The organism is Alteromonas sp. 5E99-2 (genome assembly GCF_017368475.1).
Taxonomy (GTDB): Bacteria; Pseudomonadota; Gammaproteobacteria; order Enterobacterales; family Alteromonadaceae; genus Alteromonas_F.
Genome location: NZ_JAFNJE010000002.1, coordinates 288,358 through 400,510, shown reverse-complemented (window position 1 = coordinate 400,510; position 112,153 = coordinate 288,358). Strand labels below are relative to the sequence as shown.

Annotated in this window: 92 protein-coding genes and 1 pseudogene (1 of these 93 cut by a window edge); 50 read left to right on the top strand and 43 right to left on the bottom strand. The window is 40.8% G+C overall.

Features of this window, described 5'->3' with window-relative positions; translation table 11 throughout:
• Positions 1-136: 136 nt before the first annotated feature.
• The 4 genes from J3L16_RS03865 to J3L16_RS03850 all read right to left on the bottom strand — a co-directional run bounded on the left by J3L16_RS03865 (position 137) and on the right by J3L16_RS03850 (position 6,591).
• Positions 137-1,543, bottom strand: coding sequence for an efflux transporter outer membrane subunit (locus J3L16_RS03865; protein ID WP_207611567.1), 1,407 nt, complete (start codon positions 1,541-1,543; stop codon positions 137-139).
• Entirely contained in the window at positions 1,540-4,686 is a 3,147-nt protein-coding gene (locus J3L16_RS03860; RefSeq protein WP_207611566.1) for an efflux RND transporter permease subunit, read from the bottom strand. The genes J3L16_RS03865 and J3L16_RS03860 overlap by 4 nt, the downstream gene beginning before the upstream one ends.
• A 14-nt stretch (positions 4,687-4,700) precedes the next feature.
• Positions 4,701-5,900 carry an efflux RND transporter periplasmic adaptor subunit gene (locus J3L16_RS03855; RefSeq protein ID WP_207611565.1) on the bottom strand — a complete coding sequence of 400 codons (1,200 nt, stop codon included), beginning with the start codon at positions 5,898-5,900 and terminating at the stop codon, positions 4,701-4,703.
• 547 nt (positions 5,901-6,447) lie between these two features.
• The gene (locus tag J3L16_RS03850) at positions 6,448-6,591 is read right to left on the bottom strand and encodes a hypothetical protein (protein ID WP_207611564.1); all 144 of its coding nucleotides are present in this window, start codon (positions 6,589-6,591) and stop codon (positions 6,448-6,450) included.
• A gap of 40 nt (positions 6,592-6,631) precedes the next feature.
• Here J3L16_RS03850 and J3L16_RS03845 point away from each other — a divergent pair, with 40 nt between their 5' ends.
• Both J3L16_RS03845 and J3L16_RS03840 read left to right on the top strand, forming a co-directional pair.
• On the top strand, positions 6,632-7,711 hold the full coding sequence (locus J3L16_RS03845; protein ID WP_347564636.1) for a helix-turn-helix domain-containing protein: 1,080 nt from the start codon (positions 6,632-6,634) through the stop codon (positions 7,709-7,711).
• 245 nt (positions 7,712-7,956) lie between these two features.
• Positions 7,957-9,384 (top strand): S41 family peptidase, encoded by a 1,428-nt coding sequence (locus J3L16_RS03840; RefSeq protein WP_207611562.1) that lies wholly within the window; start codon positions 7,957-7,959, stop codon positions 9,382-9,384.
• Positions 9,385-9,496: 112 nt separating this feature from the next.
• On the opposite strand, the gene groL is transcribed toward J3L16_RS03840, so the two are convergent.
• From groL to J3L16_RS03825, 3 genes are all read right to left on the bottom strand, one after another.
• The gene (gene groL / locus J3L16_RS03835) at positions 9,497-11,143 is read right to left on the bottom strand and encodes a chaperonin GroEL (protein ID WP_207611561.1); all 1,647 of its coding nucleotides are present in this window, start codon (positions 11,141-11,143) and stop codon (positions 9,497-9,499) included.
• A 33-nt stretch (positions 11,144-11,176) separates the two neighbouring features.
• Positions 11,177-11,467: a co-chaperone GroES gene (locus J3L16_RS03830; protein WP_207611560.1), complete on the bottom strand. Its 291-nt coding sequence runs from the start codon at positions 11,465-11,467 to the stop codon at positions 11,177-11,179.
• Positions 11,468-11,630: 163 nt separating this feature from the next.
• Positions 11,631-12,152, bottom strand: coding sequence for an FxsA family protein (locus J3L16_RS03825; protein ID WP_207611559.1), 522 nt, complete (start codon positions 12,150-12,152; stop codon positions 11,631-11,633).
• A 144-nt stretch (positions 12,153-12,296) separates the two neighbouring features.
• Between J3L16_RS03825 and J3L16_RS03820 the strand changes: the two genes are divergently transcribed.
• From J3L16_RS03820 to accC, 4 genes are all read left to right on the top strand, one after another.
• Positions 12,297-14,099 (top strand): protein-disulfide reductase DsbD, encoded by a 1,803-nt coding sequence (locus J3L16_RS03820; RefSeq protein WP_207611558.1) that lies wholly within the window; start codon positions 12,297-12,299, stop codon positions 14,097-14,099.
• A 225-nt stretch (positions 14,100-14,324) separates the two neighbouring features.
• Positions 14,325-14,771 carry a type II 3-dehydroquinate dehydratase gene (aroQ, locus tag J3L16_RS03815; protein ID WP_207611557.1) on the top strand — a complete coding sequence of 149 codons (447 nt, stop codon included), beginning with the start codon at positions 14,325-14,327 and terminating at the stop codon, positions 14,769-14,771.
• A gap of 8 nt (positions 14,772-14,779) precedes the next feature.
• Positions 14,780-15,238, top strand: coding sequence for an acetyl-CoA carboxylase biotin carboxyl carrier protein (gene accB, locus J3L16_RS03810; RefSeq protein WP_207611556.1), 459 nt, complete (start codon positions 14,780-14,782; stop codon positions 15,236-15,238).
• An 11-nt stretch (positions 15,239-15,249) separates the two neighbouring features.
• Positions 15,250-16,593 carry an acetyl-CoA carboxylase biotin carboxylase subunit gene (accC, locus tag J3L16_RS03805; RefSeq protein ID WP_207611555.1) on the top strand — a complete coding sequence of 448 codons (1,344 nt, stop codon included), beginning with the start codon at positions 15,250-15,252 and terminating at the stop codon, positions 16,591-16,593.
• Positions 16,594-16,622: 29 nt separating this feature from the next.
• Here accC and J3L16_RS03800 read toward each other — a convergent pair whose 3' ends face one another.
• The gene (locus J3L16_RS03800; RefSeq protein ID WP_207611554.1) at positions 16,623-20,321 is read right to left on the bottom strand and encodes a translocation/assembly module TamB domain-containing protein; all 3,699 of its coding nucleotides are present in this window, start codon (positions 20,319-20,321) and stop codon (positions 16,623-16,625) included.
• Positions 20,318-22,102 carry an outer membrane protein assembly factor gene (locus tag J3L16_RS03795; RefSeq protein ID WP_207611553.1) on the bottom strand — a complete coding sequence of 595 codons (1,785 nt, stop codon included), beginning with the start codon at positions 22,100-22,102 and terminating at the stop codon, positions 20,318-20,320. Before J3L16_RS03795 ends, J3L16_RS03800 begins: the two co-directional genes overlap by 4 nt.
• 84 nt (positions 22,103-22,186) lie before the next feature.
• Between J3L16_RS03795 and J3L16_RS03790 the strand changes: the two genes are divergently transcribed.
• Positions 22,187-23,407, top strand: a complete 1,221-nt coding sequence (locus J3L16_RS03790; protein ID WP_207611552.1) for a multidrug effflux MFS transporter — start codon at positions 22,187-22,189, stop codon at positions 23,405-23,407.
• 2 nt (positions 23,408-23,409) lie between these two features.
• Here J3L16_RS03790 and J3L16_RS03785 read toward each other — a convergent pair whose 3' ends face one another.
• Both J3L16_RS03785 and J3L16_RS03780 read right to left on the bottom strand, forming a co-directional pair.
• Positions 23,410-24,027 (bottom strand): DNA-3-methyladenine glycosylase I, encoded by a 618-nt coding sequence (locus J3L16_RS03785; protein ID WP_207611551.1) that lies wholly within the window; start codon positions 24,025-24,027, stop codon positions 23,410-23,412.
• 137 nt (positions 24,028-24,164) lie between these two features.
• Positions 24,165-24,938 carry an SDR family oxidoreductase gene (locus J3L16_RS03780; RefSeq protein ID WP_207611550.1) on the bottom strand — a complete coding sequence of 258 codons (774 nt, stop codon included), beginning with the start codon at positions 24,936-24,938 and terminating at the stop codon, positions 24,165-24,167.
• Positions 24,939-25,113: 175 nt separating this feature from the next.
• Here J3L16_RS03780 and J3L16_RS03775 point away from each other — a divergent pair, with 175 nt between their 5' ends.
• On the top strand, positions 25,114-26,028 hold the full coding sequence (locus J3L16_RS03775) for a LysR substrate-binding domain-containing protein (RefSeq protein WP_207611549.1): 915 nt from the start codon (positions 25,114-25,116) through the stop codon (positions 26,026-26,028).
• Between the two features lie 157 nt (positions 26,029-26,185).
• Here the strand turns inward: J3L16_RS03775 and ilvC are convergent, their stop codons facing one another.
• Positions 26,186-27,667 (bottom strand): ketol-acid reductoisomerase, encoded by a 1,482-nt coding sequence (ilvC, locus tag J3L16_RS03770; RefSeq protein ID WP_207611548.1) that lies wholly within the window; start codon positions 27,665-27,667, stop codon positions 26,186-26,188.
• 126 nt (positions 27,668-27,793) lie between these two features.
• On the opposite strand from ilvC, the gene ilvY reads away from it, so the two are divergent.
• Positions 27,794-28,669, top strand: coding sequence for an HTH-type transcriptional activator IlvY (gene ilvY, locus J3L16_RS03765; RefSeq protein ID WP_207611547.1), 876 nt, complete (start codon positions 27,794-27,796; stop codon positions 28,667-28,669).
• 36 nt (positions 28,670-28,705) lie between these two features.
• Here ilvY and J3L16_RS03760 read toward each other — a convergent pair whose 3' ends face one another.
• Complete coding sequence (locus tag J3L16_RS03760; RefSeq protein ID WP_207611546.1) at positions 28,706-30,079, bottom strand: PLP-dependent aminotransferase family protein; 1,374 nt, start codon at positions 30,077-30,079, stop codon at positions 28,706-28,708.
• 157 nt (positions 30,080-30,236) lie between these two features.
• On the opposite strand from J3L16_RS03760, the gene J3L16_RS03755 reads away from it, so the two are divergent.
• Positions 30,237-31,100, top strand: a complete 864-nt coding sequence (locus J3L16_RS03755; RefSeq protein ID WP_207611545.1) for an NAD(P)-dependent oxidoreductase — start codon at positions 30,237-30,239, stop codon at positions 31,098-31,100.
• A 13-nt stretch (positions 31,101-31,113) separates the two neighbouring features.
• On the opposite strand, the gene J3L16_RS03750 is transcribed toward J3L16_RS03755, so the two are convergent.
• Positions 31,114-32,631: a YifB family Mg chelatase-like AAA ATPase gene (locus J3L16_RS03750; RefSeq protein ID WP_207611544.1), complete on the bottom strand. Its 1,518-nt coding sequence runs from the start codon at positions 32,629-32,631 to the stop codon at positions 31,114-31,116.
• A gap of 323 nt (positions 32,632-32,954) precedes the next feature.
• On the opposite strand from J3L16_RS03750, the gene J3L16_RS03745 reads away from it, so the two are divergent.
• Genes J3L16_RS03745 through ilvA form a run of 3 tightly spaced genes read left to right on the top strand, consistent with a single transcriptional unit; the run spans position 32,955 to position 37,268 of the window.
• The gene (locus J3L16_RS03745; protein ID WP_207611543.1) at positions 32,955-33,887 is read left to right on the top strand and encodes a branched-chain amino acid transaminase; all 933 of its coding nucleotides are present in this window, start codon (positions 32,955-32,957) and stop codon (positions 33,885-33,887) included.
• A gap of 10 nt (positions 33,888-33,897) precedes the next feature.
• The gene (ilvD, locus tag J3L16_RS03740) at positions 33,898-35,748 is read left to right on the top strand and encodes a dihydroxy-acid dehydratase (protein ID WP_207611542.1); all 1,851 of its coding nucleotides are present in this window, start codon (positions 33,898-33,900) and stop codon (positions 35,746-35,748) included.
• Positions 35,745-37,268: a threonine ammonia-lyase, biosynthetic gene (ilvA, locus tag J3L16_RS03735; protein ID WP_207611541.1), complete on the top strand. Its 1,524-nt coding sequence runs from the start codon at positions 35,745-35,747 to the stop codon at positions 37,266-37,268. Before ilvD ends, ilvA begins: the two co-directional genes overlap by 4 nt.
• Here ilvA and J3L16_RS03730 read toward each other — a convergent pair.
• Together J3L16_RS03730 and plsB are read right to left on the bottom strand one after the other, a co-directional pair.
• On the bottom strand, positions 37,265-39,502 hold the full coding sequence (locus tag J3L16_RS03730) for a S9 family peptidase (RefSeq protein WP_207611540.1): 2,238 nt from the start codon (positions 39,500-39,502) through the stop codon (positions 37,265-37,267). The genes ilvA and J3L16_RS03730 overlap by 4 nt on opposite strands.
• 24 nt (positions 39,503-39,526) lie before the next feature.
• Entirely contained in the window at positions 39,527-41,965 is a 2,439-nt protein-coding gene (gene plsB / locus J3L16_RS03725) for a glycerol-3-phosphate 1-O-acyltransferase PlsB (RefSeq protein WP_207611539.1), read from the bottom strand.
• A 122-nt stretch (positions 41,966-42,087) separates the two neighbouring features.
• On the opposite strand from plsB, the gene lexA reads away from it, so the two are divergent.
• The 3 genes from lexA to J3L16_RS03710 are packed head-to-tail and all read left to right on the top strand — an operon-like array spanning position 42,088 to position 44,011.
• Positions 42,088-42,711 (top strand): transcriptional repressor LexA, encoded by a 624-nt coding sequence (gene lexA / locus J3L16_RS03720; RefSeq protein ID WP_207611538.1) that lies wholly within the window; start codon positions 42,088-42,090, stop codon positions 42,709-42,711.
• A 33-nt stretch (positions 42,712-42,744) separates the two neighbouring features.
• A complete protein-coding gene (locus J3L16_RS03715) occupies positions 42,745-43,401 on the top strand; it encodes an SCO family protein (protein WP_207611537.1) in 657 nt (218 codons plus the stop codon).
• Complete coding sequence (locus tag J3L16_RS03710; protein ID WP_207611536.1) at positions 43,388-44,011, top strand: GNAT family N-acetyltransferase; 624 nt, start codon at positions 43,388-43,390, stop codon at positions 44,009-44,011. The genes J3L16_RS03715 and J3L16_RS03710 overlap by 14 nt, the downstream gene beginning before the upstream one ends.
• Here J3L16_RS03710 and J3L16_RS03705 read toward each other — a convergent pair.
• Entirely contained in the window at positions 44,008-45,063 is a 1,056-nt protein-coding gene (locus tag J3L16_RS03705) for a polysaccharide deacetylase family protein (protein WP_207611535.1), read from the bottom strand. The two genes, J3L16_RS03710 and J3L16_RS03705, sit on opposite strands and share 4 nt — an antisense overlap.
• Positions 45,064-45,099: 36 nt before the next feature.
• Here J3L16_RS03705 and J3L16_RS03700 point away from each other — a divergent pair, with 36 nt between their 5' ends.
• Positions 45,100-46,431 (top strand): MATE family efflux transporter, encoded by a 1,332-nt coding sequence (locus tag J3L16_RS03700; RefSeq protein WP_242698634.1) that lies wholly within the window; start codon positions 45,100-45,102, stop codon positions 46,429-46,431.
• On the opposite strand, the gene J3L16_RS03695 is transcribed toward J3L16_RS03700, so the two are convergent.
• Positions 46,409-46,657: a hypothetical protein gene (locus J3L16_RS03695; protein WP_207611534.1), complete on the bottom strand. Its 249-nt coding sequence runs from the start codon at positions 46,655-46,657 to the stop codon at positions 46,409-46,411. The two genes, J3L16_RS03700 and J3L16_RS03695, sit on opposite strands and share 23 nt — an antisense overlap.
• Positions 46,638-47,216, bottom strand: a complete 579-nt coding sequence (nfuA, locus tag J3L16_RS03690) for a Fe-S biogenesis protein NfuA (protein ID WP_207611533.1) — start codon at positions 47,214-47,216, stop codon at positions 46,638-46,640. The genes J3L16_RS03695 and nfuA overlap by 20 nt, the downstream gene beginning before the upstream one ends.
• A gap of 140 nt (positions 47,217-47,356) precedes the next feature.
• Between nfuA and J3L16_RS03685 the strand changes: the two genes are divergently transcribed.
• Positions 47,357-49,963 carry a M14 family zinc carboxypeptidase gene (locus tag J3L16_RS03685; RefSeq protein WP_207611532.1) on the top strand — a complete coding sequence of 869 codons (2,607 nt, stop codon included), beginning with the start codon at positions 47,357-47,359 and terminating at the stop codon, positions 49,961-49,963.
• On the opposite strand, the gene J3L16_RS03680 is transcribed toward J3L16_RS03685, so the two are convergent.
• The gene (locus J3L16_RS03680; protein WP_207611531.1) at positions 49,941-50,480 is read right to left on the bottom strand and encodes a phosphoribosyltransferase family protein; all 540 of its coding nucleotides are present in this window, start codon (positions 50,478-50,480) and stop codon (positions 49,941-49,943) included. The two genes, J3L16_RS03685 and J3L16_RS03680, sit on opposite strands and share 23 nt — an antisense overlap.
• Before the next feature lie 178 nt (positions 50,481-50,658).
• Here J3L16_RS03680 and bioH point away from each other — a divergent pair, with 178 nt between their 5' ends.
• Positions 50,659-51,459 (top strand): pimeloyl-ACP methyl ester esterase BioH, encoded by an 801-nt coding sequence (gene bioH / locus J3L16_RS03675; protein ID WP_242698633.1) that lies wholly within the window; start codon positions 50,659-50,661, stop codon positions 51,457-51,459.
• Positions 51,460-51,885: 426 nt separating this feature from the next.
• Positions 51,886-52,977, top strand: a complete 1,092-nt coding sequence (locus tag J3L16_RS03670) for a methyl-accepting chemotaxis protein (protein WP_207611529.1) — start codon at positions 51,886-51,888, stop codon at positions 52,975-52,977.
• A 9-nt stretch (positions 52,978-52,986) separates the two neighbouring features.
• On the opposite strand, the gene J3L16_RS03665 is transcribed toward J3L16_RS03670, so the two are convergent.
• Positions 52,987-53,274: a YebG family protein gene (locus tag J3L16_RS03665; protein ID WP_207611528.1), complete on the bottom strand. Its 288-nt coding sequence runs from the start codon at positions 53,272-53,274 to the stop codon at positions 52,987-52,989.
• A 74-nt stretch (positions 53,275-53,348) separates the two neighbouring features.
• Positions 53,349-54,059, bottom strand: a complete 711-nt coding sequence (locus tag J3L16_RS03660; RefSeq protein ID WP_207611527.1) for a hypothetical protein — start codon at positions 54,057-54,059, stop codon at positions 53,349-53,351.
• A 125-nt stretch (positions 54,060-54,184) separates the two neighbouring features.
• Between J3L16_RS03660 and J3L16_RS03655 the strand changes: the two genes are divergently transcribed.
• Entirely contained in the window at positions 54,185-54,697 is a 513-nt protein-coding gene (locus tag J3L16_RS03655) for an HAD-IA family hydrolase (RefSeq protein ID WP_207611526.1), read from the top strand.
• A 120-nt stretch (positions 54,698-54,817) separates the two neighbouring features.
• Here the strand turns inward: J3L16_RS03655 and J3L16_RS03650 are convergent, their stop codons facing one another.
• The gene (locus J3L16_RS03650; RefSeq protein WP_207611525.1) at positions 54,818-55,000 is read right to left on the bottom strand and encodes a hypothetical protein; all 183 of its coding nucleotides are present in this window, start codon (positions 54,998-55,000) and stop codon (positions 54,818-54,820) included.
• A 74-nt stretch (positions 55,001-55,074) separates the two neighbouring features.
• On the opposite strand from J3L16_RS03650, the gene J3L16_RS03645 reads away from it, so the two are divergent.
• Positions 55,075-58,962, top strand: coding sequence for an ATP-binding protein (locus J3L16_RS03645; RefSeq protein WP_207611524.1), 3,888 nt, complete (start codon positions 55,075-55,077; stop codon positions 58,960-58,962).
• A 5-nt stretch (positions 58,963-58,967) separates the two neighbouring features.
• On the opposite strand, the gene J3L16_RS03640 is transcribed toward J3L16_RS03645, so the two are convergent.
• On the bottom strand, positions 58,968-61,199 hold the full coding sequence (locus J3L16_RS03640) for an ATPase, T2SS/T4P/T4SS family (RefSeq protein WP_207611523.1): 2,232 nt from the start codon (positions 61,197-61,199) through the stop codon (positions 58,968-58,970).
• Between the two features lie 381 nt (positions 61,200-61,580).
• Between J3L16_RS03640 and J3L16_RS03635 the strand changes: the two genes are divergently transcribed.
• The 13 genes from J3L16_RS03635 to rpsQ all read left to right on the top strand — a co-directional run bounded on the left by J3L16_RS03635 (position 61,581) and on the right by rpsQ (position 69,170).
• Complete coding sequence (locus J3L16_RS03635; RefSeq protein WP_207611522.1) at positions 61,581-62,237, top strand: carbonic anhydrase; 657 nt, start codon at positions 61,581-61,583, stop codon at positions 62,235-62,237.
• 12 nt (positions 62,238-62,249) lie between these two features.
• Positions 62,250-63,860 (top strand): SulP family inorganic anion transporter, encoded by a 1,611-nt coding sequence (locus J3L16_RS03630; RefSeq protein ID WP_207611521.1) that lies wholly within the window; start codon positions 62,250-62,252, stop codon positions 63,858-63,860.
• Between the two features lie 377 nt (positions 63,861-64,237).
• Positions 64,238-64,549, top strand: coding sequence for a 30S ribosomal protein S10 (rpsJ, locus tag J3L16_RS03625; protein ID WP_207611520.1), 312 nt, complete (start codon positions 64,238-64,240; stop codon positions 64,547-64,549).
• Positions 64,550-64,567: 18 nt separating this feature from the next.
• A complete protein-coding gene (gene rplC, locus J3L16_RS03620) occupies positions 64,568-65,206 on the top strand; it encodes a 50S ribosomal protein L3 (RefSeq protein WP_207611519.1) in 639 nt (212 codons plus the stop codon).
• A 17-nt stretch (positions 65,207-65,223) separates the two neighbouring features.
• Positions 65,224-65,829 carry a 50S ribosomal protein L4 gene (gene rplD, locus J3L16_RS03615; protein ID WP_207611518.1) on the top strand — a complete coding sequence of 202 codons (606 nt, stop codon included), beginning with the start codon at positions 65,224-65,226 and terminating at the stop codon, positions 65,827-65,829.
• A complete protein-coding gene (rplW, locus tag J3L16_RS03610) occupies positions 65,826-66,125 on the top strand; it encodes a 50S ribosomal protein L23 (RefSeq protein ID WP_207611517.1) in 300 nt (99 codons plus the stop codon). The genes rplD and rplW overlap by 4 nt, the downstream gene beginning before the upstream one ends.
• 14 nt (positions 66,126-66,139) lie before the next feature.
• The gene (rplB, locus tag J3L16_RS03605; RefSeq protein WP_207611516.1) at positions 66,140-66,964 is read left to right on the top strand and encodes a 50S ribosomal protein L2; all 825 of its coding nucleotides are present in this window, start codon (positions 66,140-66,142) and stop codon (positions 66,962-66,964) included.
• A 15-nt stretch (positions 66,965-66,979) separates the two neighbouring features.
• Positions 66,980-67,255, top strand: coding sequence for a 30S ribosomal protein S19 (rpsS, locus tag J3L16_RS03600; RefSeq protein WP_207611515.1), 276 nt, complete (start codon positions 66,980-66,982; stop codon positions 67,253-67,255).
• Positions 67,256-67,265: 10 nt separating this feature from the next.
• The gene (gene rplV, locus J3L16_RS03595; RefSeq protein ID WP_207611514.1) at positions 67,266-67,601 is read left to right on the top strand and encodes a 50S ribosomal protein L22; all 336 of its coding nucleotides are present in this window, start codon (positions 67,266-67,268) and stop codon (positions 67,599-67,601) included.
• A 3-nt stretch (positions 67,602-67,604) separates the two neighbouring features.
• Positions 67,605-68,309, top strand: coding sequence for a 30S ribosomal protein S3 (gene rpsC, locus J3L16_RS03590; protein WP_207611513.1), 705 nt, complete (start codon positions 67,605-67,607; stop codon positions 68,307-68,309).
• A gap of 2 nt (positions 68,310-68,311) precedes the next feature.
• Positions 68,312-68,722: a 50S ribosomal protein L16 gene (gene rplP, locus J3L16_RS03585; RefSeq protein WP_207611512.1), complete on the top strand. Its 411-nt coding sequence runs from the start codon at positions 68,312-68,314 to the stop codon at positions 68,720-68,722.
• Complete coding sequence (gene rpmC, locus J3L16_RS03580) at positions 68,722-68,913, top strand: 50S ribosomal protein L29 (RefSeq protein ID WP_207611511.1); 192 nt, start codon at positions 68,722-68,724, stop codon at positions 68,911-68,913. Before rplP ends, rpmC begins: the two co-directional genes overlap by 1 nt.
• Entirely contained in the window at positions 68,913-69,170 is a 258-nt protein-coding gene (gene rpsQ / locus J3L16_RS03575; RefSeq protein WP_207611510.1) for a 30S ribosomal protein S17, read from the top strand. Before rpmC ends, rpsQ begins: the two co-directional genes overlap by 1 nt.
• A gap of 324 nt (positions 69,171-69,494) precedes the next feature.
• Here the strand turns inward: rpsQ and J3L16_RS03570 are convergent, their stop codons facing one another.
• Positions 69,495-70,145, bottom strand: coding sequence for a glutathione S-transferase (locus tag J3L16_RS03570; protein WP_242698632.1), 651 nt, complete (start codon positions 70,143-70,145; stop codon positions 69,495-69,497).
• 113 nt (positions 70,146-70,258) lie between these two features.
• Between J3L16_RS03570 and J3L16_RS03565 the strand changes: the two genes are divergently transcribed.
• The 3 genes from J3L16_RS03565 to J3L16_RS03555 all read left to right on the top strand — a co-directional run bounded on the left by J3L16_RS03565 (position 70,259) and on the right by J3L16_RS03555 (position 72,988).
• Entirely contained in the window at positions 70,259-71,110 is an 852-nt protein-coding gene (locus tag J3L16_RS03565; RefSeq protein ID WP_207611509.1) for a LysR family transcriptional regulator, read from the top strand.
• 273 nt (positions 71,111-71,383) lie between these two features.
• Positions 71,384-72,076, top strand: a complete 693-nt coding sequence (locus J3L16_RS03560; protein WP_207611508.1) for a cupin domain-containing protein — start codon at positions 71,384-71,386, stop codon at positions 72,074-72,076.
• Positions 72,077-72,133: 57 nt separating this feature from the next.
• A complete protein-coding gene (locus tag J3L16_RS03555) occupies positions 72,134-72,988 on the top strand; it encodes a sulfurtransferase (RefSeq protein WP_207611507.1) in 855 nt (284 codons plus the stop codon).
• Positions 72,989-73,339: 351 nt separating this feature from the next.
• On the opposite strand, the gene J3L16_RS03550 is transcribed toward J3L16_RS03555, so the two are convergent.
• From J3L16_RS03550 to J3L16_RS03530, 5 genes are all read right to left on the bottom strand, one after another.
• Entirely contained in the window at positions 73,340-74,368 is a 1,029-nt protein-coding gene (locus J3L16_RS03550) for a sulfotransferase family 2 domain-containing protein (RefSeq protein WP_207611506.1), read from the bottom strand.
• Positions 74,361-75,752, bottom strand: coding sequence for a glycosyltransferase family 2 protein (locus tag J3L16_RS03545; RefSeq protein ID WP_207611505.1), 1,392 nt, complete (start codon positions 75,750-75,752; stop codon positions 74,361-74,363). The genes J3L16_RS03550 and J3L16_RS03545 overlap by 8 nt, the downstream gene beginning before the upstream one ends.
• A gap of 211 nt (positions 75,753-75,963) precedes the next feature.
• Positions 75,964-78,453 carry a TonB-dependent receptor gene (locus tag J3L16_RS03540; protein WP_207611504.1) on the bottom strand — a complete coding sequence of 830 codons (2,490 nt, stop codon included), beginning with the start codon at positions 78,451-78,453 and terminating at the stop codon, positions 75,964-75,966.
• A gap of 292 nt (positions 78,454-78,745) precedes the next feature.
• Positions 78,746-80,671, bottom strand: a complete 1,926-nt coding sequence (locus J3L16_RS03535; RefSeq protein WP_207611503.1) for a phytase — start codon at positions 80,669-80,671, stop codon at positions 78,746-78,748.
• A gap of 17 nt (positions 80,672-80,688) precedes the next feature.
• A complete protein-coding gene (locus J3L16_RS03530) occupies positions 80,689-83,394 on the bottom strand; it encodes a TonB-dependent receptor (RefSeq protein WP_207611502.1) in 2,706 nt (901 codons plus the stop codon).
• 376 nt (positions 83,395-83,770) lie between these two features.
• On the opposite strand from J3L16_RS03530, the gene J3L16_RS03525 reads away from it, so the two are divergent.
• The 3 genes from J3L16_RS03525 to J3L16_RS03515 all read left to right on the top strand — a co-directional run bounded on the left by J3L16_RS03525 (position 83,771) and on the right by J3L16_RS03515 (position 87,594).
• The gene (locus J3L16_RS03525; RefSeq protein WP_207611501.1) at positions 83,771-84,667 is read left to right on the top strand and encodes a diguanylate cyclase; all 897 of its coding nucleotides are present in this window, start codon (positions 83,771-83,773) and stop codon (positions 84,665-84,667) included.
• Between the two features lie 9 nt (positions 84,668-84,676).
• Positions 84,677-85,675, top strand: coding sequence for an AraC family transcriptional regulator (locus tag J3L16_RS03520; protein ID WP_207611500.1), 999 nt, complete (start codon positions 84,677-84,679; stop codon positions 85,673-85,675).
• 107 nt (positions 85,676-85,782) lie between these two features.
• Positions 85,783-87,594 carry a choice-of-anchor I family protein gene (locus J3L16_RS03515; RefSeq protein ID WP_207611499.1) on the top strand — a complete coding sequence of 604 codons (1,812 nt, stop codon included), beginning with the start codon at positions 85,783-85,785 and terminating at the stop codon, positions 87,592-87,594.
• Between the two features lie 74 nt (positions 87,595-87,668).
• Here the strand turns inward: J3L16_RS03515 and J3L16_RS03510 are convergent, their stop codons facing one another.
• Entirely contained in the window at positions 87,669-88,550 is an 882-nt protein-coding gene (locus J3L16_RS03510; protein ID WP_207611498.1) for an AraC family transcriptional regulator, read from the bottom strand.
• Between the two features lie 473 nt (positions 88,551-89,023).
• Here J3L16_RS03510 and J3L16_RS03505 point away from each other — a divergent pair, with 473 nt between their 5' ends.
• Positions 89,024-91,117 (top strand): EAL domain-containing protein, encoded by a 2,094-nt coding sequence (locus tag J3L16_RS03505; RefSeq protein ID WP_207611497.1) that lies wholly within the window; start codon positions 89,024-89,026, stop codon positions 91,115-91,117.
• Positions 91,118-91,189: 72 nt separating this feature from the next.
• Here the strand turns inward: J3L16_RS03505 and J3L16_RS03500 are convergent, their stop codons facing one another.
• From J3L16_RS03500 to J3L16_RS03490, 3 genes are all read right to left on the bottom strand, one after another.
• Positions 91,190-94,849, bottom strand: coding sequence for an acyltransferase family protein (locus J3L16_RS03500; protein ID WP_207611496.1), 3,660 nt, complete (start codon positions 94,847-94,849; stop codon positions 91,190-91,192).
• 207 nt (positions 94,850-95,056) lie between these two features.
• Positions 95,057-95,524, bottom strand: coding sequence for a YHS domain-containing (seleno)protein (locus J3L16_RS03495; RefSeq protein ID WP_207611495.1), 468 nt, complete (start codon positions 95,522-95,524; stop codon positions 95,057-95,059).
• A gap of 178 nt (positions 95,525-95,702) precedes the next feature.
• Entirely contained in the window at positions 95,703-96,527 is an 825-nt protein-coding gene (locus J3L16_RS03490; RefSeq protein ID WP_242698631.1) for a methyltransferase, read from the bottom strand.
• Between the two features lie 347 nt (positions 96,528-96,874).
• Here J3L16_RS03490 and J3L16_RS03485 point away from each other — a divergent pair, with 347 nt between their 5' ends.
• Positions 96,875-98,494, top strand: a complete 1,620-nt coding sequence (locus tag J3L16_RS03485) for a methyl-accepting chemotaxis protein (RefSeq protein ID WP_207611494.1) — start codon at positions 96,875-96,877, stop codon at positions 98,492-98,494.
• 185 nt (positions 98,495-98,679) lie between these two features.
• Here J3L16_RS03485 and J3L16_RS16395 read toward each other — a convergent pair whose 3' ends face one another.
• Complete coding sequence (locus J3L16_RS16395) at positions 98,680-99,993, bottom strand: PAS domain-containing methyl-accepting chemotaxis protein (protein ID WP_207611493.1); 1,314 nt, start codon at positions 99,991-99,993, stop codon at positions 98,680-98,682.
• Between the two features lie 419 nt (positions 99,994-100,412).
• Here J3L16_RS16395 and J3L16_RS03475 point away from each other — a divergent pair, with 419 nt between their 5' ends.
• Together J3L16_RS03475 and J3L16_RS03470 are read left to right on the top strand one after the other, a co-directional pair.
• Complete coding sequence (locus J3L16_RS03475) at positions 100,413-101,660, top strand: glutamate-5-semialdehyde dehydrogenase (RefSeq protein WP_207611492.1); 1,248 nt, start codon at positions 100,413-100,415, stop codon at positions 101,658-101,660.
• Between the two features lie 81 nt (positions 101,661-101,741).
• A complete protein-coding gene (locus J3L16_RS03470; protein ID WP_242698647.1) occupies positions 101,742-102,446 on the top strand; it encodes a haloacid dehalogenase type II in 705 nt (234 codons plus the stop codon).
• Here J3L16_RS03470 and J3L16_RS16180 read toward each other — a convergent pair.
• From J3L16_RS16180 to J3L16_RS03450, 5 genes and pseudogenes are all read right to left on the bottom strand, one after another.
• Positions 102,395-102,580: pseudogene (locus J3L16_RS16180) on the bottom strand (ATP-binding protein); the annotation flags it as partial. The gene J3L16_RS03470 and the pseudogene J3L16_RS16180 overlap by 52 nt on opposite strands.
• A 34-nt stretch (positions 102,581-102,614) precedes the next feature.
• Positions 102,615-102,863 carry a superinfection immunity protein gene (locus J3L16_RS03465; RefSeq protein WP_207611490.1) on the bottom strand — a complete coding sequence of 83 codons (249 nt, stop codon included), beginning with the start codon at positions 102,861-102,863 and terminating at the stop codon, positions 102,615-102,617.
• 65 nt (positions 102,864-102,928) lie between these two features.
• Complete coding sequence (locus J3L16_RS03460) at positions 102,929-103,510, bottom strand: hypothetical protein (protein ID WP_207611489.1); 582 nt, start codon at positions 103,508-103,510, stop codon at positions 102,929-102,931.
• Positions 103,503-103,997 carry a sigma-70 family RNA polymerase sigma factor gene (locus J3L16_RS03455; RefSeq protein WP_207611488.1) on the bottom strand — a complete coding sequence of 165 codons (495 nt, stop codon included), beginning with the start codon at positions 103,995-103,997 and terminating at the stop codon, positions 103,503-103,505. The genes J3L16_RS03460 and J3L16_RS03455 overlap by 8 nt, the downstream gene beginning before the upstream one ends.
• Before the next feature lie 83 nt (positions 103,998-104,080).
• The gene (locus tag J3L16_RS03450; RefSeq protein ID WP_207611487.1) at positions 104,081-105,364 is read right to left on the bottom strand and encodes a hypothetical protein; all 1,284 of its coding nucleotides are present in this window, start codon (positions 105,362-105,364) and stop codon (positions 104,081-104,083) included.
• A 231-nt stretch (positions 105,365-105,595) separates the two neighbouring features.
• Here J3L16_RS03450 and J3L16_RS03445 point away from each other — a divergent pair, with 231 nt between their 5' ends.
• From J3L16_RS03445 to J3L16_RS03435, 3 genes are all read left to right on the top strand, one after another.
• On the top strand, positions 105,596-106,249 hold the full coding sequence (locus tag J3L16_RS03445) for a 2OG-Fe dioxygenase family protein (protein ID WP_207611486.1): 654 nt from the start codon (positions 105,596-105,598) through the stop codon (positions 106,247-106,249).
• Positions 106,250-107,485, top strand: coding sequence for a cysteine desulfurase-like protein (locus J3L16_RS03440; RefSeq protein ID WP_207611485.1), 1,236 nt, complete (start codon positions 106,250-106,252; stop codon positions 107,483-107,485).
• 78 nt (positions 107,486-107,563) lie between these two features.
• Positions 107,564-108,028: an Lrp/AsnC family transcriptional regulator gene (locus J3L16_RS03435; protein WP_207611484.1), complete on the top strand. Its 465-nt coding sequence runs from the start codon at positions 107,564-107,566 to the stop codon at positions 108,026-108,028.
• A 69-nt stretch (positions 108,029-108,097) separates the two neighbouring features.
• Here the strand turns inward: J3L16_RS03435 and msrA are convergent, their stop codons facing one another.
• On the bottom strand, positions 108,098-108,694 hold the full coding sequence (gene msrA, locus J3L16_RS03430) for a peptide-methionine (S)-S-oxide reductase MsrA (protein ID WP_207611483.1): 597 nt from the start codon (positions 108,692-108,694) through the stop codon (positions 108,098-108,100).
• Between the two features lie 88 nt (positions 108,695-108,782).
• Positions 108,783-110,237: a cryptochrome/photolyase family protein gene (locus J3L16_RS03425; protein ID WP_207611482.1), complete on the bottom strand. Its 1,455-nt coding sequence runs from the start codon at positions 110,235-110,237 to the stop codon at positions 108,783-108,785.
• 170 nt (positions 110,238-110,407) lie between these two features.
• Here J3L16_RS03425 and J3L16_RS03420 point away from each other — a divergent pair, with 170 nt between their 5' ends.
• Positions 110,408-111,157, top strand: coding sequence for a hydratase (locus J3L16_RS03420; protein ID WP_207611481.1), 750 nt, complete (start codon positions 110,408-110,410; stop codon positions 111,155-111,157).
• A 30-nt stretch (positions 111,158-111,187) separates the two neighbouring features.
• Here the strand turns inward: J3L16_RS03420 and J3L16_RS03415 are convergent, their stop codons facing one another.
• On the bottom strand, positions 111,188-111,796 hold the full coding sequence (locus J3L16_RS03415) for a YitT family protein (RefSeq protein WP_207611480.1): 609 nt from the start codon (positions 111,794-111,796) through the stop codon (positions 111,188-111,190).
• A 270-nt stretch (positions 111,797-112,066) separates the two neighbouring features.
• Between J3L16_RS03415 and J3L16_RS03410 the strand changes: the two genes are divergently transcribed.
• Positions 112,067-112,153: the beginning of an alginate lyase family protein gene (locus J3L16_RS03410; protein WP_242698646.1), read on the top strand. The gene runs 2,100 nt beyond the window's last position; the window shows 87 of its 2,187 coding nt (coding positions 1-87); it begins with the start codon at positions 112,067-112,069; its stop codon lies off the right edge, out of view.

The following is a 112,153-nucleotide window of genomic DNA, read 5'->3' as shown; positions in this document are numbered from 1 at the left end:
TATCACTCCTTTATGTAGAGTAACTACACTACAGTCGTTCTGCATTGCATAAATAGGGCACAAACCGCTGCAAAATTGTACAGCAAAGATCAACAGGCCCTAGTTAACCTAATTCAAACAGTAAACGATGGCACCTTCACAGCTGCCATCCTCCTCCTAATACTCGGTAAAGAGTGACCAAGTTATTGGCTTCTTGCAATCGGGTAGTGATCATATCCAGTTGCGCAGAGTTGTATTCTCGTTGTGCGGTTAGTACGGACAATGAACTTTCCAGACCTTTGCGAAAGCTAGCATCAGTGAGCCGGTAGACTTTCTCATTTGCCTGAACCAGCGACTGGCGAGCAGTTACCAATTCTTGAATATTTTCTTGTTCATTCAGCGCATCTGACACTTCTTGAAAAGCCGTTTGTATAGTGTATTCGTACGACGCCAATGCTTCATTGCGCTCGGCCTCAGCAAGTCGTACGTCGGCTTTTAGGGCGCCATCATTAAAAATGGGAATGGACACTGAAGGGATAAAGCTCCATATGCCTGTACCACCGCCAAACAAATCAGATAGCTGGCTACTAGAGCTACCAGCACTGGTGGTGAGTGTAATACTGGGAAAGCGTGCCGCACGAGCAGCGCCTATATTGGCATTTGCAGCTCGTAAGGTACGTTCTGCCGCGAGTACATCAGGGCGTCGCTGGAGAAGTTCAGAAGGAGCTTCATTGATAGGGCCAATCGCTGAAATTAATGGTGCAAGTGGTTCGGTTATACCTATGCCTGCGTCTGCGACTAATGCTGGGTCGATAGGTAAGCCGACAAGTAGCGTTAATGCGTTGAGATCCTGAGCGACTTGAATTTGATACGTTGCAATGTCTGCTCGGGCAGTATCTACACTGGTTGACGCCGTGGCAACATCTAAACCAGAGGTGGTACCGATTTCAAAGGTTCTTAATGTTAAATCTAACGATTTTTGCTGACTCTCAAAGGTGCTTTCAGCAAGTCTTAGACGCTGTTGATCTGCCGCAAGGGTATAGTAAGCAGAGGCAACTTCTGCGACTAATGTAATGCGTATAGATCGCAGTGATTCTTCATTGGAAAGGTAGGTTTCTAGCGCTTGTTCACGCAAGTTTCTTAAACGCCCAAAAAAATCTAGTTCAAACGCACTAATGCCTATCGATGCATTATACGAACGGCTAGTTTCACCATTGGAACGTTGCGCTGTACTACTACCTGTACCGTCGAGTGAAGGGACTCTATTTGCTCGAGTTATTTTAAATTGAGCACGGGCTGATTCCACAGCAAAAACAGTTTGTCGTAACGAACGGTTGTTATTGAGCGCCAGCTCGATAAGTTGACGTAAACGCTCATCGCCGTAAAACTCTCTCCATTCAAGCTCGTCTATTTTAGCCTCTTGGCCTTCATTAGCTTGCTCTGCAGGCCACTTATCAGCAATAGGCGCGGAGGGTTGACTGTATTCGGGGGCGAGATTGACACAGCCTGTTAAAGCAAGGCCAATAGATACACTTAATAGTGTGGTAATACGAGAGTGCTTCATAGCCCCTCCTGTTGCTGATTCGTGTTATTTGTTGTTGCACCTGTTGGTGTTCTATTGAATAGCTTATACACCAACACATAAAAGAGCGGGATCATGAAAATACCCAGTACCGTGCCTGAAACAACACCACCGATAACACCTGTGCCCACTGCGTGTTGACTACCTGAGCCTGCGCCAGAACTTATCACTAATGGTAAAACCCCCAAGCCAAAGGCCATTGAGGTCATAACGATAGGACGCAAGCGCTGACGACATGCGTGTAATGTGGCTGCGACAACCTCTTGCCCTTCGTCAACGGCTGCCTTTGCAAATTCAACAATGAGGATCGCATTTTTTGCTGTTAATCCTAAGATTGTGAGCAAGCCGACCTGAAAGTAAACATCGTTTTCTAACCCACGTAGTTGTGTGGCGATGACGGTACCTAAAACACCAATAGGCAAGACTAACAATACCGACAAGGGAATAGACCAACTCTCGTATAATGCGGCTAAGCATAGGAATACGACGAGTAAGGAAAAGATATATAAGGAAGTGGCGTTGGAGCCTGCTTCTCTTTCTTCATACGATAAGCCACTCCACGCTACGGTGAAGCCCTCAGCGGTTTCAGCGACTAGTTTTTCCATGGCTTCCATGGCAACACCTGAACTGACGCCCGTGGCGGCATTACCCTGTATTTGAATGGATGAGTCACCATCAAAGCGTGAAAGGGTGGGCGAGCCTGTTGTCCATCTGCTGGTAGTGAATGCAGAGAAGGGCACCATATCGCCATCGCTATTACGCACGCTCCATTTGTTTAAATCTTCCGGCACCATTCGAGCATCAGCGCGGGCTTGCACATACACTTTTTTCACGCTGCCTCTGTCAATAAAGTCGTTGACATAACTGCCACCCCAAGCTGTGGTTAATACGCTATTAATGTCGCTTACTGAAACGCTTAGTGCACCGGCTTTTTCGTTATCTATGTCTAAAACGTATTGTGCTGTGTCGGCAGAAATACTGATACGAACCCCTTGCAAGCTAGGATCTTGATTGGCCGCTATGACCAACGCATTGGCCGCAGCAGTGAGTTTTTCGTTGCCTTGCCCACTTGGATCCAGTAGTTCCATTGAAAAGCCACCTGTAGAGCCAAGACCGGGAATAGACGGAGGCGCTAAAGCAAAAATTTGTGCGTCTCTGACTTGCCCAAGTCCGCCCATTGCTCGACCTTGAACTGCGGCCGCACTTTGTGACATATCTTCTCGCTCAGACCAATCTTTTAAGCGTATAAATCCAAGCCCAACATTTTGGCCACTACCACTTAAGCCAAAGCCTGCCACTAAAAATGTAGAGGCCATAGCATCGGTTTCGGTGTTGATAAAGTGTTCTTCCACTTGTTTAATCACTTTATCTGTACGTTCTTGAGTCGCACCTGCTGGCAATTGCAAGCTGACCATTAATACGCCTTGGTCTTCATCAGGTACAAAAGACGTGGGAAGGCGCATAAACAGAAAGACTAATACGGCGCCCAATAAAAGGTAAAGCAATACGAATCGAGCCGAGCGTTTTAGCATCAGAGCAACACCAGATTCGTATTTTGCTGTGACCCGATCCACTAAGCGATTAAAACCATCGAATAATTTATTGGGTGAATGGCCGTGCTCAGGTACCGCTTTAAGAATTGTTGCACAAAGCGCAGGGGTGAATATTAACGCCACCAATACTGAAAGCACCATTGCAGACACAATAGTAATAGAAAACTGACGGTATATAACACCAGTCGTACCACTGAAGAACGCCATGGGAAGAAAAACAGCAGATAGCACTAGGCCAACGCCAATAAGTGCCCCAGAGATTTGTTGCATGGATTTGCGGGTGGCTTCTAGTGGCGATAGCTTTTCTTCAGCCATTACCCGTTCAACGTTTTCTACCACGACTATGGCATCGTCTACCAGCAAGCCAATTGCTAATACCATACCGAACATAGTGAGTGTATTAATACTGTAGCCAAAAGCCGAGAGCACGGCGAAAGTGCCAAGTAACACAACGGGAACAGCAAGAGTTGGGATCAACGTGGCTCGCCAGTTTTGTAAGAACAAGAACATGACTAGAAATACCAGTATTACGGCTTCGATCATGGTTTCTATCACGCTTTCAATGGATGCTTCAATAAAAGGCGTGGTGTCGTAGGTTGTTACCATTCTCATACTAGCTGGCAGTGACGCTGACAATTTTTCAATTTCGGCGTTAACGGCTTCTGCTGTTTTGGTGGCATTGGCCCCCGTGGATAGCATGATTCGGATACCCGCGGCTGGCTGGCCTAAATACGTGCTTTTTACATCGTAGCTGGCGCTGCCTAATTCTACGTCGGCTACATCAGACAAACGCACCGTACCCGAGCTTGTACTGGTTACCAGAATAATATTACGAAATTGCTCTACCGTTTGTAGACGACTTTGGGCCGTGATGGTGGCATTGAGCTGTTGTCCTGCCACATTGGGTAAGGCACCGAGCTGACCTGCTGACACTTGTGTATTTTGTGAAGATATCGCCGTGGTGACATCGGAAGGCGTAAGCTTATATTTGGTGAGCTTTAATGGGTCGAGCCATATTCGCATGGCATATTGTGAACCCAAAACCCCCACACTACCTACTCCTGCAACACGGCTGAGCGGGGTTTTTATATTTGACGCTATGTAGTCACCCAAGTCGGCTGAGGTGACACTTTCATCACTGGATACTAGGCCTATCACCATGAGTATTTCGTCACCGGACTTAGTCACGGTTACACCCTGTGTTTGCACTGACGTGGGCAAGGTCGAGGTGATTTGCTGTACTTTGTTTTGAACTTGTACTTGAGCTGTATCTGGGTCGGTACCTATTTCAAAGGTCAATTGTACGCTAGACGAACCTGACGAATTGGACGAAGAAGAGATATAGCGAAGTCCATCGAGGCCAGTGAGGTTTTCTTCAATGACTTGGGTAACTGATTCTTCAACCGCACTTGCCGAAGCACCTGTATAGGTTGCTTCCACAGAAACAGTGGGTGGTGAGATAGTTGGGTAGCGAGATACCGCCATTGAGCCCATAGCCAAAAGTCCGGCAAGCATTGAACCGATAGCAAGTACCCATGCGAAGATGGGGCGATCAATAAAAAATTGAGACATGATATTAACCTAACTCAGTTAGAAGGTGCTTGTGTGGATACCGACTTGTCGTCGTTTGCGACATTCACCACTGAGCCAGCTTGAATTTTTTGTAAGCCTTCAACAACGATACGCTCGCCTGCTTTTAAGCCACTTTCAACTATCCACTGGTCGCCTACAGTAGCGCCTGTGGTCAACATGCGCTCTTCTATAACATTGTCGTCGCCAATCACATAGGCTAAGGCGTTACCTTTTACGTCTCGGCTAATGGCAACTTGGGGCACCACCAATGCGTCTTGTAAAATAGCGCCTTCAATTCTTATTTTTCCGTACATTCCTGGAATTAATTCTCTGTTTGGGTTTGGAAACAAAGAACGTACAGTCACTGTACCTGTTGTTTCATCCACAACGGCGTCTTCCAAACCTAAAGTTCCTGCAAGTTCATATAAGCTTCCGTCATTTTTAATGAGTCGTACTACTGGGCTCGCATTATCAAGTTGCACTTCCCCAGTTCTAAACTGTTCGCGAATTTTTAAAAACTTTGACGCTGATTGTGTTGCGTCAAGGTAAACAGAGTCCAGTTGTTGTACTGTGGCAAGTGGATCTGTTTGGTTGGCAGTCACCAAGGCGCCTTTACTTACAGTAGAACGCCCAATTTGACCTTTAATCGGAGAAGTCACATTAGAATAAGACAAAGAAAGCTTGGCTGATTCTAAGTTAGCTTTGGCTGAATCAACGGTAGATATAGCTTGTTTATATGCAACATCGGCTTCTTCGGCGCTTTCTTGGCTGACGGCTTCTATATCCACTAATTCTCTGTAACGCACCGCCTTAGCTTTGGCACTGGCTAAGGCAACATTTGCACTAGCAAGTGTTGCTTCTGCATCGCTGACCGTAGTTTGTGCCGATGAAGAATCGATTTCATAAAGCAATTGACCTGCTTCAACTTCACTACCTTCAGTAAATAAGCGATTAAGCACAATACCGCTGGTCTGAGGGCGAATTTCAGCAGTAACCGCCGCGACAACACGGCCAGTTAACTCACTTGAAAGGGGGACTTTTTGCTTTTCTACTGTATAGGCAAGCACTTCAGCAGGACCTGAATTTCGAGGCGGCGGACCTCCAGGTTTACTGCAGGCCGCTAGTGCTACTACGGTTGTGACCAATAGCAAAGGCTTGAGTATTTTTGCGCTAAAGTTGGGAGTTACTGAGAACATTTCGGACATTTTTCGCATTGTGCTTTCTCTGTGCGTTTACGGTGCCATAGTAAGTGTAGCCGCTAAATGAATTACATCTAATATAATGAATAAATATCATTGTTGTATTGTAATTTGCGATTATCCGAATTGACAGAAAATTGTCACTAAACACGGAGTTGCGCTCGACTTTGGTTGGATTTTTTGACTAGGCTAGTGGAGAATTGTTCAAAATTATTTTTTGCTTTTCTTGGATTGATGGAAAGCTTACATTTTGCCGTTGACATAAATCATGTCCGACATCGCAGGCAAGTCGTCTGCTGGTAATTCAGCAACCATAGCTTTCAGTAGTAATCATTAAACTAGCGATTGATGAAGCAAACTGAAGCGCGCTACGAGTTACTTTAGTTGGGTTTAGGAGACTCACCTCAATAATCTGATAAAGGTGACACATACTAGGAAAAACTATTTTATTAACAAAAACAATACGTCGGCCTTGTTTTAGTTTACCGATAATGGCCGTAACTTAGGTCTCTCAAGTTAAATAAACGTCAGCCCAACGGGGGCTTCTTAGAACTGAAATGTTCTAGGCGATGAATGGAATATCCCTTACACCATGTCGCCCATATACGGGCGCATCCACCTGTTTTATTGGGTTAATTTTCTTAGCTATTTGCTCATAATGAGTTAAGTGAATATAGTGAGGCCCTTTAGAATTAGATTGGTACATTAAGGTGTTTTTAATATCAATACCATTTCAATACCTGCATGTGATAGGTACTTTTCAAGGGATATTATTAGCTTTTATGCTTATCTTGGATCGAAGAGTAACTAATGCGGGTCGTATTTTAGGAATATGGTGCCTTTTTATGGCATTTTATTTTTGTAGTCCATTAGTTATTGTTCATTCAGGCGACACCATTTTTGCTAGCCTTGTCGGTTGGGGGTATTTTATCCCTGCGAGTTTTGGTGCTTTTTTATATTTGTATTGTCGTTCGGCCATCATTGACAAACCTTTTCATCTTTATGATTTATTACATAGCATACCTTTTTTACTCTGCCTTATTATTAATATAGATTTTTTGCTATTGCCACCGTCAGATAAAATTGATCTGGTCAATATTGGTCATCAAAGCGGAGCGATTTTAATAACTCAGTTATTAATGGGCTTTCAAGCATTTGTTTATTTAGGTTTCAGTATTCATTTAATTATGAAATTTAAACAGCAAGCCGATGATAATCTTTCAAATTTTAACCCTGAAATATTTACTTGGTTGTGGGTATTGCTGAGTATGTATGGCGTAATTTGGTTCTTAGATTTACTGGGGAGTATGTTAGAGGGCAACTATGTGTTGGTCATAGTAAGTGATGTCTTATTTATTTCGTTGATTTATAGCATTTCATTGTATCAATGGCGTGAGCCAAAATTGTTCAAAATTAAAGAATTATCTGCAGCTTCGAATAACGAGAGACTGAAAACCAAATCGGAATTATTTGACCACGAGACCCGGATAATATTACTTAGTAATATTATTGGGTATATGAATGATAAAAAGCCCTACTTAGACAATAAACTTACACTGGATTCTTTAGCAAAACTTACTGACTTAAGTAGTCATCACTTATCTGAAGTACTCAATCAACAAGCAAAGAAAAACTTCTATCAGTTTGTAAATGAATACAGAGTCAATTTTATATGTGAACGAATTGCAGTCGAACACGATTGCAAAATTTTAGATTTAGCGATGGATGCTGGATTCTCCTCTAAAAGTACTTTTAATGCTGTTTTTAAACAATTTAAAGGCATAACCCCTACTCAGTATCGCAAGCAACTGAAAAATAAAGGCTAAAAAGTATGGGTTGACCGAGTTGGACGTCCGGTTCGGTCAATCTAGTCGTATGGCAAATCAATTTTGGTTCCAATGACAACAGGTTTAATATCATGAAATTTTCTCTGACGAAAACTAGATAGGTTTAGTTATCGTCAGAGATAGCAGATGCTATTTTACTTATAAATAACGCTTACGAAAAAGGGCGACAACTTAAGGTTTAAACTCTGATGTAGCGAATATAGTTATTAAAAAAGGAACAGAAAATGAAAAATATACTGCTTGTCTTCAGTATTATTACTTTGAGTGTCTGCTCTAACATACAAGCGTCTAAATCGACTGAGATTGTTAATAAAAAAGGTATTACACAAACGCATGATAAATATCCGCCTGAAGGTGATTTAATTGCGGTTGAAAATTTAAAAAAGGATTTGCTCGACCTCAAAATTCGACTTGATACGATCCACCCAGACCCAAGTTTCACTATGGATTTAGCCGAAGTTAAGTCGCAAATTGACAAACTCTCAATAGGAATTTTGGCTCCCATGACACAGTTAGAGTCATGGAAATACTTATCTCAGCTCAACCCCTATTTTCAAGATGGTCATATGATGATCGCTTATCCCAATGCTAAAAAGCATATGAATGCTCATATTGACAATGGTGGACGGATATTCCCTGTTAAAGTGGCGATAGATGAGTCACATCGTCTCTTAGTCATCGATACCACAAATGTTGAAAGCGGGATAACAGTAGGCGATGAAATATTTTCTATTAATGGTGTTGCCGCATCTGAAGTTGTACAAGCCATCTTGAGCAGAATGCATGGTGATACAGACACTTTTCGCAGAGCACTAGCTTCAGACAGGTTTCCCCAGATGTATTGGATGCTTTATGGAGATAAGGGGGATTATCAAATTGGTGTGACCAATAATAGTAAGAAAAGTTTTTATTCTATTGTTGGAAGCAAAAAAATCAGTGCTGACCAAACCATTGATTTAGATGATATTGTTCAACGTAAAATACTGGATGATAAAATTGGTTACTTGCGCATTGACAGATTTTATTACGCGCCGGAACACGAAACAGCCTTTTTTCAATTTATGAAAGACTCATGGCAAGCATTTCACGATGCTAATGTGCAAGATGTCATTATTGACGTGCGAAAAAACCCCGGTGGCACCGATCATTACTGGCAGCAAGGCATTGCACCTTATGTGGCTAGCGAACCCTTCTTATTTTTATCCAAATTTAAGATTCGAATGACAGAACGAAACCTTCGTTTGGGTCCATTCAAAGGTGATTTAGGCTCTATAGTTGAAGCGCCCTATGAGCAATTAGTGCCTGTTAATGGTCATGAAAACTTACGAATACCGGGTAAGGCTTATTTACTTATGGGCCCTTTAAGTTACTCATCAACAATCTTATTTTTAACTGCATTACAAGATTCAGGGCAAGCTGTGATAGCCGGTCAATCTGGTGGAGTAAGGTCTTGCACAACGGGAAGGATTGATATATCAAATTTTTCAGGCTCTAAACTAGAATTGGTCTTGCCAACCTTAATTTTTACACGGCCATCAGGAAAAGATTTATGTCATCAATCGATTAAGCCCGACCTCTTTATTGAAGATGTGCCCTCGGACCCTGCCATAGCGATAGCTAAATTAGCAAAAATAATCGTAACCAAACGGTAATTAACAATATGAAAGTCATTTCACATTGATAAGCAGGTAATAAAAAAGCCCGAATAGCAATATTCGGGCTTTCCTGAAATGGTTAGAGCTTAAATCATAGATTAAAAATCTATTACATCATGCCGCCCATACCACCCATTCCGCCCATGCCACCCATGTCTGGTGCAGCTGGTGCGTCGTCTGCTGGTAATTCAGCAACCATAGCTTCAGTAGTAATCATTAAGCTAGCGATTGATGAAGCAAACTGAAGCGCGCTACGAGTTACTTTAGTTGGGTCTAGGATACCCATCTCAAGCATATCACCGTAAGTATCGTTACCTGCGTTGTAACCGAAGTTACCTTCGCCGCCTTTCACTTCATTTGTTACTACAGATGCTTCTGCACCGGCATTTGAAGAGATTTGACGAAGTGGCGCTTCCATTGCGCGAAGCGCAAGTGCAACACCGTGAGTTTGGTCTTCGTTGTCGCCAGTAAGGCCTGCAATTTTCGCAGCAGCGCGAACAAGTGCAACACCACCACCAGGTACAACACCTTCTTCAACGGCAGCGCGTGTTGCGTGAAGTGCATCTTCAACACGGGCTTTTTTCTCTTTCATTTCAACTTCAGTTGCTGCGCCAACTTTGATTACCGCAACACCGCCTGCTAGTTTAGCAAGACGCTCTTGAAGTTTTTCTTTGTCGTAGTCTGACGTTGAATCTTCAACTTGACCGCGAATTTGTGTGCAGCGACCTTGAATTGCTTCTTCGTCACCTGCGCCATCTACAACTGTTGTGTTGTCTTTGTTGATAACAATACGCTTCGCAGTACCTAAGTCTTCAAGCTCAACCTTTTCAAGGTCTAGGCCGATTTCTTCAGAGATAACTGTACCGCCGGTTAGGATTGCGATGTCTTGAAGCATAGCTTTACGACGATCACCAAAACCAGGCGCTTTAACAGCAGCAACTTTAACGATACCGCGCATGTTGTTTACAACTAGTGTTGCAAGCGCTTCGCCTTCAACATCTTCAGCAATAATAAGAAGAGGCTTAGACGATTTTGCAACGGCTTCTAGTGTAGGAAGCAATTCGCGAATGTTAGACACTTTCTTATCTACAAGAAGAATATACGGGCTGTCTAGTTCAACAGTGCCGTTTTCTTGATTGTTGATGAAGTATGGAGAAAGGTAACCGCGGTCAAACTGCATACCTTCAACAACGTCTAATTCGTTTTGAAGGGCTTGACCTTCTTCAACAGTAATTACACCTTCTTGACCTACTTTATCCATTGCTTCCGCAATGATGTCGCCTACTTCTGTGTCAGAGTTAGCAGAAATAGTCCCTACTTGAGCGATAGATTTATTATCTTTACACTCGGTAGATAGCGCTTTTAGCTCTTCAACAGCAGCGATAACTGCTTTGTCGATACCGCGCTTAAGATCCATCGGGTTCATACCTGCCGCAACAGATTTAAGACCTTCAGTTACAATTGCTTGAGCAAGAACAGTTGCAGTAGTTGTACCGTCACCGGCTTCGTCATTTGCTTTTGACGCAACTTCTTTTACCATTTGCGCGCCCATATTTTCGAACTTGTCTTCAAGTTCGATTTCTTTCGCTACCGATACACCGTCTTTAGTGATGGTAGGAGAGCCAAATGATTTGTCTAAAACAACGTTACGACCTTTAGGACCTAAGGTTACTTTTACTGCATTTGCTAGAATGTTAACGCCGTTTAGCATTTTTGCACGAGCGTCATCACCAAAACGTACTTCTTTAGCTGCCATGTTACTTTCCTCTAAATTCGTTTTAGGAGTGTCTTATTCGACAATCGCTAAGATGTCGTTTTCGCTTAAAATAAGCACTTCTTCGCCATCTAATTTTTCTGTTTTAACGCCGTAACCGTCGCTAAAAATAACCGTGTCGCCCACTTTTACGTCAAGTGCTTTAACGTCACCGTTCTCTAAAACTCTGCCATTACCAACAGCGATAACTTCGCCGCGAGTTGACTTTTCTGCAGCTGAACCAGTTAGTACTATGCCGCCAGCTGATTTACTTTCTTGCTCATCACGTTTGATGATGACGCGGTCGTGTAAAGGACGAATTGCCATTTTCAAATCTCCTGAAAATTCCAATGTCAAATTGCGAAGTGCTTCTTTAATTTAAAAAAACACCGGTATGTTCACCGATAGAGAGTTCGCTCATTTTCGGTACTGCGAGGAAAGATGGGGAGTAACAAGATAATCTCAAGGGCTATTTGCAAAAAAATCACAATTATTTCTCGTTATTCTCGTCTTTTGAATTATCTAGCTCAATGCTTTTGCGATGTGATTTTTCTGAGTACTCACCTTCAAATACATCGCCATTGTGGTCTGACGGAGGTGTTTGTTGCTGATAAGACTGATGAAAGCCCCCTTGAGCTTGCCCATTGGCTTGTACAAAATGAGCACTCAACTTTTTGACGAGTATGGCTGCATAAAGTTTACGGGTTAGCGGAATGACTAAAGACAACCCTAGAATATCTGTAAGGAATCCTGGCGTGATTAGCATAACCCCAGCCAGTATAAGCAGTGCACCGTTAAGTAGTTCTTTGGCGGGAAGTTGATTTTGCGCCATTTTTGCTTGTGCAGATTGAAGCGCCGATACACCTTCTCGTTTTACGAAATACGATCCCAGTGCCGCAGACAAGAACACTAAAATGAGGGTGTTGAACCCGCCTATTATTCCACCTACCTGAATTAACACGCTAATTTCTAAAATGGGAACTATTATAAATAATATAAACAGGACAGGCACTGTTACTCCTTAGCGAGTCTGAGTCTTGAGGTTTTTGAATTTCAACCCATGTTGATTATATATTTAAGGTCGTTTGAAAGTAATTCAAGAGACATTTGGTCTATTTGGCTATCGAATGCCACCGTTATAGTAAGTATAGGTATCATGCAATTTAAGCGCGTTTTTTCATCATTTTGGTTTGTGTTGTTTCTTGGTTTTGTATCGGCCACTAGCCATGCGCAATTGGGAGGAGAGTTTGAAGACCCTTTTGCAGACCAGCCTAAGTTCTTACCTATAGAGGAAGCATTTCAATTCGATTTTAATCAAAAAGGCGACAGCCTAATTATCACCTTTGATATTGCTGACGGTTATTATTTATATAAAAAGCAATTTAAAACAACGTTAAAAGGTGTTGAGCTAGGTGAGCCTGAGTTCCCAGTAGCCAAGCAAATTGAAGATGAGTTCTTTGGTATTTCAGATGTATTTTACAACCAAGTTACCTTCAGCTATCCGCTGATTTCCGCTGAAAAAGATGGCCTTGTCGCACTGCGTTTTCAAGGGTGCGCTTCTGCTGGTTTATGTTATCCACCAACCATTCATAAAATTTATTTAGGTGAAGTTGGCGCTGGCGCAAATAAAGGCGCTGCTGCAAATGAAAATGTAAATACTGAAAGCACCAGTGGCGCTTCCCAGTTTGGTTTAGCAGAAAAGTTAGCCAACAACGAAGGGCTAGTTGTGACCTTGATTGGCTTTTTGGGTTTAGGTGTTTTGCTGGCGTTCACTCCTTGTGTATTTCCTATGTATCCGATCTTATCCAGCATTGTGATTGGTCAAGGGAATAGTGGAAGTACTGGACGTGCTTTTTGGTTGTCATTTATCTACGTGCAAGGCATGGCGATTACCTATTCATTGTTGGGATTGGTAGTAGCATCAGCTGGAGTACAGTTTCAAGCCGCATTGCAAAACCCAATTTTGCTCAGCGTGTTTATCGTTATATTCATTTTGCTCGCATTAGCCATGTTTGGTACCTATGAATTGCAATTGCCGAGTTCGTGGCAAGAACGTTTAAGCAACGTAAGTAACAATCAAAAACAAGGAAATGCGTTTGGTGTATTTGTTATGGGCATATTATCTGGTTTAGTGGCGTCTCCTTGCACCACTGCACCTCTTACTGCGATATTGCTTTACATCGCACAAAGTGGTGATTTGTTCCTTGGTTTCATCGCCCTGTATGTCTTGAGTATTGGTATGGGTATTCCGCTTATTCTATTTGGTGTAACAGGGGGTAAATTATTACCTAAAGCGGGTGGCTGGATGAATATCGTTAAAGTGACATTTGGCTTTATGATGATAGCGGTTGCCATACTGTTTATTGAAAGAATGTGGATCAGTGAATATTCTCAATTACTCTATAGCGCATTGGGGTTAGCAGCGTTTGGCTATTATTTTGTGAAAAACAATGAATCTGCGGCAAGTGCTGGGAAAAATATCCGTACACTGGTTGTATTGTCAGGTTTAATTGCCAGTGCGATCTTTGGGTATGAAATCCTAAGAACCCAATTGCTAGGGACTCAAGCTAGTCATTCAGAGGAATTAGAGCATGGTCATCCCAAGTTTATAAAGGTAACAAGCCTAGCTGATTTTAAAGAAAAACTAGCCGCTGCCAACGCAAATAACAAAACCGTTATGGTGGACTTATATGCAGACTGGTGTGTGGCGTGTAAAGAGTTCGAAACCCGTACTTTCCCTAACCAAGACGTTGTTGACGCACTTTCTAATAGCGTTTGGATGCAAATAGATTTAACTGACGTAACGCCTGTGAATGACGAGTTCCAAGAGCATTTTGATGTACTTGGTTTACCCACTATCTTGTTTTTCGACACACGTGGCAACGAAGTTAACCAATCAAGGATCACCGGATTTATGAAGGCTGAACCTTTTGCAGAGCATATCAACAGCATTTTTTAACGATAAAGTTGATTCATAACCTCTTCGATGAGTAAAAAATTACAACCAAGTTCTGAGATTAGACCAGTATTTTGCTGCTAACTTACGGGATTTGGTTATACTCTGTATTGAATTAGGGTGTTAACTAACAAAAGAGTGGAATTTCGGAAAATTATCTCGCTATTTTTGTTGTCATTTGTTGAAATGGCAATTAAGTGAGTTTTTCGAAGAACATGTCATCACGTTATGAATATTTTATTGCTAAATGGACCAAACTTAAATTTATTAGGGCAAAGGGAACCTGATAAATACGGTGCCGTCTCTCTGGATACTATAGTGGATAGGTTGAATACATTGGCGTCTAGTCAAGGGGTTGCTTTATCTCATTGTCAGTCAAATGCAGAGCATGTGCTTATAGAGGCTATTCATAATGCTATGGGTAAGATAGATGCAATTATTTTTAACCCTGCGGCATTCACTCACACCAGTATTGCGCTGAGAGATGCACTTCTTGCAGTTAAAATCCCGTTTTTTGAAGTGCACCTTAGTAATGTTCACCAACGGGAAGCATTTCGACATCATTCCTATTTCTCAGATATAGCGTCTGGTGTGTTGGTGGGATTAGGACCATTGGGCTATGAGCTTGCGCTTACAGCCGCTATTGTAAAACTTAACGAATTAAAAGAAGCTTGAGATAAGTCATGGATATACGAAAAATAAAAAAACTCATTGAATTGGTTGAAGAGTCGGGTATTGCCGAGCTAGAGATCACTGAAGGTGAAGAATCAGTACGTATTAACCGTAACGTGCAAAATATGTCGGCTATGCCTATGCAATACGCAGCAGCGCCAGCACCCGCTCCAGCAGCGCCAGTTGCCGCGGCTCCGGTTGCAGCAGCTCCAGCTGCTGAAGCAAGTGCGCCTGCAGGTCATGCAGTGAAGTCGCCAATGGTAGGTACGTTTTATCGAGCGTCTTCTCCAACTACACCGTCTTTCGTTGAAATCGGTCAGTCTGTTAACGTAGGTGACACCTTATGCATCGTTGAAGCGATGAAAATGATGAACCAAATTGAGTCAGACAAAGCGGGTGTTGTTAAAGCTATCCTAGTCGAAAACCAAGAAGTAGTGGAATACGACCAGCCACTCTTCATTATCGAATAAGTGATCTTGTCATGCTAGACAAAGTCTTAATCGCCAATAGAGGCGAAATTGCGCTGCGAATATTGCGAGCTTGTAAAGAGCTTGGAATTAAAACAGTGGCAGTGCATTCAACCGCAGATCGCAATTTGAAACACGTATTACTTGCCGATGAATCTATCTGTATTGGTGGTGCGTCAGCGACTGATAGTTATTTGAATATCCCGCGTATTATTGCCGCAGCAGAAGCAACCAATGCTATTGCTGTGCATCCGGGATATGGGTTTTTGGCTGAAAATGCCGAATTTGCCGATGCAGTCGAGCGCAGTGGATTTATTTTTATTGGCCCTACTGCTGATACCATTAACTTAATGGGTGACAAGGTGTCAGCTATTAATGCAATGAAATCTGCTGGTGTACCTTGTGTTCCTGGCTCTGATGGTCCTTTGACTGACGATACTGAGCGCAATAAATCTATCGCAAAGCGGATCGGCTATCCGATTATCGTTAAAGCGGCAGGTGGCGGTGGTGGCCGTGGTATGCGTGTGGTTCGTTCTGAAGAAGAGCTTGAAGAGTCGATTAACACCACTAAAGCAGAAGCCGGTGCAGCCTTCAACAATGACGTTGTTTACATGGAAAAATTCCTAGAAAACCCTCGTCACGTTGAAATTCAAGTTCTTGCTGATGGCCAAGGTAATGCTGTTCATTTAGGTGAGCGTGATTGTTCAATGCAGCGCCGTCATCAAAAAGTAGTTGAAGAAGCACCTGCACCAGGTGTATCTGAACAAATGCGTGAAAAAATAGGCGATCGTTGCCGCCGAGCTTGTGTAGAGATTGGTTATCGCGGAGCAGGTACCTTTGAGTTCTTATATGAAAACGGAGAGTTTTATTTCATAGAAATGAACACCCGTATTCAGGTTGAGCACCCAGTGTCAGAAATGATAACGGGCGTAGACCTTATTAAAGAACAACTGCGTATTGCGGCTGGACAACCTTTGTCTATTGAGCAATCTCAGGTTCAAATTCGCGGCCATTCAGTGGAATGTCGAATTAACGCAGAAGATCCTGATACCTTTATTCCTAGTCCTGGAACAATCAATGTTTTCCATGCGCCAGGTGGTTTAGGTGTGCGTTGGGAATCCCATATTTACGAGGGATATACCGTACCGCCACATTACGATTCAATGATTGGTAAATTGATTTGTTATGGCGAAACTCGAGACGAAGCCATTGCCCGTATGCGTCACGCATTGGAAGAGCTTATTATCGAAGGGATTAAAACCAACGTGTCTCTTCAGCGCCGTATTATGGCGGATGAGAACTTTTTTGCTGGTGGAACTAACATCCACTACCTAGAGAAAAAACTAGGTCTTCAATAAGTTATCTGGGCAGTACCCTAGTTCTTAGGTTACTGCTCTATTTCTACTTTCTTTTCCTTCTCTGGTTTATCATCCAGTGAAAATTCGTAAAACACATCAATTAACGATACTGCTTCGCTGAGTTGTCTAACGGCCTCTAAATAGAGTTGTGGCAGAATGCGATAGCGAATTGCGACTTCTTGCCCTTGAGATACGCCAACCCCAATTCGCACAGACAAATCACGGGTTAAGTTACCCGATAGCGACACTTGAGTATCGCTGCCTTGTCCCGATGTTGAAAAGGTTAAATCTTCAATGCCTACAGCGTTGCCAATAGAGTTGGTGAGTTTACCTGATTGGGATAAACCAAGCCCCAGTAACAGTGCGCCGTAGTTAACACTGTCCGTATCTTCGCCACTCGTTAAGCTACCACTGCCATTAATTAGATAAAGTAGGTTTTCACCTTGCTCTAAGGTGGGCTCTGAAAATAAGGTGACATTGGGAGAGGAAGCTGAGCCATCTATTCTAACTCCAGCAACCACATCGTCTTCGGTATCATTTGGGTCGCGGATGGCTTCAACAAATAAAAAGGGTTGGCTTATAGGTCCGTTAATTTGTATTTCACCTGTGCGAATGAGTAGGTTTTGTCCATAGGCTTTGTAACGGCCATTTAATAATCGTAGATCACCATATCCTACTAACGAAGGGTGGTTCTCAATATTCAGGTCGCCTTGTAAATTTGCAGTGAGACCAAAGGCGTCTATTTTAACTTCGTCTGTTTTGTTTTCGTCGATATGCAAAGTGATATTCGCAGTCATATTTTTTAACGGGTCGACAGAAGGTTCTTCTCCCCATATACGAACGTCTTTAGAGGGCGTTACCGCGCTTTTAGGCAACTGTTTTAGCTTTATTCTGGCATAGGGCACTCCGACTTTGCCTTCTACATTGATTCCGTCGGGAGTAATAGTGGTATTGAGGTGAGGGCTGACTTCGAGTTTACTTTCTTCATAGGTTATCAAAATATCGTCGGCATCCACATTGAGTTCTGCAAACGGTTGAGCTTCCCAAGATAACTTACCCTTAATGTTGCCTTGTCCCTGGCCTATACCTAAACTGCCTTGGATATCAGCAGTGTGGCCTGAAAAGTTAATTTTTTGATTCCAATTAGACAGTGCCAGCGGAGATTGTTCAACATCGATAAAGCCGTCTTTAAGCGCGAGAGTGCCGTGAAGACTTGGCTTTTGGGTTAAACCAGACACCGTGAGTTCACCGTTCAGATAACCCTCTAATCCATGCACTGAAGCTGATAAGCCGGATAAGGGCTGTAAATTGATATGATTAATGTACAGAGCGCCTACAATTTCACTGTCCATAACAGCGATATTATCGCTGTGGAATTCTGCGGTTAATCCCCCTAGGTTTTTACTGTTAACATGCCACTGGCTTGTTAACTCTTCATTGTGAAAGCTGATTTCGCCGTTAAATTCATTTAACGAGAGCGTTACTGGGTTGTTTGGGTTAAATGTCCAATCTGACTCATCTATGGATAGAGAAATAGTCGTATTGAGACCCTCTTTGAGCGAATAGCTGCCTGTAGATGCGGCATTGAAAAGGGCGGAATTAGAAGTAGCAGAAATAGAGCTCAACAATTCAGTTGACCACTTTCCGATAGGAAAAGAAACTGCATTTACAGCCCAGCTTGCTACATCCTCAGAAAATTGAGCCTGTTCTAGGCAAGTCTTTGCATTTTCGTTTTTGAGTGTCCAGCAATGAGGGGATAATTTGCTAGAAAAGGTATGCAGATTTGAACGAAATGGTACGGCAGAATCCGCAAGCCATTCAGTGGTGAACACCCGTAACCATGCCTTGTCGATAACACCTTGGTAATCATAGTTAGCAGACAAGGAACCTTCAGAAGTAAAGGTGGCAGCATAATCTTTCGTTTCACTAGATAACGTTATTGTGTGTTGCTCAAGATTACCTTGAGCGGATACTGCGCCTGAAACAAACTCTTGTGAGTGCATAAAAGGCGAAAGCGCTTCAGTAAAACTAAGCGAGTTAGTTTTTAGCTGTATATCAAAGTTTGGATTACTCCAGCTACCTTCTATCTTGAGATTGCCTTTGATATCACCTTTAACCTCATTATTAATATCTGATAATGTGGTTAAGTTAATAGCGCTGTTAACACTGAGTTTCTGCTTATTTAGCACCTGTGCCAGTAAAGTTATCTCATTAGATGAGTCAGGCTGCTTAGCGTGTAAATTGGCTACGGCTAGATCTTGAGCTTGGTAGTAGGCAATTTGACCTGTTAATTGAATAGCGTGGTGGTCTAGTGCAACGCCACCACCTATATCGGTAATGAGCATAATAAGCCCATTTTCAGTGTCTTGTAGTACGTAATCCCACGATGCACTGGGCAGAGTTGCGGACTCTACATACGGAGCAAACCGCGATGCGTCGATATTGTTTACATTGGTTGTTCCTAGTGCGCTCAGTCCATCTACAAAGTTGATTTTTCCTGATGTAATTAATTCGCCATCCAGTAAAAATGCGTCTAGTTTTTCGATGTTGAGTTGAGTTTTTGTTAAAAGGGCGTCTGTGGTGAGTGCTATATCGCCTATTACTTTGTGTACTGCGGAGGCTTCAACGATTAACTGATACCCATCTAGTGTTCCGTCAACCAATGCGTTACCTGCATTCAAGGTATCTATGTCTGCGTAATTTATTGCTTGTTGTGCCCAAGAGATACGCCCGTCAATGGGGAGATCGTCATCGATTAAATCGACTTGAAGGTGGGCTTCACCCTCAACTAAACCTGTAAGATGAGCCTTGAGTATTAAAGCGTACAAAGACCCTTCAGTAGCGATTGATAGGTGCTGCGGTTTTGGGCTATTACTTAAAGAAACAGTGGCCTTAGCATAGGCTTCAAACGGAAAATGATCAGCTAATGTGAGTTTACCTTGTGTCGATATTGACGTGCTTTCTTGTTTAATATCGAGGCCGTTCCATTGTATTTCAGAGCCCACAATACTTGCAGATTGTAGTTCTAGCGTATTGATAGCGTGCTGGGTTTGGTCTTGTGCATAGGTTATTGAAGATGTTTTAACATCACTTAAAACAAGGTGAACGGGCACCCAAATAGACGGGATTTCCGGTGGGGTATAGGTTAAACCAGCAAATGGGGTATCAGGAGCCACTGGTGTGTTGTTTTCAATATGTATATTGCTGCTTTGTAGGTGTTGCAATGAAAGTTCATCTGAAAAGTGTATGTCTGCACCACTGTCCGCAACTGTTAATGTGACTGTTTCATTGGACATAGCTAAGCGTGAAATGTGAACCTTGGGAGCGAGAATAGGAACGGGGCTTTGAATAAATTCTGTTTTGCTGCTTTGTGCTGTTTCAGCTGATGAGCCAGAGGTTTGTAGTACTAAAATTGGCTCAATAATATCAAGAGTCTCCAAACACAGACGGCCACGAAGGGTGCAAGACCAATCAATTTCTGCTGTGATGTGTTTGGCGCTTAAAGACATGGATTCGCTTTGGTACTTTACGTCTTTTATGATTAAACCTGAATATAAATTACCAGATAGGTTTAATAGTTTTATTTCGGGTACAAAGTGGCTTAATGACCATTGAAATAAAGGTGTCGCCAAAGGTGAAAGTGAAAACATAGCGGTAAAAATGACAACAACTACAGCAGATATAACACCGTAATATGAACACCGCAATAATACGTTCAATTTACTCATATTTCAGGCCCCAAAATGAAGTGCAGCCTTACGGTATTGTCATTTTCAATGGGGTTTCGCCCAAAGGCTAGATAAAAACGTATTGGACCAACAATCGTTAACCAGTGAGCGCCGATACCCGCACTTCGTGCAATACCTTCGTCGAAATCATTTACCGCAGCCCCTGCATCAGCAAATACAGCAAGGCGCCATCTTTCATTGATTGCATAGGCGTACTCTATGCTTCCAGAAGTTAAGTAACGTCCGCCTTCGGGAAGAAAAAGGGTATCGCCGTCGTCGTTAGTCACGAATTCGCCTGAGGACACGGTTTGAAATTCAAACCCTCGTACAGTTTGATCACCTCCGGTGAAAAAGCGAAATGTAGAAGGCACTTGCGAGAAATCAGGCGTCTCTATCAGCCCTAGCTGCCCGCGAAGATAAAGCCGGTGGCGGTTAAAACCTTGAATCCATTTTCCAGAAATTTCAGTTTTTAAAATATCGATATCGGAGAACACACTTTGGTTCGCAACTTGTAATGACGCTGAAGCAAATAGTCCGGTACGTTGACCAATATCGCCCTTACTGTTTGTGTAATTGACTGATAAACCGGGCAGCAATAAATCAGTGGTTGTTGGGTTGGCTGTACCTTGAGTAAAGTTTTCTGTGTGGTAGCTCAATGATGTTTCGTACCGCCAGTTTGAGGCTGGTTTATGCCAAAAACGGTGCCCGCTAAGGATCAGGGTTTCACTTTTTGTACTTTGATCACTGTCATCTAAAAATGAGTAACTTAGATTCAATGTTGCGTAGTCACTATTAATGTTATCTAAGGGAATTTGATATAGGCTGGTGATTTCTTGTTCCCGTTCAGAAATAAAGGCTTCAGTTAAAATGGAATGGCCTTTACTGTTAACCCAAGGGCGACGCCAGGTAAAAGGTACTCGTAATCCAGTATCGGTAGAAACGCCTAGTCCCACATTGAAGTTATCTCTTGGTTTGTGGCTAAGGGTTATTTCTATTGGTACTTGATAGTCTTTTGCGCTTTCTACCACAGGCCTTGCAATCACGTGCTGAAAATAACCCATGCTGTTTAGTGAACGGTTGAATTGAGTGACAAGCGCGGCGTCGTATTTATCACCCACTTTAAATGGACATATGCGAGTAATAAGCTCTTTGGCCTTATCATCTCCGTTAAAAATGAGTTCACCAAAGTAATACTGAGGACCACTTTCTGCAATAAGCAAAATACTGGCTGAATGGGAACTTCTTACTATATCGATACTGCTTATTTGCCAAGTGAAATCAAAGAAGCCATTTGTCAGGGCATAATTAAACATGCGAGTTTTAAATGCTGAATAATCGGGCTGAGAAAGCACATCGCCAATGCTTTGTGGGTAGTTATAAAAAACCTCATGGAAGCCTGGGTTGTCTCTCCCTTCACCTAGAATTTCCCGGTTCAAGCTGGTGATTGTTAATGGCTCTCCTAAAGCAATGTTTAAGTGCAGTTTAGTGTCGATTAGCTCTGCTTCGACGGTGCTCTCATAATACCCATAGGGCTCAACAGCTTGGGCAACCGCGTCGCGAATTTGCTTTTGCCAAAAAGCATCAAGGGAATGTTGCGACATGAGATCTGTGGAGTTGAGCAACAGGGTTATATTGTCTTCAATGGTTTTATTTTCTATACCGTTAACTAACAGTGATATGCCGTGAGCGGGAAGAGTTAGCGTGGCTATAAACAAACAAGAAAAAATAGCTTTCAAAAATCGATTGATGACTGTTCCCCCTGACGACTCTTGTGAATGCACTGATTATTGAAAGTAATATTATGGCAAATTTTACGCTGAACCGTGTACACTTACGCGCCGAAATTCACAAAAGACGCTATAGCAATGGAAGTTACACGACAATTTAATGCAAAACCTACTTTAGCGTTGCCTGAGTTTATAGCTTTAGCAGCGATGCTAACGTCTTTAGTTGCGCTCAGTATTGACGCAATTTTACCGGCGATGGATTTACTGGCTAGTGACTTACACTCCTCAAGTTCTCAGCAGACTCAGCTTAGTATTTCAGTGTTCTTTGTTGGTATGGCATTGGGGCAATTATTTTTTGGCCCCTTTTCTGACGCAAAAGGCAGGTTACCTGCCATATCATTAGGACTGGTAATTTTTGGGATAGGTTCAGCCATATGTATGTTCTCTACTAATATGAACATGTTTTTGATTGGCAGAGTTGTTCAAGCTTTTGGTGCAAGTGGGCCACGAATTGCGTCTACCGCAGCAATACGGGATATCTATTCTGGTAATGCCATGGCTAGGGTTATGTCGTTTATCATGATGGTGTTTATTTTGGTTCCTATGCTCGCACCCATCATAGGGCAATGGATCATTAACGCATATACATGGCATGGAATATTTGTGATGTTTATTGGCGTGGGTGGGGTGTCTGGCGTGTGGTATTTTCTTCGCCAGCCAGAAACGTATCCGAAAGCCTTGCGTAAATCATTTTCATGGGGCCAACTTGGACAGTCTTTGACGTTTATTTTTAGTCATAGAAAAGTGATGAATTACATCTTGGCAACAGGGTGTATATTTGGCTGTTTTCTTGCGTATATCAGTGCATCTCACACCATATTTGTTGGTTATTATGGCCAAGAAGCAGCCTTTCCTTACATTTTTTCTAGTTTGGCTTTTTCCATCGGGTTGGCGTCCTACTTTAACGGTAAAATGGTGATGCGCTTTGGTATGCAAAAATTAGTCAAACATGCCCTGAGAGGCGCTATTAGCTTTTCCATAGTGTTGTTAGCCGTACTATTTTTTTACAATGGCTTACCGCCATTAATGGTTACTTTAAGTGTGCTTTTTGTCGGGTTTTTCTTTGTTGGCATTTTGTTTGGCAACATGAATGCCATGGCGATGGAGCACTTAGGCCATATAGCAGGTTTGGGGGCAGCAATTGTTGGCTCGTTATCCAACGCGATTAGCGTACCTGTGGCAATAGTCATCGATAGCTACTTAGATGGAAATTTGTACTCTATAGGGATTGGCTTTTTAGTGTGTTTTAGCTTAGCCAAAATCAATATGAAAATGGCTGCGTTGCCCAGTAAATCGTAGAGTTATTGTTTTAGCTTTGGCCGTTTAAATTCAGCCCGTAAGCGTTGAGATTTTTGATAGGCTCCGCATTCAATTCCATGGTCGTTAACCATACCCATGGATTGCATAAAAGCATACATGGTTGTTGGGCCTACAAATTTCCATCCTCGTTTTTTTAATGCTTTTGACAAGGCTGTTGATTCTTCTGATTTTGCAATAAAGGTGGGTATTCTATTTTCAGGATGTTGAGGTTCGAATTGCCAAACAAATGCAGCTATGGACCCACATTCGGCAATAAGCTCTTTCGCCCTGTGTGCATTGTTTATCACGGCTTCTATTTTTCCCCGATGCCTCACTATACCTTCGTTTTTAAGTAATCTGTCTATGTCAGTTTCGTCATAATGGATAAGTTTGTTAATGTCGAAATTGTCAAAGGCAAGCCTAAACGCTTCTCGTTTTTTTAATATGGTTATCCAACTTAAACCCGCTTGAAACCCTTCAAGGCATAATTTCTCAAACAGACGAGTGTCATTTTCTACTGGGTAGCCCCATTCCTCATCATGATATTTTATATATATTTCACTGCTAGAGCACCAAGCGCAGCGTATTATTCCGTCTTCGAATTTTTCTGTTTTTATCATTTTCTGTAGTTAATGGGTAATCTGAAATTTGTTTAGTTAATACAAATTACCATACATTTCTCTTTGGTTACACGCGCAGTAAAATAGAGCAATACCAGTTGGAATTGCTCTATTACTTATTGACTATTGAACAGTATCTAATTACGCCCAGCCATTACACCACCGTCAACATCCCAAACTGCGCCTGTTACCCAATCTGCTTTATCACTAAGTAAAAAAGCAATTGTATTGGCAACATCTTCACTTGTACCTACTCTGCCAATTGGGTGGAAGCTGTTGAAACCTTGAAGAGCATCATTTACTTCTGCTTTAGGAATAAAGCCTTCGTAAATTGGCGTTTTCACAACCGCTGGCGACACCGCATTAACGCGAATGTTGTGAGCGGCTAATTCCATTGCTAAGTGCTGGGTTAACGAATGTAACCCCGCTTTAGCCATTGAATAAGCTGAGGATGGTGTAGCTGCAATTGCTTGTTTTCCCCACATTGAACCTACATTTACAATTGCGCCCGAGCGTTTTTCTGCTATCAAATTAGCGGCTATGCTTTGCGTTATAAAAAATAATGCTCGATTAATTTGCATATACTGATCATAGTCGGCTGCTTCATGCTCCAAAAAAGGTTTCGGGAAAAACACGCCTGCTGCATTAACGAGTAAATCTATGTCTGCATGGTGTTGTGAAAGAGAATTAATTAACTCTCGTACTCCGGCATCACTGGTTAAATCTGTTGTTATAACTTCAACTGAACCTAACTTCGATAGAATTTCTTTCGCGGTCTGCGCTTTTTCTGCGCGATTTCCGACAATAATTGCCTTGCCTCCTTGCTTAATAATCATACTGGCGGTTTCAAGTCCTATGCCACTAGTACCGCCAATAACGAGTAGTTTCTTACCTAAAAATTGCTGAGTCATCATCATATCTCCGAGCGTAAATTACGCTATTAAAGTTGTGTTTAAAAAATTGAGAAATAAGTGAATCGCTTAGCTAGCGAAGCGCTTATTGTTTGGCTTGAGGGTATTTTTCACTTATTTACTTTTTTTAACAAACGAGATAATCTAAAGTAACACTAAAGAAAAAGTTTATCGCATGAAGTCACCAATATATCTCAATGCGCTTAAAGCATTTGAAGCAAGCGCTCGTTACCAAAGTTTTGCGGCGGCTGCGGATGAATTAAACGTGACGCCTGCGGCAGTTGGGCAATTAGTTAAGACGTTGGAAGAATGGCTCGAAACACCTTTATTTCATAGAGTAAATTCGGGTAAAACACGTTTAGTAGTAACTGAAACAGCGCAAACAGCACTACCACTCATTCAAAATGGGTTTGATAAGCTAGCCCAAGGTTTAGATATTTTGAAGGATAATTCAATTAATGGTGCGCTAACAGTTGCTGTGAGCCCAGCATTTGCCGCTAAATGGTTGCTACCTAGGTTGCACAACTTTCAAGACATTTGTGCACAGACTAATGTGAATTTGAATACCAATTTAAAACCTGTCGAGTTCTCATTCCACCAGATAGATGTTGGTATCCGTTTTGGCGTTGGCAACTGGAAAGGCTTAAGTTCAGAAAAACTAATGGATGAAGAAGTTTACCCTGTGTGCTCACCGACATTTTTAGCAAATCATACTCGTTTGAATGAAGTTGATAAATTACTAAATGAAGTTCTGATACACGATTTGTCGATGGATACTCAAACTGCTTTTCCTTCCTGGACATCGTGGTTGAAAAAAGCGGGTATAACAAGCCCTTTAATTACTAAGAGTATTCGAATAAATAATTCGGCTGCGGTGTTACAATCCGCAATTGATGGGCAGGGCGTTGCACTAGCTCGAAGTGTAATGGCTAAAGATGACCTAGCGGCTGGCAGGCTAGTAAGGTTGTTTCCCAATATTCATTTTGAGTCTCCTTTAGCGTATTACGTTGTTTATCGTCCAGAATGCGCTATGTTGCCAAGAATAAACGCATTTAGAGATTGGCTTTTCAAAGAAGTAGAAAAAGCGTAATTGATAAGTTCTTTTATTTTGTCTAGCGAGTATTAAAGATAAAAAAAGCCCGACCAAAGGTCGGGCTAAAAAGTGCTTGGTTTAAGCACCTAACGACAGAAATAGGCTCAAAAACTATCCAAGCAGTCTAGGAAAACTCCCAGCGTAAATAAGTGATTTACGCTTCTACAATAGCTTTCATTGCTGTCATGTATTGACGAAGCTCTGCGCCTACAGTTTCTACACCGTGTTCGCGAATTGCTTTGTTAACATCAACTAACTGCTTATTTTCAACAGAGTTATTAGAACTATTTAGACCTTTTCCAATTAAGCTTGTGTCAATTGAAGGCATGAATTTTTCTCTTAACAATGGAATTGCAGCATTTGCAAATAAGTAATTTCCGTATTCTGCTGTATCTGAGATAACCACGTTCATTTCATACAAACGCTTACGCGCGATGGTATTAGAAATAAGTGGTGTTTCGTGTAATGACTCGTAATAAGCTGATTCTGGAAGAATTCCAGCTTCAACCATAACGTCAAATGCAAGTTCAACACCGGCTTTGATCATGGCAACAATTACGATGCCTTTATCAAAGAATTCTTGCTCGTCGATTTCACCTGTATATTTAGGTGCATTTTCAAAACCGGTTTGGCCGGTTTCTTCTCGCCAAGTCAATAAGTTAACATCGTCATTGGCCCAATCTTCCATCATAGTCGATGAAAACTCGCCGCTGATAATGTCGTCTTGATGTTTTTCAAACAAAGGACGAAGTAACGTAGTTAGCTCTTCGCTTAATGCGAAAGCTTTTAACTTAGCTGGATTGCTTAAGCGATCCATCATGTTAGTTACGCCACCAATTTTTAATGCTTCAGTGATCGTTTCAAGACCGAACTGAATTAATGCACCTGCATACGCAGCATCAATACCGTCAGCAATCATTTTTTCGAAGCACAATACCGCTGCAGTTTGTTGCATACCACAAAGGATTGTTTGCTCGCCCATTAAGTCAGACTTAACTTCAGCAACGAAAGATGATGCAAGTACACCTGCACGGTCACCACCAGTTGCACTAGCAAGAGCTTTAGCAATCGACCAACCTTTACCTTGAGGGTCGTTTTCTGGGTGAACTGCGATAAGTGTAGGTACGCCGAAACCACGCTTGTATTCTTCACGTACTTCAGTACCAGGACACTTAGGTGCACACATTACTACGGTAATGTCAGCACGGATTTGTTGGCCTTCTTCAACGATATTAAAACCGTGAGAATAACCCAATGTAGAGCCTTCTTTCATAAGAGGCATTACAGTTTCAACAACATTTGAGTGTTGTTTATCAGGTGTTAAGTTGTAAACTAGATCCGCATTTGGGATAAGGTCATCATAATTGCCAACAGTGAATCCGTTATCAGACGCACGTTGGAACGATTCTCTTTTTTCATCGATTGCAGCTTGACGTAATGCATAGCTTACGTCTAAACCAGAATCGCGCATGTTCAACCCTTGATTTAGGCCTTGTGCACCGCAGCCTACGATCACAATTTTTTTGCCTTTCAAGGTATCACAACCGTCGCTAAACTCGTCGCCTTGCATAAAGCGGCACTGCCCTAATTGAGCAAGTTGAGCACGTAGTGATAAAGAGTTGAAGTAATTAGCCATAAATTTCCTATTCAAAATATCTTTGCGAGAGGTATTAGTTACCGCTCGATAATTGAACTCTACGCTAGTCTTTTTGTTTTGAAAAATGATATATTCGCAATACAGTGTTTCATAAAGTGAAATAATATGGATTTTCGCAGCCTACAGTTGTTTAAACATCTTTCTACTACATTGCATTTTGGCGATACGTCCAGTGCTATGTTTGTTTCACCGTCAACGCTAAGCCGTGTTATACAAAGGCTGGAAGAGGAGTGTGGGTGTGAATTATTTATTCGAGATAACCGCAAAGTTGCATTAACCAATGCGGGAGAAACACTAGTTGCATATGCTTCCGAGGTGCTAACGGGCTGGGAAGCGGTGAGAAATAAATTACAACAAGACAGTGAAGAGCTTCAAGGAGAGCTGTCGTTGTATTGTTCTGTTACTGCTAGCCAAAGCCACTTACCTAACTTAATACAGCAACTCGCTATGCGATATCCGCGGGTTACCTTAAAACTGCAAACTGGCGATCCTGCTTACTCATTTAAAAAAGTAGAAAACATGCATGCTGATATTGCCTTGGGTATTCGTCCACCTACGCTAAGTAAGGGAATGTTTTTTCTACCTTTAGATAACGTACCTTTAGTTCTTATTGTACCTAAATCATGGCGATTGCATTCTATCGATGCTATTGACTGGGATAATCACCCTTTGGTGTTGCCTGAAGTGGGGTATTCTCGGGATATTGTATCGAAATGGATAGAAGCGAAAGGCGTAAAGCCAAATATCTATGCATCGGTTGGTGGTAACGAAGCCATTGTAGCCATGGTTGCCTTGGGCTGCGGTATTGGTTTAGTACCGCAAATTGTGCTCGACCATTCAATGGCCGCCAACCATGTTCATCGCTTGGCTGTACCTGATATTGAGCCTTATAAACTAGGTTTATGCTGTATGGAAAACAGGCGGAACCAACCTTTGGTTGAAGCCTTATTTAACGTGGCTGCACAGTTGTCTTTTGTGTAACAAAGTCAGGTGGCCGCCGTCTTACTACCAAGTGCATCAAAAATCACCTAAGCGGGCTTCCGATTGCATTGTTGTACAAATGATATTAAGTGCTTGGTGTAAATCTTCGATGTACTTGGTTCCTACTAGGCTAATGCGGATCTTTGAATTACCTGTGGGATCTTGTTCGCAGAAATAAAAGTCTTCAGTAACGTGAACGCCTTGTTTATTTAGCTCTCTGGCAAAAGAAGACGATGTCCATTGTGAAGGTAGGGATAACCAAACAACAGGACTGGATGGATGCGCTGTAAAGCTGCCTTTTGGTAAAAGGTCGGCAGCGAGTTTTTGTCGTCGCACTACTTCAACTTTTTGCCAAGACTCAATTTTTTCAGCTTTACCGCTGGTGATTAAATCACAAGATAATTCTTGTAACAAAGGTGAGCAGAACCATATTGTCGAGCGTATTAAGTTGACTATTTCAGAGTGTCTTTCAACAGGAATAACGATGAAAGCGGTGCGTAAAGCAGGGGCAATTGATTTAGACAAGCTATCAATATAAATGGTTTTCGACGGGTTAAATGTCCAAAGTGGTTTAACTTCTGGAAAGCACAAAAAACCATAAATATCATCATCTATGATAGTCAGGTCGTAGCTATCAGCGACCGAGGCTAACTCACTACGTTGTTCGTTCGGCATCACACTACCCGTTGGATTATGGCATGAAGCCACTACCACCACTGCCGAAATAGTCTGTTCAGCGCAGACTTTTTGTAATGCTGATGGACACATTCCATTGTCATTGAGAGACACACTAACTGGCGTTCTACCCGTGTTTTTTAGAGCTGCTAATATACCGGGATAGCAATACTCCTCTACTGCCACAAAATCATTTGGTTTTGTTGATGCCAATATAGAGATGAGCAAGGCATGTTGTGCTCCACTACAAAACAAGAGGGAATGGTTCGAGAAATCTAACCCTCTACGGGCAACCCATTTTTTTGCAATTGTCAGTTGTTCTGGTGTTGATGTATCCGAGTTATAACCAAAAAGCGAGCTTAAATCTCTATTAAAAATGCGTGGGATAGTGCCCGTAGTTTCATTTAAAAAAGGCGTTTCTATTGGCTTAATAATGGATAAGTTTATTTTTGCGCTTTTATCTTCATTAATAGCGTCGGTTAACTTTTTGCCATAGCTGATGAATGAGCCTTTGCCTACTGAGGCTTCTATAAGCCCTCGTCTTTCAAGCTCTTGATAAGCTTGACTCACTGTCACTGGACTAACTTTCAACTCTTTGGCTAATGCTCTGTGAGTCATTAACTTTTGACCGTACTTAAAAGTACCGTTTTGGATTGCTAGCTCTATGCAGCTTGCGATCTCTTTATAAATGGGCCCTGTAGCTTCCTTTAATGAGTTAAATATTGAAGTATCCAAACCTTGGCGCTTAATTAAAAATCGACTATTTAAATATTGTATAACATTTTACTTTGTAAATATCTTCAATAGAGATTTGATATTGATATCAGGTGTGATACAAATTGATATATATCAATTGTTTTAATGTTTGTGTCAATTTAGCTGGGGTTGAAAAATGAAAATTGGATTTGTAGGGCTTGGAACAATGGGCTTTGAAATGGCAGGGCATATATCTAAAAAAGGATATGATGTTTTGGTTTTTAATAGAACTGAAGCGGTTACTGCTGATTGGTTGTCTAAATTTTCCGGAACAGGGTGTGACTCAATCAGCTTGTTGTCTGGCCAGTGCGATATCATTTTGACATGTGTTGGGAATGACAAAGATGTATCGCAAATTTACAGTGGTGAAAATGGCATATTTGAAAGTGCAAAGCCAGGGGCGTTGTTGATTGACCACACAACGACGTCGTCGAAATTGGCAAAGGCACTGAATGCTCAAGCAACATCTTTAGGTTTAGATTTTATTGATGCACCCGTGTCTGGAGGTCAAGCCGGAGCAGAAAACGGGCAACTTTCGGTTATGGCAGGTGGGCAGGCTTCTTCGATAACCAAAGCATTACCTATATTAAATACCTTCTCAAAAGCCGTCACCCACATGGGGGAAAGTGGAAGTGGACAGCTGTGTAAAATGGTTAATCAGATTTGTATTGCGGGTGTACTTCAAGGCCTTAGTGAAGCGCTAATGCTTGCAGAAGCGACAGAGCTTGATATTGGCCTAGTGAAAAATGCAATCTCTGGTGGTGCTGCTGGATCGTGGCAATTGAGTAACCGTTTAGAAAGCATGCATAAACGGGAATTTGATTTTGGATTTGCAATTGACTGGATGCGCAAAGATCTTTCGTTTTGCTTAGATGAAGCTAAATCTCTTGGGGTGAATTTGCCTATCACAGAATATGTAGATAAAGAATATGAAAAACTACAGCAAAGAGGCCTCAATAGGTGCGATACCTCAGTACTTGCTAAGCAGTTTGAAGAGTAATTGATACATGGGTTTAACGACTCACGTCTTTTATTAATGTATCGAGTGCTCTAAAACTCAATGCTTCAGCAAGGTGCTGTCGAGTCACTGTGTCGTTATCTTCTAAGTCTGCTAGTGTGCGTGCTACTTTTATGCAGCGATGAAAAACTCGAAGAGATAGGTCGAGTTTTTTCGCAACCTCTTGGAAAAACGCGAGCTCTTCGGGTTCGACTTGGCTGTATTCTTCCAATGCTGAAACCGATAACTCACCGTTTAAACAACCTTGTCTTTTGTATTGTTTAGTTCTTGCGAATTCGGCTAATTCAAAGGCTTCTTGCGCGGTTAAAAATGTGTCATTTGCCGGTGGTTGGCCAAACTGGAAGTTGTCTAATTTGGGGACTTCTACTTGTAAATCTATTCGGTCTAGCAAAGGGCCCGACAGTCTATTTAAATAACGCATGATTTGATCTGGAGTACTGCGGCCGTCGTGTATGTCTCCGGTTGGACTAGGGTTCATGGCTGCGACGAGCTGAAACGATGAGGGGAAGCTAGCTCGCCCTTTGGCTCTCGATATATGAATTTGTCCTGTTTCTAATGGTTCTCTTAGTACATCTAACGTGTGCCGGCCAAACTCTGGAAGTTCGTCTAAAAACAAAATGCCTTTATGGGCGAGGGATATTTCACCAGGTTTGGGAGAGCTTCCACCTCCAGTTAATGCAACTGCGGATGCTGAATGGTGGGGTTGTCTAATTGGTCGTTGTACTAGCCCATCGGTAGATATAGTCTCACCTAGAATAGAGCGAATAGAGGCAACACTTAGCATTTCATCTGAGTTTAGCGGTGGGAGTAGCTGGTGTAGCCTGTTTGCTAATAGACTTTTACCCGTGCCAGGCGGACCAACCATTAATACATGGTGATGCCCGGTTGCGGCAACCAAAAGTGCTTTTTTTGCCTGTTCTTGACCCACAATATCAGACCAGTCTCGGGCAATATTATTGGGTTTAGTTTCGAAGCGGATCCCTTTTTTTGTGGGAATAATGGTTAATCCGCTTAAATGCTGAAAAGCTTCAATTAAACTCGATATAGGCGTATAGCTTAAATGCTCTACCCAATTAGCTTCTTGGGCATTGGCTTTCGGTAAAAACAAGTGGTTGTTTGAGTCATTGCAGGCCACTGCGCAGGGAAGCATGCCAAATACAGGGCGTATTACGCCACTTAAAGCCAGTTCACCGAACACTTCAATGCCGTCGAGGCAATCATCAGGCAGTTGTCCACTGGCGACTAGAATACCTAAGGCAATGGCTAAATCGAAGCGGCCACCGTGCTTGGGTAAATCGGCTGGAGCCAGATTAACAGTGATGCGTTTTGCTGGAAATTCAAAACCACTATTGATGAGTGCACCGCGAACTCTGTCTCTTGCCTCCTTTACCGTGGTTTCAGCCATGCCAACGAGATGAAATCCCGGAATGCCATTGGCTAAATGTACTTCCACGCATACCATTGGTGCGTCCATACCCACTGCGGCTCGAGTGTTGACGAGTGCTAACCCCATTTTTTTGTCTACCTTGACGTTTATTTTTCATGTTAACGCTTGAAAGCAGACCGTTGCACTGGCCTAGAGGCGTGTTTTTTGAGTTTATGGGAGTCAAAATAGGGTATTTTAAAATAGTGCTTGCTGATTTGACCTTCCATATGGTACTTTCCACGCCAGAAATTTAGCCGATTTCTATTCCTTTCATTCAAACATTTCTTTACGAGACTCTGCACTCATTGAACTCGCTATGTATTTCGTAGTTGGGGCAAACTGTCTGCTGAGGTACAATCCGCTTCGTCAATTTTTCAATTTATAGCTTGTAGTTGAAGGAAACTATTTTTATGGCTAAGCAACCAGCTGAACACATTTGGTTTAACGGCGAAATCATGCCTTGGCAAAATGCCACGGCTCATGTAATGACTCACGCGATTCATTACGGGTCGTCTGTTTTTGAAGGCGTTCGCGCGTACAATACACCTGACCAAGGGCCAAGTGTATTTAGACTACAAGAACATACTCGTCGACTATTCGACTCTGCGAAAATTTATCGCATGACCATTCCCTACACTCAAGAACAAATCAATCAAGCGACTATTGATATTATTCGTGAAAATGAGCTGAAATCGGCTTACATTCGTCCGATTGCGTATTACGGTGATATTGGTATGGGCTTACAAGTGCCTTTCGGTCAAGAAACTGAAGTGGCTATTGCGGCATTTGAATGGGGAGCTTACTTAGGTGAAGAAGCCCTTAAAAACGGTGTAGACGCCGGTATTTCTAGCTGGAATCGTTTAGCGGCTAATACTATGCCTACTGGCGCAAAAGCGGGTGGAAATTATTTGTCATCGCAACTTATTTCAATGGAGGCGCGCCGTCACGGTTATGGTGAAGGTATTGCGCTAGATTGCAATGGGTATGTGAGCGAAGGTGCGGGTGAAAATATTTTCGTTATTCGCAACAATGTTGTGACTACAACACCTAAAACCGCTGCTATTTTGCCCGGAATCACTCGAGATACTATTATTACCTTGTTAAAAGAAATGGGTTACGAAGTGCGTGAAGAAAACATACCTCGTGAGTCTATGTATGTTGCAGACGAAATATTGATGTGTGGTACTGCCGCAGAAGTGACCCCGGTTAGAAGCGTCGACGGAATTGCTGTTGGAAATGGTGGCCGTGGTCCAATTACAGAAAAAGTTCAAGATATGTTTTTTGGCTTATTCAATGGTAAAACTGAAGACAAATGGGGCTGGCTAACACCAGTTTACAAATAGAGAGAATCTGATGCCTGCACTTCGTTCAAAAACATCAACCCATGGAAGAAATATGGCTGGAGCACGCGCTTTATGGCGTGCTACTGGTATGAAAGACGGCGATTTTGGAAAGCCTATCATTGCGGTTGCAAACTCGTTTACCCAGTTTGTTCCCGGCCACGTACATTTAAAAGACCTTGGCCAGTTGGTTGCAAGAACCATTGAAGAGGCTGGCGGCGTCGCTAAAGAATTCAATACTATTGCAGTAGATGACGGTATTGCTATGGGTCATAGCGGTATGCTTTACAGCTTACCGTCCCGTGAAATTATTGCTGATGCCGTTGAATATATGGCGAATGCACACTGCGCAGATGCCTTAGTGTGTATTTCTAATTGCGATAAAATCACGCCGGGAATGTTGATGGCAGCAATGCGACTCAATATTCCAGTGGTATTTATTTCCGGTGGACCAATGGAAGCGGGTAAGACTAAGCTTTCAGATAAAATCATCAAGCTTGATTTGGTTGATGCAATGGTTGCAGCGGCTGACGATAAAGTATCTGACGATGATACTGATCAAATAGAGCGTTCTGCGTGTCCTACTTGTGGCTCGTGCTCAGGCATGTTTACCGCTAATTCTATGAACTGTTTAACCGAAGCTTTGGGTTTAGCCTTACCGGGCAATGGTTCGTTGCTGGCAACTCACGCCGATCGTGAAGAGTTGTTTAAACAAGCGGGTAGAACGGTAATGGACCTGTGTAAACGTTGGTATCGCGATGATGATGAAACCGCGTTACCACGTACTATTGCTAATTTCGATGCGTTTGAAAATGCGATGAGCTTAGATATTGCAATGGGCGGCTCAACCAATACTATTTTACATTTATTGGCGGCAGCGTCTGAAGGTGAAATTCCATTCACTATGGATGACATCGACAGGTTATCTCGTAAAGTCCCTCATTTATGTAAAGTTGCACCGTCTACACCTGAATATCACATGGAAGATGTACATAGAGCCGGTGGTGTTATTGGTATCTTAAGCGAACTGGAAAGAGCGAAATTACTTCATTCTGACAGCCCACATATTTTAGGTGGAACTATGTCAGATATTATTAAGGAATGGGATATTACCCAAGCCGATAATGAAAAGGCTCGCCATTTTTATAGCTCTGGCCCTGCAGGTATTCGCACAACCAAAGCGTTTAGCCAAGATTGTCGTTACCCTTCTGTAGACGATAACCGCGAAGGCGGTTGTATTCGTTCAATAGAAAATGCGTTCAGTTTAGAAGGTGGCCTAGCAGTATTGTTTGGGAATCTAGCGGAAGATGGTTGTATCGTGAAAACCGCAGGTGTGGATGAATCTATCCATGTATTTAGTGGTCGCGCACGTATATACGAAAGCCAAGACGAAGCGGTTGCGGCGATTTTAGGTGACGACGTGGTAGCGGGTGACGTGGTTGTTATTCGCTATGAAGGGCCAAAAGGTGGTCCGGGCATGCAAGAAATGTTGTATCCAACGTCTTACTTGAAGTCGAAAGGCTTAGGTAAAGCTTGTGCATTGATCACGGATGGTCGTTTCTCTGGTGGTACTTCTGGGTTGTCCATTGGTCATTGTTCGCCAGAAGCGGCAAGTGGCGGTGGTATTGGCTTAGTTGAGGAAGGCGATACCATAAATATCGATATTCCAAACCGTACTATCAATATGGCCGTTTCTGACGAAGAACTGGCACAAAGACGGACTAAAATGGGGGCAAGTACGAACCCATGGAAGCCTGTAGATAGAATTCGCCCTGTTTCTACAGCACTTAAAGCTTTTGCTTTACTTGCAACGAGTGCAGATAAAGGCGCAGTAAGAGACGTTACAAAACTGGAAGACATATGACCGAAGATGCGCACAATTATTTAAAAAAGATACTGCTGTCACCAGTTTATGATGTAGCGGTGAAAAGCGACTTGTCTTTTTTACCCAAATTGTCGCAAGAACTAGGTAATGAAATCTGGTTAAAGCGAGAAGATCAGCAACCGGTAAAATCGTTTAAATTACGGGGAGCTTATTCTCGCATTGCTGCGCTTTCAAAAGCGCAGCAGGACGCAGGTGTGGTGACTGCATCTGCGGGAAACCATGCCCAAGGTGTTGCGTACGCTGCGAACAAAAAAGGCATTCACGCCACTATTGTTATGCCGGAAACAACACCTGATATTAAAGTCGATGCAGTTGTTCGCTTTGGTGGCGATTACGTCACCATTGTTCTGCACGGTACGAGTTTTGATCAAGCCAGTGCGAAAAGTCGCGAACTGAGTCAAGAGTGCGGACTCACGCTTGTGCCTCCTTTTGACGACCCAGATGTTATCGCGGGCCAAGGTACCATTGCTCGAGAACTTTTAGAGCAAAACCCTCATGTCGACACTATTTTTATTGCTGTTGGTGGCGGTGGTTTAGCGGCTGGTATGGCGGTATATATAAAACAGCTTAAGCCTGAAATTAAGCTTATTGCTGTGGAATCTGAAGAGTCGGCTTGTTTGCAAGCTGCACTAGAAGCGGGTGAACCCGTTACTTTGCCCAAAGTCGGTATCTTTGCTGATGGCGTGGCGGTAAAAACGATAGGCACTGAACCTTTCCGTTTATGTGAGCGTTACCTAGATGGTTTGATCACGGTTACTAATGATGAAATTTGCACGGCGATAAAAGATATCTTTGATGATACCCGAGTTATTGCTGAGCCTGCTGGTGCTATGTCTGTAGCTGCAATACGCAAGTATGTAGCCGAAAACAAGGTCAGTGGTAATGTACTAGGTGGCGTACTATGTGGCGCTAATACTAACTTTCACACCTTGAGATATGTTTCTGAGCGGTGTGAATTGGGCGAACAAAAAGAAGCTATTTTTGGCGTGCCTTTGCCAGAAAAACAAGGTGAATTTAGGCGTTTCTGCAAAGCGCTAGGCGGGCGGATAATTACCGAGTTTAACTATCGCCAAAGTGATGCGAATAACGCGAATGTATTTGTGGGCGTTAAATTAAAAGGAGGTGGTGATGAGTATCAGCAACTACTTACCTCTCTTGAGAACAAAGATTATAGCCCTGTAGATTTATCGAAAAACGAGCTTTCTAAGCTTCATGTACGCCATATGATTGGCGGCAAAATCACTAACACAGAAACTGTATTTACTTTCGAATTTCCTGAGTATCCAGGCGCTTTGATGGCGTTTTTAGACACGCTAGGCGGGCAGTTTAATATTAGTTTATTCCACTATCGTAATCACGGTGCAGCGTCTGGTCTCGTTATGGTTGGCTTTGAACTCAAGTCGGCACAGCGAGAGGAATTTGATCACCACTTGAATTCACTAGGCTATCGGTATGAAGAAGTGACCGATAACCCAGCGTATCAAATGTTCTTACGTTAAGGGTTTAACGTTCGGTCAAAGAAATTCGTAATGGTATGATAGAGGTGAACACCGGTTTGTTTACCTCTAATACTGTGTTTCTTACCTGGGTAGTCCATAGACTCAAATGGCTTAGCATTGTCTTGTAAGTGTTTATACAGCTTGGTGCTGTGAGTAAATAAGACATTGTCGTCAGCCATACCGTGGTATATCAATAAATCACCCTTTAAGTCTTTCGCATAGGGAAACACAGATGATTGGGTGTAGGCATTGTCTTCTGTGGTGGGGTTACCCATGTAACGCTCGGTATAATGGGTGTCGTATAAACGCCAGTCCGTTACTGGAGCACCAGAAACGCCGGCTGCAAAATAATCTCCAGCTTTAAACATTGTCATTAGCGTCATGTAGCCACCGTAGGAGTGACCATGAATACCAATACGGTCTTTATCTACATAAGGTAAGCTTGCTAAAAATTCTGCGCCTAATACCTGATCTTTGACTTCTATTTCACCCATTTTCTTATAAATAGGATCTTCAAACGCTTTACCGCGAAAGTTTGAACCGCGATTATCTAATGTGAAAACAACGTAGCCCTTGTCTACCCAGTGTTGTAGTAGTAAGCCACGTCTACCCGCCCAGCGGTTTGTAACCATTTGAGCGTGAGGGCCACCATACACAAATACAATGGCAGGGTGTTTGTCTTTAATTACTTTAGGCGTATACAAACGGTAATGTAAGTCATCACCATTGTCAGCACTAATGGTACCAAAAGTGGGTTTAACCCAGTTATTTTGATATTTGTGTAGTGGGTGATTCTCATCAATTTTATTTTCTTCTAACCAAGTTAAACGGGAACCTGATGCCTTGTGTAAGCTAACTTGTGATGGACTATTGATGGTGGAAAAACTGTCAATATAAACACCGCCATTACGGCTGAAAACGGTATTGTGAAACCCACTTCTTTGAGTGATGCGTTTAACTGATTTGCCGTTAAGTGAAGCTGCATACAGGTGGTTTTCAATAGGGGTATCTTTTCTGCCACTGAAATAAACCGTGTTGGCGTCTTCATTTACCGCGTCTAGGCTCGTTACCACCCAATCGCCTTGGGTGATTGAGTTTTGTAAGGAGCCATCAATGTTGAATAAATATAAATGGTTAAATCCAGAGCGTTCAGATGCCCAGATAAACTGCTTACCGTCATTTATAAAACGTAAGCTGTCATGCAGGTTTACCCAGGTATTCGAGGTTTCAGTTAATACATTAGTGGTGGTATTTGTTGTGGTATCAAATAAATTTAACGCCAGCTCTTGTTGATTTCGCGTCTGAATTTGAAAAGAAAATTGGGTGTTAGAGGCCCACTTTCCCCGTGCGAAATAGATGTCATTATTCTGAGATAAGCCGTGTTTGAGAGGTACTTCTGTGCGTACAGTTGACTCTATTGATTGTACGAAAAGTGCAACCTTAGCATTACCAGTGCCTGCTCTAGGATAGCGCTGCTCAATAGTCTTTATGGTGTCAGCATAAATTTCACTGCGGGTAATAATATCTACAGGGGTTTCATCAACGCGAGTAAATGCAATGCTTGATTCGTCAGGGGCAAACCAATACCCAGTTAACCGGCTCATTTCTTCTTGGGCAACAAACTCGGCCATTCCAAACTTGATAAGACCACCACCTTTTTGTGTGATTGCCGTTTCTTTATTGGTTTCTATATCTTTAATAAATAAGTTTTGATTGCGAATAAAACCAATGTACTGCCCTTTAGGAGACAAGCGGATATCTGTTTCAAACTCAGGTGTATTTAATAGTCGGGTGACCTTTGCAGGTGACTTTGCTGTTGCCAAGGTATATAAATAGGCGTCACCTGCGAGAGGGAAAAGTATCTCAGTACCGTCTTTCGACCAAGTGTAACTAACAATTCCGCTACCAGATAGCCGCATTCTTTCTCTTCGCGCTTTTTCTTCATCAGATAAGTTTTCACTACCTGAACTTAAACTATCAGAGTCGACTAGTAGTTGAGTTTTCCCCGATTCAACATTGTATTCCCAGAGGTCGAATCGCTCGTAGTCGGTGTCTTTGCCTTTTAAGAAGGTCACTCGTTTACTGTCAGGAGAAAGCCTGAGCATCCGAGGTGCTGTTCCGTCTAAGGACGGAGACTCAAATATACGTTCAATAGACAACGCGTCTTTGTGTTCGTGAGACCAACTCACGTTACTAATACACGCCATCAAGATGATAGAAAAAACTGTTTTCATTACACTATTCCTAGCTATTTGCAGCTACACGTCAAAGTTTTCTAGGTGCTGCGCTATTTCAGGCCAAATAAGTTTGAATACCTCTTCTCTGAGTTCTGTACTTTGTTCAGATGCACATAGGTTACCCGACTCATCGGAATCGACTTTGGCATTGTCTTTAAGTGCAGATGTAAACGAAGAAAATACGTTTTTATCGTAAAACTCTGGAGAACTAATACCGTATAACTGAGACAGTCGCTCGGCAACCTCTTTGCTTTGACGTTCCAATTCAGCGCGATTAATGGACTTTTTCTTGTCTAAAATCGTTAAGACTACGGCATAGCGCTGAAGTGTTTCTTGCATGCAACGGCTCAGCAACCAAGCGCTGTTGTAGTGGTCACCCGACGACGCCGGAGGAAGGATTAAATCCCCTTCTGTTTTTACCAGCCCTAAGCTTTCAAACGTAGCGATTAGCTTTGTTGCATAAGTGAGCGCGCTGTCTTTATCCATATGCATGAAAAGCTCTCGCTGAAGCAAGGGGTAAAGGTTCGACACTAGGGTTAAGATTGATTGTACTGTTACGCCTTTATTGGCAAAAACATTTGCCATAATTAAGCCGGGAATAGCAAAGAGGTGAATGATATTGTTGCGGTAATAGGTTAACAGTGACGCACGGTTGTCTTTAGGAGATATCAATCGACCAAAGTTGTCTTGGGTAACGTTAAGGCGCTGAAGCGATAAGGTGGATTCTAATAACTGTTTTGCGTCTTCTTTCGGCAAGGTTACATCATCGCTAAAGGGTGACAATGTTTGAATTTGAATGAAATCAGACAATGCAGAAGTGAGTTCTTGCTCACTGAGCGTATGGGTTTTTGATGACAATAAGCACAAGCTGGTTAATGCCATACCATTGGCTGCGGCATTGGTATTGACCGAGGTCATTATGTTGGTGGCTAAGTCGTTGACCACAGGGGTTAACCATTGAGGTTTCTTATCTGACGGTTGGCTTCTCTCGTCACGCCATTCAGGAATATGTTGATCGAGGTATTTATGCAGTGTAATAGGCTCGCCAAAATTCACGTAACCATGACCATAATTTTTTAATTTACGTATCGCTTTAAATATTTGTAATGGCGATTCTTTTTTCTTATTAGAGCCTTTAAGCTCTTTTTGATAGCTATTTACTTCCATTACGTTTTCATAGCCAATGTACACAGGCACAATACTAACGGGGCGATGAATGCCTTTTAAAACCGCTTGTACTGTCATGGCTAGCATACCGGTTTTCGGAGGAATAACGCGACCAGTTCGACTTCTTCCACCTTCAGGGTAAAATTTTACTGAGTAGCCTTTGTTAAATAAAAACTCAAGATATTCACGAAACACGGCTGTGTAGAGTTTTTTACCCGCAAAGCTGCGACGTAAAAAGAAAGCGCCACTGCGTCTAAAAATGCCGCCAAAAGGCCAAAAATTCAGATTTATTCCAGCCGCGATATGAGGAGTCACAAGGCCTTGGTGATAAATTACATAAGTGAGTAAGAGGTAATCCATGTGGCTACGGTGACAGGGAATATAAACAATCTCATGACCTTGATTGGCAAGTTCGCGAATACGTTGCGCATGGCCTACATGAATACCGTTATAAATTTTATTCCAAATCAATGTGAGTATTTTGTCGCCAAAGCGAACTAGGCCTTCACGGTAATCTGAGGATATTTCTTCTAAATAAGAAAGAGCTTCTTTTTTGGCTTCAGAGGGCGATTGTTTTTTTTCTTCAACTTGTACTGAAATGGCTTGTTTTACCGATTCAGAACCTAATATTGCGTTGTTTCTATGTTGTATATCGACGAGGGTTGGGCCGATCATAGACTGACGTTTTCTATGAAAGTGAGTGCTTGCCAACCTGATTAGTTTTCGGGCTATATCACTGTCACTGCCTTTTAAATCTGCCATTTCCCGTGACGAAACCGCCTTGCTATAACTAATAAAACTATCTCGCCCTAAGAACAAGATGATGAATAATTTTCGTAACCATGTAGGTGTCGCATTGCTTACAATTAGGTCGGTAAAATCGGGTTTGGTGCGGTCTGGTGCTCTTCCCCAGGTAATAAAAACAGGGACAATCTGCAAATCTAGTTGCGCATCTTGTCGATGCATTCGGAAAAACTCTGTGAGTGTTTTATTTACCCCAGTCATAGAAGGTTTCTTGCCAAATAGGGGTTGTGTTCCTTTTAAAAAATAGCAATTTGGGTACAGCTCACCATTGATTGAAACGGTATCAGTAGGCTTAGGAAGGCCCAATCTCGCAGCGGACTTACTTAACGCTAATTGATCGGAAACCGAGTCACTCATCAAGAAGTAGATGATTGGCTTTGTGCTATCAATTTTAAGCTCTGATAGATTGCCAGGAACATCTTTCGATCGAACAAGTAAAGCGACGGGATATTTTAATACTTTTAAAAGCGCGTTGCGCATCCAAGACATGGAAAAAACCTGATTTAGCAAAAACACGGGAAAGTGTATCACAGTTTTTAAAAGGGTTTGATGTTGCGGATTGTAAGTAACTGTATATACTGACACTAACTGTATAGATTAACAGGCTGGTTATGCGTCCACTAACTCAAAGACAAGAAGAAGTTCTTAATTTAATTAAAACTACGTTGAAAGACACTGGCATGCCGCCGACACGAGCTGAAATAGCAAAACAGCTTGGGTTTAAATCGGCAAATGCCGCGGAAGAGCACCTTAAAGCGCTGGCGAGAAAAGGGGTGATTGAAATCTTACCGGGTACATCGCGAGGTATTCGAGTACATGCAGAGGAAGAACCTGAAGAAGTTGTAGTTGGGCTGCCGTTAATTGGTCGAGTGGCTGCTGGAGAGCCTATTCTCGCCCAAGAACACGTAGAATCTCATTATCAGGTTGATCCTATGTTATTTAAGCCGGGCGCTGATTACTTACTCAGAGTTAATGGCGAGAGCATGAAAGATATTGGCATTATGGACGGTGATTTACTTGCTGTACATCGCACTAGTGAAGCATCGAATGGTCAAGTTGTCGTTGCGCGTGTTGATGATGAAGTTACTGTTAAGCGGTTGGAGAAAAAAGGCAGCAGTGTATTGCTTCATGCTGAAAATGATGCTTTTTCACCGATAAAGGTAGATTTAGCGACTCAACCTTTCTATATTGAAGGCTTGGCGGTTGGCGTGATTAGAAATGCTGACTGGATGTAAGCTTTTAAATCGCTTAGGTGCGTCTTGGTAGTCATGAATAAAAATGTAGTCATCGGTCTTTTTTTTGGTTTAGCGATGTTAGTAGTCGGCGCGATTTTTGCCTTTACATTACTTAATGAGACTAAATCAAAAAATGGCTTCTCTAGTGATTTCCAACGTTATGAATCTGCTTTAACCTTAGCGCCTTTTTCTTTAGTCACCCACAAGAAAGAGCCCTTTACAGAGAAAGAATTAAAAGGACATTGGACATTAGCTTTTTTGGGGTATACCTCTTGTCCTGATGTTTGCCCTCTAACTTTGTCTGCATTAGAAGATATTTATCCTCAGTTAGTGAGTGCACTTCCTAATGAATCTGTACAAATCTTATTTGTAGCTGTTGACCCAAAAAGAGATACTAGCGAACGATTATTCGAATACATTAACTATTTCAATTCTGAATTTATTGCCGTATCTGCACCTCATGAATCTTTATTTCCCGTTGTGCGTAATATGCGAATGATGTACGCACTTACGGAAGAGCAAGATAAGCCTTATTATTTTGTTGATCACAGTGCTTCGATTACGTTAATCGACCCCTCTGCTCGTGTGATTGGACGCTTTAAAGCGCAAACTGTTGATGGCGGGCCTCCTGTTAGTAATACTCAGCAAATTTTGGCGTCCTTACCTAGGATAGTGAATGGTGAGCTCTAAGCAAGCTATTACAATTAGGCCTGCTTTAGCCTCTGATGTCGATGTGGCGGTAGAGCTTATTCTTGCCGCTGCAGAGTCTTTATTGGTAGGTATTTTTGGCGGCGGGGATAAACAAATAACCCGTGATTTCCTGACCAATGCTTGGAAAATTAAACATAGCCAATTTGGTTATGGCCAGCATATTGTGATTTGTGTTGATGGTGAGGCCGCAGGTATTTGCACCCATTGGCAAAAAGACATGCCTGAAGTCTTTGCAAAAGATACGGCTAAATCTATCGTTGATTTTTATACTCTTGAACAAGCTCAGGACGTTATAGCCCGTTCAAAGGCGGCGACGTATGCCATATTAATTCCTAAAGAAACGTCTTTGATTATTGGTCATGTGGCTGTGTTAGCTAATTTCCGCCGCTTAGGATTGGCGGGTAAATTGGTGTCTTTTGTAGAAAACATCGCACTTCAAAAAAGCAAAACAATATTGGCGTTGGATGTTGAACAAGACAACCGCATTGCCATTGCCTTTTACCGCAGTATTGGTTTTGTTGAAGATAAAGAAGGCCCTGATCGCTCTCCCTTTATGCACATGACTAAACCACTAACTCGCAAGTTTTAGTCGGGGTAGGTACCATCACTTCTCGCTAAAAAAAAGGGTTGAGAATACCAGTAATACCGACCATTTTGACTTTTACTCGGTGCAGTACAATTCACTCTAGATCGCCCTACAGGTAGCGATATCTGTGTTTCTATCTTTAGTACATTGGCGCTTAGCGAATGTTCAATCTTATTGCCTTTATAAAAGCATTGAAACTGGTGAGTACGAATATCACCGGGTTCAAATTCTACACTAAAGTGTATTTTATCGCCTTGTGTTCTTTCTGGATCCGTTGGTGTGGTGTGAGTAATAGGAAGCGCTAAGCTTTTCATCTTGGTTTTTAGGGTGTTTAAGTTGGCATATATTCCTGCAGCGGGAAAGCGGGGTAAGGCAGATAAGTTACTTGAGCTAGAGACCGCACCTGAATGTTGTGCAAAGCCTATGTACCCCTCCTGTTTTAGGAGGTTTGACAAACTTTCGTTGTATTCGCCAAAAGGGTAAGCAAGCCACCGAGGTACAGTGTCACCTAGCTTATCTTCAAGTTGTCGCTGTGCACTTTTCACATTTGACCAGACACTGTCTAACCATTGTTCAGAGGTGCTTACTGACACCCGGTCGAGCATATGTAAATGATCTAAGGTGTGGTTTGTAAAAGTAACACCTGCGCTATGCATTTGTTTTACTTGAGCCCAGGTTAATTGGTTTTTTTCATTGCCAATTCGCGCGGGGTTAATAAACACCGTATAGGGCAATGCCATTTCGCTGAGAATGGGGTGGGCATTTTCTAATATATTGTTGTACCCATCATCGAAGGTGATCACCACTGCATTGTCTGGCAGAGGTAAATTATTTCTTAACCCTTCAACAAGAGTTTTTGTATCTATCACTGTGTGGTTAGCTGTTATATAAGCCATATGTTCGCGAAACACGGCGGGGCTAACACTGGTACTTGGTGGTGTGGCAGTTGAAACGTGGTGATAGACTAAAATAACAGCACTCTTATTGGGTCTGTCATCTTCGCTATATACACTGAAACTAAAAAAGCTCATAAGAAAAAAAAGAGCGGTTTTCATGGTAATATCCTGTTGATTTTCACTAGAGCATTTTAAATGTTTATACGCTTTTTACGACTTGGCGGGTGGGCGTCCCATCGCCATTTACTTTTGCTCGCCTTTCCAATGATACTCGCCAATATTACCACACCTCTGGTCGGCATGGTGGATACGGCTGTTTTAGGTCATATGGGCAAGCCATCAATTTTAGCTGGAAGCAGTATAGCGGCACTTATTTTTACCCAAATTATCTGGATTTGCGGATTTATTCGTATGTCTACCACAGGACAATCTGCTCAGGCTCTAGGCGCTAAAGACAGAGATAAAGTCGCTCAAGTGTTTTGGCAGGGGTTTTCCCTAGCCTTAATCATTGGCGTGATGTTATTTATGGTTCGAGAAGGTGTACTTGGCACAGGACTGGCATTAGCAAGTCTTTCTAAAGATGCTGCTAGTGTTGCTGTTGATTACTTTTTCGTGCGTAGCTGGAGTTTCCCTGCGGCGTTGATGAATTTAACTATGGTTGGGTGGTTAATCGGTCAGCAACAAACTCGACGGGTGTTATTAGTACAGGTTGTTGGGAATTGTGTGAATGTGAGTCTTAATTTCTTCTTTGTATATGGATTATCCTTAGGGGTTAAAGGGGTTGCTACTGCTACGGTTATATCTGAAGTATTAATGTGCGTTTGTTACCTTTATTCCTGCGGGGCTTTAATGCAGTGGCGTAAACCCCAAATAGCGTGGTTTCACCAAAAAGGGTTAAATTCCGTAGTTAGCCTTAATGCCAATATGTTGCTTCGAAATTTAGTGCTGCAAATCTGCATTGCTTTTATCACCTTACAAGGCACTCGACATGGTGTTGTTGCTGTAGGTATTAATGCTATTTTGATGCAGTTTTTTGCACTCATTGCATTAGGGTTAGATGGTATTGCCTATGCTGTTGAAGCTCTAGTTGGAAAAGCAAAAGGCGCCAGAAGTAGGGTATTGTTTTTTAAGTCGATAAGCCAAGGACTATTTTGGTCTTGCATTTTCGCCGCGGTATATGCCGTTACCTTCAGTGTTTTTGGTATATCCATTAGTAAAATATTAACGGCACATGCAGATATCTTAGATGGTTTTAAGTCTTATATATGGATTTTGATTTTACTCCCTTTATTGGGACATTGGTGCTTTTTGTTCGATGGGGTAGCGGTAGGTTTAACGCGATCAAAAGCCATGCGTGATACATTGTTCTTGAGCTTTGTTTTTGGCTTTCTGCCAGTTTGGTGGCTATTTCAATACAAGGGAAATATTGCCCTATGGATTGCGATGCTGGTCTTTGTTGGGTTTAGAGGTGGAAGTTTAGCGTACGTTTTTTATCGAGATTACGTTATTCGTCGTCATGAAATTTAATGTGTTTTGACGCTCGTTTTGCAGACGTTAATCGGTGAAATAACATGGGAATGTAACCTGTCATCGCATACGCAAAGCCACATCCTAAAATTGCGATGGAAAAGTAGAGCAGTTCTTTTTGTTCATTAGGCATCAATAGAATGAGCAAAAGGCCAACAAAAAATACTGCTAGCCCTTTTGTGAACCGCTTCCAGCCTGTTTGGGGATCAGTAGTAAGAATGCTCACCGGCTAAATGCTCTGTTGCATCACGTACACCAAAAAGTTCGCCATCAAACATTTCTAGCATTTGTTTTTCAATGCCTTCTTTAAGCGTAACATCAACCATTGAACAACCATTACATCCACCACCAAATTGAAGAATAGCGTACCCGTCATCAGTGATTTCGGTCAATACAACTTGCCCACCGTGGTTTGCTAGTTGGGGGTTAACTTCAGATTCAATCATGTAATTTACACGGTCAACCAAAGGTGCATCGTCAGCCACTTTACGTGCTTTAGCATTAGGGGCTTTCAAAGTCAGTTGAGACCCCATTTTGTCAGTAACAAAATCAATTTCTGCATCTTCTAAAAAGGGCGCACTTTCTTCGTCAATAACGGCATTAAAGCCATTGAATGGCAGGCTGATATCTGTGTCTTCAACTGCATCAGGAGGGCAATAGGAAACACCACATTCAGCAGACGAAGTGCCAGGGTTTACCACAAATACACGGATTGAGGTGTTTTGCTCTTGGTTTGCCAAAAGTTTTGAGAAGTGAGCTTGTGCCTCTTCAGAAATCGTTATCATGTTTCACCTAATAGTTAAATGACCCTGACGCCATAAGAAATTACACGTAATGTCGTGTTATGATAGGGCAGTTTAACAAATTTACTTGAGCAAAACACTCAGGTATTAATATAAATTGATAATAATAAGGGATTCTCGGTTTGGCAAAATCATTATTTAGTCAGCGCCTTAAGAGTTTTTTAAAGGCGTTTGGGCTCATAGTACTTTTTGGTATCGCAAATCAGACGTTTGCAGTAGTGTCACCCCACTTAAAAACAGAATTTCCAGCAACGTATTACCTACCTACAGATACAAAATTTGACCCCGCAGTACCTACTCCTGAAGCGTTTTTGGGTTATGGTGTCGGGAAATGGCATATTCGTCATGATCAGCTTGTCGCCTATATGTATAAGCTAGCGGAAACATCTGACCGCGTGACAATCGAAGTGACAGGCTATTCCCACCAAGATAAACCTTTATTGCTTTTAACTATTGCTGATCCCGATAGAAAAGACAGTGTTGAATCGCTTCGCCAAGCTCATATAGAGAATATTAAAAAACAACGCCAGCCGAAAAGTGATGCGCCCTTGTTTATGTATATGGGGTACAGTATTCATGGAAACGAGCCTTCGGGTAGTAACGCGGCTTTGTTACTAGGGTATTACTTAGCTGCTGGCGACGATAAACGTATCGATGCATTATTAAAAAACACGGTTATTCTATTAGACCCAGCATTAAACCCTGATGGCTTGTCCCGTTATTCTCATTGGGCAAACATGCATAAGGGCTATCAACTCAGCCGTTCTCGTTACCATAGAGAGCACAAAGAGAATTGGCCTTCAGCAAGAACGAACTATTACTGGTTTGATTTAAACCGTGATTGGTTGCTATTGAGTCACCCTGAATCAGATGCGCGTATAGAGCAGTTTCATCATTGGCGTCCTCATGTATTGACCGACTTTCATGAGATGGGGACTGATGGAACTTACTTTTTTCAACCAGGTGTACCGTCTAGAAAAAACCCACTGACTTCCAATGACAATGTTGCGTTAACACAAACCTTAGCTCATTATCATGCTGATGCTTTTGACAAAGATAATCAGCTTTATTTTACTGAAGAAGGTTTTGACGATTTCTACTATGGAAAAGGCTCAACCTACCCTGATGCACACGGTAGCGTGGGTATTTTATTTGAACAAGCCCGAGTAAGAGGGCATGTTCAAGAATCTATCAATGGCGACTTAACGTTCACCCGTTCTATTTTAAATCACATCACAACGTCGTTTAGTACATTGGATGGCTCATTAGAAAACAGACGTGCGCTGTTGGATTACCAAGTTAGTTTCGCTGAGCAAACCAAGCAACTAGTGCAAAAAGACGAAGTTGCGGGAGTGTTACTTAAACAGCCTAAAGATATTTTCCGTTTTGATGCCATGTTAGATAAGTTAGATGCTCATCAAATTCAATATTCGGTGGTGACAAAAGACGTTGATGTTGCAGGTTTAAGGGTTGAGAAGAACAAGGGTGTATTTGTATCTTATGATCAAGCACAATACCGGTTGATTAAATCTATCTTTTCCCAGCGAACCTCATTTCCAGATAATACCTTTTATGACGTGTCTAATTGGAATATGCCGCTAGCATTTGATATCGACTATACCTCGCTTAAACAAAGCGAATCTAAAAAATTAACCTTAAGTAAAAAGCGTGAAAAGCTAACCAAAATCGAATCTGTTCGGCCCGACGTTGGTGGTGTGGCTTTAGCGTTTGACTGGTATCATTATCAAGCACCTGCGTTAGCTAATCGATTATTGCAAAAAGGCTTTAAACTGCGCATTGCAGGTAAACCCTTTACGGCAAACATCAATGGCGATACCCGAGATTTCGAGTCCGGTACTGTGGTGCTTCCGAAAGCGTTCAACGGCGACTTATTAGAAGAAGCCTTTGCCATTGCAAAAGAATTTTCTATTCCCCTATGGTCAATTAAGTCTGGACTGACACCTAAAGGTATAGACTTAGGTAGCCGCAATATGGTGCCAGTGAGACAGCCTCGTATATTGCTCATTGGTGGTGAAGGTACATCTGAATATGAAGTTGGTGAAGTTTGGCACTATTTTGATACTCGGGTTGGAATACCTATTACGCTTATTGATCAAGAAGAGCTAGCCAGCGTTAACTTAAGTGAATTTTCACATATTGTTGCGGCCAGCGGTCGTTACCGTGAGTGGGATGAAAGAGCAAATACATCTGTTGGGAAATGGTTAGAAAATGGCGGCACCTTAATTGGTCAGAAATCAGCTATTCGATGGTTTGAAAGCCAAGATTGGCTTGATGCATCTATATTACGTACCAGAGATATTGACGCACAGTTTGAAGAAGAACAATTAGCCTATGCTGATGCTGATAAATTGGCATCTAAGAAACGTATTTCTGGCTCGGCTTATAAGGCGACGGTAGATTTATCTCATCCTTTATTTTTTGGCTTGGAAAATAATTCATTACCTTTATTCAAAACATCAAATATGATTGTTGAACATACCGGTAGTCCATTTGATACCTTAGCTGTCTACGATGATAACCCCTTAGTGGGTGGGTACACGTCAAAAGAATTGACCGAGATGATCAGTGGCAGCGCAGCTATTATCGTACAAAGAAAAGGACGAGGACGTGTAATTAGCTTTGTTGATAATGTGAATTTTAGAGGCTATTGGTACGGTACGAGTAAGCTAATGGGGAATGCTATTTTTATGTCAAACTTGATGGATTGATACCATCAAGGGATGTCATACCCATACACCAAACAGAAATGCGCAAGTCTGGATTATACTGCCGCAGTGCCTTAATTGCACTGCGCATTGTACTTCCAGTCGTTATAACGTCGTCGACTAAAGCAACATGAGTTAATCTTGGTTTATTAGAAGAGCAATAAAAACCATGGTGTTTGTCTATGCGCTTTGTTCTTGATAGATGATGTTGACTTGTTGCTGTTAGGCCTACTTTTAAATAGTTGTTTAACAGCGGTATATTTAATTTTTTTCCTAACATTTGAGATAAAATACTAGGGGTGTTGTAGCCTCTGCACATGCTTTTCCACCAACTCGATGGCATAGGTATTATTACGCTGGGTAAATCATGTGTAGGTAACGCATATCGAATGAAGCCGTGAGATAATAAGCGGCAAAACCCCACTCGTTGTTTAAACTTAATTAAGTGAATTAAGGTATCGATTGGCCACTGATACCAACCCAATACAGTTATATTATTTGCGGCAACGATGGTTTGCATGTCGACTAATAGCGGGTGAGAAGGCGACGGTGGGGACTTAATTGATATTACAATGTCCTTACTACACGTAACACAAAGAACAGCACTACTGCGTTGTTTACACATAATACATGATTGATTTAACACTAAGCTCGTCCTAGTCATGCAGGAGATTGGATATATTATGGTTCAGGATACATTGACAAAATCACTGAAAATACGCAGCTTTGGATCGGGATCGGGATCGGATCTGGTGTTACTCCATGGCTGGGGAATGAATTCAGGTGCATTTGAACAATGGATCGAACTACTGACACCAAACTATAAAGTTACCTTAGTTGACCTTCCTGGTTTCGGTATTAATCATGAAGTGTTACCAGAAACTTATACATTGCAGTCGGTTTGTGACTTGGTCGAACCGGCTATACCTAGTAATGCGGTTTTATTAGGGTGGAGTTTAGGTGGGTTAGTTGCTCAGCAATTAGCAATTCAGCTTGGGGCTGCAATTAAAGGGTTGGTCACAATAGGATCGTCGCCTTGCTTTGTTCAAAATGAGAATTGGACTGGCATAAAAAAAGATGTGCTAAGCATGTTTGTGAAACAGCTAGATATTAGTTATGAAAAAACCTTAGAGCGATTTTTAGCAATTCAAGCTATGGGAAGTGATAATGCTAGAGTGGAAGCGAGGCTCTTAAAAAAAGCGATTACGCAGTTTCCTTCGCCAGCAAGTAAAGCGTTGCATGGTGGTTTAGACATACTTGCCAAGAGCGATTTAAGATGCGAACTAGGGCGTATTATTACGCCAACATTGCGCCTTTACGGTAAACTTGATTCAATTGTGCCAATTGCCGCGGCTGATGCTATTCAGCAGCTTCAGTTGCAATCGCAGAGCATTGTTATACCTTCGGCAGCTCATGGGCCCTTTATTTCTCACCCAGAAGAAACCGCACATTTTGTGCATCAATTTGTCGGCGGTTTACACCGCAGTTCAACATCATAATGAAAACTATTTTTCATTTTGCTGTGTCGAGCATAGATAGCAGTGCGCTTTCAAATATATCCCCCTCCCATATCGAAGAAGTCTTACGCACTACAGCTGGAGTTAATTTCCATCGGGGTAATGCGTTTTGATTGGCAGTTGACCTCAAAGCCCAATATCAATACTGAATTGGGATGTTACTAGTCCACTTTCTTTGGTGGCCACTGTGGTCAATGTATTTGACCGCGGCTATGTGAGAAGAGCGGATTTTACTAGCTTTGCAGCCGATTGTTATTTGCCTGTGCAGGATAGAATTTTCGGGCTGACGGTAAAGTACAGCTATTGAATAAAAATAATTGATATAGGTAAGGCGATAGGTTGGCGAAATCTCAATTCATCTGCCATGCTCTTTAATCAAATATAAACATGTGTTTTTGGAGAGCAGCAATGCTAGTGTTGAAATCATCGCTTGAACAAACGAAACAAGAGCTGAGTGAGCAACAAAATATAAACAAAGAGTTGCAAGATAAAATTCGTAGTCTTGAATCGGAAAAACAAGTACTTGAAAATACATTAGCAAAAGAAGAGTCTAATCAAAATACTTTTGACAGAAATCCAATTCTCGACAATTTATTAGATTCGCTTTCTCAAGTTCAAAATATGAAAGACTCTATGAACCTAACATACCAGAATTTGGACTCTGGTAATGGTTCCGAGAATGATATTAGTGGTTTGTTCTCGCAGTCAGGCTCTTCATTGCAAGAAATCACAAAAAATATGGAGCAACTCAGCTCTAGAATGACCCACATGAGTGATAGTATTTCTGGGCTGAGTGAAACAGCTGACAATATTAATAAATTTGTTAGCACGATAACGAGCATTTCAGATCAGACTAACTTATTGGCATTGAATGCCGCTATCGAAGCTGCTCGTGCTGGGGATGCTGGACGAGGATTTAGTGTTGTTGCTGATGAAGTCCGTGCCTTAGCGACAGAAACCAATACATCGGCAAGTGAAGTTGCTGACTTAGTTCAGAAAATTATTCAATCTACTCGTGAAGCGGTTGATGCAGTTGGTGAACTTAAAAACAACAACGAGCATTTATCTGAGGGTGTTCAAACCTTGAATACCAGCTATGACGAAATCGTAAATCGCTGTGGCACTATGCAAGATAAACTATCTAGCTCTTCTCTTAGCTCATTTATTCAAGTTGTTAAGTTGGATCACTTGGCATGGAAATCATCTATATATGCTGCTGCTTGTGGTAAAGCCAATATACCTTCTGAAGATATGTTTGAAGTTTCATCTTCACGCCTTGGGAGTTGGATATCCGAGCAATCAGGGAAGCCTATTTCATCTAAACCAGCATTTAGAGAGGTATCGCAGCCTTATTCTCGTGTATTGCAAGAAGGCCGAAATGCTATCAATGAGTTACAAGCAAGTAATCAAAATGCTATGTCAAAATCTCTTACTAGCATGGAAAATACCAGTAATACATTCATGTCAGTCTTAGACAGATTAGCCTCAGAAGTACATTAAACACGATTACTAACTAGATTTTTTCAGCTCTACTACATCGGCACTTTCATCTTCAAGTACACTTGACGCTGAAGTGCCTTTTAGAATTTTACTTACACCAGTTCTATTTTTTGACAACATTACCGTTAACGATTCGGCAATACTCTCATCTAAAGAAATACCTTTAGCTTCAATGAATTCAGCTAGCCCATCTGCAATATCGAGCATTTTGTCATATTGGTCAGCAGCTTTTTTATCGGTGGTTACCAATTTTTCTACCCCTTTATGCATTACAACGTATTGAGTTACAATTGCCATGTTTGCTCTCCTGATTGAGTAAGAAAGGTTAGAATAACACTTTTAGTGTATAAATATACAGTGTTTTAGTGTTATTAGTATGTAAGTCCTTTTAAACCTCTTTTACGCACTGTGTTGACCACTAAAATTAAACCGCTTAGTACGGTAAATAACCCTAACGATGCCATAAAAATAACCACAGGATTATTGAAATTTTCTCGCTCTTCATAATCCATTATATGTAACATCCAAAGAAAGTCGAATATGCGCCATAAATCAGTACGTACAGCAACTACCTTACCCATTACTACAGAAATATATAATCTGGTATTAAAGGTATCATCAAATTCAGCTTTCCATAACGGGAGCGCTCTACCACTAGTATCAGGTGCTTGTTGTCGAGTGGTGACTAGTTTTAAAAGACGTAGTTGGCCATCTCCTTTGTAAGCTGATAAAGCTAGGTGTTTGGCTTCGGTTTCTGTAATTTTAGGTAATTTTGTGCCCGTAATCGCATTGAGGTGAAAAGTGCTATCAGTAGTCTCAATACTATAAATAGGGGTTCTCAAACGACTTTTAAGGCTAATGGACTGTATGCCTGAATATTGCTTTATTAGCTCTGACATAGGTATTACATTGATGTTGGTAATAGCATGAGCTGGTGGCTCAGAAACGAGGTGTTGTCCTCTGATAGTTTGAATAGGAACTGCTGTCATGTACAAACCACTTATCATCCACATTAGTAGTTGAATGGCGACTACAGCACCAACGATTTTGTGGATTTGCCTAATTTTCTTTTGAAATTGCATTTATTGTTTTTCTATTTAAATGAAAGGGTAAAAGGAGATTATTGTAACTCAATTAGTTCACCGTTAAGTAAACCAACGTACTTAACATTTACATAAAAGTAGAATAACCACAATAGAGATATAGCATGTTAAACCTAAACACTATCAAGGGTGTTATCTTTGATTTAGACGGTACCTTGGTTAGTTCAAGCCTTAATTTTACTCAAATACGAAGAGATATTGGCTGTCCTCAGCATGTTGATATTTTAAGCTTTATTGAATCTTTGCCTGAAGAAGAGAAAGTTGAAGCTGAAGACATTGTTATCCAACATGAACTTAACGATGCAGGTAATGCTGAGTTGCTAAAAAACGGCAAGCGCATGTTAGATCAAGTACACGCTGCACAGCTGCCTATGGCGATTGTCACTCGGAATTGCCGTAGAGCTACCTATATAAAAATGGCGAATAATCATATTGACGTTCCACTTGTTATAACCCGAGAGGACGCTCCTGCAAAACCTGACCCCAGTGCCCTATTGGATATTGCCGCCCAATGGGGCATCCCTGTAGAAAATATACTGTATGTTGGGGACTATATCTATGATCAACAAGCAGCTGAAAGAGCAGGAATGAAGTGGGTTTTGGTAAATTCTAACTGAAATATAACATCTTCGTTTTTACTATTGAAAGGAAATTGATTGTCTATTAACCTAATTTCAAAGCTAGCTAATTTTGTATCAAAAACCAGCTAGCTTTGACTTTAATTGTAGCTAAATTATCTACGTTGGTTTTTTCTTCGGAATTAATGGTCGATGTGGCCTATCAGCGTCTTGTGCTAATGTCACCTCAAAAGGATTGTGCATATTATGGACGAAACTCATTGTATTTCCTTGCCCTCCTGTAACTTGCATTATTTCCGTTTTAGTCATAAAGGCTACGTATTGCTTTTTAGTGTTTTTCATAGGTTCTCCTTTTTTAAATTCGGTAAGAATTGTTAGTTATTTTCAAGAAATAAACTTTGATTTTCAGGACTAATATGTTTGAAATTGTGCGCAATTTGTTTTTTTTTACTGTTTTAATATCTTTTGTCTCAATTTCTGAAGTGAAATGTGATGAACGATTTGTGATTAACGGCATTAATGAAAAGTCAATTGGTTTAATAGGTGCTGCAGCTGAGTTTAATGGGACAATTTATCTTGGTGCTGAGAATGGTTTCTATCAGGTAAATGGAGATGTTGTTCAAAAGTTAGATTTGAATGACAGTTTATTAAAAGGAGGGTATGTATCAGCAATATTTCCAACAGAAACCAAATTGTATTTAACCATATATGGAAAGGGGGTTTTTGAATATGATTTATTAGATAGTCAATTCAAAAAATTACAGATTGACCACCCCTTTGAGCAGTATGCTTGGTCAATTGCGGTTAGTGAAAAGAAGTTAATAGTTTCTTACGTTACAAATGTCCTCGTTTTAGACCTAAATACCTATGAAGTTCAAAATTCATATTTAGCAGAAACGTATACACAAAGTGCTTCTAGTGCTTTCTTGAAAGTCTCTTCAGATAAAAATTACGCGTACACTGCATCTGAGACAGGGTTGTTGGTAATTAATTTGAGCAACGGGGCTGCAGAATATTACAAAATAAATGATTTGTTTCCAAAATTAACTGCTATTGATAGCTTTATTATTACGAATGATCACTTATTGGTTGCTGGGCAAGAAGGGCTTTACAAGTATTCCAAAGATTTTAGTAATTATGACTTTTTGAGTTTTAGTGAAAAACCTAACCAAGCTATTAGTGCCCTTATGGTTGACATAAACAATATTGTCTGGTTGGCCGCAGGTGGGTTATATAAAGAGAAGGCTGGGAGCTTAATTGAAACCGATTTATTGAGCCCTCATTTGGGCGCAAGTGAAATATCAATTGTATCAGATTTGTTTCAATTTTCTGACGGAAGAATCTTCATATCTTCTAGTCAGAAAGGTTTGATCAGTTTACCAAACACCAAAAGTTCAATTAAATATATTTCTTTGAATAATGTTGAATTCCCAAATACCCTTCTTTCATTAAGTAATTTGGATTCAGAAGTTGCTGTCGTGTCTAGCTATGATGGTTACTACGCTCTTTCTTTAGAGTCAGGCAGTTTGTCAATGATACGAAAATTTCGATTAGAAGAATCAAACTTACTTAATCTTAACGGCCAAATTTTAGATGTATCACACTGTAGCTTTTTGATAAGAGATACTCAGCAAAACTGGAAGTTAAATTTCAAAAATAAGCATAAATATTGTAGCAAAGGTTCACGAACATGGTCTGATAACTCTTATCAACTAGTATTCTATTCTCTAGCTGATAAGTTTTACATTGATATATTTGATTTGGATGGGAAGTTTGTCGATTCTCGGCAAGTCCCATCAGACATTTACATCGCAAAATTAATGGGAAACAGCAATTTAGTAGCTGTTAGCTTAGATCAAGAGCTTTTAGTTGAAAGTAAAGGAATCTGGAATAGGCGTCCACTAGACTTTGATAGCAAACTGGAGTTTCCATGCGTAGAGGCCTACCAAAATTCACTATACGTCTGTACATCTGGGTATGGATTACAGCATGCTAAGATGGCACTAGAAGAGCCTTTAATTGAAGTTAAAACTAACTTAAATTCTGATTTTATTCGAGATATAAAAATCGTAGATGAGCATTTATTAATCGTCTCTAACAAAGGCATGGAGCTATACGACATGATTTCGGCTTCATCTTATTTTGTTGGAAAAAATTATGGTATTTTCGACAGAGATTTTAACTTCAGCGGCCTGAATTTTATTGGTAATAATAAGTTAATTGTGAGAGGCGACAACTCAACATATTTACTTGAATCAAGTTCATTTATTCATGAAGTGAAAAGTCACTTACTTCAACCTAAAGAAATTAAGTTTTTGTATATCGATGTGGACGGAGTAATAAATAGAGCGATTTCTTTTGTCAAGAATTCCTTAATTGTGTCCAGTGAATTTGACACTCTGAGAGCATATGTCGCAATAAACGAAGCTGGGAATGAAAACTCTTACGACTTCGAATACAAAGTAGACGATTCAGATTGGGTGACAATGGTAGGATCGCATGGCCTGATAGATTTATCTGATCTTGGCTATGGTTCCCATAAACTGCTAGTGAGAAGTAAGCCGAAAAATGGCATTAGTAGCCCCTCTAATAATGAACTTAACTTTACGATTCAATATCCATTTTATTTAACTCAGACGGCAAAACTACTCTATTTGCTGTCATTTATTTTGTTAATGGTTGCCGCTGTTTCAGGTGTTCGAAAATATCGAGCTTTCCGAATATCGGAAAATGAACAACGCGTCAAAACTAATTTGTCATCGTTAAAAAATAGCAGTGAAATGATGGAGAAAGCATTGAAAAGTAAGGCTGAAGCTATTACTAGAATTTCTCATGAAGTCCGTACTCCACTGATGTTGATAACTGAACCCTTGAAGCAAATTGCTGAAAAAGTCAGTAACCCAGATATTTTAAATGACATCTCGTTGATAGAAAGAAACGCGAGCCGAGTTTCTTCTTTAATTGATCAATTATTGGAATTGGAAAGGCTGGGTAATCTCAGAGAAATTTCTATTCATCATTACGACATTGAAGAGTCGTGCATTTACCTTATTGAAAGTATTCGTCCTTTGGCCGAGCAAAAGAGCCAACGTTTTAAATTGAAACTTAAAGCGAAAGGGGAGATTTATCTTATTCAAGATACACTCCAACAAGTGTTTTATAACTTGTTGTCCAATGCTATTAAGTATTCAGAAAATGGCGAAGAAATTCGCATCGACACTTTTATTGATAGCGATGTATTGATCATAAATATAAAAGACAATGGGCCAGGTTTTACTGAACAGGAACAAAAAGATATTTTTGAACGCTTCATGAGGCTAGATAACGCAAAAAATGAACAAGGGGTGGGATTAGGGCTTTCTTTACTTAGGCAGTTAATCAAAGCTAATTCTGGCTATATTGAGGTCGCTAGTAAAGTAGGAAGTGGTGCGTGTTTTACAGTTCGCTTACCTCTTAAATTAAATCTAGAAAATGAATTTGCTGCAACTCCCAAAATAGCAAAATACCAAGAAACAGCAAGCTTACTGAATACTCAGCCAGTAGATAAGGAACTTCCCCCATTACTTATTGTAGAAGACAATATAGAGCTACAAACTCGTTTGAAAGACTTGTTTAAAGATACGTTTTTGTGCTTTTCTGCCAAAAATGCCAGTGAGGCGTTGCGTATTGCTCGTACAGTGATGCCGAAAATTATGATTAGCGATCACTCTATGCAGGGTATGACAGGGCTAGAGTTGATTGAAGTGTTAAGAAACGACCCTATACATGAACATATGATCATATATATGTGTTCGGCTCTTCGCGATTCGAATATTGTGAGGCAAGCCCATGATCTTAAAGTTGAAGATTTCATATTAAAGCCTTTTGATTTCAATTTGTTTAAGCAAAAAGTGGTCAATAGATACACTGCTTTAAACACAAGTGCTAATTCTGTAGATACGGTTTCTTCGTTTTTCCTCGGGTTGACGCCAAAATTAGAAAGTGAGAAAGATCAGCAATTTTATTTGAATTTAAAAGATTGCTTAGCTGCCAAATATTCAGATTCGGAATTCACTAGAGAAAACTGTGCAAATGCTTTATTTGTTAGTGAAAGGCAGCTAAATAGAAAGTTAAAAATGATTTTAAATTTATCGTTTAGCGAAGTGATTAAGCAATACCGGATTGATATTGCTAAACAATTATTGAATGAAGGAAAGAATGTTACCGACACGGCATACGATTGTGGTTTTAACAATCCTTCCTATTTTAGCACTGCGTTTAAATCGGAAGTGGGTATGGCTCCTTCTGAATATATTAAACGTTGATTATATTATTCAACACCGCTGATTATTTGAACTTGAGCAATATCAGTATCGCCTTTAATGACTTTGAAAATGGCATCTTGTACTAAGGTGCGCATACCATCCTGCATTGCTTGTTGTTTCATTTCTGAAACAGAGCCTTCCTTATAAACCAAACTCCTTAGTTCAGGGGTCATTCCCAATAGCTCGTGTACGCCAGTCCTCCCCTTATACCCTGTTCTTCCGCAATCATCACAGCCTTTAGAGCGGTTTAAGATTAGTGGACTTTCTAAATTAAGTTCACCAATATAGGCTTCTCCATACTGCCTACGAATAAATGCCTCTTCATCAGGAGATGCGGTGTATTGTTCTTTGCAACTCTTGCATAAGGTGCGGATAAGACGCTGGGCAAGTATTCCCACACATGCGTCTGAAAAGTTCACAGGGTCAAGGCCTAAATCTAACAATCGAGTAATTGTTTCAGGGGCCGAGTTAGTATGAAGAGTGGATAACACTAAGTGACCAGTGAGTGAAGCCTCTACGCCAGCATGAGCCGTTTCTTTATCACGCATTTCACCAATGAGGATTATATCCGGGTCAGCACGTAAAAATGCTCGCAAGGCGTTAGCAAAGGTAAAACCAATTTTGGGACTAACCTGAACTTGTTGTAAACCGGGTTGAGTGATTTCCACTGGATCTTCAGCTGTCCATATTTTTTTCTCTGGGGTATTCAAATACCCTAAAATAGCATGGAGAGTTGTCGTTTTACCTGAACCTGTAGGGCCTACCACTAAAAGAATACCGTGTGGTTTTTTAATCATAGATTCTAAACGTTCTAGATTACTTTGAGCTAAGTTCATTTTTTCTATGGGCATGGCGCCACCAGAGGCGAGTAAGCGCATAACAACGCCTTCACCAGCAACTGTGGGTACGGATGCTACCCGTACTTCTACGAGCTGGCCGCTCGCTTTAAACGCAAGTTTACCATCTTGTGGAATCCGCTTTTCTGCAATATTTAGGTTGGCCATTATTTTGATGCGAGCAATAACGGCGCTGTGATGAGAATTAGGAACTTGGTTTATGTCTCTGCATACGCCATCGACTCTCATGCGAACTCTGGTAGGGGCGTTTTTTTCAGGATCGATGTGTATGTCTGACGCATTTAAACGTTTTGCATCGTGTAAAATACGGCTTACTAATCTAACGATAGCGGGTGCATCATCTGATAATTCATCTGTATGTTCGTCGTCTTCTTCAGTAGAAATTGTCATCTCGTCGAGAATTTCGTTCATTTCTCCTGGAGTGTTACCTGCATTCCCACCTAGGTACTGGAATATATGGTTAGGCAAGCCTACTGCAATTTCATATACGTCAATACCTAAGGCGCTTTCTATTTCCATTAGTAAAGCGGCATTATTTGGCTCTACCATTAACACTATGGGGTTGTCGTTCGCATCTGCTATTACCGCAACATGATTGCGTTTTAGGTAAGATTCGTTCAACTTACTATCGCTTTGGAAAATATGATATTTCTCGGGTAAAAACGAAATATAAGGAACTTGGTAGTGAACAGACAACGCTGAACCTATGTGGTTTTCGCTTATTCTATGTTCTGATATTAGTCGTTGGATAAGAGTTTTGGTTTCTGCACTGGACTCGATAAGCTCATCGAGAGATTTTTGTTCTAGTTTATTTTTGTGAACTAAGTAATCAAAAGGGTTGTTTGTGCCGCCTAATTCATAGCGAAATTTATTACCTAATATTTGTGTTAATTCATGCGCAAGCTTTAGATCACCGTCGTTAAATTCTTCAGATGAGTTTGAAGCGCCCTTATTGATGATTTGAATAACACCCATTAATACTCCAGCATTTAAAATGGGCAGACATAAAATATTTCGTGTTTTGAAATTGTTGCTTTTGTCAAAATGTTGGTTGAACTGTAACCGCGGATGAATAGAGGTTAGTAATTCTTTATTATACGGGTCAGACACAATTAATGACTTTTGTGATAACGCAACATAACCCGCTACTGACATTGGGCTGATGGGGACCTTTATTTCTACTGTTTCTGTTCCTGTTTTGAAACGAGCTACTAAGTCTTGATGTTGTCGTCTTCTTTGAAAAATACTTAAGCGTTCAGCGCTAAATAAATCGAGAATTACTGATTCTAAATCACTATATATATCAATTAATGGAGCATCTTGATCTAGCAGTCGAGTAACTTGAGTTAACAGCTGTTGGATGGAGGATTCTGAATTCATAGTTAACCATAAAAAACGCTTTTAAATTAGTCTACATCAAACTTTGTGGTTATCCCAGTGAAGTGAAATTCACAATGTTGTAACGGGCTAAAAACAGACCTAAAATTATACTAATTAACCGAACTAAATCACCTGTCCAAGTATAGTGTTTTAGATTTGGGTAATCTTCGGCTATATGTGTTTTTTTTGTATTCTATATTATTATAATGTTACAAGGTTGATAGCATTTGAGGACATGAGTCTGCTAGTATCTATGGGATACAAGATATATAAGAATCGTTATCTTTTAGATTTAAAATAAAAACTACAAACCATATACCTAATTTTTACGTATAAAAGTGAAATCAAAATTATGGCTGCCAATTTTACGGGAGATAAAATATGAAGCATATTCTTTCAGGTGTTGCGAAATTTCAAAGAGAAGTTTATCCAGATAAAGAAGTACGATTCAAGAAACTAGCCACGGGGCAGAACCCAGAAGTATTGTTCATTACATGTGCCGATTCCCGTATTGACCCTAATATGGTGACTCAAACTGAGCCTGGAGAACTATTTATTTGTCGTAACGCAGGTAATGTTGTTCCACCTCATAGTAATCAAACTGGCGGTATGACTGCGTCAATTGAATTTGCTGTGGAAGCTTTGGGTATCGAGCATATTGTTGTTTGTGGTCATACAGACTGTGGAGCAATGAAAGGCGCTATCAACTTAGATGCATTAAGTGATTTACCTCATGTAAAAGAGTGGTTGGGGCACTGCCGTGCTGCTACTGCGGTTGTAAAAGAGAAAAAAGGTGAAGTTACCGCTGAGCACTTAAGTGAAGTCACAGATGAAAATGTTATTTTACAATTACAACATCTAAAAACACATCCGGCAGTAGCTGCGAAAATGGCAACAGGACACGTTGAGCTACACGGTTGGGTGTATAACATAGAAACCGGTGGAATCATGTGTTTAGATGAGAAAACAAGAGAGTTTACTCCTATCGATGAGCGATATGCTGACGCTATTTTCGATAAACCCGCAGCCGTTATTTAACAAGGTACATTCATGCTAAAACTAAACACATCAAATTTACGAGGCGATATTACTGGCGGTATAACCGCGGGTATTGTTGCTTTGCCTCTTGCCCTAGCCTTGGGTGTTGCATCAGGGCTTGGTCCAATGGCCGGTATGTATGGTGCAATTGCAGTTGGTTTTTTTGCGGCGCTATTCGGCGGCACACCTTCTCAAATTTCTGGTCCTACAGGACCTATGGTCGTTGTACTAGCGGGTTTGTTCGCAAGCCTATCTGGCAGTGTTGAATTAGTTTTCACTGCGGTAATGCTAGCGGGTGTCTTACAAATAGTATTTGGCGTATTGGGAATAGGACAATTTATTCGTTTAGTGCCTTATCCTGTTATCTCGGGCTTTATGAGTGGCATTGGTGCCATTATCATCATTCTACAAATTGGCCGGTTGATGGGCCATGAAACTCCTGGAGATCCTGTTGGGGCTCTTGTTTATCTACCTACGGCACTCGCAGACATTAACTTTCTAACGCTTATTCTAGGGGTTGGTACCTTGGTTATTGCCTATAAATGGCCTCCAAGTATTGGTAAATACGTTCCAGGAGCACTTGCAGCTCTAATCATAGGAACTGTTGTCAGCTTATTTGTGGGTGACCTACCTGTTTTAGGTAATATTCCTACAGGCTTACCTTCGTTGCGTATGCCAGTCTTTGACCAATCAACGTTGTTTATTGTTGTTGAAGCGGCGATAGTGCTTGCTGTCTTAGGGTCCATTGATAGCTTGCTAACTTCGCTAGTTGCAGACAACATGACTCGAACTCGTCACAACAGTAACAAAGAGCTCATTGGCCAAGGTATTGGTAATACTGTTGCTGGTTTAATTGGCGGTATCGCCGGAGCCGGCGCAACGATGAGAACAGTAGTGAATATTCGCTCTGGTGGTAAAGATAGAATTTCAGGAATGGTTCACGCTGGAGTATTGCTAGCCATAGTACTTGGTCTTGGCTCACTTGCTGCGCATATTCCTCATGCCGTGTTAGCCGGTATATTAGTTAAAGTCGGCTTAGACATTATTGATTGGAGTTATTTAAAACATGCACATCGTGGTCCTCGCTGGGATTTGATACTGATGGTTATAGTGCTTGGGATGACTGTTTTCGTTGACTTAATTAGTGCTGTTGTTGTCGGTGTTGTTCTTGCGGCACTGGCATTTGTTAAACAAGTTGCAGAAACCCAACTAAATGCGATTAAAAATATACCAGACCATCTAGACAGTGAAGAAGAGCAAGCATTACTGGAAAAAGGGCATGGTAAGATACGCGTGTTTGATTTTGGTGGCCCTTTAAGCTTTGGTGCTGCAGCTGATGTTGGGCATCAGGTGCGTGAAAAAGTTAAACATGGCACTGAAATTTTAATTTTAGATTTTGAACGCGTCCCTTTCATGGATGTATCGGCCGCTAGAGCAGTTGAAACCATTGCTATAGACGCCAATGCGAGTGGTAAAAAATTATATTTGTCTGCGGTTCAACCTAAAGTAGCTGAAGTTTTAAAGGGCTTAGACGTGATAGATCACTATAAGCCTGAAGCTGTATTTGAAAACCGTTTAGACGCGCTGACAGCTGCCGCAGAAGTGATTTCTAGTAATAATTAATGCAGAGTTTGTTCATTCAAATGAGTTAATACTAAAAGCGAGTTCACATGAACTCGCTTTTTTATTGCTATAAGTAAATAAAACTTTAATAAAGCAATTGCGTTAGTCTTGTAATTGTGTATAATTTGCGCCGAATTATCTAAGGGATATCGAATCGAACCCTTAGATAAATAAATAGAAGGGTTATTTAACCGCGTTTTCACTGCTTTTAGGGGAAATGCCAAAACTGGGGCTTTATGCTTACAGTGGGTGAGTTAAAAACACGAACAAGATTCCAATAAGGAATCATCGGTTTACGCACATCTTTTCATCCTTTTCCAATAGGAAGTGGGAATGAGAAGGTGAATTTTTTTGTTCTTTCGATTGGAGCTTAATCGATGGCTAATCAAAGAATTCGTATTCGCTTAAAAGCATTTGATCACAAGTTGATCGATCAATCAACGGCTGAAATCGTTGAAACGGCGAAACGTACTGGTGCTCAGGTCAGTGGTCCTATTCCTTTGCCTACGCGCAAAGAGCGCTACACTGTGTTAGTTTCTCCGCACGTTAATAAAGACGCGCGTGATCAATATGAAATTCGCACTCACAAGCGTTTAGTCGACATTATCGAACCAACTGATAAAACAGTTGATGCGTTAATGCGTCTGGACTTGGCTGCCGGTGTTGATGTTCAAATCAGCTTGGGCTAACTAGAGAGGGTTATAACAATGGCGATTGGTCTAGTCGGTCGTAAAGTAGGTATGACTCGCATCTTCACTGAAGATGGTGTTTCTATCCCTGTGACTGTTATTGAAGCTACCCCAAACCGTGTTACCCAGTTACGCACTGAGGAAACAGACGGTTATCGCGCGCTTCAGGTAACTTCAGGCACTAAAAAAGCGAACCGTGTTAACAAACCAGAAGCTGGGCATTTTGCCAAAGCGGGTGTTGAAGCGGGTCGTGGTCTGTGGGAATTCCGCTTAGAAGACAACGAAGGTACCGATATTGAAGTAGGCAGTGAAATTACTGTTGAAATCTTTAACGATACTAAAAAAATTGACGTAACAGGTACGTCAAAGGGTAAAGGTTTTGCTGGTGCAATCAAACGTTGGAATTTCAGTTCACAACGTATGACTCACGGTAACTCACTATCTCACCGTGCTCCAGGTTCAATTGGTCAAAACCAATCACCTGGTAAAGTATTCAAAGGTAAGAAAATGGCTGGTCAGCTTGGTAACAAGCAAATCACCACTCAATCTTTGGATGTGGTACGCGTTGATGTAGAAAACGGCCTTATCTTAGTGAAAGGTGCCGTACCTGGCGCAACTGGTGGCGACGTTATCGTCAAGCCAGCTGTAAAATCTTAACGTCTAAGGAGTAACTGATGGAATTGACATTGAAAGATGCGCAAGGCGCACTTGAAGTTTCTGAAGCGACCTTTGGACGTGAATTCAACGAAGCACTTGTTCATCAAGTAGTAGTTGCATTCAGCGCCGGTGCTCGCCAAGGCACTAAAGCGCAGAAAACGCGTTCAGAAGTACGTGGTGGTGGTAAGAAACCATGGCGTCAGAAAGGTACGGGTCGCGCTCGTGCAGGTACTATCCGTAGCCCAATCTGGGTTGGCGGTGGCCGTGCATTTGCTGCTAAGCCTCGTAGCTTCGAGCAAAAAGTAAATAAAAAAATGTACCGTGGTGCTATTAAAAGCATTCTTTCTGAGCTTGTTCGTCAAGAACGCTTAGTAGTTGTTGAAAGCTTCGCAGTAGAAACACCTAAAACTAAAGCTCTTTTGGGCAAGCTTAACGAACTTGAGCTTAACGATGTATTAATCGTAACCCCAGAAGTAGACGAGAACTTGTTCTTGGCTACACGCAACTTGTATAAAGTTGATGTGCGCGATGTTGCAGGTATCGACCCGGTAAGCCTAATTGCATTCGAAAAAGTGTTAATCACTAAAGAAGCAATTAAACAACTAGAGGAGGCGTTAGCATGAATGAAGAACGTCTACTAAAAGTGTTGCTAGCACCACATGTGTCTGAAAAATCGACCATGGCTGCTGAAAACAACAACACAGTTGTATTCAAGGTATTGAAAGACGCCAATAAAGCTGAAATCAAAGCGGCAGTTGAAAAATTGTTCGAGGTTGAAGTAGAAGGTGTACGTACTGTGAACATTAAGGGTAAAACCAAACGTCACGGTGCGACTTTCGGTAAGCGTAACGACCTTAAGAAAGCGTATGTCATTCTTAAAGAAGGTCAGGACATCGACTTTGTCGGTGGCGCTGAGTAAGAAGGGGATTAGAAATGCCATTAATGAAAGCTAAGCCAACTTCTGCCGGACGTCGTCATGTTGTTCAGGTTGTAAATCCTGATCTACATAAAGGCGCGCCTTATGCTCCGTTGCTTGAAAAAAGCAGCAAGTCTGGTGGTCGTAATAACAACGGTCGTATTACAGTTCGTCATATCGGTGGTGGTCATAAACATCATTACCGTGTTATCGACTTCAAACGCAACAAAGATGGCATTCCAGCCAAAATTGAGCGTCTTGAATACGATCCAAACCGTTCAGCAAATATTGCGTTAGTACTTTACGCAGACGGTGAACGTCGCTATATGCTTGCTCCTAAAGGTGCTCAAGCAGGTGATGCAATCCAGTCTGGTGCAGATGCACCAATCAAAGCAGGTAATGCAATGCCAATGCGCAACATTCCTGTAGGTACTGTTATTCACGCAATTGAAATGAAGCCTGGTAAAGGTGCGCAAATCGCACGTTCTGCTGGTGCTTACGCGCAAATTCTAGCGCGTGATGGAAACTACGTGACGCTGCGTCTTCGCTCAGGCGAAATGCGTAAAGTTTTATCTGACTGCCGTGCAACTATCGGTGAAGTGGGTAATGCTGAACACATGCTGCGTTCTTTGGGTAAAGCTGGTGCTAATCGCTGGCGTGGTATTCGTCCTACAGTTCGTGGTGTTGCCATGAACCCGGTCGATCACCCGCACGGTGGTGGTGAAGGTCGTACTTCTGGTGGTCGTCATCCTGTGACACCATGGGGTGTACCGACTAAAGGCAAGAAAACCCGTAGCAACAAGCGTACTGATAAACTTATCGTACGTCGTCGTAACAAATAATAGCGAGGATTCACCATGCCACGTTCTCTCAAGAAAGGTCCTTTTATTGACCTGCACTTGCTGAAGAAGGTAGAGGCTGCAGTGGAAAAAGGCGACAAGAAGCCAATTAAAACTTGGTCTCGTCGTTCTATGATCATCCCAGATATGATTGGGTTGACCATTGCAGTCCATAACGGTCGCCAGCACGTACCTGTGTTCGTTTCTGACGAAATGGTTGGCCATAAGTTGGGCGAATTCGCACCGACGCGCACTTATCGCGGCCATGTCGCAGATAAGAAAGCTAAACGATAAGGGGAAAAAGATGGAAGCATTAGCTAAACACCGTTTTGCCCGCACGTCAGCTCAAAAAGCACGTTTGGTTGCGGATCAAATTCGCGGATTACACGTTGAAAAAGCCCTAGAGGTTTTAACGTACAGCCCTAAGAAAAGTGCCACTCTAGTGAAGAAAGTTTTAGAGTCTGCGATTGCAAATGCAGAGCACAACGAAGGCGCTGACATCGACGAGTTACGCGTTGCCAAAATCTATGTAGATGAAGGTCCTACGATGAAGCGTATCAAGACACGTGCTAAAGGCCGTGCTGATCGTATATTCAAGCGTAGCAGCCACATCACAGTAGTTGTAGCAGACCAGGAGTAGAAAATGGGACAGAAGGTACATCCTACAGGCATACGCCTAGGTATCAGCAAACCATGGACATCTACCTGGTACGCGAATACTGCAGACTATGCGGATAATTTATATAACGATCATCAAGTACGTCAGTACTTGACGAAACAATTAAAGAACGCTTCTCTTTCTAAGATAGTAATCGAGCGTCCAGCTAAGAGCATCCGTGTGACTATTCACACTGCGCGCCCTGGTGTGGTAATCGGTAAGAAAGGTGAAGACGTTGAGAAGCTGCGCAACTATGTATCTAAGCTAGCCGGTGTGCCTGCTCAGATCAATATTGCTGAAGTTCGTAAGCCAGAGCTTGATGCTCAACTTGTTGCTGACGGTATTTCAAGCCAGCTAGAACGTCGTGTTATGTTCCGTCGTGCTATGAAGCGTGCGGTACAAAATGCAATGCGTTTAGGCGCTAAAGGTATCAAAGTTGAAGTTAGCGGCCGTTTAGGTGGAGCTGAGATTGCTCGTTCTGAATGGTATCGTGAAGGTCGTGTACCACTACACACTTTCCGTGCTGACATTGACTATGCGACTTCAGAAGCTGCAACGCAATACGGTATTATCGGCGTTAAAGTTTGGATCTTCAAAGGTGAAGTATTAGGCGGTCTACCTCTTCAACAAGAGCAGCCACCTACGCAACAACCTAAGAAGAAAGGCCGCAGCGGTAAGCGAGAGGGTTAATTATGTTACAACCTAAACGTATGAAATTCCGTAAGATGCACAAAGGTCGCAACCGCGGTATGGCTGCGGGAGCAACAGTTGCCTTTGGTACTTATGGTCTTAAAGCGACTGGCCGTGGTCGAATGACTGCGCGTCAAATCGAGGCTGCACGTCGTGCTATGACTCGTCACGTTAAGCGTCAAGGAAAAATCTGGATAAGAGTTTTCCCTGATAAGCCAATTACTGAAAAACCTTTGGAAGTTCGTCAAGGTAAAGGTAAGGGTAACGTTGAGTATTGGGTATGCCAAATTCAACCAGGCCGTGTGTTATATGAGATGGAAGGTGTTCCAGAATCATTAGCTCGCGAAGCGTTTGAATTAGCAGCGGCTAAACTGCCATTTAAAACAACCTTTGTAACTCGGACGGTGATGTAATGAACGCAACTGAACTGAAAGAAAAAAGCGTTGAAGAATTGAATGCAGAGCTACTTAACTTGCTTCGTGAACAGTTCAACTTACGCATGCAACACACCACTGGACAGCTTGAAAAAACTGACCAGCTTAGAAAGGTGCGTCGTACTATTGCGCGTGTAAAAACCATTCTGACCGAAAAGGCTAAAGGCTAATGACTGAACAGAAAATTCGTACAGTGCAGGGTCGTGTGGTAAGTAACAAAGGTGATAAGTCTATCACTGTTGTTATTGAGCGTTTTGTTAAGCACCCAATTTATGGGAAGTTTATTAAACGTTCTACAAAACTACATGCCCATGACGAAAACAATCAATGTAACCAAGGTGACTTAGTTTCATTGACAGAATGTCGTCCAATTTCTAAGACAAAAACTTGGAAATTAGTAGATGTTATAGAAAAAGGTGCTGAGTAATTACTCGACGCATTTTTCTTAAATGAATAAAAACCCGGCTTTTAGCCGGGTTTTTTGTTCCGTAAAAAAATCTATTTATCTTATCAATTTCATTTAATATATTGCATCAAACGATTATTTTTTAGAAGAAATGTCATTTTTTTGAACCTGTAAAAGCTAACACTGCACTAGTGACTTTTGCTTCCAAACGGCGTTTGTGCAAAATCGGCTCCGTGCAGCCTGCCGGTTGCTTCTTAACCTCAAATACCAAGTCACAAGCAGCTTGAATGTGCTCATTCAACTTATCATTTTGACTTGGTTTTGTGAATATGAACTAGTTCAGTATTAAACAAGATTCATTTGTTCTTTAGAATCTATACAACTGGGTCTTTCGAACATTCTATTTCGCCACTCTAAAAGTGCATTACAATCCTTTGGAATCATTACCTTTGGAAATGTTTCTGAAAAGTTCAATCCTGTGAATACGGTAATATCAGCCATCGAAAAGATATCGCCTGCAATATATTTGTTACTTTTTAATACATCATTAAAATAGCGCATACCTTGGAGTGTTTTTTCATAATGTAATTGTCCCCATTCTTTATTTTGCTTCCCTTCCACTTCAGGACCAAAACCTATGGTCGCGTGGTGGAAGTATGCACCAATGGCATCTACTATTTTTTGTTCTCCACGTCTTTGCATCATATGAATAACAGCTCGCTGTTCAGCTGACCGGCCGGTTAGATTAACCCCTTCAAATTGATGGTCTATGTATTCTGTTATTGCTGTACTTTCGGATATCGCAGTTCCATCTTTTAATACGATCAGTGGCACTGTTGCATTTGGGTTTATTTTTCTAAAGCCCTCTGTTCTATGCTCACCTTCCCAAAGGTTAACTTGAACGACTTTTATTTGATCAAATACACCTTTCTCTTTGAATGCAATGCGAATCCGGTCAGGATTTGGCAACCCTTTTGTGTCATAAAATGTAATCATTCCAAATCTCTCTAGCGTCTAATATTAAGCTAGATTTTATAGATCTAACAGCAGATACGACATTCTGAAAAATTGATATACAATTGTGCATAAATGCACAGGGTAGGTAAGAAATGAAAGCATCATGGGATTCCTTAAGACTCGTTTTAGCCATAGTTGATGGCAATGGTTTGTCAGGCGCTGCTAAGAAATTAGGTGTTCACCACGCCACTGTTTTAAGGCAATTGGACACACTAGAGCACCAAACAGGAGTTGTACTTTTTAATCGAAAATATAGTGGTTATACAGCAACTGTACAGGGTATGGCTTTAGCGAATAAAGCAAGAAAAATTGAACTAGATGTTGAACAAGCTTATCTAAAATTAGCAGGAGAAGATCTGCGTATATCGGGCACTATTCGCATTGCTACCTCAGATTTTTTAAGCCAAGCATTTCTAACAAAGGCCTTACTGCATTTATCACAGTCATACCCTGAAATTAATACAGAGATAAACGTATCATCACAGTTCGCTTCGTTAGGCAGAAGAGATGCTGACGTAGCCTTAAGGGCTATTTCTAAAAAGCCCGCAGGCCTAAAAGGAAAACAGCTCGCAACACTCAAATATGGGGTCTATGTTCACAAAAGTATGATTCTCGACGCTAGTGATTTAAACAAGCTTAAATGGATTATCGATGACGAAACAATGATACAAAGTCAGCTGCACAAATGGATGTATGCTCTTATTGCTAAACCGACTATTACTCTGAGAGCCAACAGTACAATGGTGAAATACAGCGCGGTAAAACAAGGTATTGGCGCAAGTTTACTTCCCAGACTATTAGGAGATGCTGACGATGACTTAATATGCATTAGGTCTCAGGATACGTGGAGTCTAGATATTTGGTTCTTATCTCACAGTGATTTATATAATATGCAAAGAGTGAAAGCACTAGAAACGGCTTTATTCAAAACGATGCTACAGTAAACCCTTATAGCTAAATTAAAGAAAACTAAAAATTGCACCAAAATGGTAATGGTTAGAATATTAGTCAAAAAAATTTGCGTAGCAGAGACACGTCAAATACCCATGGTGACGCCCGACTTTTAGGAGTGCTGTAGAGATGGCTTACTCTTTCTATGACAGTTTTTTAATTAAATCTACCTATCGATAGATTGACACGATTAAGATTCTCACGTATGTTTTATCTACCTGTTGATAGGTGGTGGCAAATCGTCCCTAATAATTAAGGAATTAAATATGAAGATTGCGGCAGATTTTGAAAAACGTGAAGTTGTTCATAGTGAATCATTAGGTTGGATAAAATCCCCAATGGCGGGTGTTGACCGCCGCCCTCTAGATAGAATTGGTGGGGAAGTTGCAAGAGCAACAACAATTGTTCGCTACGCACCTGGCAGCCATTTCTCGTCTCATGTACACACAGGTGGAGAAGAATTCATCGTATTGGATGGTGTATTTCAGGACGAACATGGAGACTTTCCTGTCGGATCATATGTCCGAAATCCTCCCCAGTCCAGCCACACCCCTGGCTCTGAAGATGGTTGTGTTATTTTTGTGAAATTATGGCAATACCAACCTGAAGACAGAAAGCATGTAAAACTACGTATGGACGCAATGGGCTCAGTGCCTGATCAAAACAATCCAGGCATTTCAGTCACGCCATTGTTTAAAGATGACTATGAAGAAGTTAGTTTGCTACATTTCGCTCCAAATGCAACGGTATCCATTGAATGCCCTGAGGGTGCGGAGTTATTCGTGCTTAATGGCGATATTCGAGAAAGCGAAGATACGCTAGTTAAACACAGTTGGCTACGCACGCCAATTGGCACAGCAATCAAGGCGACTGCGGGAGAAGAAGGTGCAAAGGTTTGGATAAAATCAGGCAACTTAACTGAAGTACAGAAGCAACTTGCCCGTGTCGAAAATGCATAAATAAACCCAGGATGCTACGTCATTGGCGATTAGGCAGTCACAGATGAGAGACAAACAATGAGCAACATTTTAATTGAAGTTAATGAGTTGGCCGCTATTATGACAGGGCCTGATGTCACTGTTGTTGATACTCGATCACCAGAAGAATATGCAAAATTACATATCTCTGGAGCTGTAAATATACATGAAATATTCACATATTTGGCAGCATCTACACCGCAAGGTATTAAGGCTATGCGCAAGAAATTTACTGACGCATTAGGAGATGCTGGTATCAGTAACACAACAACTGTTGTCTTCTATGAAGAAGACATGGACAAGGGATTCGGGCAATCTTGTCGTGGATTTTTCTTGCTATCTTACTTAGGTCATACACAAGCTCATGTGTTACACGGTGGCCTAGCAGCTTGGAAGGCAGAGGGTTATGAGACAACCAACAAGATAACTGAAGTACAACCACAGAAATTCATTGCAGACGACTCAGGCTTGAAACTTGTTGTAGGTAAAGAGGATGTGTTTAACGAACTAGGAAAAGACCGAGTGACCTTGTTGGATGTCAGAGACGTGGATGAGTGGATTGCAGAAAGCAGTTCACCCTATGGCAAAGATTTCAGCCCGAGAAAAGGACGAATTCCAGGAGCAAAATGGATCGAATGGTATCGTATGATGAAAGCAAGCGATAAAGGTAAACGCATCAAATCAGCTGCGGAAGTTAAAGCAGAATGCCGTAATATAGGACTAGATTTTGACAAGCCTATATGGCTATATTGTTTTAAAGGTTCAAGAACATCAAATACCTACGTTGCATTGAAGCAAGCTGGCTTCAATAATGTTTCAACTTACTTCGGTTCTTGGAATGAATGGGCACAAGATTTAGATATGCCAATAGAAGAAGGCTTTCCCCAAAACTAAGAAGGAAAGTCCAAAAGCAATTGATTAAAATAACCGGTAGTTTTCATCTAATGCTGAAGACTACCAAGAATATTTCGCTCTCTGAACGTAAGCTATAAAATTTATTTAACACCCACTTGCCAAATAAATTTCGCTGTTTATTCGTCGAGCATTATTTAAACTAAAATTACTCTTTTTGACCGGATTTTTTGCATATAAGTAGTTGACTCACAATGCTATTACGGGCATAAAAAGCTCTATAGTGAGCTTTCATATTCAATAAAAGTTAGTAATTTTAGAAACCCAATTGCCAGCATTAATAATCCGATTAAACACAGTGAGCATATAACTAATAAAAAAGGTCAATACTCGCTATTTACGCTTAATTTGTAGCGGCTTAAAGTTCAGTTTCTGACCTGTACCTTCGACAAACACATCAATGATGTCATCACTGGTTATGTCTTTAGGTAAAGCAAATTGGTAACCTACATAGCGGTCTCTAGGAAAATTCGCTTTAGCATAAGCACCATAGTAAGATTTCGCTACTAAGGTAGTTATAGTTTCATTATTCAACCTCACTTCAAGGGTAATTGGGCTATCTGTGTTATGTTGAAAAGCGCAACCGTGTAAAATATTACGTCCATTTATGGACGCAACGCCATAACTCCAGGGCTTATCTTCTTTGTGTAACTTAGTGCGCTGCTTATGTATAAATTCGGCTTCTTTATACATTTCGATATCTTTTGAGTTGTTGGCCTGTAGCTTTTTAAGATCATCTTTAGCAATTGAGTTTGCAGTAATTGTCTTATTCTTATTTACATTCCTTTTACTATTATCCAGTTCTAGTGATAATTGTTTATTAATCAGCACCAGTGATTCTGAATAATATTCAGTGACACCTACAAAACCTATTAAACCTAAAGGCATATATGATAAACATTTACTTTGTAGATTTTTGGCAAAGGCACGGTCGAGAAATGCCCCCAAGTCGCCTGAAAAGTCGTGATGTTGCGTATAGTGATTATAGTGCGAAATGATTTGCTCAATAGGTTCACGTACAAAAGTAACAATATTACTAGACGGTATAAAATTGATATATTTTTCTAATGGGACATGTCCTGCAATCCAACTAGACTCATCTAACTTAACTAGGTTTTTGAAGGCACCAAAGTCTTTATCTTCATATATACAAGATTGAATTTCTTTAGAGGTGAAATTAGAACTACCGCCATAATCGTTATACGTTTTATATTCATTTTCAAAAGAAGCTCTGAAGCTAGTTCCTGCCGTTTTAGGAATATGAACAAAGAACATTGAGCCTAGTTTACTTGGTAAACAATGATTACTTTCAAATGTGTCTTTTCTTTCTGAAAAAATACTCTTAATAAATTTTTTAAACATTATTTCTTACATTGTCGGGTGAGCTATCACTAGTGGATATTTCATTATATAGTCTCATTATATACGATCCATTTGGACGAAGCTCTTTGGCTTTACTTATAAATACATTGGCGATAGCCATTTCATTTCTTTCATACCAATAAATAGCTAATTCACGATAAATATCCGCATGTTGTTGCTTGGGGTAATTGACCTTAGACAAAGCATGATTGAGGCTTTTATCTATGTTTGCAATATCTAGAATAGGAGTTGAATTAGTAACTTTTAAAAGTACTAACAGCCTTAGTCTATCGAGGCCTAATTTTTTCAATAACTTAGCTAACATTAACAGTAATAGGGATGAGTTGTTGTAATGAGTCAAAACCCCACTGTCTAGAGACGCCAATTTCAATTCATTAATAAGCTTATTTCTAACTTTAGCAACTTTAGAAAGGTCGACTCTCTGAAACACTTTAATAAACTTAACTGCATCATCTGGAGATGCGGTTTTGGCCCACTCTATAACATTTTCAAAGCGTTCACGGATGAAATTTCGACTTTCATTAAGTAGAGGTGATAATTGGCATTCATCAATGAACTGCTCGAAACGTCTATAGTATTCATTGAGTCTATCGGCTTCAAAAGATATAATGTCAGTGGGATTTTTTGTGTAATAACCACCTCTGCTCGTTTTAATTTTATCTTTATTTGGCCTGCCACGCCCAATTAAAGCAATATATTCCATTTGGCTTCTAAACATTCTATGTATGATAAAAAAGTCATGAGCGACTTTAGGCCTTTCCGTAATTGCACATTGAGAAGAATCGCCAAAGTTAAATACGGAACCATCCCCACGAGTATAGGTAATTTCCTTGCCAATAACGTTATGTATGTCAATTTTATCCCAGTGTATATTTAACTGAAATAGGGTTTTTACATGGCGATCATTTAGCCCTTCAATTCGACGTTTATAACATGAAGAAAACTCGTCCTCATCGCAGTGAATAAACCAATTTAGGCACAAGACTTCGGGGTAATGTAACTTCTGTAAGGCTTGTTTAATTGTTGTTTGAAAATCAGCCGGAGTCCAAAACTCATCAATATCTAAAAACATGATATGAGTGAAGCCATCAGCGATAGCTTTATCTGCTAGCTCTTTGTAAGCTGACGGTTGAAAATTAATGTTAGATGATTGATACAAAGCATCAGCATTGGTTGCTACTACAGGATGAGTAACACTTATAGCTTCAAGCACCTTTAATGAATTGTCGCTGGTGTTGTTGATGTAAATTTCGATTTCATCAAAACCAAATTCAAGGTGATGGAAGATCCATTCAGGTAAATAAGCGGCTTCATCTCTAGCAATAGCCGCTAACTTAACTTTTACTGATTCTGTGTCTCTCATAAATATGTTAAATCTTTCTTTATCTAACGTGAACTATTCATTATAACAAGGTTCTTCGACAAGTTGCTTCCCTAAGTACTTTTCATGTTTATTAAATCGTGTATTTTTTAGCGTTATGTCCGGTTTCCCTACAGTTGCTGGCATACATAAAAAAGCCCCTCATATTACTATGAGGGGCTTGTCATTTGATTAAATCTACCCAAATAGTAGTTTAGAACTTATAAGCAAATTTTGCTTGGTAGTGTCTAGGTAGCTCTGGTAATACAACCTGGCTTCCAAACAAGTCTGGGAAGTTAGCACGGAAATAACGTTCATCCGTTAAGTTTTTGATGTTTAAACTAACTGACCAGTTTTCAGCGTCGTATTTCGCACCAGCGTTAACTAAGGTATAGGCTGGTAACTCAACTGCCTGAGAGAAACCAGAGAAAGTTTCATCGGCTCTAACTATACTACCGTTAACAGAAAAACCATTTTGGAAATCATAAGTAGCAGTTGCAGTGTAGACATTTTCTGGAATACCTGCTTTACGAGCGTCACTTTCACTATTTACTGGAATTAGACCAATCGCTGCGCCACCAAACAAAATGGATGGGTCAGTAACATTGGGTAAATCCCCTGCGCCAAGAAAGCTAAATTGAGACCCTTCACTAATGGCGGTTAAATTAACTACTTCAACATTAGTGTAACCTAAACTCAGTACCAACTGTTCAGTCGCAACCCAGCGTAGTTCAAATTCTAAACCTTCTGTATTTGTAGTGGCATTAGTTACAATAGCTTGTGCACTAAAGTCAGTTCTTTCTTGCTCATAAATAGACAATGCAAAGTACAGCGAATCATCTAAGAAAGAACCTTTAACACCATATTCAAATAACTCTGATGTATCAAATGCTCCGGCTGCTAATTGACCTACGCCAATCTCAGCACCTTGACCTGCAACTAATGTACCTTGCTCTGCGGCGGTAATATATGGAATTAAGCCTATAGGCGTTTTATAAGAAACACTAACGTTCCACGATGCGCCTTCTTCGGTTGAACTAGCAGAAATGTCTGGCGTTACGCCAGGTGTTCCTGAAAGTAATAGCTCTTCTCTACTTGTAGAATCGATATCGATAGTATCGTAGCGCAAGCCTAAAACAACATTTAAGCCAAAGTCCCAAGTCACATCGACAAGGGCAGCAACACCTAAGTCAAGGTAGTCACCTACGTCGTAGTTATCGAAATCTTCGCCACTGCGAGTCGCTAACAAACGGCGATCAAGTGCTGTGGAAGGCCCTGTTAAGTCACGTCTGTCGAAATATTCATCAGTGAAATCATCACCGTGTTCAAAATCGGTGTAACGCAAAGAAGGAGAAAGTTGAACTTGTGATTCCCAGCCATTGCCGAAGAATTCTTTTGCAAAAATAAGTTTATCTTCAATGACCCAAGAATCATGAAACTGAGCAAAGCCGTAGGCATTTTCATTTAAGTTATCGTATGAGTCGAAGAACAATTGGTTTTTAATTTCCCAACCGTTATCTGTGTAGTAAATAGCGTCAAAATACAAAGTAATTGCTTCATTTTCCAACGTATCATCAGCTGCGACTAAAACTTGGTTTCTACTTAGTGTGGTAGTACCTACATTTTCCAGTGCTTGTAGAGGGTTAAAAAACGCGTCAGTAATATCTGCAAGGCCATTCTCGAATGCTGGAGTAAAGATGAAAGGGTTGATCAAATCCCTATTGGTTATAAAGATTGGATTACCAGCGTCATCGAATGAAAGGTTCCCATCGAAATCAGTTGCTTGAACTCCGGTAGAAGCCCCAAATTCAGCATGAGAAATAGAGCCATCGCCATCGGTATCCAATGGTTGAGCAGTACCCGTGATATAGGTGCCGTTATCTATTAGGTCTTGAGTTAACCGGTTCCAACCAGCAACTTGGTTGCCTTCGTAATCATGATACATAGCACCAAATTCAATTCGGAATTTATCCGAAATATCAATGTTAAATGATGCTTGTAGTATGGTTTGGTCAGTATCTGTATTATCGTAGTAGCTACCTGAGTTTTCAATTTCACCGTAGAAATAGTAACCCACTTCTTTGTCAGCAACTTTTCCAGGCCCACCAACTTCAGCAGTTAGTATGCTTTTGTCCCAAGTACCTGCAGTATATGAGATTGCGCCCTCTGGAGCTTCTAAATATTGACCGCTAGCTGCGCGCGCAGATTTAGGATTAAAGTTTAGGTAACCACCAATTTTAGCAGGACCATAAATTGGAGAAGCCGGCCCCCGAACAATATCGATTCGGCCTGAGGCTCCAATAGGAGTTGGGTAATTTCCTGGGTTATCTAAGCGTTTAACCCCTCTAAAATAAGTTTCACCTGGTGTTCCACGTACATCCAAAGAACCCGCTACACCAAAGAAAGACTGAGTAAACGTACCTGGAGAGAATGCAACAAGTTCGTCAATATCAGATACGCTAAAACGCTCTAATTGTTCGCCACTAATAGTAGATGCTGAACGGGGGGTTTCTAGAATAGATTTCCCAAAACCAAATACAGACTCTACATCTTGTCCAGGCAAACTTCCTAAAGAGCCTTTGACTTCAATTCTTTCAACATCTGCTTCATCCGTTTCAGACTCTTGAGCGTAAACGCTCATGTTAGTCAGTCCTAATAAAATTGAACTTGCTAACAAGGTTCTAGTCATAGAGGTGTGTTTCATTCTTATTTCCTAAGTGTGTGTTTTGTAGTTATTCTTTGCTGCGCGAAAGCATAGGTTAACGTTCAATCATTCAAATAGCAGGAAAGATGCCAAAAACTTGTCCAAGTGGTCAGGGTTTGGTTTTTATTTAACATTCTGAATTATAAGAACTAAATCTATAGCTAGATTTTTTGCAACATTATAATCGACTGGTTGATGTCTAACATGGTGCGTCACTTGCTTTATTTCGGTGCGCTTAGGAGGTGTGTTGTAGGGGTGAGTTGCATCGGTTTATACAACCCACCAAATGTAATTAATGTGCCTCAGTAGACAGCAGAAGTGGCCCAATATCTTGCCAATCAATAATCTTGAAATTTTGTGGTTCACTGGGTAGCTGATTGTATCCATCCTGTACGACTAAGATACCCTTCGGATAACCCGGCAAGGGTAAAGAGGTAGCCGCTAGACCATCAGTTTCTGAGCTGCCATCAATAGATTTTTTCATATTTATACCTACTTTAAATCGCCCAGAATAGGTAAGTCCGTTATCTATTTGATAAGCAACATAACTGTCGTCACCTTGACTAGAAGCCACTAAAAAGCGTTCTTTTTCATTTTTAACATAGATAGCTAACCCCTCTACATCCGCAGCTAAATGTTCACCAACAGAGATTAATTTGTCGATGCTTGATGTTGCCGATTGAAGGGATGTTCGCCAAATACCTGCATCTTCTTCACCCATGTAAAGATAGCCAGAATTGTCGTCTACCACGCAGCCCTCTGGCTGGCTAGGTAATGTGAATTCGCGAACTTTTTGAGCACTTAACGCAGCATTTTGCTGATTTAACTCAAGTATTTGGTAGCGACCATCTGCATCGTTAGCAATAACATAGCCACGGCTGTTCCAAGACGCCATACATAAGCCATAAATGTTATCGAGTGTAGTAGGGATCTCCGTTAAATGAGAGACATCGCCGTTTGACTCATTCAATTTGAATAGACTAATACTGTTATGAGTGCGGTTACTGGCGGCTGCCAATGACAATGTCTTTTCGCCGACTTTCAGTTCGGTACGCAAATCAACATTGTTTAATCGGCCTACATTCAGATGTTGAAGTTCGGCTCCATTAAAATCATAAACCGATAATCCGCTGCGCTTATCTGTGCCCAGAATTCGGCTCTTTTGAGGTTGTTTGCTGTTAACCCAAATAGCGGGGTCGTCAGCAGCGTCACCGTGTTTTCTTACTGGCTCGGTTTCAAATGAAGCTTCTACAACATTCCCTGAATGTGTTTTCTGATTCGCTTTTGGGTAACTTGTATAGGAAATGCGACGTGTTAAGTATTGATCTCCTTCATCATCGTAGATAGATAATAGTAGCTGACCATCAGAGATGAAGCCGTGGGCTGTTCGAGGTTTAATTTCCTCGCCAAACGAGATTTTTTGAATTTTTTGTTCTTGTTTATGGTTATTCACCAAAAACACTGCGTGCGCATCTTCAGAGCTGATCACCAAGGTGTTATCCGCTAACAAGGATAGGCCAGAAACGTCGTCCTTTAAGTCGCTGTTTGGGCTTTTAAGCAATACAGGTGTTCGAACTAGTTTAGTTTCAATATTTCCTTGAATGGACCAAACGCCAATGTGCTCTTCAGCTAAATAGATACGTTCGCTATCGCTGACACAAGCAATAGTATTGGGTGCCGCAGAAAAGGAACGAAGCTTCTGTTTTTTGTGTGCAGCATGCTTTTTGTCGTATACAAGCCACTCATCAACTTGTCCCTGAACATCAATAGCTAACAGCGAAAGGTAGCCTTCAGCTGAATTATGAAAACACTGGTTTTCCAGTTTAGCCTTTGGGTTTTCAATGTGATCAATAAATTGAAATGTCAGCTCAGAACGATGGAATGTCATCAATTCAAGCATTCCACTTTCTTTATTTAGCGCTGCGAGAAGGTCTTTTTCTGGGGATAGCCTTTGCACTGATAGCGCTTCGTAATTGCCGTCTTTGTGAGCATGAGTATGACCTTTGTCATCTAGCACCCACAAACCGTTTAATTCACTAGTTACATACCAGTGAGTGCCATTATCAAGCTCTAGAGGAATGGCTCCATTGCCTTTAATGCCAGCTTCGCCTAATTGGGATACTACAGGTTCAGAACCTTTACTTTCTGATGAAGTAGAATGGCTACATCCCATTAGCGATAGCCATAACCCGATTGTTACAAGCGTGATTTTACTCATGCTTAATGCGTTTTTGTTTATAGCTTCCATGTGAATCCTAGTTCAAATGTGCGTCCATATTCTTCAAATTGTGCATTGTTAGCGCGTTCGTCGAAAAATGTGTAGAAAGGCTCATCATTTATGTTAATTGCGTTGAAGAACAATTGGAAATTATCATTTACCGAATACTTCCCACGGAAGTCTATTTGGTTGTGATCGTCTTCAAATAATAATAAATCATCGTCTATTTCTTCGAAGTTCTCACCTTTATGAACCCAAGTTAGACGCAAACTTAGCTTTGTGTTTTCGTAAGCTAAGGTCAGATTCCCAATTGTATCTGACTGGTTGGGTAACGAGGTTTCAAAGCGTTCACCATCGAGAAATGTGGTTGCTTCTGAATCGGAAAAGGTTGCGTTAGCAGAAATAAGAAATCCGTTGTCGAAGCCTTTTACCCAAGATAATTCCAGCCCTTGCACTTCTGCTGAATCACCATTGATAGGTTGAATGACTTCGTCAAAACCTTCAAATCCAGCAGTGCCAGCCACATCAGCAAAGACAACGAAATTGTCTAAGTCTTTTCTGAAGTAACCCGCAGAAATAACGCCCAATTTTCCGGGGTAGTATTCTATTGCTAGGTCAATATTATCTGACTCTGTGGCTTCTAAGAATGGGTTGCCAATTTCGGCTTCTCTTTCAACATCAAAACCGCCTTCATCGTTTTCTTCTGTTGTGGATTCGATGAGTTGAAATGCAGCGGAATCTTCAAATCTAGGTCGCGATAGGGTTTGCGTGTATGCAAAGCGGGCGATTAGATTGTCGTTGAATTCGTAACGAAGGTTCAAACTAGGCACAAAATGGCTGTAATCTCGTTCAATTAAGACAGGCGTGGCTACAACGGTTTCTATGTCGTTTTGTTCATCTTCAATTTGCTCTACAACGCTACCTTGAGTACTAAAATCAGTGCCTTCATAACGCAAACCTGCTACGACACGAAGGTTGCCAATATCTATTTTTGTAAGCGCATATGCAGCGAAAATATCTTCTTCACTGTTGTATGACTCTCCATCTGACTCAAGTTGAGATTGCAGAGGGTCAATATCAAAATTGTTTCGCTGTTCATTAAAAAATGTTCGCAAACCACTTCGGCTTATTCCAGGACCGAAGTCGCCTAAGGGGTAATCTGGAGTTTGTGTGGCAAATTCACCTGGGTTCACGCTATCGAAATCACCATCGAAAAAGACAATATCGGCGCGGTTAAATTTTTCTCTATCACGATATTTTGAACCAAACTTCACTTGAGCGGGGTTACCTAACCAGTCGAAATCTTTTGCAATATCGATTTTTAATGTGAATTCTTGGTCTTCAGTTAAATTATTGTTGAGTTCTATTTCGCCTAGCTCGAAATTAGCTAAATCTAATGAGCGTGGGCTTTGAGTAATGGTAGGAATAGGTCCGATAAAATCGGAATCAATGTCTACATCATCGACTTCGAACACGGTTTGCAAGGCATCGGGTTGTTCTTCAGATGACTCTGAATAGCCTAGTTGATAATCTATTTGCCAATACGAAGCTAAATAGTGCTTACCGCCTGCCGAGATAGATAGAATTTCTTGCTCTTCGAAACGGTCTCTGGTTTCTCTTGCCACTTCTGAATCTTCACCGTCAAAGGTAAATACGTTGGCTAAACGGTATTCGTCGTCGGAAAAACGACTGTACAAAGTACGTAAGTAGTACTGGTTGTCTCCGTTGGGTCTAAAATCAAGATTGAGTGCTGCACCCAAACGCTCTCGGTTAATCAGGTAATCCCGCTGCTCTAATTCATCATCGCCATTACTTTCGATATTGTCAGACCCAAAATCACGGTCGAAATAAGACACTGCAGCTGCAACACCTAAGGCATTTTCGTATTTGCCAAAGTTAAACACCTTAGTGGCGCTAGCTGAAATTCGAGGGCTGGTATCTTCCACTAATTCGTTGTAACTCGCTTGCGCCGAAAATGATGCGCTTACACCTTTGCGATCAAAGGCAGTTAAACTTTTTACTTCAACCGAACCACCGATAGCATCAGCATCTAAATCTGATGTGACGGATTTGGTGACTTCTAACCCTTCAATTAACTCAGATGGAATGACATCTAATGCCACTGATCTTACGCCAGCTTCAGGGGATGGAACGTTTAGCCCATTAATGGTGACATTGTTTAAATTGGGGTCGATACCGCGAATACTGACAAAACGACCCTCACCTTGGTCTCTTTCTATGGACAAGCCAGGTAAGCGTTGTAATGCTTCCGCCGCATTCTTATCTGGGAACTGACCGATAGCATCTGCAGAGACGATGGATTTTAAATTGTCGGCACTACGTTGAAGGTTCAACGCTTGCGCTTGACCAGAACGTTGGCCTAGCACCACAATGGTTTCAACTGCGTCGTTACCTAAGGCAAACGCTTGGGTTAACAGCTGGCCATCTTTAACTTTTATTTCTTGCTGAATTTTTTCAGCACCAATATAACTGATTTCTATTGTATAGGTGCCATCTGCAAGGTCGTCAAAGCGGAAACTGCCATCACTTTGAGTGACTGTACTGGTGTTTAATTCTAATATTTTAACAACAGCCCCTTCAATGAGTACTGTGTTCGCACTATCGGAAAGCGTGCCTTGAACACCGCCAGATGCGGCAAATGCCGCCTGCGTTGCGATGCCTGCTAAACAACCCATAGCAACTAGTGAGTGAGTAAATTTCATGTTTGTTTTGCTCGTTTTCAGTGAGTAAAGGTTCAATTGATGAGCACGCTAAAGACAAAAAGTGACACAATTATGACTAGTGTGTGAATTGGGCTTACGATCCTCCTGTTTCATCACGAGATAAACGCAATATCTTTCAAAGTTGAGCTTTAATGACCTTCTTGTTTGAGCTTCTAGTATTGCAGTCAAGGCATTACCAGTAGGCTAACGCTGGATTTTTATTGGTGTTTGTAAACAGCTAAAAATTCAACAAAACGATACAACTGTCACCATTTTGTCGCATTCGGTGAGCTAAAATGACCCTTCAACCAACACAATGCAGTCGCTAGCATCTTCGGGCACGAACTGTAGAACTTAATTTATTTGGCTACTTAACATGAACTTTTCGCTGCTGTTTTCTCATTTCCGTCTATTGACCTTTGTTGTGTGTTTGTTCTTTGTCGGCTTACTTTTAAGTATTGGGTTAGGAGAGCCTAAAAGTCCTAGCGATATTGAATGGTTTGATGTTGTCGGTGAGGGTGGAATTACCTTGATGACATTAATTTGGCTGTTCTTTTTACTTCTGAGTCGTCCACCAGGTCGAGTGACATTGCTACTTGTGGTGGGGCTTTCATGCTTTATGTTGTCTTCGCTTATCGATTTACTTGATGAGTTTATTCAATACCCTGCGACGATGTGGTTAAGTCTAGTTGAATCTATTCCTGCACCAATCGGAATGTGTTTAATGACATGGGCATTGTATCAATGGCATCAAGAGCAGGTGGTATTGAATAACCAACTCAAGCGCAGAGAATACTATTATCGAGAACATACTCATGTGGACTTTGTTACTCAGTTAAATAGTGCGGATTACATGCGAGATCGCATTCAACAGTTGCTCGACACGCGGCATTTTGATTTTTCTCTGATCATGTTAGACATCGACAATTTTAATGCGTTTAACAAGGAGTACGGGGATGAAGATGGCGATCGATTGTTAAGAGAAGTGTCAGAGCTGATTATTATGAATATTCGGCAAACTGATACAGCATGTCGTTATGCTGGAGACCGATTTATCATCCTTTTACCGCACACGACCAACAGCAAAGCGAGAGTGATTGCAAAACAAATCCGCAATGCCATTTCTCATTTGGCTTTTAAACCCGGACAACAAGGTGATGCAGTGTTTCACACATTGGCCTTTGCCGCAGAAAGCCCCAAAGAAAAAGACAATACCGACAATCTACTTAGTCGAATTAACCGTCAGCTCGAAAGCCAAAAGCAGTTTGTGTAGGAGTTAACGGTGTCACTTATAGCCTACAGAGATGATAAGCTCATACCCGCGCCACAAATGGCAACGGTGATTTATGATTTGTCTAAGTTAAGAGGAGTCAATGAGGATCGCTTGCTAAAAGGCACGGGAATTTTCGTTAGTGATTTGAAACGCGTTGATACCAAATTCAGCCCAGATCAAATACTGCGATTGTTAACGAACTACAGGGCATTAATGCCCGGCCACAACAGTGCATTTTTGCTTGGTCATCGATTGTTCCCAACGTTAAATACATCGCTCAACGCCAGTCTTATTCATTGTGGTAGCTTGCAGCATGCGTTTCGAGTGTTAGCCCTTGTGCGCCAGCAACTCTGTCCTTTTGTTCATGGTTATTTTCATAAGCACAAGGATAAAGGGTATTTCTTACTGAATGATGCTATTGGGTGTGGTGACCTTTACCACTATATTTTAGAAATTTATTGCACCGCCTTTATTTCTGCTTGTAAAACCCTTGTTGGCAAGCGTATTCCGTTTTCGTTTGCGTTTCCTTTTTCTCGGCCTCGTCATATTGAGGAATACGAAAAAAACTTAGGCCACAGATTGCGTTTTGATGAGCCGATATTGTCTATCAATTTTGATTTACGTTATTTAGAGACTGAGCTCGCAATGCCAAGTCGCTTATTACAGCGCAGCGCCAAGCAGTTGCTAAGCAAAAATAATGATCTGCATTATAGCTTTGTTGAATATGTGCGTAATCTGATTTACTTCCACAATTTTAACCTCACGCAAACTGCTGAAAAATTAAATATGAGCCCTGCAACGCTAAAGCGAAGATTAAAGCAGCATGATACCAGTTTCCAACAATTACAAGATGGCGTGAATCAACAAAAAGCCATTTTTATGTTGCGTGTAAAAAGTATGAAAAACGAAGCGGTTGCAACTCAATTGGCATTTAATGATGTGACCAATTTCAGACGTGCTTTCAAGCGTTGGACCGGAGTGACACCAAATCAACTAAGGTTTAGTTAACCACGTCTTTAATGGTGCCGTCACTTTTCTTTCACAAAAAATGCACCTTAATGTCATATTTGTTACTTATCGTTCAATTTAATAATTGAATACGTGATAACAAACACATGACTACACCTTTGATTAAAAATAGATTAGCACTAGCAGTGTCTACTGCTTTTTTAATCGCAACACTCAGTGCGTGTGATGGCGATGATGGCAGAACTGGTGATGCCGGTATTGATGGCGTTGACGGCACAAATGGTGAAGATGGCGTTGATGGTGCAAGTGCATTATCTGGACTTTCGACAACATTAGTCGCTCGCACAGTACTGAATGCTGAGTCGCCTGAGGGCGCGGCAGAAATCGTACAATACCAACAAAGTACAGGTTACCTATTTGCGATAAACAGCTCGGGTGACAATGGCACAGTAGAAATCCTTGATTTGTCTTCTGCAGATCCGTCTGCGTTGACGGTGGATGCAGAAGGCGTTGTTAATAATACAAATTTAGACATTCTTAATTCAATTAACCTTTCGGACAATACCAGTGGCGACGCCAACAGTATTGCGATTTCCGATGAACTTGGTTTACTTGCTGTGGCTATGGCGGCGGATGACGTTGCCACTAATGGGCAAATTGCGTTGTACGATATCGCAGGTGCAGCGCCAGTGTTTATTAAAAATATTGAAGTCGGTGTATTACCCGATATGGTCACGTTTTCACCTGACAGCAGCAAAATTATTGTTGCTAACGAAGGTGAGCCTAGCGGTGATTATGCAATTGACCCAGAAGGTACAGTTAGCATTATCAATATTACGGGTAACGAAGTTGCCGATACTGCAATTGCTATTCGCTTTACGCCATACAACGACATGCAAGCTGAGCTAGAAGCTCAAGGAGCTGTGTTTCCTAATCCTAGCGGTAGGACAATTAATGGCGTTGACATTAACATTACCGTGGCGATGGATTTAGAGCCTGAATATGTAGCAGTATCTGCCGACAGCACTACAGCCTACATTAGCATGCAAGAAAATAACGCAATGGCTGTAGTTGATTTAACGACAGATACCTTAGTTGATGTAAGAGGATTAGGATTCAAAGGCTGGAGCCAATATCTCATTGATGCGTCAGACAGAGATGGCGGTATTAATTTGCAGCGTTATGATAATTTGTTCGGCATTTACCAACCGGATACCATTGCGACTATTCGTTGGCAAGGAGCTGATTTTATTGTTACAGCCAATGAAGGTGATGCAAGAGAATACTTTTTTGATGTAGTGGATGAAAATGCCTGTATAGCAGCCAATGGTTTAGATTTTGATGACGATGATGGGTGTTTGTCTTACACCGATGAAATTCGCGCCGAAGATTTAACGCTAGAAGTCGCTGCTTTTGCCAATGTGAACAATGACGATGATGATCTTGGCCGATTGCAAGTCACTACAGAGTTAGGCGATGGAAACGGCGACGACACCTATGAAGAATTATATACCTTTGGTGGACGTTCTTTCTCTATTTTTGATGCCAATGGCACGCTAGTCTTTGATTCTGGCGATGACATTGTGCGTATTACTTCTGCAGTACATGGAGGTGCATTCAATAATGATGAAGACGAAAATGAAGGCGATACTCGTTCTGATGCCAAAGGTGCAGAACCTGAAGCCTTAGCGATAGGTGAAATTGACGGCCGTACTATTGCCTTTATAGGTTTAGAGCGTATGAGCGGTATTTTGGCCTATGATGTGACGAATCCCTTTAACGTCTCTTTCTTGCACTACTTCTATAACCGAGGTTTGGTAGAAGGCGCTGATATAACGGGAGATTTGGGGCCTGAAGGAATGGCTTTTATTCCCGCTACAGATAGCAGTTCAGCTAGGCTTATCGTTGGCAATGAAATTTCTGGTTCTGTGTCAGTGTGGGAAGTTCGCGCGCAATAAGTATTGAGTGACTTCTATTTAAGCAAGATCAATACGATTTAAAGAAGCCATAAATTTTTATGGCTTCTTTTGGTTTACTTCAAAGGGACATAAATATCAGTGAGTAGGTCGCATTCGTCGACGTCATGAATAAAGTTGAGGTAGTGAAAGAAACAAGGAAAATCTCTTAGTTCTTCGTTATTTTCTCCAATCCATTGTTGGTATATATAATAAATACTCTGATCGAGAGTGTCGTGACTGCCTTTATGCTGTAACACTGCACATCGTCCTCCAGGAATGACAGAGTTAACAACACCATAGTTGTTTGAGGGAATTTGCTGGTTAATTGAGCCACAGACATCCCAGCGAAATTCACTTGGCTCTGTGGTTTTAGGGTCGCTATGAGGAATGCCAAAGGTCTTGCTAGTTGCTATGGGGGATAACCCAGTTGTTTTTCGCCAAGCTATGAACTTTGAGGCTGTTTGCATTATCATTTCGGCTGGACCAATATGGCTTAAAAGTGCAACTTGAGTTTCGGGAAAGTTAACGCAGCTGACATTCATGGGTTGCTTCCTATTGAGTTTGTTTGAAAGTTGATACGGCGAATGCCACTGAAGCCATTGTGGATTTTTTCTAAATTCAGATGGCGTTTGTTGAAAATGACGCTTGAATGCACGAGTAAAGGTTTCTGGGTTGTTGATTCTAGCTTCCAAGCCTATGTCGATGATGGTTTTATGCTGTTCAAAGGCAAGCTGAAACGAGGCCCGCTTTAATCGAATAAGTTGAATATAGTTAGCTAGGCTTGTGCCAATATAGGCATGAAACACTCGATGAAAATGAAACTTAGATAAGGAAGCAACCTGACTCAACTCTTCTAAGCATAAATCCTCATCAAGGTTATGGTTAATGAATTCCATAACCCTAGATAGTCGGGTTTCATATTGAGCAAGGTTCTCTTTTTGCGTTCTTTTTTGCATGCTTATCGCGCCATTTCAAACATGGAGCGAGTATAGTCTGCTTAATAGGCGTCGTCTTGACGCTTCTTGCTATTCTTTTATCCGTTTATTTGACTGGTTTTTTCAATCGTCTTTAAGCCGGTTTAAAGCGTACTTAATGAGTACTTGTGTTTGTCCTTGTTCCAGAGCGTGCTGCTCAGACAGTCTTTTGTGTTCTGTGTTAACTCGGCTAGCTCATAGGTCAGAAGCCATGCCGAACTTACCCCGCAAGAGTAGTTCAGTGTGCGGTAAAGCTAGCCGAAATTCATTTTACTTTTTGTCATGCTATCTCATTTTTAATCTTTGATTAAAAAGCACCAGAAGAAAAATTTGTACTATACTTTATGGTTAATCGAAGTAACCTTGATATTAAAGAAAGGCAAGTAAACTTAATGATTTGTCTGTTTTTAAAGGTTTCTAATATTAGTAAATAAACATATTTTAAGGACTCCAAGTTGACATCCAGTATTAAGTCGATGCTAACGTTGACTTCACTACTTTTTTCAATTCTTATTGCTACTTTGCTTATTCTTGTAAGTGTAGTTGAACATGAGAATCAGTATCGGAACTATATAGAAAAATCATTCGTCGCATTATCTCAAAATACAAGTGAAGATTTAGTAAAGGCACTCGCCTCTGAATTTGTTTTGAGCGATGTGACCTCCAATTTATTGAAGCTAGACCTCCATGAATCTGTAGTAGCAGCTTATGTCTATGATAAAGATGAGCAGTTAATTCAAGCCTACACGGGGAAAGCCGGTAGCCCTGAATTAACAGCTAGCGCTACTTTGAAAAATAACTTTGTTGGTTTAACTAATAATACGTTGTTGGGGGACGGCTATTTTTATCTGAAGCAAATTGTAGGGTCGCCAGATTATCAATTAGGAGAGCTGTACTTAGTTGTTGATGTGAATACGCCTATTATAGTTGCTCGCCATAAAATGATGGAAAATGCCATTCCCTTAGGTGTCTTATGCGCGTTAATAGTAGCGTTTACTTTTGCATGGATGTTGCGATTACAATTTTCTACGGTATTTGCGCTAACTGCGTTCACACGAAAAGTCACTAAAACTCGAAATTATAAAGCTCGATTCAATATAAAAGGGCGAAATGAAATTTCAAGCTTAGCGAACAGCATCAATAAGATGATTAACACTATTGAAAATGAGTTAAATGTTAGTCAGAAAAAATCTAATCAATTACAAAATCAACAAGATGCGATGGAGCAACTTGCGAACTTCGATAGCTTAACAGGGTTACCAAATCGACAGTTCATTATGGAGTTTTTAAGAGTGGAGTTGGCGCAAGTAAAAAGGGAAGGAAGTGATTTAAATATTATGTTTTTTGACCTCGATGGTTTTAAGGCTATTAATGACTCCTTGGGCCACGATAGTGGTGACTCAGTGCTAGAGCAAGTAGCGACGCGTTTAAGTAACAACTTGCGCGAAGGCGATAGGTTAGCGAGACTTGGAGGTGATGAGTTTTTGTTAATACCTCATGCGCCAGAGAGTGCGCAGTCGCTAGCCACAATTGCGGAAAAAGTACTTAAATCAATGAAACTACCTTTTGTTGAAAACGGACTGGACTTACATATAGGGGTTAGCATTGGAATTGCATCAGCATCACAAGCCTCGTATCAATTGTCAGAATTGATAAGTTATGCCGATATTGCAATGTACGAATCTAAAAAGTCGGGCAAGAGCTGCTATACACACTTTGATGCAAGTATGGTGAAGGGGCACTTAAGGAAGTTATCAATAGCTAATTCAATCTCATCAGCATTATTAGAAAATCAATTTAGTTTAGTGTACCAACCAAAAATGAACCCGGATGGGAAAATAACTGGATTTGAGGCACTCATTCGTTGGCAAAATCAGGAGTTGGGCTTTGTATCTCCTACTGAGTTTATTCCTATTGCCGAGCAGGGAGGAAAAATCCCTCAAATTACTCGCTGGGTTATCAATGCCGTTTTTTCAGATATGGCTCGATTGGTGAAAAACTTCGGCGACGATATCAAAGTCAGCTTAAATTTATCTGCGATTGATGTTATTCATATGTCTTTAGTTGATTATATTGTTGATAAAAGTAGTGATTATCAAGTAAGGCCAAGCAATATAGAGTTTGAAGTAACGGAATCTGCGTATTTAGAGAGCTTTGAAGAAACACACCGGTTTTTCTCTTCACTAAAAATGCGAGGCTATTCTATTTCGCTAGATGATTTTGGGACTGGCTTTTCTTCACTAGCTTATCTTACTCAAATTCAAGTGGATACGTTGAAAATTGATCGCCAGTTTGTTTGTGGTTTAGAAGATAATTCTCGCAGTGTTTTGGTTACTCAAAGTATTATTGATTTGGCTAAGCGCTTAAATTTATCTATTTGTGCAGAAGGGATAGAGACCAAAAGCCAGTTTCAACGTATGGTTGGAGAAGGCTGTAATACCTTGCAAGGGTATTGGCTGTCTAAGCCTATGCCTATTGATGAACTTTTTAAATTAGATGTGTATAAATTGGCTAGTGAAGTAGCTACCTTTATAGAGCCAGAATTATAATTTGCTGTTAAAAAGCTAAGGATAGTGAAAGACGATTTTTACATTTCTAGTTCCACAACATCAACAAATAGCTTATTTGAACTTAACCATAATTGGATTGGAATAAGCGGCTAAATCATTGTCTTTTACTGTTTCCTTTACAATTCTACTGCGGACGTAACAGGCTTTTTTATTAGAGGATAGCGGAACAAAGACTTGCCGCTTATTTTCACCTGGAGGGAAATAATAACGGGTTTCTTGAGTCTCTTCAGACCCACAGTTCGAAATCACATCAAAGCGTATAAAGTCTTCTTTGTATGCTTTATTGCGTTTAAAGTTTGCGTTAATGGTTAGCAGCAGTTCATCTGTGGGCAGCGTAATAGTTGCGCCAGGTTTGGCAACATCACCGGTATTAGGTAGCTCGATAGAAAAATTGTACGCAGATAAGAGTTTTCCATGATCTGCCCAAAATGTACCTGCGTGTAACCCTGCAAATAAGCCTGCATAGTCTTTTGATGGAACATCAACATGGATGCGAGCAAATTCACAAGGGTAGTAATCTATATTGGCATTGTGAAAATCAGACGATGCAATAGCACCCCACACTTTTATGCCTTCAGCCAGCGCTTTATCCCATGTTCCCCCTACCTCGGATATTGCCGGATCCCACCTGTCTTCAGTTCGGAATAAATCCCTATATGAGCCAATCGGCGTATTTTTTTGGTGGCCTGGAGCCCCAGCATAAGCTTGAATAAATGGCGTGTTTTTGTTCCATTTTTCTAGGTCGTCAAGGTTTTCTTCTTTTCGAATGTCCTTTCTACTCGGGTGGTTATAAATCGTAAAAATCTGTGTTTTGGGTATGTTTAGTTGATTAATTCGTTGAATTAAGAAGTGGTCCTGCTGGTCTTTTTCAATTGATACTGAATCGCTTAACGTTGCGAGTATTTCAGGCAGTAAACGCCGCTCTGTATTCGGGTGAGCAAGAAGGTTTACATGCTCCCGTTGGTCGTAAGACAACATGCCAATTTCTACACCGGCTAAAATCATGAGTCCCGGATAGGCTTTGCGCAAGCTCTCAATAGTATCCAGTTTTTCATGTGTTAGCGATGATAGAGTATTTGTATGATCTGTTATTGCCATTGCATCACAACCGTTGAAATAGGCGTGTTCTACTAGGGTAGACATTGGTAAAGACCCGTCGGAATAGTCGGTATGAGCATGGTGATCAAAAATGACAGAGTAATTGTCGTTCGCCCAGCTAGCTTGCTCAATGGATGAGGCTGGAGATGTGGAGCTATACACAAAATAGGCTAATGCACCGCAACCTGTGATGGCCGTTAGAGTGAGCAGTGGATAGCGGGAACTTTTCTTATTGTTAGGTGATTTTGGTTCAACGTTATTTTCAATAACAATGGTTTGTTGTGAAATAACTGGAGGGTTTCTTCGTTTTAACCAGTTCATCAGTGGTTGTTCAATAATTTTAAAGGATAAATGAGAAACGAATAGGGTTAAAAGCAAAGATATCCCAGCATAAAGCGCAACATTGGAGTCTAAGTCAAGCGAGGCATATTTGAAGCCTTGTAATGTGGCTTTTTGTATCGGGTAGTGAAAAATGTAGATGCCATAGGAAATTGAACCCACCCACACTAAGATAGGTAATTCCAGTAGCTTTTTAGCCAATACAGTAGATGGGGCTGTTAATACTACGAGCCCTAAAAGCAGTGGTACATAGGGGAAATTATAACGACCATATTGTATTTGTAGTGAGGTATCTATGGTTGTCGCTAATATAGCGATCAGCCCTATGCAGCTTAGCCAAAATAGGCTTTCTGCAACGTTGGCAGACTTAATTTTGCTTTTTCCTAAATACAGGCTGGCCGCTAATACACCTATTAAAAAGTGAGGTAGATGGGCCAGAGTCGAGTATTTTAGCGCAGCACTTTTAATACTTGTGAGTTCAATGCCGAAAGGCCAGATCAGAGGCACAGTGATTGGCCACTGAGTATAAGATTCTAACGAACCCATAAGAAGTTGGTAGCTAACTACACTCAGCGCCATGATTATAAGTACAATTAGACGGCTAGAAATTGAGTTTAATTTAGAAATCACAAAAAAGATAAGAGGAAGTAATATGTAAAATTGGACTTCTACTGCCAGAGTCCAAAATGGCGGATTTAAGCTCATTACTTGATAATCTTTTAGGTTATGCAAGAAGAACAAATGAGAGATGATATTGTTGAAATTAACCTCTGCGCCAGAAAAACTTTTTAATGCAATGAGTCCGAAAAAGCATAAATAGTAAATGGGAACAATACGGACAATTCGACTTGCAAAATAACGCTTAATATTAGGCATCTTTGCCGTTTGGTACGATCGCCAAAAGGGAATGGAGAGCAAAAATCCACTAAGTGTGAAAAACAGGGCTACGCCCGTATTACCGTTCACCATCCAGCGCTCAAAATCAAAAGGGCCGACTTGTCCACCAATATGAGTGAATTGCTGGAAGTGGACAATAAACACGGATAAGGCTGCAATTCCTCGTAATCCGTCTAAGCCGGGAATGTAGGAGGATAAAGCTGATGGATAAGGCACTTGTGGGGCTGGATTGTTAAACGATTTATTCTGGCTAATTGAAGACTCATTTTCATTTAAAGAAAGACGAGAAAGAATAAAGCCAATAAATAAAACTAATGCGGCATCGGTAGATTCGGATACAGAATTGGTCATAAATCGCTGTAAATATTCTGACGTGAATATGGCTAAACTGCACAGTATTGTGCTTAATCCTATGCGCTTAGTTTGAAGTGTTAAAAGCCACACTAAACCGGCATACAAAAATAACTTTTTGGTTACTGCGAGAATATTGAGTAATACATTGCCTTTTAGTGAACCGATAAAGGGTAACCAATTAAATGAACCTGCCACTTCGCGAAGTTCAAATGGGTAAAATGCATTCCCCAATACCGATAGTAATAAGGCGGAGAATAGCAATAAGGGACTAATGTAATCACGTAATTTTATCCACAATACGAAAGCTAATACACCGCCTAAAAGTTGAGACAAATTAACTTGGTTAGCAACAATGAAAAACTTAATTGTAAGCACTGCGCTTAGTAGCATGAAGAGTTTGTCGTTTCGCAGCGCAGTTATCTTAGCTTGTGACAATAAATAGAATGCGACTAACCAAGTCACCGTATTTTCAAACAACCAAAAAGCATTGATTTCAGGATGAGCAATGAGATGTTTAATATTGTCTTTTAATACACCCAAATCCAAAGAGGGAGCAAAGGGCGCTAATTTCATGAAAATAAGGCCAAGTCCTATGGCAAAACTGACTTTTTGAATATCTGATACAAGGTTGATTGATGCTGTAAATCGGTTGTTTAAGGCAAGGGCAAAACCATAGCCTAAGCCAAAGCCGATGGTATTAAGAATTGCGTCACCGCCCCACGGCAACCGCGCGGGCATCCACAGCTGCAATACTTGAATGATAAATGCGTAAATAAAGCCGTATAAAACAAATAAACCAATGCGGCTCAGTTTTGTGTTGTGTCTGTGAGTAGATAGGAAAAGAAAACCGAAGGGAACGAAAAGTACAATATTAGCAATGGTATCGCTGAGCGTAGTCCGCGTAATGTTAAAATCAAACAAAGCATTTATTCGGGCTTCGTCAATAACGCTGAGGTCAAAATTAAACGGGTAGAATGAGCCGTACGCGATGAGTATCGCTAATATGTAGAAAACTACCTTCATTTCCCTTCCTAGTATGAAAAAAGCCTGATTTGAAGTATTTAGATTGACTGGGCACGAAGAGAATAAACGACCAGTATCATGTATACAACTAGGGCGTGTTGATCTTTCCTAACAAAAAGGCAGCTAACAACGATAGGGCTAAAATGAAAAAGCCTAAAAGATAGATATCTTCTAGGCTTCAATAAGAAAAGTCAGTTTACTTTTTGCTTACCAATCAACTTCTACTTCTTCAGTTAATACACGAGGCCAAATAGCATCAGCATGTGTGATATAGAAATCTTGATCTTTTATCCATTTCTTCTGAAGGCGGCTACTAAGATTTAGGTAAAGTTTACCGTCGTCAATTTTCCATACTTCAGGGTCGCCTTTAACTAAAGCAGCGTTTTTACCAAGACCATAAGCACAGTGACCACCGTATTGAGGACGGTACATATCTGGGTCTGCTTTAAATTTCGCTAAGTTTTCAGCACTTGAAAAGCGCCATTTAACATCTTTGTACTCGGTTACAAACGCATCATTACCTACAACAGGTTTACCTTCGGTAAAGTAAGCTACAGTGTCATACCCGTCAATTGCATAGTCCCAGCTTTTCTTTAAGAAAATTTCAGGCTCAGCTGCATTGGCAAATGGCATGATTACCATCATAACGATAAACATTAATATATTTTTTTTCATAACAATCTCAATTTAGTTGTACTAACGAAGAAGATAGGGATATCTCGACTTTTATTTCACTAGTGTTATTTTTTTTACAGGAAAAGAGTAGATGTGTTTATCGCAGAATTCAAAAAAGCCTACCCATATTTATTACAAGGTAGGCTTTTAGTTAATAGTATTAAGGTTTAACTTAAGTTTATTTTTTTGTGAACTTTAACGTCATTCGATCACTTTCACCTATGGCTAGCACTTGCTTGCGAAGCTCTGAATCAAACATTGAGCCTCTTAGTGAAGGTGGAAGAGAGTACAAACCTTTGGGGTAATCTTTCGTGTCTTTGGCGTTAGCATTGATTTCGGCAGAATCAACTAATACAAACCCTGCTTTTTCAGCTAATTTAATCACATGACTTTGGTTTACATACCCGTTTTCACCTTTGGGATCTTGCGGAATCGCTTCGTTTCCTCGGTGATCGACTATGCCAAATATGCCGCCAGGCTTAAGCATTTTATACAAAGAATCGAAATACGCTTGTGCTGGGTTGTCGTAAATCATGAATCCGTGAGCCCTAAACACTAGTACTCTGTCAGCCGAATTATCGGCAACTTTATCAATAGGTTCAGGAAAGTCGTCTGAACTGCGCACTGGAACGTAAAGGCCTGTGCCTTCAATATACGGCTCTAAAATTGAACGGTACCAACCACCTTTGCCCCCTGGCCAGATTTCTACAACAGTATGATTTTCTTTAACACCAAAGAAAGTAAGTGTTTCTAATGGGTGACGGTATTTATTTCGTTGTTTTTGTTTATCTGTACGCTTATCACTGTTAATTAGAGTTTTAAGTTCAGAAATTTCTAGTTCAGTTAGGGAATCATTAAGCGTAGTCGCCAATGAGCTAAAAGAACTTACTAATGCTGCTAATACGAGCCCTTGCATTAAACGCATACTATTCTCCGGGTGTTGAATGGGGTTCATTGAATCTTTTTCATGAGGGTTACGCCATATTGAGCAGTTGATATTCATGATAAAAGATACTCAACCTGGCTTTTTATATGATTTCAAACAATATGCCATCTTTTAAAGAAATGCTAAAAAAAACGATAAAGTGGACTATCAATACGGCGATTGTAATTAATTCATTCAATTAAGCCAAAAAAATTGTGATTTTGTATGGCTTAAAATTTTCCAGTTTTAATGGTGGGTTCGAAGCAAACTCTTATTTATTGGTCTAGACTCATATCTGTTACTAGAAATATATGCGATGTAAAACTGATTATTCAATGAATAAAATGGGTTTTTACATTTGCATGAAGCAACTAGATTTCAGTGTTTTTGTGGTCTAGAGAAATAAATAAATTAAAGGTTTGGATATGAATTTTTTAGCAAAAATATCGATAGCCAAGAAGCTGTTTTTTATCCCGATAGTCAGTATTGTTATGTTTATCATTTATTTAACGATAACTAGTACTACGGCTCGTAACAACGTTGAGTTGTTAAATAATGCCAAGGATATTCAGTTTCCTGTCTTGTTAGCGTCAAAAAATGCGCTTAATGATATGGCTGGGGTGCAAAATGCGTTCAGTGGAGCTGTGACTACTGGAGATGAAGATGGACTTGATAAAGCATTAGAATTAGCCGAAAACGTGCGTTTAGAACTTAAGGCTATTAGTCCAATTTCTCAGAAATTAGGTCTTGAAGCAGATAAAATACTTGCTGATTTTGACAATTATTATTCAACCGCATATACCGTGAGCGAATCTATGGTTGCAGGTACCGCTGATTTCTCGAAAATAGGCGAGCAAGCCGCCAAAATGAACCAAGATTTTGAAGTTGCAACAAACAATTTGACTCTTTTTTATGACCAGCGGTTAGCAAATTTCAAAGAGGCGATTCAAGACTCGAATGATGCAGCTGAATCATTAATCGTTAAGGGTTTTGTAGTTGGGGGCGTGACAGCTATTCTGTTATTCGTCGTTGCTGTTCCAATCGTGTCTAATTTGAGAAGTAGTATCGACACCGTTGTTCAGTCACTGAAGAATATTGCTCAAGAAGAAGGGGATTTAACCGTTCGATTAAATATGAGTAATACTGATGAGATTGGTGATTTGGTTCATTGGTTTAATCAATTTATTCAAAAGTTACAATCGGTAGTTAAAGATATAGGTGATTCATCAAACCCTCTGTCAAATTTAGCGGGTAGCTTGAACAACGTATCGACTAACACTCAGCAAACCATTTCAGCTCAGAAAAGTGCTGCGGCATCGGCTAAAAATGCGGTAGAAGATCTAACCCAGAGTGTAAATGATGTATCAAATATTGCTAACGAAGCAGCTGGGGCGGCAGGTGATGCATATACCGCGGCTTCTGATGGGCAAAAAGTAGTTGATACCACAGTGTCGAGTATTCAAACTCTTGCTACTGGCGTAGAAGAGTCAGCGGAAGTTGTGAGAAAACTAGAGCAAGATTCAATTCAAGTTGGTGTTGTACTCGATGTTATTAAAGGTATCGCTGAACAAACAAACTTACTTGCATTAAATGCAGCTATTGAAGCTGCAAGAGCTGGTGAGCAAGGTAGAGGTTTTGCGGTTGTTGCTGATGAAGTAAGAACGCTTGCATCAAGAACACAAAAATCTACCGAAGAAATTCAGCAAACCATCGAACAACTTCAAGATGCGGCACGATCTGCGGTTTCTGCTATGGATAAAGGTTCAGAGCAAGCAACTATGAGTGTTGAAGAAGCGAACAAGGCGGGCGATAGTTTAAAAGTAATTAATGAAACTATTGCTAGGATCACTGATATGAATGACCAAATTGTAAAAGTGACTGGTCAACAACAAACTGTTGCTAGCTCTATTGCGTCCAATGTTGATGATATAAATCATCGTACAGGAGAAACAACTAAGAGTGCAGGGCAGCTTGGTGAAGTAAGTATTTCTCTAGAAAAATTAGCTAAAGACTTTGCTCGTATCATGCAACAGTTTAAATACTAAAAAGCTCATCTAAAAATTTACACAAATACCGATAAATCATTGGTATTTGTGTTTACCCTTCTTCATTCTGGCAGCCAAACAGCTGGGTTACGAGGCGTATTTACGAGTAAACTGATATGCACTTTGACGTGAAACAGATAAGTTTCAGTGAATGCACCGGAAAATTCCAGTGCATAAATATTGGCTTATAATTTTCGTGTGAACTGACCGATTGCTTCTACAACTTCTTCCGACCCTTTTTGTATTTGTTTAATCACTTGTCCTGATTCCTTGGAATAACCAAGGGCTTGGGTGGCTTGATCTTGGCCCGCCTCTATTTGTTGTACTGCATTTTCGGTCAACTTGCGATTTTCCGATACAACATCCACAATTTCTTCGGTGGCTTTACTTGTTCTAGAGGCAAGTTGCCTTACTTCGTCTGCAACAACGGCAAAACCTCGACCCTGGTCGCCAGCTCGTGCTGCTTCTATTGCTGCATTCAGCGCAAGTAGGTTCGTTTGGTCTGCGATACCGCTAATACTCTGAACTAGTTCGGCAACCTTTTGAGATTGTTCGTCTAAGTCTTTAATACCTTGGCTAGCCGTACCTATTTGTTCTGATAACAAATTCATAGTTGTTAAATTTTCATTAACCACATCTCGGCCTTGAGTTGCGTATTCGCCCATATTCTTGGAGATAGAAAAAGCAATATTCGCTGCTTCGGATATGGCTTTTTCCTGATTCATCTGATCAGTAATATTGGTTGCAAATTTTACAACTTTATAGAGGTCGCCTTTTTCATTGTAAATGGGGTTGTAAGATGCCTCTAACCACACTTCATTACCACCGCTGTCTAAGCGGACGAATCTGTCAGAAATAATGGTGCCTTTTCTCAGAGAGTTCCAAAATTCAACGTATTCTTTAGATGCCGACATTTCCGCAGAGCAAAATATTCTGTGATGGTGACCAATAATATCGGCTTCGTTGTATTTCATCGTTGCTAGGAAGTTATCATTTGCTTTTAGAATATTACCTTCTAAATCGAATTCAATAACCGCAGTGGATCGTTCCAATGCGCTGAGCATATCGTGGTGCTCTCTTGATTCTGCAATGGTGCGGGTTAATTCGTTGGCAAAAAGAGCAAAGTGCACTTGCTGAGTTCTGTTGTGGGTAAAGGGTTGAACTATGGATCTCAACCACGATTCTGATTTATCTTTTGCGGTCAGTTGTAGTGCACCATGCCAATGTTGAGATCTATCGATTGCGCGAATAAATTTTTGGATGTGTTCTTTAGATACAACTGAATTACAAACAAATGATGTAAGTTTTTTATTCAAAAGTTCGTCTTCTGAATAGCCTAAAATACTCAGGGCATTTTTATTTGCTTTTGTAATAGTGCCAGAGTGATCTAGTTCAAAATACGCCATTTCATCACGCATTGACTCGACTGCGGTTTCAAAATTATGTATTTGAGCTTTTAAATGTTTGTTCTCTTCAAGGAGTGCTTTATTAAAAAACATGTCAACCGTCCTATAATTTGAAATGTCCTGTATTTAAAAATAGCAGTTAGTTTAAATTTTGCTCAATAAACCTAAGAAAAAATTTAATTCTTACTTTTCGTTTGGTTTATTCCCACGCCTGATAAACTGAGGAGTTCCTCTGACATAACTGCTTTCTGAGCAATTAAAAATGTTAGCTGAGAAGATTTAAATTTGTACTCAGTAAGTGAATATTGGATTTTTCACAACGACGTTAGATAAGCAAAGGTTCATGCCGATAACATACGACAAAATATGCTAGTTATGGCAAAATTACACTATTACCGCTGTTTACAACCTTATCTTTTGTTTATGCAGATAAAGGTTACGAAGCAGCCAAAGAATTCGTAATTGGATTCAGCCCTACTATCCGAAAAAAATGCCGCAAGACTGGAGGAATAATGAGTTTGATTGAAACGCTATCACGAGAAGCCTCACATGCATCTCGTGCCTTGGCCGTAGTTGACGAAGAAACAAAGAATCAGGTCCTGCGAACAATTGCTCAAAGGTTGAGAGATAATGCCAGTGGTATTATTGAAACGAATACACAAGAAGTGGCTGTCGCAAGGGAAAATGGGACGGGTGAAGCAATGCTAGATCGCTTAACCCTAAATGCTGAACGAATCGAAGCCATGGCGGAAGGTTTAGAAACGGTTGCAAGTTTGCCTGACCCTGTGGGGAAAACCCGTCATTTAGACACCCGACCTAATGGCATTGAAATTAATAAAATGCGTGTGCCTTTAGGCGTGGTTTGCATGATTTACGAAGCGCGACCAAATGTGACTGCAGACGCAGGGGCATTATGCTTAAAATCAGGAAACGCAGTGATTTTAAGAGGCGGAAAAGAAGCCCTGACGACCAGCCTTAAAATTGCTTCAATCATGCAAGCCGTACTAGAAGAGTTTAATTTACCACCGCAAATTATTACCGTTGTTCCAGATCCAGATAGAGGGTTAATGATGGAGCTGATGCAACAGGATAAGTACATCGATGTCATCATTCCTCGGGGAGGAGAAGGCCTCATTAATTTCGTGACTGACAACAGTAGGGTGCCTGTTATTCAGCACTTCCAAGGTGTATGTCACCTTTATGTGGATAAGCAGGCTGACTTCCAAAAAGCCATCGACTTACTCGTTAATGGTAAAACCCAGCGAACAGGTGTGTGCAATGCATTGGAATGCCTTGTTGTGCATGCAGATATTGCTGAGCAGTTTTTAGCTCTGGCAAGTAAAGAGTTACGGGAACGCAAGGTTGTAATTAACGGTTGTGAAAAAACAGCGAACTATATCACTTGTGATCATGTGATCAGTGATAGTGATTTTGGTAAGGAATACCTGTGCTTAGAAATTGCTATTCGAGTGGTTGATAGCCTTAACAGTGCGTTGGATCACATTGCAGAGTTTGGTAGTAATCATACTGAAGTTATTGCCACTGAAGATGAACGTACAGGGGCAATTTTTCAGCAAACGGTTGATGCGTCAGTAGTAATGGTAAATGCATCGTCACGGTTTTCTGATGGTAGTGAACTGGGATTGGGCGCAGAAATTGGCATTGCAACGACAAAACTACACGCATATGGCCCTATGGGATTAGAATCGCTTACAACAGAAAAATTCTTAGTAAACGGTACAGGACAAGTAAGAACCTAAGTACCCTTTACTAAGGTAAGTAAACGTATTGGAGTACCCATGAAGGCGATTTTTTCTTTTTTATTAGTGACGGCGGTTTTTATGACGACAATAAGTAACGCCCAAGAGCTGAACAAACCGAAAGTTATCATTTTTGACGTGAATGAAACCTTGCTTGACTTAGATTCTATGAGAGAGTCAGTGGGTAAAGCGTTAGGCGGAAAAGAAGAGTTATTGCCTTTGTGGTTTTCAACTATGTTGCACCACTCGTTAGTCGATACAACTCGAGGCGAATGGAATGATTTTGGCACTATAGGTGTTGCTGCATTACAAATGGTTGCCCGTAACAATGGCATTGAGATAAGTGATGAGCAAGCAAAACAAGCCATTGTTCCACCACTACTCTCATTGCCGCCTCATCCCGATGTGAAAGAAGGGCTAGCGGCTTTAAATGACGCAGGCTACACCATTATCAGTTTAACAAATAGTTCTAATGCTGGCGTTAGAGCACAGTTTGAACACGCAAAACTAACTCATTTCTTTTCAAAAAGGCTAAGTGTAGAAGATATTGGTGTGTATAAACCCGACTTACGTGCATATCGCTGGGCCTTAGAACAAATGAATGTTAAGCCTGAAGAGGCATTAATGGTTGCAGCCCATGGTTGGGATATTGCTGGGGCGAAGTCTGCGGGATTACAAACGGCATTTATTGCTCGTCCCGGTAAGCAACTTTATCCTTTGGCCGACAAGCCTGACTATCTTGTGAATGATTTAAACGAACTGGTTGATTTACTCAAGACGTTATAAAAATTCCAATAAACCCTTACACTGACGCCGCCCTTATTGCGATTTTGAAGCAGTATTTTTCCGTGGTGAGCGTCGGTGATTTCCCTGCAAAGTGCTAAATCTAAACCGCTGCCAAATTGCTTAGTTGAATAGAATGAAAAGCCAAGTGTCCGTAGCGGACACTTTATTTTAAGGCTGTGCAGTAGGCTGTTCTTTTTTGTTCCATACCTTTCCAGTAACAGACCATACAAGAATACCGGTCCAAGCGATAACTGAAAAAACCGCAGGAATGCAGGCCATAGCAATGAGTTTTAGGTGTTTTCGATTAAAAAATGCGGCGAGTAAAACAGGTAAAAACCACACGAATAACAAGGCAATAATACCAATAGAAAACATCCATAACGGCGTGGTTTCGTAGAAATTAGTTAATTTTTCCATAATGTAACCTTAAAAGTGACGTTAGCTTTATAGTCAAAGTCGCTAGGCATTTATTACATTTTATTTTAAATTTTTAAAATACGGCTCAATTCTGCTGCTTCTCTTTCGAAACGCTTTTCTCGTCGATGAAACCACCACACCCAAGGTCCAAGGCTTGCTGCTAATATTGCAAAGCTGATAGCCCCTTTATACATGGCTTGAGCTAAGGTTATTTCACCCAATAAATAGGACACTGGCTCCATACAGGCAGAGCCAAGAATAACGATAAAACTGATGGGCTTATTAATATAAGCAAGGCGTTGGTTATTTTTCAATTGCTGCAATAATCGCAATGAATAATCCCCGGTATTTTTGTTCATCGAGCGCAAGGAAGTCCAGCGTAGTTTTATTATGTATAGTAATGTTAGTAATGACATGATCATAAACACAAAAAGAAATACTTTCTGGCTGGGCGGCAGCTCTATATCAATTATAAAAAAGAGTAACCACGGCGATAAGCTGATGATGTCCAATGCAAGATAAAATCGTTGTTTTCTCGTTTGAAGCGTTGCTCTGCGACGAATATCGTTTAGGTCAAGAGGGGAAATAGTTTGCTTCTGCCACAATTTTTGTAGCTCAATATCGCTACTGTTTTCGGTTTCAATCATGATTTATTTCCTTTAGCACCAAGGCTTTGGAACGGTTAATAATTGCGCCAACATTACTGACGCTTAAACCTGTGTTGTCTGAAATTTCTTGGTAACTCAACCCTTCCATAGACATGGTAAATATTTGTCGCGCAGGCAGTTTGAGTTGGCGAACAGCCGTTAACATGTGTTCTATTTGCTGGTGGTGTGTGGCTTTTTGCTCTGTGCAGTCAATTTTTTGAAATAAGCCTGTGACATCCTGGTTATCTACATTATTGCTTCTGACAGTACGAACTTCTTTTGCAACATGGCTTACTGCGCGGTTATGAGCAATTCGTAAAATATAGGTTTTAATACTCGATTCTTGTTTAAAGGAACGCAAAGCCTGCCATACTGCTATGGAAATTTCTTGAAAGAGTTCTTTTTGCAATTCAGGGTCGGCTTCATAACTATTGGCAACACGGCTGAGCAAACCTTGATGCTCAGACAATACCGTAGAAAAGTCCATGTTCTATCGCGCTAGATAAGTAAAAAATACTATAGTCATTCGCACATCTTTTTTATTACAAAAAAAATGGATTAATTGATGATTTAATTTTCAGCGTACAATGAAAGTGTGCGAATACGGGCTTTAATTAAGTTGACGTCTTTTTTATATTCGGCGCTATCAACTTGCGTGTATTTATCAACAAACGCTTGCTTATGTAACCCTTCACTTAATCTGTTTAATTTAGGTAGGTACGCGTCTTCGGATACGCCTGACGACAATCTTTTAAGAATAACAGCGGATTTGAGATTATTTGTTGCTTGTTCTGCGAATGCCACACCCGCCCTGTCAGCCGCGAGGTCAAGAAAACTATAACCGGTTCCACTGGGTGCTCGGTCCATCAGTTCTTTAAACTCACCAATGGCCAGAGCTATATTTTTGCGGGAAATAACATGCAACGCTGCAGAGATAATAAAGTGCTGTGCGAGGTCGGTTCTATCCGCTAGCGTCGGTCTATTTTTAAAAGAGTTGGCATTTTCGGGGTCGAAAGACAGGTTTTTAAATAGTTGACTCAAGCGACTATCGCCCGCAAAAATAGCAAGACTGAGTATTGCAGCTTCGTTAACTAAAACAGCATTATTATTGCTGTTTTCCTCAGCGAGTTTAAATACGAAGTTGATGTAGTTATTTAAAGATAATTGTTCAAAGGTGTTGTTAGTGTGGAAGTTGTTTAATTCACTCAAAAATAAGGCAGTGTATTTTTGCAGTTCTTTATCCCGTTCAGATGGCTCTTCTGTGTCAATGAGCATTAGTTCTGCAAACACTTTGTCAACGGCCTTTAGCTTAAACTGAATGGCATTTTCATCTAATGTAATCTTCTCAACGCTGTTCAGTAATTCAGTGGCAAGGTTACTCTTGGTATATAAATTAATACTGTGTTTAGCAACGAACTTTGCAAACCAACCAGAATAGCTAATATGGCCCACTTTTAATTTATTGATTGTTAGCCCTTCTCCAGCCGCAATGATTATTTGTAAATTAATAAACCGCTTAACACCTCTTACTGTAAAGGCGTATGTCATATTGATGCTAGCTGCGTTACTTTTGATTTCACTCTTTGCTCTAAATTTATTACTAGCTCTTTGGATCAACCCTTGAATGCTGCTTATTTGAGTTTGAGTAACATCGATACGAGTTTCAATATTGGGGTTTTCAAGGATTGTTTGTATCTGTTTCAGTAAGGGAGCTACATGATCGGCACTATTTAAATATTGAATAGAGTCGGTGGTTATTCTGGGCTCACTCTCCACACTAAACCATATTAAGCCTATGGCTGACGAAATAAGAATAAAAATGACGGCCATGCTAAAGGCAAAGTAACGCTTCATAACTCAACAACCTCAAATAAAAATCAATAGAATCAGTGTAAGTGTTTCTCATTCAGCTTGCACTTTCAATAAGCTAGATTTACAAGGGAAAAACGATTTTTATTCGAAAAATAGGTTTTGTTAACATAAATTATGTTCTCAAGTAAGGATTTATTGTCTAATTAACAAACCAAATCCCATGGTTTAGCTATATTATTTTTACATCTCAATAGAATAGTTGGAAGGTGTGTTATGGGTACTTCAGATACAGTCAACACAAGTCAGTTTTACTTAGAACTAGGGCAGTTAAGTGTTGACCATACTCAGATATTGGCAAAATCATTCGATAATTTACCACCTAACCCTTATTTGGACGGCGAATTTCGCTTAAGACGGTTTTCTCACTTTACCTTTTCAGACCAATCTTTAACGCATTTACCTCAGAAAGACTTTGTGCAGTCAGAAGAATTAAACACATTTCAAGGTGGAGTGGTTAGGCGTTATGAAGAAATTGAAGACGAAATAATTAATAGCGCTGCCTTTGTTGAGATGTTTCAGCATTTTAAGAATATGGCTCATGTTAATGATGATGCTGATATTGAAGTACACCAGTTGCGTATTTTAGCGAAAGAAAATAAAGAAACTGCCGTTGCACCTGAAGGCGTTCACCAAGATGGTTTCGACCGTATTGGTATTTTCGTTATTCAACGAGAGCACTTAAAAGCCGGCGGGAATTTGCGTATTCATTTAAACAAAAATGATGCGCCGTTTATAAATCACACCTTTGATAAAGGTGAGTTTGTGGTACTTAATGACAAACGCTTTTGGCACAGTGCAGCGACTATTTTTCCTGAAGAGGGCCATGAAGGAAGCATGGATATATTCGTGTTAACGGCGAAAGTGTAGATGAAAGATCATATTCGAGACCAGTTTCCTGCATTACAGCAAGAAAATGACGGTGTTGTTCCCATTTTCTTAGATGGCCCTGGTGGCTCCCAAGTGCCAAATTGTGTATTAAACAGTATGGTGAATTACTTAGGGAGCAGTAATGCAAACTTAGGTGGAGCGTATTTCACGAGTAAAAAAACGCAAAGTTTGATGAGTGATGCTAGGCAGGCTGCGGCTGATTTATACAATGCACCGTCGGCAAATAATATTGTTTTTGGAGCTAACGCGACATCGCTAGCGTTTCACTTTAGTCGGGCTGTTGCTAATACATGGCAGCGTGGCGATGAAGTTATTGTAACCGCCCTTGATCATTATTCGAATGTTTCACCTTGGGTCTTGGCGGCAGAAGAAAAAGGCGTCGTTGTACATCAGGTTCCTGTAGTAGAAGCGGATTGCACCTTAGATCGTCAGGCTTTGTTAGGCTTGCTCAACGAAAAAACAAAATTTGTGGCAGTAACTCATGCGTCTAACACCACTGGATCAATGGTAGATGTTAAGGCAGTTATTGAGGACATAAAGTCTCATTCTGAAGCACTAGTATATGTTGACGCGGTGCATTATGTTCCTCATGCAAGTGTTGATGTACAAGCACTGGGTTGTGATTTTTTAGTGAGTTCGGCTTATAAGTACTTTGGTCCTCACCTTGGTGTTCTGTTTGCCAAGGAGTCTGTGTTGTCTTCGCTTTCTCCTTATAAAGTTGCGCCGGCAAAAGACGTTAACCCTGGGCGTTGGGAAACGGGAACGCAAAGTTTCGAAGCTTTGGCTGGGTTTGTGTCTGCAGTTGACTATATTGCGTCTTTATCTGATTTACCTGTCACTAGGTCAAGGCGAGAACGTATTTGTGCGGGTTACGAGCATATTATTCAGCATGAAAAAATGTTGAGTGCTCATTTTCTCTCGAACCTAGAAGGTTTTACTGGGATAAAATTGTTTGGCTTGTCTTCTAGTGAAAATCGTACGCCAACATTCGCGTTTCGTATTGAAGGAATTGCACCTCGTGCCGTGTCTGAGTTTTTTGCCCAGTATGATGTGTGTATCTGGGACGGCAATTTTTACGCACAAGGTTTATATGAGCAGTTAGGCTTGACTGACATAGGTGGCGTTATTCGTGTGGGCTGCATGCACTATAATAACGTCAGTGAACTAGAGCGTTTTTTTGAATTACTTGAAAAGTGTATTTTGTTACATAAATAATATGCATTATTAATTTCAAAATCAAAGAAATAGGGTATAACTAATCTAATATTTAGTATTTATTAGAGTTAATTTGCCATGTCTGAGCCATTGCAAAAAATAGACATTCATATTCTGCAATTACTACAAAAAGACGCCAATTTGTCTGCAACAGAAATTGCAGAGCAGGTTGGTTTGTCCCAATCACCTTGCTGGCGGCGTATTAATAGGCTTCAGCAAGAAGGCTATATTAAATCTAAGGTAGCCTTGTTAGACAGGCATAAACTTGATTGTGAATTGGTTGCTTTCGTCAACATCAAACTATCCACTCATGGGCGGAATAGTTTAGAAGAATTTGAACTGGCCATTGTGGGCTATGCCGAAGTCGCTGAGTGCTGGACAATTTCGGGAAACATGGACTATGTGTTACGAGTCGTCACTAAAGATATTCAAAGTTACGAAAACTTTTTGCGAAATAAGTTGCTTAAGCTGGCCTATATTCATGAAGCACAAAGCCATATTGCAATGACAGAAGTAAAGAATACGACTGAGTTACCTATTTAGTTTTTGTAGTTTTTATGAACTAGGTGAGTTGCCGATAGCAATACTACCAGCAACTTACATATTGCCTTTCTAGTGAATGGCTTTTTCGCCCCAGATTTCACGAGTGCGTTTGTCTCGGCCACAGCCCCAGCGATATGATTTATAGCGAATAGGGTTGTTCTTCGCATAATCCTGATGATAGCTCTCGCTACCTGTTAATGGATGGAAGGTTTTTGCGTCCAAAATAACCGTTGCTACGGTTTCATTTGGGAATTGTTCTGCAACGGCTTTTTTAGACGCTTCAGCAGCTTTTCTTTCTTCGTCATTCGCTACAAAAATAGCGGTTCTATAGCTAGGCCCTTTGTCACAGAATTGTCCTTGGGGATCGAATGGATCGATGCTAAGCCAAAAGTAATCTAATAACTCTTTATAACTTACAACCTCTGGGTCGTAGGTGATTTCTACGGCTTCATAATGCCCTTTATGATTTCCGTTATAGCGTGGGTTTGTGCTATCCCCACCAGTAAAACCAGATACAGCACTGGTAACGCCTTCTAGTTTTTCAAAATCTGATTCAACACACCAAAAGCACCCGCCCGCGAGAACGATTTTTTCTGCGTTAGCTTGGCTGATTGGCAAAATTGCACTGATAACAATGCAGGCCATTAATAAGGTTTTATATTTCATTTTTGTATCTACTACTTTTTACTTAATCTGTAAGTTTATACCTATTTGACCGAGGTGGTAGTTGTAACTATTCACCGTGACAAAAATGTTACGTTTTTTGGTGAAAAATAAATTTCTCTGCGCTCCGTAAATGACGCTGACGAGTTTGTTCGTCCATTTTTTCTAGCAGTCTAGGCATCATTGAAAGCCTGTGATTCGCTTTAAATATATTGATATTTTTGTGGATAAAATGCCAATATAAACCTGTCCATGTTTGTTCCCATGCTCCTGATTTGTAGTCAGACATTTTTTTTATGTAATTAGCGCCAGCTATGTAGGGTTTTGTTGCGAAACTCCCGCCATCGGCGAATTGGCTCATACCATAAACGTTGGGCACCATTACCCAGTCATAGGCATCAATATACATTGCCATAAACCAGCGATACACTTCGTTGGGATGAATCTCACTTAGCAACATGACATTACCCATTACCATTAAGCGTTCGATATGATGATTGTAACCAGTATCAAGTGCATTCTTGATTGCATTGTCAACCGCAGGAAGTTGAGTGTCACCTGTCCAAAATTGAGGTTTCAAAGTGTTATTATGTTGAAAGAAGTTACTGGTTCGCATGGTATTTCCATCGCTTTCATAACTTGCTCTTATAAATTCTCTCCAGCCTATAATTTGCCGCACAAAGCCTTCAAGGGAATTTATTGGAACCGCATTTTCACAAGCATATTGCAGTGCTGTTTTAACAATGTACTTTGGGGTGAGTAGACCAATGTTGATTAATGGAGAAAGCCCACTATGCCAGAGGCGAATTCCACGTTGAGTGATGGCATCTTCATAAGGGCCAAACTTGTCAAATCTGTGGTGTAGAAAATGAATGAAATAGGATTTTGCCTCTGAATGGGTGGTTGGTAACCAGCACTTGCCTTCACCATAGGTTTCGGCTGATGTATTTTCAGCCCATACTTTGGCAGCCTGAATACGACTACTTTCAATAAAGGCGATTTCTTCTGGCAATACTTCCTGCTTAGGTATTTTTTTTCGATTGTCTTCATCAAACGACCATTTTCCACCAACCGGCTTTCCATCTTCCATGAGAATGTTCATATCTTTTCTCAGTGTTTTATAGAAATTAGCCATGAATTTTTTGCTTTTCTTATACCGCGACAGTGCACCGTTTTTAGTTAGCAAAAAACAGGGCGTTTCATACCAAACACGTTGTAAATTTGAATGTTCCAAGGCTTTTTCTAAATAAGCATCGGTGGTGTCTGCAACATGAATTTCATGAATACCTCGTTGGTGTAAAAGCGCGAAAACGTCGGCATTTGTCTGAATATCTTGTAATCGTATTCGATAGACTTGATGCCCGTTGCTTTGAAGTAAGCCTTCGTACACATCCATGGTCAACTTGTGCAACATGAGTTTAGCGGTGTGAATTGGGTTGTAGGTCAATATCAGTGGTTCTTCAATTAAATATACAGGCCTAGATTTTGAAATGGCGGGATGATGTTCAAATAGTTGATGGGGGTAAATAAGTGTGGCTGAGGACATGATATTAAAAGATGTATTTAGTTTTTTATTACTACGGATATATTCAAAATTGGATTTATTAAAAGCATGAATACAGGGGGGCTTGGCGACAAAGGGTTGTGTGTTTCTAATGGCAAGACTGTTAAACTTGGCTATATATCTATAATCATGACAATTTTGTGGAGTTAGCCGTGAGTATTTTTAAACAAGCTGCTGAAGAATTATTAAGCCGACGTAAAGCCGGAACGAAAGCCCCGCGATTAGTAGAAGCAATACGACCAAAGAGTATTGATGATGCACTAGCTATTCAGGCAGAAATGGCCAATATGGAAACAACCATTGGATGGAAGTGTTTGTTGCCGCCAGCAGAAGGCAAAATTGTTGCAGCGCCTATTTTTAATTTACAACATCAGACCGATGATGTGTTGCTATTTGCTGATAAGGGCCAAGCACTCATCGAGCCTGAAATTGGATTTGTGCTAGCGAAAGATTTGCCTGCGCGTAGTGAAGACTATTCCGAACAGGAAGTGGTTGAAGCTATCGGTAGTGCGCATATGGCACTAGAGCTTATGCAACGCCGTTTTGAAGAAGGTGCAGGACAAGATTTTTACGAGAGCTTGTCTGATTGCATGATTAATCAGGGGGTATACATTGGTCCTGAAATTGACAAAGGATTGGCTGTTAACGCGCATAAAGTAGCAATTACTATTACCCAGTCATCACAATCTCTTGAATTGGACGGCACTCACCCTAACCCACGGGCCATTGATGGTTTTGTATGGCTAGTGAACTTTATGAGTAAACGCGGTATTAGTTTTAGCGCAGAACAAGTCTTTATTACAGGTTCATTTAAAGGCATTGTGCCTCTTGAGTTTGACCAAAAAACCGTAATTCGTTACGACGGTTTAGGTGACTATTCAGTGACATTTAAAATCAAATAGCACTCAACGAAATACGAAAATCGCATTGTTCTAAACTAGATAACGATCTTTTCTATGGTTCAGTGCGATTATTGAGCTGAGTAGCACTACGCATATTACCGACAATATGAGTGCTAATGGGCTAACGATAGTTGCTGAAATTAAAATAATGGAAATATCAACGCCCATCATTAGCCAACCAGCTCGAATACCGGTTTTTTCTTGCAAATAGAGGGCTAAAATATTTACGCCACCTAAGCTGGCTTTATGGCGGAAGATAACGAGCAAGCCAATGCCAAAGAAGAAGCTTCCCATAATGGCGCCATACACAGGGTTTAAGTAATTCAAGGTAATAAAGTGGCCATGTAAGTTAGAAAACACCGAAACTAATATAACCGAGCAAAAGGTTTTGAGTGTGAATTCAATGCCCATTCTACGAATTGCCAAATAGTAAAAAGGTAGGTTCACGATAAAATAGGTGAGGCCAAAATTAGTGTCGAATTGGTAGTTAATATAAAGAGACAGCCCAGCAGTACCACCGGTTACCATGCCTACATGCTTTAAGAAAAACAAACCAAAGGACACAAAGCTGGTGCCAATAACAAGTGCCATCACATCTTCAAACCACTTGTGATTTAGCCTTATTATTCCATTACTCATTAGATTTTGCTCTGTAGTTGTTATTGGCGAGATTGGACAGAATTATAATTTTCTATAGAAATACTACGAGATAAAATAGATGAATCTCTATAATTCTAGTACGAATACGAAGATTTAATTTTATTAAAACATTATGATAAGCTTTCGGTAACAAATTACATACATTTGAGTCTATCTAAGATGTTAAATATTTCTCGTATTAAAAGCGCGTTTGGCACTGTTCGAAAGCAAAGTGTCTCCTATGTTGCAATCGTATCTAGTTGCTTTCTTATGGTTTCACCAATTCAGGCACAAGAACATCCAAATCTTATTCTTACTAAGCAAGGTGTGAAAGATATTCGTGCTAATTTGGGAAAA

Excerpts from the sequence above, each read along its gene's own strand:
- J3L16_RS03865 (WP_207611567.1), bottom strand. The coding sequence starts at position 1,543 with ATGAAGCACTCTCGTATTACCACACTATTAAGTGTATCTATTGGCCTT.
- J3L16_RS03860 (WP_207611566.1), bottom strand. The coding sequence starts at position 4,686 with ATGTCTCAATTTTTTATTGATCGCCCCATCTTCGCATGGGTACTTGCT.
- J3L16_RS03855 (WP_207611565.1), bottom strand. The coding sequence starts at position 5,900 with ATGCGAAAAATGTCCGAAATGTTCTCAGTAACTCCCAACTTTAGCGCA.
- J3L16_RS03850 (WP_207611564.1), bottom strand. The coding sequence starts at position 6,591 with ATGTACCAATCTAATTCTAAAGGGCCTCACTATATTCACTTAACTCAT.
- J3L16_RS03840 (WP_207611562.1), top strand. The coding sequence starts at position 7,957 with ATGAAAAATATACTGCTTGTCTTCAGTATTATTACTTTGAGTGTCTGC.
- groL (WP_207611561.1), bottom strand. The coding sequence starts at position 11,143 with ATGGCAGCTAAAGAAGTACGTTTTGGTGATGACGCTCGTGCAAAAATG.
- J3L16_RS03830 (WP_207611560.1), bottom strand. The coding sequence starts at position 11,467 with ATGGCAATTCGTCCTTTACACGACCGCGTCATCATCAAACGTGATGAG.
- J3L16_RS03820 (WP_207611558.1), top strand. The coding sequence starts at position 12,297 with ATGCAATTTAAGCGCGTTTTTTCATCATTTTGGTTTGTGTTGTTTCTT.
- aroQ (WP_207611557.1), top strand. The coding sequence starts at position 14,325 with ATGAATATTTTATTGCTAAATGGACCAAACTTAAATTTATTAGGGCAA.
- accB (WP_207611556.1), top strand. The coding sequence starts at position 14,780 with ATGGATATACGAAAAATAAAAAAACTCATTGAATTGGTTGAAGAGTCG.
- accC (WP_207611555.1), top strand. The coding sequence starts at position 15,250 with ATGCTAGACAAAGTCTTAATCGCCAATAGAGGCGAAATTGCGCTGCGA.
- J3L16_RS03800 (WP_207611554.1), bottom strand. The coding sequence starts at position 20,321 with ATGAGTAAATTGAACGTATTATTGCGGTGTTCATATTACGGTGTTATA.
- J3L16_RS03790 (WP_207611552.1), top strand. The coding sequence starts at position 22,187 with ATGGAAGTTACACGACAATTTAATGCAAAACCTACTTTAGCGTTGCCT.
- J3L16_RS03785 (WP_207611551.1), bottom strand. The coding sequence starts at position 24,027 with ATGATAAAAACAGAAAAATTCGAAGACGGAATAATACGCTGCGCTTGG.
- J3L16_RS03780 (WP_207611550.1), bottom strand. The coding sequence starts at position 24,938 with ATGACTCAGCAATTTTTAGGTAAGAAACTACTCGTTATTGGCGGTACT.
- J3L16_RS03775 (WP_207611549.1), top strand. The coding sequence starts at position 25,114 with ATGAAGTCACCAATATATCTCAATGCGCTTAAAGCATTTGAAGCAAGC.
- ilvC (WP_207611548.1), bottom strand. The coding sequence starts at position 27,667 with ATGGCTAATTACTTCAACTCTTTATCACTACGTGCTCAACTTGCTCAA.
- ilvY (WP_207611547.1), top strand. The coding sequence starts at position 27,794 with ATGGATTTTCGCAGCCTACAGTTGTTTAAACATCTTTCTACTACATTG.
- J3L16_RS03755 (WP_207611545.1), top strand. The coding sequence starts at position 30,237 with ATGAAAATTGGATTTGTAGGGCTTGGAACAATGGGCTTTGAAATGGCA.
- J3L16_RS03750 (WP_207611544.1), bottom strand. The coding sequence starts at position 32,631 with ATGGGGTTAGCACTCGTCAACACTCGAGCCGCAGTGGGTATGGACGCA.
- J3L16_RS03745 (WP_207611543.1), top strand. The coding sequence starts at position 32,955 with ATGGCTAAGCAACCAGCTGAACACATTTGGTTTAACGGCGAAATCATG.
- ilvD (WP_207611542.1), top strand. The coding sequence starts at position 33,898 with ATGCCTGCACTTCGTTCAAAAACATCAACCCATGGAAGAAATATGGCT.
- ilvA (WP_207611541.1), top strand. The coding sequence starts at position 35,745 with ATGACCGAAGATGCGCACAATTATTTAAAAAAGATACTGCTGTCACCA.
- J3L16_RS03730 (WP_207611540.1), bottom strand. The coding sequence starts at position 39,502 with ATGAAAACAGTTTTTTCTATCATCTTGATGGCGTGTATTAGTAACGTG.
- plsB (WP_207611539.1), bottom strand. The coding sequence starts at position 41,965 with ATGTCTTGGATGCGCAACGCGCTTTTAAAAGTATTAAAATATCCCGTC.
- lexA (WP_207611538.1), top strand. The coding sequence starts at position 42,088 with ATGCGTCCACTAACTCAAAGACAAGAAGAAGTTCTTAATTTAATTAAA.
- J3L16_RS03715 (WP_207611537.1), top strand. The coding sequence starts at position 42,745 with ATGAATAAAAATGTAGTCATCGGTCTTTTTTTTGGTTTAGCGATGTTA.
- J3L16_RS03710 (WP_207611536.1), top strand. The coding sequence starts at position 43,388 with ATGGTGAGCTCTAAGCAAGCTATTACAATTAGGCCTGCTTTAGCCTCT.
- J3L16_RS03705 (WP_207611535.1), bottom strand. The coding sequence starts at position 45,063 with ATGAAAACCGCTCTTTTTTTTCTTATGAGCTTTTTTAGTTTCAGTGTA.
- J3L16_RS03700 (WP_242698634.1), top strand. The coding sequence starts at position 45,100 with ATGTTTATACGCTTTTTACGACTTGGCGGGTGGGCGTCCCATCGCCAT.
- nfuA (WP_207611533.1), bottom strand. The coding sequence starts at position 47,216 with ATGATAACGATTTCTGAAGAGGCACAAGCTCACTTCTCAAAACTTTTG.
- J3L16_RS03680 (WP_207611531.1), bottom strand. The coding sequence starts at position 50,480 with ATGCAAACCATCGTTGCCGCAAATAATATAACTGTATTGGGTTGGTAT.
- J3L16_RS03670 (WP_207611529.1), top strand. The coding sequence starts at position 51,886 with ATGCTAGTGTTGAAATCATCGCTTGAACAAACGAAACAAGAGCTGAGT.
- J3L16_RS03665 (WP_207611528.1), bottom strand. The coding sequence starts at position 53,274 with ATGGCAATTGTAACTCAATACGTTGTAATGCATAAAGGGGTAGAAAAA.
- J3L16_RS03660 (WP_207611527.1), bottom strand. The coding sequence starts at position 54,059 with ATGCAATTTCAAAAGAAAATTAGGCAAATCCACAAAATCGTTGGTGCT.
- J3L16_RS03655 (WP_207611526.1), top strand. The coding sequence starts at position 54,185 with ATGTTAAACCTAAACACTATCAAGGGTGTTATCTTTGATTTAGACGGT.
- J3L16_RS03650 (WP_207611525.1), bottom strand. The coding sequence starts at position 55,000 with ATGAAAAACACTAAAAAGCAATACGTAGCCTTTATGACTAAAACGGAA.
- J3L16_RS03645 (WP_207611524.1), top strand. The coding sequence starts at position 55,075 with ATGTTTGAAATTGTGCGCAATTTGTTTTTTTTTACTGTTTTAATATCT.
- J3L16_RS03640 (WP_207611523.1), bottom strand. The coding sequence starts at position 61,199 with ATGAATTCAGAATCCTCCATCCAACAGCTGTTAACTCAAGTTACTCGA.
- J3L16_RS03635 (WP_207611522.1), top strand. The coding sequence starts at position 61,581 with ATGAAGCATATTCTTTCAGGTGTTGCGAAATTTCAAAGAGAAGTTTAT.
- J3L16_RS03630 (WP_207611521.1), top strand. The coding sequence starts at position 62,250 with ATGCTAAAACTAAACACATCAAATTTACGAGGCGATATTACTGGCGGT.
- rpsJ (WP_207611520.1), top strand. The coding sequence starts at position 64,238 with ATGGCTAATCAAAGAATTCGTATTCGCTTAAAAGCATTTGATCACAAG.
- rplC (WP_207611519.1), top strand. The coding sequence starts at position 64,568 with ATGGCGATTGGTCTAGTCGGTCGTAAAGTAGGTATGACTCGCATCTTC.
- rplD (WP_207611518.1), top strand. The coding sequence starts at position 65,224 with ATGGAATTGACATTGAAAGATGCGCAAGGCGCACTTGAAGTTTCTGAA.
- rplW (WP_207611517.1), top strand. The coding sequence starts at position 65,826 with ATGAATGAAGAACGTCTACTAAAAGTGTTGCTAGCACCACATGTGTCT.
- rplB (WP_207611516.1), top strand. The coding sequence starts at position 66,140 with ATGCCATTAATGAAAGCTAAGCCAACTTCTGCCGGACGTCGTCATGTT.
- rpsS (WP_207611515.1), top strand. The coding sequence starts at position 66,980 with ATGCCACGTTCTCTCAAGAAAGGTCCTTTTATTGACCTGCACTTGCTG.
- rplV (WP_207611514.1), top strand. The coding sequence starts at position 67,266 with ATGGAAGCATTAGCTAAACACCGTTTTGCCCGCACGTCAGCTCAAAAA.
- rpsC (WP_207611513.1), top strand. The coding sequence starts at position 67,605 with ATGGGACAGAAGGTACATCCTACAGGCATACGCCTAGGTATCAGCAAA.
- rplP (WP_207611512.1), top strand. The coding sequence starts at position 68,312 with ATGTTACAACCTAAACGTATGAAATTCCGTAAGATGCACAAAGGTCGC.
- rpmC (WP_207611511.1), top strand. The coding sequence starts at position 68,722 with ATGAACGCAACTGAACTGAAAGAAAAAAGCGTTGAAGAATTGAATGCA.
- rpsQ (WP_207611510.1), top strand. The coding sequence starts at position 68,913 with ATGACTGAACAGAAAATTCGTACAGTGCAGGGTCGTGTGGTAAGTAAC.
- J3L16_RS03570 (WP_242698632.1), bottom strand. The coding sequence starts at position 70,145 with ATGATTACATTTTATGACACAAAAGGGTTGCCAAATCCTGACCGGATT.
- J3L16_RS03565 (WP_207611509.1), top strand. The coding sequence starts at position 70,259 with ATGAAAGCATCATGGGATTCCTTAAGACTCGTTTTAGCCATAGTTGAT.
- J3L16_RS03560 (WP_207611508.1), top strand. The coding sequence starts at position 71,384 with ATGAAGATTGCGGCAGATTTTGAAAAACGTGAAGTTGTTCATAGTGAA.
- J3L16_RS03555 (WP_207611507.1), top strand. The coding sequence starts at position 72,134 with ATGAGCAACATTTTAATTGAAGTTAATGAGTTGGCCGCTATTATGACA.
- J3L16_RS03550 (WP_207611506.1), bottom strand. The coding sequence starts at position 74,368 with ATGTTTAAAAAATTTATTAAGAGTATTTTTTCAGAAAGAAAAGACACA.
- J3L16_RS03545 (WP_207611505.1), bottom strand. The coding sequence starts at position 75,752 with ATGAGAGACACAGAATCAGTAAAAGTTAAGTTAGCGGCTATTGCTAGA.
- J3L16_RS03540 (WP_207611504.1), bottom strand. The coding sequence starts at position 78,453 with ATGAAACACACCTCTATGACTAGAACCTTGTTAGCAAGTTCAATTTTA.
- J3L16_RS03535 (WP_207611503.1), bottom strand. The coding sequence starts at position 80,671 with ATGAGTAAAATCACGCTTGTAACAATCGGGTTATGGCTATCGCTAATG.
- J3L16_RS03530 (WP_207611502.1), bottom strand. The coding sequence starts at position 83,394 with ATGAAATTTACTCACTCACTAGTTGCTATGGGTTGTTTAGCAGGCATC.
- J3L16_RS03525 (WP_207611501.1), top strand. The coding sequence starts at position 83,771 with ATGAACTTTTCGCTGCTGTTTTCTCATTTCCGTCTATTGACCTTTGTT.
- J3L16_RS03515 (WP_207611499.1), top strand. The coding sequence starts at position 85,783 with ATGACTACACCTTTGATTAAAAATAGATTAGCACTAGCAGTGTCTACT.
- J3L16_RS03510 (WP_207611498.1), bottom strand. The coding sequence starts at position 88,550 with ATGCAAAAAAGAACGCAAAAAGAGAACCTTGCTCAATATGAAACCCGA.
- J3L16_RS03500 (WP_207611496.1), bottom strand. The coding sequence starts at position 94,849 with ATGAAGGTAGTTTTCTACATATTAGCGATACTCATCGCGTACGGCTCA.
- J3L16_RS03495 (WP_207611495.1), bottom strand. The coding sequence starts at position 95,524 with ATGAAAAAAAATATATTAATGTTTATCGTTATGATGGTAATCATGCCA.
- J3L16_RS03490 (WP_242698631.1), bottom strand. The coding sequence starts at position 96,527 with ATGAATATCAACTGCTCAATATGGCGTAACCCTCATGAAAAAGATTCA.
- J3L16_RS03485 (WP_207611494.1), top strand. The coding sequence starts at position 96,875 with ATGAATTTTTTAGCAAAAATATCGATAGCCAAGAAGCTGTTTTTTATC.
- J3L16_RS16395 (WP_207611493.1), bottom strand. The coding sequence starts at position 99,993 with ATGTTTTTTAATAAAGCACTCCTTGAAGAGAACAAACATTTAAAAGCT.
- J3L16_RS03475 (WP_207611492.1), top strand. The coding sequence starts at position 100,413 with ATGAGTTTGATTGAAACGCTATCACGAGAAGCCTCACATGCATCTCGT.
- J3L16_RS03470 (WP_242698647.1), top strand. The coding sequence starts at position 101,742 with ATGACGACAATAAGTAACGCCCAAGAGCTGAACAAACCGAAAGTTATC.
- J3L16_RS03465 (WP_207611490.1), bottom strand. The coding sequence starts at position 102,863 with ATGGAAAAATTAACTAATTTCTACGAAACCACGCCGTTATGGATGTTT.
- J3L16_RS03460 (WP_207611489.1), bottom strand. The coding sequence starts at position 103,510 with ATGATTGAAACCGAAAACAGTAGCGATATTGAGCTACAAAAATTGTGG.
- J3L16_RS03455 (WP_207611488.1), bottom strand. The coding sequence starts at position 103,997 with ATGGACTTTTCTACGGTATTGTCTGAGCATCAAGGTTTGCTCAGCCGT.
- J3L16_RS03450 (WP_207611487.1), bottom strand. The coding sequence starts at position 105,364 with ATGAAGCGTTACTTTGCCTTTAGCATGGCCGTCATTTTTATTCTTATT.
- J3L16_RS03445 (WP_207611486.1), top strand. The coding sequence starts at position 105,596 with ATGGGTACTTCAGATACAGTCAACACAAGTCAGTTTTACTTAGAACTA.
- J3L16_RS03440 (WP_207611485.1), top strand. The coding sequence starts at position 106,250 with ATGAAAGATCATATTCGAGACCAGTTTCCTGCATTACAGCAAGAAAAT.
- J3L16_RS03435 (WP_207611484.1), top strand. The coding sequence starts at position 107,564 with ATGTCTGAGCCATTGCAAAAAATAGACATTCATATTCTGCAATTACTA.
- msrA (WP_207611483.1), bottom strand. The coding sequence starts at position 108,694 with ATGAAATATAAAACCTTATTAATGGCCTGCATTGTTATCAGTGCAATT.
- J3L16_RS03425 (WP_207611482.1), bottom strand. The coding sequence starts at position 110,237 with ATGTCCTCAGCCACACTTATTTACCCCCATCAACTATTTGAACATCAT.
- J3L16_RS03415 (WP_207611480.1), bottom strand. The coding sequence starts at position 111,796 with ATGAGTAATGGAATAATAAGGCTAAATCACAAGTGGTTTGAAGATGTG.